Raw genomic sequence first — 95896 nt, 5'->3', positions numbered from 1 at the left:
GTTCTCGGTAGCGACCACCCTCACACCCTGATTCATCGGAACAATCTCGCGGCCGCCTTGGACGAAGCTGGTTCAGACTATAAGGAGGGCTGAAGAGGAACGGGTTTCTCATGATCTGCAGGCCCTCTGTTCTGACTGCGGACGCTACTTGGCCCGCACGGGCGACTGGCTGCCGCTTGCGGCCGGCTTGCTCCGTTGCGTCGCGCATCGGTCGAAAATCGGTGGTCACCTGAGTCGGCCGAGCCCACGCTGTACACCATGGAAGAACCGCACCGCAGGATCCGTGCGCTCCACACGGCGTCCACGATCACCGTTTACCAGGCTTACCACCCGGAGATCGGTGGACCCGCCGCCCGCAAGGGCCGTTTCCCCGCCGCGTGGAAGCCTGACCGTATGACGTGGATCAAGCCCAGTTTTCTGTGGATGATGTACCGCTGCGGCTGGGGCACGAAGGAGGGTCAGGAGACCGCTCTGGCCGTCGAGATCAGCCGTGACGGGTTCGAGTGGGCGCTGCGCAACGCGTGCCTGTCGCACTACGTCCGCGGGGTGCACGAGAGCCAGGCCGCCTGGCAGCGGGAGTTGAGGAAGGCTCCGGCGCGTGTGCAGTGGGACCCCGAACGGGACCTGCGGCTGCAACCTTTGACGTACCGCTCGCTGCAACTGGGGCTCTCGGGTGAGGCATCGTCGCGTTACGCGGACGAGTGGATCGTGTTCCTCGGCCGCAGGTAGCTGGGTGCGCACTTGCTCGGCGTCGAGAATGAAGTCGCCGAACCAGCCCGGCAGCCGCATTGCCGCGTCGGGACCGAGAGCGTAGGCCAAGGCTGAAAAGGGGCTGGCCTTGCGGGCCACGGCCGCGAACAGCCCCTCTTCGGCATTGGGCGGAAACTGGTTCATGATGGCGTCGCGCAGAGACTCCGCGTGCTCGGAGTCGTCGTAGCAGGAGTCGATGAAGGTGCTCAGCCGATAGGCGTCATCGTCAGCGCTCCAACTGCCGAGCGAGGTCGTCGACGCGCTGAACAGGGATATCTGCGCCTTGCCCCGCCACCATGCCAGCCCCCCGGGCACATCGCAGGCCACCGTCACTGGCGTCAACGACGATTCCTGACCCGCAGTGTTCAGCAAGCTCCGTATCTTCTCGTCGGGCACAGCGCCGACCACCCATACACCCGTGACACTCAACCCTGCCTCCCAGCTACCCCAGCTGCACCAACCTGATCATTGTCCAGCTCGACCAGGCTCAGAGGTCTGCCACTGAAGGCTGTGGACGCGGCTTGATGACCCACGTGAGGCCGCGTTCGCAGACCTTATCGATGAGAGTCGAACACCTCTGTGTCCGTGCAGAGGGGCTGTTTCTCGAAGCTTGCGCGGAACCGAACGGCGCTAGCGTGCTTTCGATGTCGAAGATCGGGGAGGGGCCCAGGGTGACCAGGACGTGGTGGCTCATGCAGGGCGAGGTGCAGGTTGGTGAACTCCGTGAGTACGGGATCGACCAGCCGACAGTCTTGTGCCACTTCTTGCCTGGGCCGGGCTGGGAGCCCGTCAGCCCGCTGTTCGAAGCATGGGCGGCGGTACAGGGACCTGACCCAGACGGGAGCCGGTACGCGAAGGCCATCCGGCCTTTGATGGATCTGGGGCTGACCCTGCATCCTTCGGACGGGAGCGCGCCCTTGGGCCTCTTCAGAGACTGCATCCTGCGCATCTACGGAGACACGGCCCGTCTCCGTTGCTGATCAGCCGACAAATGCCCGTGCCTGTCCAGGTCGGCGCTGTTACGGTGCCCCATCGTGAGTACGGACATCCATGGCGGCATCGAGTTTCGTCACCCCGGCGCCGACACCGACTACTACGACGGTGAGCCATGGGTCACCGCCATGGACCTTTGGCCCTTGTACGACCAGACCGACTACGCGGCCTTTGGCTGTCTGTTCGGAGTGCGCAACTACGCGGGCTTTCAACCGCTCGCACCAGACCGCGGTCTTCCCGTCGATCTGTCGAGAGGAATGCGCTCGCAGCTCGAGCCCTGGGTCGCAGCGGAAGACTTGCACAGCGCGAGCTGGGTCAGTTGGGCGGAGCTTGCTTCACTGGATCCCGCGACCACGCCGAATCACTTCATCGGCCGGCTGACCTGGCACGCGAAATCGCTGCCCTCGATCCTGCACCAACAGTTCGTGCCCGATCCATGGCCGTCGGAAGCCCTGGCCGCAGTAGGCGCGCCGCCCCCGGACCTGCACAGCACGACGGGACGGGTGAAATGGACCACCGACGAAGTGATGTGCACATACGAACCGTTGACGGTTGGCGCTGTCCTGGGTCCTGAGACTCACTGGCCCCATGTCTTCGCCGTGATGAAGGCTCTGGCAGGCCGCTTCGGTGATGACGGCGTTCGCCTCGTCGTGGCGTTCGACTGACCGCACAGAGCCTGCCCCCTCACACCCCAGGGACTTTGTCAGTCCCACTCGCGAACCGCCCCACGAACGGGCACCCCTTCAGGACCATGTCACCAGCTGGATGGATGGGGTCTGTGAACGCGGCTTGATGATCCATTTCAAGCCTCGTTCGTAGACCTCGATCCCTGACGACGATCACGGAGGGTCGTTCTCGGCAGTATCTTGGTCGCAACGCAGACGGGTATGGCGGAATCGATCGGACCCGCGTTTCGTGTCCAATCGGCGTCACTCCAGCGGAGAGGTGAGTCTCGTCGTAACACCTGACCTCCGGGCGGCTCTGTGGAAGGAACAGCATCCGTCGGTCCTTCCCCTAGCCCACACGTTCCGCAGTGCCTACCCGGACCGCTGGGTGCGCTTCCACAGCCTTCCCGGGTCGAAGCGCTACCCGGAGACACCGAGCGAGTACGCGACCGTGCTGCACCGCTACAACGCGATCCTCGGCGAGCTGTTCGCGGGCACAGATGTGTTCGTCGTGACCGCGGACTGGTCGATCACATCGACCGGTCCCGCCAGCTACTCGAATCTACGGCAGACGTTGCACCCCCGTGGCATCCGGTGGTGGATCGAGTCGGACCAGGACGATCCCGACCCGGAGTTCCACACCCACACACGTCTGTACGTCGACCGACGCCCGTGGGAACGTGGCTGCGTCGACGAGCTGTTGCGAGCCGTCGCGGACGATGCGCTCGCCGAGGTCTTCCTCACCGACACGGAGCTTCGACGCATCCACCATCCCTACGACGGCGGCGCAGACGTCATCCTTGCCACGCCTGCAGAGCGCGACCGTGTGCGTGACCAACACACAGACTGGCTTTCCAGCCACCCGGCCGGCCTCTGAGAGCCGCGGCGGCATCCTCCCTTTCCCGGCCGACGCGCAGGAGGCTGTCAAGGCTGTTTGATGACTCACGTCATCCGGTCCCGCTTCCACGTCGCCGGGAAACGGCCCTCGCGGGCGGCCGGCAGGCCGATCTCCGGCGCGTACGCCTGGTGGACGGTGACGGTGGAGTCCGTGTGCCGGGCTCGGATCTGGTACTTGGGTTCTGCCACGGGGACCAGGGTGGGCACAGTGCTTCGCGCGCGCCGTCGAATTGTCGAGCGGTACGGCAGCAGGCAGGCCGGGCCACCGGTCCCTCAAGCGCGCTGCTCCGGCGTCGGAGGCAGCGGATCGAGCACCGGGTTGGTCAGGTGCTGGTAGATGATCGAGGTGCGGAAGCTGACGATCTCGCGCCGGTTGGTGAACTGGTCGAGGAGGAAGGCGTGGAGGTGGTCGATGTCCTGCGCCGTGACATGGACGAGGAAGTCGTCGCTGCCGGCCATCGTGTAGACGGAGACGACTTCCGGCAGCTCGGTCACCGACTTCTCGAAGGCGGCGACGACATCCCGGCGCAGAGGCCGGATCTGGGTGGCCACCATCGCCTGGACCGAGCGGTTGAGCGCGCGCAGGGAAACCTGGGCCTTGTAGCCCTGGATGATGCCGCGCCGGTGCAGAAGCCTGGTGCGTTCGAGACAGGTGGAGGGAGCGATGCCAAGCCTCTCGGCGAGGGCACGGTTGGAGAGCCGACCGTCCACCTGCAGATGACGCACGATCGCCGAATCAACTTCGTCCATGACTACCTCCGCGTCGCGTATGCCGAATCAAATTCGGCACAGGGCCATCCGGTCCGTACATGAATCTAGCTTCGGCGACATGAGCCAAGCATTTGCACACGAAGAGGTCGTCGTCCGTCGCGGCAGCCGCTCCGGGCTGCCACTGATCATCGCGATCCACTCCCGGACGCTGGGTCCGGCAGTCGGCGGGTGCCGGTTGCGCCGCTACGAGACCTGGCAGGACGGGCTGGCGGACGCGCTGCGCCTGTCGGAGGCCATGACCTACAAGGCCGCGGTGGCCGGTCTCGAATTCGGCGGTGGCAAGACGGTGATCGTCCTCGGCAAGGACACCGAACTCACCGCGGACCTGCGTCAGGCCGCGCTCGAGGATCTGGGCGAGCTCATCGCCTCCCTGCAGGGCTCGTACCGGACCGGCCCCGACATCGGCACCGGCCCGGACGACATGGTGGTCCTCAGGCGGTTCTCGCCGTACGCGCACTGTGCCCCCGAGGAGCACGGCGGGACCGGCAACTCCGGCGGACCCACGGCCACCGGCGTCCTGGCCGCCCTGCATGCCGGTGCCCGCCATGTGTTCGGCGACGCCTCCTGCACCGGCCGCACGGTGGTGATCAGCGGATTCGGCTCGGTCGGCAGCGGCATCGCGGCCGGCCTGGCCGCCGAGGGCGCGCAGGTCGTGGTGTCGGACGTGGACGGGTCCCGCAAGGAGGCCGCGTCGGCGAGCGGGTACGGCTGGGTCGAGCCCGACCGGGCGCTGTCCGCACCGGCCGACATCTTCGTCCCGGCGGCCGTCGGCGGAATCCTCAGCGAGGCGACCGCGCCCCGGCTCACCGCGCCGCTGATCGTCGGACCGGCCAACAACCAGCTCACCGAGGAGTCCGTCGCCGACGCCCTCGCCCGGCACGGCATCGTCTGGATCCCGGACTACGTCGCCAGTGCCGGCGGCATCATCTACGCCCTCAGCCGCGAATCGGAGCACTACAGCCACGAGGCCGCCCGGAAACGGGTGGAGGGGATCGGCGACACCGTCAGCCACGTGCTCGAGGCGGCCCGTGCGACCGGGGTCACCCCACAGCGGGCGGCGCGGGAGATCGCGAAGGCCCGTCTGACTCGGTGAGTTGAGGCAGGGATCGGCGTCTACGGTCCGGCACGGGCTGAGGCACCGGTGAGTGTCGACGACCCGGCACCGAGCCTGATCCACCGAACGGAATCCGGTCCTCTCCCACCCCACCGCAACCCCGTGTTCCAGCCCGCCAACTTCGCGCTCAACGGTGCCTGGTACTCCGGTGCCCGCAACCTCGTCACCGCAGGACGCCGAGGTCGCCCCCCGGCAGGTGAATCCACCCCTCCTGCCGCGCGGCCGCCCGCTCGCCAGCCGTGCCCGGCCAGCCGGTGTCGCCGAGCAGCACGGCGCGGGCGACCAGCGAGCAGATCAGGGCGTCGAGGTGGTCGTGACTGTCGAGACATGTCGCACGCACCGGCTCGGGCAGGGGCAGCCCAAGGCCCGCTTCGATCGAGCCGACCACGTACTCACGCACCTCGCGCGACTCCGGCCCGGCGTTCTTGTAACTGCGCCCCGGGCGGATCCCCCACAGTCTCAGCGCGGCGGCCGGGTACACCTCGGCGATGAGGCCGGAGCCGTCTCGCGGCACGGGGACGTCCACTGCCGCGAGGGCGTCGAGGAGACGGGCCGCGCGCAGGGCCACGACGCCGAGCAGATCGGTGGACACCGACAGCGGAGGCCGCATCGCGGTGGCTTTCCAGGTGAGGTCGTCGGTCAGCCGGAACCGCAACGGGTCCAGACCCGCTCGCCCGTCCGCCCGCTCCTCGAACCGGGCCGGCGGCGGCAGCCGTACGCCCTGGTGGTGGGCGAGGACCGTCGCCACGAAGCTGGATGGCCAGCCGAGCGGGCAGTCAAGGCCGGTCTTGTCGGCGGCCCGGATCAGCGCCAGCAGGTCCTCGTCGGTCGGCGGAACGACGAACTCCACGCTCACCGCGCCCTCGTCCGTCCACTCGGCACGGCACACGGCGGTCCGCCGCGCACTCGCGGCCAGATCGACCCCGACCGTCACCACCCGCCGACGCCGACGCCTCGTACCAGGCGCCTCCCCCAGCACCCCGGCCCAACTCACGCCCTCCCCCTCACGCTCACGCCCCGGTCAACCCCGACCGTCACCACCCGCCGACGCCGACGCCTCGTACCAGGCGCCTCCCCCAGCACCCCGGCCCAACTCACGCCCTCCCCCCGCTCCGCGAAGCCCCCGCGGGGGTCAGCTCGCCGGAACCGTCTCGGGCTCCCCCGTGCCCTCGGCGCCGTCAGCGGCGGCCTGGGCCTTGGCACCCGAGTCGGCGGCCGCCTTGATCGCCACCTCGGTCAGCGCTTCGGGCCAGCCGCCCGCCGGGGCCAGGGCCACGGCGCGCCACCACGGCTCGGTCGGCACGGTCTCGGCGGTGGGCTCGAAGGGCTCGCCGGGCCGGGGCACGGCGACACGGGAGCCGGTCGCGCGGGCCGCAGCGACGGTGCCCTCGCCGGGCTCCGCCCACGCGTGCGTGGCCAGGTTGAAGGTGGCCCAGTGGATCGGCGTCATCACGCCGTGCGGCTCGCCGCCCTGCAGGTCGAGGTGGGCGCGCATGCCCTCCTCGGGCGTCATGTGGATGTCGGGCCAGAAGTCGGAGTACGCGCCGATCTGGATCATCGTGGCGTCGAAGGGGCCGTGCTCGGCGCCGATCTCCTTGAAGCCGTCGAAGTACCCGGTGTCGCCGCTGTGGAAGATCTTGTGCTCGGGACCGGCGACGGACCAGGAGGCCCACAGGGTGTGCTGGGTGTTGCGCAGACCGCGGCCGCAGAAGTGGCGGGCCGGGGTCGCGGTCAGGGTGAGGCCGCCGACCTTGGTCGCCTCGTGCCAGTCCAGCTCGCGCAGCCGGTCGGCGGAGACGCCCCAGCGCTCGAGGTGGGCGCCGACGCCGAGGGGCACGGCGAACAGCGTGTCCGTGCCGGCCAGCGCCTTGATGGTGGGCAGGTCGAGGTGGTCGTAGTGGTCGTGCGAGATGACGACGACGTCGACCGGGCCGAGCGCGGCGAGCGGCAGCGGCACCGGGTGCAGCCGCTTGGGCCCGACGAAGTCGAAGGGGGAGCAACGCTCGCCCCACACGGGGTCGAAGAGCACCCGCTGCCCGTCGATCTCGGCGAGCACGCTGGAGTGGCCCATCCAGGTCAGGCGCAGTCCCGTGGCGGGCGGCTTGGCGATGTCGGCGAGCGTGGTGGGGTGCACGGGGATCGTGCCTGCGGGAGAGCGCCGCGGGCGCTCGTCCTTGTCGAAGAAGACCTTCGCGAAGTCCACCGTCGAACCGGAGGGCCGGGTCCGCGCGGTGCCGCCGGGATTCTGGAAGACACCGTCCTTGAAGTGGGGGGATCTGCGGATACGCGCGAGGCGCTCACCGCTCGGGTCCGCGCCGAAGGCCTCGGGCCGCAGAGCACGGAGCCCGGAGCTCAGGGAACGGAAACCGGACACGGTACCTCCAGGTGGAGTGGGTGAGGCATTCCATTATGGTCGGCGCCTGTGACAACACCCGTGTCATGCGGGCACCGCGCGCACTTTCCAAGGAAAGCCCAAAGAAGCAGGTGTCGAGTCAACCCCGGAGCGTCGGCGTCCATTCCTGTCGGCATGTGCATGCCCGCAAAACCTGAGCGCCGGGCCGCCCCCGGCAGTCGCAAAATCTGAGCACTGGGCCGCCCCCGGCCGGCCGCCCCTACTGACGATCGGTTCAGCACGTTGACAGCGGACACTCCCGCTTTCAATACTGACTCACGGTTCAGTAATCGCGTGCCGGTGAGCATCCCCCGCGGCCTGATGGAGGCACCATGTCCGACCTCCCCACCGAGCTGGTCCCACTGAGCGACGAGCAGCGCGACATCGTGGAGCTGACGCGTGCGTTCGCCCGCGAGGAGATACGGCCACGCGCGCGTGCCGTCGACGAGGCCGACGTGGAGACCCCCTGGGACCTGTGGCGCAAGGCCGCCAAGGTGGGCATCACCGGCTTCATGCTGCCCGAGGAGTACGGCGGGAGCGGTTTCACCGACGTCTTCACCCAGTGCCTTGTTCAGGAGGAGCTGTGCGTCGGCGACCTCGGCATCGGCAATCTGCTCTGCTCCAACGGCTTCTTCGCGGACCCCGTCCTGGAGCTGGGCAGCGAGCGGCAGAAGCGCGACTGGCTGACCCCGCTCGCCGGCCCGGACACCCCCATGACGGCTCTGGCGACCACCGAGCCGGGCGCGGGCTCCGACGCCGCCTCCATCGTCAGCACCGCCCACCGCACGAAGGACGGCTACCGGATCAACGGCCAGAAGGCGTGGATCTCCAACGCCGGCGAGGCCGCCCAGTACGTCGTGTTCGCCAAGACCGACCCGACCAAGCGCGCACGTGGCGTGTCCGCGTTCCTGCTGCGCAACGACACCGAGGGCGTCTCCTTCGGAGAGCCGATGAAGAAGATGGGCCAGCGCGCGATCGTGTGCCGGGAGATGTTCCTCCAGGACGCCTTCGTCCCCGAGCAGCACCGCCTCGGCGCTGAGGGGCAGGGCTTCCACGGCCTGATGCGGACCTTCGACATCTCGCGCGCGGTGCTGGGCGCGGCGGCGACGGGCGTGGCCCGGGCGGCGTACGAGTACGCGCGCGACTACGCCCGCGAGCGGCGCCAGTTCGGCAAACCGATCATCGAGCACCAGGCGGTCGCCTTCCGCCTCGCCGACATGCGCACGCGCGTGGAGCAGGCCCGGTTGATGACCTGGCGTGCCGCACGCCGCCTGGACGCCGGTCTGGAAGCCACCACCGAGGCGGCGATGGCGAAACTGACGGCGTCCGAGACCGCCGCGTACTGCACCTGGGCGGCCGTGCAGACCCTCGGCGGCTGGGGCTACTCCCGGGAGTTCCCGGTCGAGCAGTGGATGCGCGACGCCAAGCTGGAGGAGATCGAGGAGGGCACCTCGGACATCATGCGGCTCGTCATCGCCCGGAGCCTGTGATGGCACACGATCTCCCGAACCCCGATACGGCGCCCGCGGCGGACGCGCTCCTCAGCGGCGGCCAAGCCCTCGTACGCGCCCTCGCCGGCCACTTGGTCACCCAGGTCTTCGGCATACCCGGCACCCACAACCTGGAGATCTACCGGCACCTGGCGGCCTACGGCCTACGGCATGTGACGCCCCGTCACGAACAGGGCGCCGGTTACGCCGCCGACGGGTACGCGCGCGTGACGGGACAACCCGGAGTCGTCCTGACGACGACGGGGCCTGCTCTGCTGAATGCCGCCGCGGCCGTCGGGCAGGCGTACTCCGACAGCGTGCCGATGCTCGTCGTCTCGCCGGGCATGCCGCTGCGCCACCCGCGCCTGTCGACGGGCCTGCTGCACGAGATGCGCAGCCAGACCGAGGCGCTGCGCGGCGTGGCCGCCTTCAGTCATCGCGTCTCCTCGGTCGCCGAGATCGAGACGGCCGTGGCGCGCGCCTTCACCCTGTTCCGCACCGGCCGGCCGCGGCCCGCGCACATCGAGATCCCGCTGGACCTCCTGGAGGCGACCGAGGCACTCGGCTCCGTCCGGCTCGCCCCGCCGCTCCCCCGGGCGACACCCGACCCGCATGCCCTACGACAGGCCGCCCGCGCCCTCGCCGACGCACGGCACCCGGCGCTGATACTCGGTGGCGGCGCACGTGACGCCACGCGCGCCTGCCTCGCCCTGGCCGAACGGCTGGCCGCGCCCGTCGTCACCACCGCCAACGGCAAGGGCATCGTCCCGGAGACCCACCCGCTCTCGGTCGGTGTCGCACTGCACAGCCCCGGCGTGCAGAAATGGCTCACCGCGCGGGACGTCGTGATCGCCGTGGGCACGGAGCTGGCCGAGTCCGACTTCTGGTCACCACCACCGGCGCTCGACGGCACCCTGGTGCGCGTCGACATCGACGCGGACCAGATGTACGGCGGCACTCCGGCGGACGTCGCCCTCGTCGGGGACGCGCGTACGACCGTGCAGGCGCTGCTCGCTGAGATCCCGGCAGCCGAAGAGGTCCACCACGCGCGCGTACCCGCCGAAGCCGAGGTCGCCGCCCTCCGCGCCGCCCGTGACGCCGAGACCGCCTCCCGCGACGCCCGCTGGCTCCCGTACCTCAAGGCGCTGCGCTCCGTCCTCGCCGACGACGCGATCATCACCTCCGACAGCGCCCAGTGCTGCTACTACGGCGCACTCCCCCACCTCCCGCTGAGGCCGCCCGGCCGCTACCTCCACCCCACCGGCTTCGGCACCCTCGGCTACGCCCTGCCCGCCGCGATCGGCGCCAAGAGTGCCGCCCCCGACCGGCAGGTCCTGGCGCTCGGCGGGGACGGCGGGCTGCAGTTCACCGTGCAGGAGATGGCGACCGCGGTACAGCTGCAACTCCCGTTGCCCATAGTGGTGTTCGACAACGGCGGGTACGGCGAGATCCGCGCCGAGATGGCGGGGCGCGGCGACACACCCACCGCGGTGGACCTCCCGCCGGTCGACCTGCCGGCCCTGGCCCGCGCCTACGGCGGGCACGGCACGCGCGCGTGCACCGCCGAGGAACTGCGCCGCGCCGTCGCCGCGGCCCTGGACACGCCCGGCCCCACCCTGATCACCGTTCCCGAGGAGACTTCATGACCACCCCCCTGATGTCGCTCACCTGGACCGATCACCTCACCGGCCGCCAGGGTTTCCTGGTCGTCGACCGGCTGGTGCGCGGCGTCTCCAGCGGCGGTCTGCGCATGCGCGAGGGCTGCACTCTCGACGAAGTCACGGGGCTGGCGCGCGGCATGACCATGAAGGAGGCGCTGCACTACAACCCCGAGGGCCGCTACATCCCCCTCGGCGGCGCCAAGGGCGGCATCGACTGCGATCCCCAGGACCCGCAGGCGTACCCGCTCCTGGTGCGCTATCTGCGCGCCATGAAGCCGTACATCGAGCGCTTCTGGACCACCGGCGAGGACCTCGGCCTCACCCAGGACCTGGTGGACCGGGCCGCCGCGGAGGCGGGGCTGATGTCGTCCATCCAGGCCGTCTACCCGCTGCTGGACGACGAGGTGTCCGCGAGACGGCGGCTCGCGGACGCGTTCGCGGTCGAGGTGGACGGCATCGGGCTGGACGAGCTGGTCGGCGGCTGCGGGGTCGCCGAGGCGGCGCTGGCGGCCCTGGACCTGGCGGGCGTGCCGCACGCGGGAACCCGGGTCGCCGTGCAGGGACTTGGCACCATGGGCGGCGCCACGGCCCGCTTCCTCACGCGCGCCGGGCTCACCGTGGTGGCCGTCGCCGACATCAAGGGCACGATCGCCAACCCGGCGGGCCTCGACGTCGAGGCGCTGCTGGCCGCACGGGACGCCTACGGCACCGTGGACCGCGCGGCGCTGCGTCCCGGCGACCGCGAACTGCCCGGCGACGCCTGGCTGTCGGCCGACGCGGAGGTGCTGGTGCCGGCCGCGGTCTCGTACGCCGTCGACACCGCCAACCAGGAGCACGTCACCGCCCGCTGGATCGTCGAGGCCGCCAACATGCCCGTCCTGCCGGAGGCGGAGGAGCTGCTGGCCGCGCGCGGCGTCACGGTACTGCCCGACGTGGTCGTCAACTCCGGTACCAACGCCTGGTGGTGGTGGACCCTGTTCGGTGACATCGGACCGCGCGCCGACGAGGCGTTCGCGCACACCCGCCGCTCGATGCGCACCCTGGTGGAGCAGATGCTGGCCCGCGCGGAGGCCGACGGCACCACCCCGCGCGCCGCCGCACACGCCATCGTCGCCGACCGGCTGCCGGTGATCGCCGAACGCTTCGGGTGGTACCGGTGACGGCGCTGCGCCCACCGCTGGCGGGCGAGTTGTTCGACCCCGCCTCGGTGGCCGTCGTCGGCGCCTCCGACAACCCCGAGAAGTGGGGCTACTGGCTCGCGAAGGGGGCCCTGGCGGGGCGCGGACGCCGCGACGTGCACCTGGTGAACGGGCGCGGCGGCAGCCTCGGCGGAGTGCCGTTCCGCGCCGGCCTGGACGACGTGTCCTGCGAGCACGTCGTCGTCGCCGTGCCGCCCGCGCATGTACGGCCGGTGGTCACGGAAGGACTCGCGGCCGGCGCGCGCTGCTTCACCGTCATCACCTCCGGCAGCGACCCCGCCGAGGAGCAGGCGCTGGCGACACTGGTGACGAGCGGCGGGGCCCGGCTGCTCGGCCCCAACTGCATGGGCCTCGTCGACACGACCACCGAACTCCGGCTCAGCTGGGGCGACTTCCCGGCCGGCGCGGTCGGCCTGGTCTCGCAGAGCGGCAACCTCGCCCTGGAGATCGGCCGCCACCTCGCGCGCGTGGGCCAGGGTTTCTCCCGCTTCGCCTCCCTCGGCAACCAGCGCGACATCGACGCGACCGACGCCCTGGAGACGCTGATCGCCCATCCGCAGACGCGCGTCGTCGCGGCCTACGTCGAGGACTTCCGCGACGGCCGCCGCCTCGCCCGCGCGCTCTCCACCGCACACACGGCAGGCAAGCCGGTCCTGCTCCTGACGGTCGGCCGCAGCGCCGCCTCCACGGGGGCCGCAGCCTCCCACACGGGTGCCCTGGTGAGCCCGTACGCGACCGTGGCGGCGGTGTGCCGCGACAGCGGGGCGCTGCTGCTGGAGTCTGCGGGCGAGCTGGTGGACACGGCGATGTGCCTGCTGTCCGGTCCCGGAACGGGCTCCCGGAGCGGTGCGCGAAAGCCGGCCTCCAGCCCCGCCTCCAACCCCGCCAACAGCCCCGCTTCCACCGCCCTCCGCGTCGCCGTCGTAGGCGACAGCGGCGGCCAAGGCGCCCTCGCCGCCGACGCGTTCACCGTCCGCGGCGCCGATGTACCCGTCCTGTCCCGGCATAACACCGCCCGGCTCGCCCACCTCCTTCCGCCCGGCGCAGGTTGCCGCAACCCGGTCGATCTCGCAGGAGCCGGCGAGGCCGATCTCGGCGTCTACGCGCGCGTGGCGGCCGAGTTGCTGGCGGGCGACGAGGCCGAAGCCGGCGTGATGACCGGGTACTTCGGCGACTACGCCGGTGCCAACCCGGCCCAGACCGCCCGCGAGTGCGAGGTCGCCGGCCTGCTCGCGGACGCCGCGGACGCGACCGGCGGCCGGCTCGTCGTGCACACCACGGCCCGCGACACGCCCGCCCTCGCCGTCCTGCGCGGCCGCGGCATCCCCGTCTACGAGCGCATCGAGCAGGCGGCGACCGCGCTCACCGCAACCGCCCGGCTCGCCACGGCAGTTCCCCACTCGCCCCCGGCGGCGCCGACGGCGCCGTACCGCATCCACGACGGCGGCTACGAGAGCGTCCGCGACCTGCTCGCCTCCTACGGACTGACCTTCCCCGCCGCCGAGTTCGTCACCGGGGCCGAGGAGGCGGTCGAAGCGGCACACCGTGTCGGCCATCCCGTGGCACTGAAGGCGATGGGTCTCGCCCACAAGACCGAGGCGGGCGGAGTGGCCCTGCACCTCGCCGACGACGAGGCCGTGCGCGCCGCGTTCTCTCGCATGCGCGCCGCCACGGGCGCCGAACGCTACGCCGTGGAGGCCATGGCCACGCCCCCGTACGCCCACGAACTCATCGTCGGGGTCCGCCGCGACCCCGCCTTCGGCCCCGTCGCCCTGGTCGGGATCGGCGGCTTCACGGCCGAGCTCCTCGCCGACACCGCCGTAGCCCTCGCCCCGCTGACGCAGGCACGCGCGCGTGCCCTGCTGCTCGAACTGCGGCACGCACGCCTGCTGACCGGCTGGCGCGGCGCCCCGGCCGTGCACCTGGACGCGGCGGCGGCCGCCGTGTGCGCCGTGGCCCGCGCGGCTGCCGAGCACGCCGAACTCGCCGACCTCGAGGTCAACCCGCTGCTCGTGCACCCCGGCGGAGCCCTCGCCCTGGACGCGCACGCCGTCCTGCGTGACCCCGAAGCGCCATACCCTGCCGGGAATTGAGACGCCGGGCCGGCCGGAGCAGAGTCGAAGGCATACACAGCTCACCCCCGCACGAGGAGCAGGCATGCCCGCCATCGACGCACAGGATCTCGCCGACCGCTACATCGCCCTGTGGAACGAACCCGACCCGGAGACCCGCCGCAAGACCGTGCACGACCTGTGGGCGGAGGACGGAGAACACATCCTCCTGCCGCCGCAGCAGATGCACGAGCAGGCGGTGGGCCTCGGCTTCACCAGCGCCGCCCTGGAGGCCAGGGGCCATGACGAGCTGCACGCGCGCGTGACGCGCGCGTACGAGGACTTCGTGGGGCCGGGCACCTACGTCTTCCGGGTCCAGGAGGCGGCCCGGCAGCTGCGGGACGTGATCACGTTCCGCTGGGAGGCGTTCCATCAGGAGGAGGGCCAAGTGACCGGAGGCGGCCGGGACTTCCTCGTCCTGGACGAGACCGGCCGCATCCGTTTCGACTACCAGTTCCCGGACTGACCTTCTGCGCCGTCTCCCGCTACCCCTTCTCCCGCCGGGTCCGGGCCCCCAGTGCGTAACAGACCAGCCCGATGCCCACGAACAGCACCAGAGGCACGACCTGGCTGAGCGTGTACTGCAGCCGCTCCCCGGCGAAGGACGCCGGCAGGGAGTCCGCCGGATCCCCCGCCGTACCGAACCAGCCGACCCCGAAGCCCGGCCAGATCAGCACGATCACGGTGAAGGCCACGAACGCGGTGGCGAGCCCGCTCACCAGACGTGCCCCGGCCCGTCCGCCCGGAACGGCGTACGGGCGGGGCACGTCCGGGTACTTACGGCGCAGTACCGCGAGACTCGGGAAGGTGACGACGTAGGAGATGAACGTCGTGCAGATGGTCAGGCCGAGGCCGGCCGCGAAGTACTTCTCGCCGTCGCCGCCGGTGAGGTTGAGGGCGATGACGAACAGGGCGGAGGCGAGGACGGCGGAGAGGAGGTTCACGCGGACCGGTGTGCCGTGCTTCTCGGAGATGCGGCCGAGCCAGGCGGGTCCCGCGCCGTCCGCGCAGGCCACCGCCTGGGCGCGGTGGGCGCCCATCGCCCAGGTGACGCCCGAGGTGAGCAGGCCGACGACGAGCCCGGCCGCCGCGATGCCGCCGCACACGGAGCCGAAGCCGGTGAGCGTGACGGTGCCGTCGGCCGCGATCGACCCGCCGTAGACGGTGAAGACGGCCTTGCAGGCGTCGATGAACCCGCCGAGGCTGCCGATGCGGTCGCCCGGCAGCACGAAGAGGATGCCGAGGATCGGGCCGCCGTACAGGAGCAGGGAGGCCAGGCCGGAGCGGAAGATGGCCAGCGGGATGTCGCGGCGCGGGTTGCGCATCTCCTCGGCGGCCGAGCTGGGCAGTTCGAAGCCGACGTAGTTGAAGATCAGGACGGGGACGAGGGCGACGAAGCCGGCGTAGGTGGGCGTGAATTCGCCGGCGGGCAGGGCGTGGACGCCGTTGCGGGCCGCGTAGATCACCACCGAGACGAGGAAGAAGCCGAGCAGCACGATGCGGGCGACGGCGCCGGCGATCGGCACCCACTTGCCGATCCGCACCGACTGCACCACCGCGAGCGCGCCGCCCCAGATGAAGGCGAGGCCGGCCGCGTACTTCCAGCCGCCGGGCAGCGGGGTGAAGAACTCCTCCCAGGTCGTCAGCGCGATGATGCACAGACTGCCGCCCACCCAGACCGGGTTGGAGATCCAGTACAGGAACTGGTTGACGCCCGCGGTGAGCCGGCCGAAGGCGAGCCTGGTCCACACGTAGGGGCCGCCCTGGACGGGGAAGGCGGCGCCCAGTTCGGCGACCAGCAGTCCGTACGGCAGGAAGAAGGCGACCGCCAGGATCGCCATCCAGGTCAGACCCTGCGGGCCCTGGGCGGCGACCGAGCCGATGGTGTCGAGGCCGACGAGCGTGCAGATGAGGAAGAACAGGACGTCGAGGCGGCGCAGATCCTTGCGGAGCAGGGTGCGCTGCTCACCCCAGCCCGCGGAGAGGTCCGGACTCTCGGGGCCCTGCCGGGGGCCGGATGTGGTCGGTGTCTGGGTCACGGCGGACTCCTACTCACGACGACTACTGACTGAATGAGCAGTCAGTAGTGCGGGAGTGTGGCCCCGGCCGCGCGGGGGTGTCAAGAGGTCGTCTGGGGCGGCGGCGCCCGGCGTCGGTAGGGTCGGGCGTCATGACCGTTCAACTGTGCGTTCTGCTGTGGTCGCGGCCGGGTGCCGCAAAGGCTCTGGCCGCCTACGAGGACAGGGTGCTGGCCCTGCTGGGCGAGCACGACGGCCGGCTGGTGCAGCGCGCCCGGGCCGACGGGGCCGACGGCCGGCCGGACGAGATCCAGCTCATCGAGTTCGCCTCGCAGGCCGGCTACGACGGCTACATGGCCGACGCACGCCGCACCGCGCTGGCCGCCGAGCGCGACGCGGCGGTCGCACGGACCGATCTGTACCCGGTGGAACTCGCCAAGTGACGGCCTGGCCCGGCACCGCACGCGGCAACGGAATAGGGTGACCGCGTGGCGAGAGTGCGGTTGAGCGTGGCCGAGCGGCGTGAGGAACTGCTGCGGGCAGCCATCGAGCAGATCGAGGCGCGGGGCGTGGCGGCGGTCAGGATCGCCGACGTGGCCTCCGCTCTCGGCGTGAGCAACGCCCTGGTGCTGTACCACTTCTCGACGAAGGAGAAGCTGGTCGCCGCCGCGTTCACGTTCGCGGCCGAGGACGACCTCGCCCATCTGCGCAAGCTGCTCGGCCGCCGTACGACGGCCCTGCGGCGACTGCGCTCGGCGGTGCGCTGGTACGCGCCGACGGGCCAGGCCAAGGGCTGGCGGCTGTGGATCGAGGGCTGGGCGGCGGCGCTGCGCGAGACAGCGCTGCAGGACGTCACGCGCGATCTCGACAAGCAGTGGAAGGCGGCGCTCGCCGAGGTGATCGCCGAGGGCGTGGCCGCCGACGAGTTCCGCTGCCCGGACCCGCACGGCGCGGCCCTGCGCCTGACGGCCCTGCTCGACGGGCTCGCCGTGCAGATGACGTCGTACGCCGGTGCGATCTCCCGCGCGCGGGCGCAGGAGTGGGTGGACGAGGCCCTGGCGCGCGAACTGGGCCTGGAGCGGAAGGCGTTGACGGCCTCCGAGCGCTGAGCCCCCGCCCGGGGCGGGGGCTCAGGTCACCCTGGTCGGCCTCCGCGGCCTCAAGCCACCTTGGAGATCCGCATCTTGATGTCGTTCGGCGACAGCGTCCCCTTGGCCGTGACGTGGTCCCCGGAGGACTCGCCGCGCAGCCGGCGGCCGATCCAGGGCACCAGGTACTCGCGCGCCCAGTGCACGTCGTCCCGGCGGATCTCCAGGGCGCCGCGGTGCGGGAGCGGCGGCCAGGGCTGGTCCGGGTCGGCCGGCACCTGAAGGCCGAGGACCTGCCCGGCCCGCAGCGCCACGCGCGTGTGCCCCTCGGGCGAGAGGTGGAGCCGGTCGCCGTCCCAGGCCCGGCGATCCTGCACGGTCTTGAGGGACCACAGGTCGAGCACCGGACAGCCGTAGCGGTCCGCGATGGCCCGGACATGGCCGTTGTAGGTGGCGATCTTGCCGCGCAGGTGCTTGAGCACGGGGACGCCCCGGGTGTCGAACCCGGTCGTCACCATGACGGTGCCGGCGACGTCGGTGAGCCGGACGACGGCCCGCTCGAAGCGCTCGGCGACCTCGTCGGGGTCGGTGCCGGGCCGGATGATGTCGTTGCCGCCCGCGCAGAAGGAGATCAGTTCCGGCTTCAGGGCGATCGCCTGGGGCACCTGGTCCGCCACGATCTGGTCGAGCAGTTTCCCGCGCACCGCCAGGTTCGTGTAGCCGAAGTCGCCCTCGGGTCGGCGGTCCGCGAGGAGCACCGCGAAACGGTCGGCCCAGCCGACGAACGCCCCGTCGGGGCCGGGGTCGCCGACGCCCTCGGTGAAGCTGTCCCCCACCGCAACGTACGACCCGATCACTGCTCTGCTGTCACTCTTCGAATCGTCTGCCACATCGACCGATGATCCACCTTCGAATGTGACCTACGCGACCGTAAGAAAGCGTCAGAAGGGCTTGACGGGCGGTGAGATAAGACACTTCTAAAGTGTTCGCCAAGCTCGGAATAACCACCTGGCCGGCGCTGTTGCCGTCTCAACTGCCGCACCTGTGCGCGGACATACCGAAGGCCGGACCCGGGGATCGAGGGTCCGGCCTTCGGTGGCGTGTCAGGCAGGTTGCCGCCGGGGGGTCAGCCGACGGTGACGCCCTTCGAGCGGAGGTAGGAGACCGGGTCCACGTCGGAGCCGTAGTTCGGCGTGGTGCGGATCTCGAAGTGCAGGTGCGGGCCGGTCACGTTGCCGGTCGCGCCGGAGAGGCCGAGCTGCTGTCCCGCGGTCACGGCCTGGCCGGCCGAGACGGATATCTGGGACAGGTGGCCGTACTGCGCGTAGTGGCCGTCGGCCAGCTTGATGATGACCTGGTTGCCGTACGCACCGCCCCAGCCGGCGGAGACGACCGTGCCGGTGCCGACCGCCTTGACGGTGGTGCCGGTCGGGACGACGAAGTCGACGCCGGTGTGGTAGCCGCTGGACCACATGCTGCCGGCCACCTTGTAGCCGGTGCCGATGGCGGAGCTGTTCACCGGGAGGGTGAAGCCGCTGCCGGTGGTCTCGGAGGCCTGCGTCGCGGTGGTCTTCTTCACCGTCGACTTCTTGACGGCCGACTTCTTGACGGCTGGCTTCTTGGCCGAGGCCTTCGGGGCGGCCGAGGACTTGGTGGCGTCCGGAGCGGCCTTCTTGCCGAGCGTGAGCTTCAGGCCCGGGTGGATCAGCGACGGGTCGTCGCCGACGGCCTGGCGGTTGTCCGAGTAGACCTTCTTCCAGCCACCGGCCACGTGCTGCTCATCGGCGATCTTCGAGAGATAGTCGCCGGACCGTACCGAATAGGTCCGAACGCCGTTGTGATTCACGGCACTCTTCTTCTCGGTGGCCTTCTTCTCGGCACCCGGAAGGGACTGGACGGCCTTTTGCGAAACCGACTGGGAAACGGAGTCCGCAGTGGCGGCGTGGGCGCCGGTGGCACCCATCAGCGGGAGCGCGAGCGCGGCGCCACCGGTTCCGGCTACGGCGATGGTGCGGGTGAAGCGCAGGGACTTCGGACGGCGGTGCTTACCCTTCGCGGGCATGACGAATTCCTCTCCGGCGCCTACGAGGTGAGCTGTCGGGTGCGGACTGGAGATGCCCGGCCGCGCGTTTGACGCGGCTTTACCCCAAGCCGTTCCGGGAACCGGAACAGGCGGTCATACCTGTGGGTCCCCCGTTCCTGCCGTTCACGGGTGAGTTGTGCGGGCACCGGGCAGCGGCAGGATTGGGCGTCCGTCCGGATCGGTGGCGAACGTAAGCGACGAAGACGCAAAGGGACAAGTGACGGTTCCCTGTGAAAGCGTTTCTGTTGATCCTTAATGGGAAATAGTGGTGACCCTGCGTGGATTACGGGAGCGTCTTCCCGTCGAATTCCCTTGTGAAGCACGTGAATTACGTGAACATGACGGACCACGTTCGGTCACGGATATGACGCTCCTCACGCGCCTTCCCGCCAGGAGGCCTTATTCCGGAGCGAGTTACACCAATGCCCCAATACGGACACAACGCTCACATGCGGCGCAGCCGGAAGACCGCCGCGTCGAGATCGCCTCGCAGGCCGGTGCGCAATCCGTGATGCAGAAGTACGGCACCTCTATGGATTTCGCCCGTTTCAGGGCATTCGTACGAGGCTGCCGGGTCGAGACCCTTCAGCCGCAGCGCGGGCACGGGCTCGCCGTAGCTCTGCGCCTGGAGCCAGGCGAGGACGACCGCCTCGTCCCCGCGCACGTACTGCACCGCGCTCAGCCCGCCCGTCGGCGGCCGCAGCCGGTACAGGTCGCCGTGCTGCACCAGAGGGCGGATCTCCTTGTAGAGGGCGACCCACTCCCCCGCCTCGGCCAGCTCCTCCTCGCTCCAGCGGGTGAGGTCGCCGCCGACGCCGAGCACGCCGGCCATGGAGCTGACGAAGCGGAAGCGCAGCGAGCTCACTCGGCCGTTGAGCTGGGTGTTGGGACTGTCGGTCACCCAGGCGGCCATCACGCGCGCGGGGTGGATCTGGCTGAAGCCGTGCTGGATGGCGAGCCGGTCGAGCGGGTCGGTGTTGTCGGACGTCCACACCTGGTCCGTGCGGCTCATGATCCCGAGGTCGATGCGGCCGCCGCCGCCCGAGCACGACTCGAAGGCGACACCGGGGTGGGCCGCGCGCAGCCGGTCCAACAGCGCGTACAGGGCGTGGACATGGTCGGTCCACAGCCGCTGCGGATAGGGCTCGCCGGGCCAGCCCGCATCGGTGAAGGCGCGGTTGAAGTCCCACTTCACGTAGTCGATCGGGGCACTGGAGAGCAGCGTGTCGAGCTGCTGCCACAGATAGTCCTGGACGTCCTCGCGGGCCAGGTTCAGTACGAGCTGATTGCGCAGTTCCGTCCTCTTTCGTCCCGCTTGGAACTGGACCCAGTCGGGGTGCTCGCGGTACAGGTCGCTGTCCGGGTTGACCATCTCGGGCTCGACCCAGATGCCGAACTGCATGCCGAGGGAGTGCACATGATCCGCCAGGGGCTTCAGCCCCTTCGGGAAGCGGTCGGGGTTGGGCGTCCAGTCGCCGAGTCCGGCCCGGTCGCTGGTGCGTCTGCCGAACCAGCCGTCGTCGACGACGAACAGCTCGACGCCGATCGCGGCGGCCCGCCGGGCGAGGGCGGACTGCTGCTCCTCGGAGATGTCGAACTCCGTGGCCTCCCAGGAGTTGAACAGCACCGGCCGGTCCCGGTCCGCGTGCGGGATCACGTACGCGCGCTGGTAGGCGTGCCAGGCGCGGCTCGCACCCCCGAAGCCGCCGTCGCTCCACAGGCCGGCGAAGACAGGTGTCGTGTACGACTGTCCCGACTCCAGACGCAGCAGTCCGGAGTCGTCGTGCCCGGCACCGCCGGTGATCTGCACGCGCGCGTCCGGCAGCTGTGCCACGGCTATCCGCCAGGAGCCGGACCAGCCGAGCGCGCAGCCGTAGACCTCGCCGTGCTCCTCGGTCGCATCGGTGTCGAGGGCGACCCAGGGCAGATGCTGGTGCCCGGTGTGGCCGCGGCGGCTGCCGACGACCTTCTCGCCGTAGGTGAGGGGCGAGGCGGCCGGCCGGGACTCGGCGGCCCAGCGCCCATGCAGCTGTGACAGCCGCCAGCCCACACGCTCGGGAAGGGTCCAGGTCGCCGCATCGGCCCGCAGCAGCTCCAGCGCGGGCCCCTCGTTGCCGAGGCTCACCCAGCGCTCCACGACGTCGTGCCGGATCCGGTAGTGCAGCGTGATCGTCAGCCCGCCGTCGCGGAAGCGCAGCCGCAGCCCGCCGTCGGCGCCGGGCTCGGAGTCGTGGGCCTCGAAGTGCCACTCCGTTCCGCGCCGCTCCTCGGTGCGGACCGACAGGGCGGGACGCACGAAGCGGGGGCCGCCCTCGACCGGGTACTCCTCGCGTCCGTCGAGCGGGGACTCGAAGGGCCAGTAGTCGGGCAGCGGGCGCACGGCGAGGGCCTCGGCGTCGGCGAGCGTGATCCTCGGGCCCCAGTGCAGATGCAGCAGCTCGTCGTCCTCGGTGAGGTGCACGGCGTAACTGCTCGCCGGCCCGCTCAGGAGCCACGTACGGCCGTTGTCGGCGATCTCCAGCATTCCAGCCCCCACACATCCGAACAGGTGCGCTCAATTGCCAACATCATCAAGGGCGGTGAGGCCTGGTCGCAACGCCTGTGGACAACTCATTGCCTCAGGAATCCATGTCGTATGGTCGACTGAGCGCCCGTCGACGAGTCGCGCCGTTCGGGTGGAGTGGGAGGAGCACCCGTGACGCAGCAGATTCCGTCGACCGAACCCGAGCTCGCCGGTGTCCGCAATTTCCGTGACGTCGGCGGGCTCCCGACCACGGACGGACGGCGGGTGCGGCGCGGAGTGCTGTTCCGCAGCGGCCACCTCGCCCACGCGACCGACGAGGACGCCGCCTTCCTGTCCTCCCTGGGCCTGCACACGATCTTCGACTTCCGTAACGCGGCGGACCAGAAGCTGGAGGGCCCGGACGTCGAGCTGCCGGGTGTCCTCAATGTGAACCTGCCGCTGACCGACCCGGCCGACGGCGCCGAGTTCTGGCAGATGGTCCGTGACGGAGAGATCGAGCAGCTGCGCGGCATCCTCGGCGACGGCCAGGCCGCCGGCCGGATGATCTCCTCCTACCGCACGATCATCAAGGAGCGCACCACCGAGCACGCACGCGTGCTGCGCTCGCTCGCCGGGGACAGCGTGCCCGCGCTGATGCACTGCGCCGCCGGCAAGGACCGCGCGGGTCTGTCCATCGCCGTGACGCTGCTCGCCCTGGGCGTCGAGCGCGAGGCCATCGTCACGGACTACCTGGAGTCCAACGCCAAGCACCGCCGCTACAAGGTGCACCGCAGCAGCTCCTCCGGCGCGGGCTACGCGCCCGAGGTGATGGAGCTGCTCAGCCCCCTGTTCGAGGCCCGCGCCGAGTATCTGGCGGCGGCCTTCGAGACGATCGAGCAGACCTGGGGCGACGTCGACACCTACCTGGAGCAGGGACTCGGTCTCACTCCGGAGCTGCGCGCGAGCCTGCGCGAGCGCCTGCTGGACTGAGCCGGGCCGCCCTTCGCGGACGGGCCCCTCCCCTGTGGCGCCCTACCTCACGCCGTAGTGCCCTACTTCGCACCGATCTCGAACAGCAGGTAGATGAAGGCCGCGAAGAGGTGCCCCACCGCGATGTAGATGATCAGGCGCACCCACAGGGCGCGGGGGAACTTCTCCTCCATGTTGCTGTTGCTCATGGCATGTCTCCGGTGATCGGGCCCAGGCACAACGTGGCCGTGGGACTCTGCAGCAAGGTGTGGACGAACAGGAGCTCGACGCCGTCGGGATCCTGGGCGGCGATCCGGTGCGGCGTCAGCGATCGAAGTGCGCGCTGTCACCGGGGCCCAGCAGATGGGTGGCGTCCCCCAGACGCAGACGCAACCGCCCCTTGAGGACGTACAGCCACTCCTCACCGGGGTGCACACGCACGATGTCGCCCTGCGAGCCGTGCGGCACATGCACGCGCAGGGCCTGCATCCCGCGGCCGGAGGCACCGGCCTGCCAGTAGGTCCAGCCGCCCGCGGCGGTCGGCTCCATGTCGCCCGCGCGCACGACGGCGTCCCGCTCCGCGACCGTCTCTCCCAGCAGGTCCGAGACCGTCGTACCGTAGATGCGGGCGAGGGCGAGCAGTACCGGCAGCGAAGGCTGGCGCTGCCCGGTCTCCAGCCGGGAGAGATGGGCCGGCGACAGCCCGGCCGTGCGGGCCGCGGCTTCCAGGGTGAGGGAGGCCCGGCGGCGCAGCGCGCGGAGCTGGGGTGCGACGGCAGGCAGGACTTCCTCCGGCCCGGCCGGGTCGCCGCCCGGCGGGGCGGGTTCAGGCTCGGTCTCGGGAGAGCTCATGCTCTCCATTCAGCCGCAGCTTTGCCTCTGCGGCAAATTTCTTGCCTCAGAGGCAAAAGCCTTAGCATCGGCGCTGCGGCGCTACCGGTTGGCCACCGCCTGCTTCATCAGTGTCTTGCCGAAGTCCCACATCAGGGTGCCACCGCTGTGGGCGTCGTCCATGACCGCCGTGAAGGCGTCGACGAAGCGGTCGACCTCGGCCTCTCCGACGACCAGCGGCGGGATCAGCTTGATCACCTCAAGGTGATCACCGGAGACCTGGGTCAGAATGCGGTGGCGCTGCAGCAGCGGCACCACGACCATCTGAGCGAACAGGCCCTTGCGCGCGGCCTGCAGCATCGTCCAGCGGCTGCGCAGCTTGAGCGACTTGGGCCGGCCGAACTCGATGCCGATCATCAGGCCCCGGCCACGGACGTCGGCGAGCAGCTCGTACTTGCCGGTCAGCGCCGACAGCCGGGACTTCAGCTGCTCGCCGGTCGCGCGCGCGTTGGCGACGATCTGCTCGTCCTCCATGACCGACAGCACCGCGAGGCCGGCCGCCATGGCCTGGGCGTTGGCCCCGAAGCTCGCCGAGTGGACGAGGACCCGGTCCATCGACGAGTAGACCTTCTTGAAGATCCAGTCCTTGCCGAGCGTGGCCGACACCGGGACATAGCCGCCGGACAGCGCCTTGGCCACGCACACCAGGTCCGGCTCGACGCCCTCCTCGTGCTGGTAGGCGTAGAAGTCGCCGGTCCGGCCGAGGCCCGTCTGCACCTCGTCCGCGATCAGCAGCGCCTTGTGCTTGTGCAGGAGTTCCTGGGCGGCGCGCAGATAGCCGGGCGGGGCCGCGTGCACGCCCTTGCCCTGGATCGGCTCGACGATCAGCGCGGCGACGTCGCCCCGCTTCAACTCCCGCGCCAGAGCGTCAAGATCACCGAGGGGTACGGCGGTGTCGGGCAGCAGCGGGGCGAAGCCGTCGCGGAAACCGTCCTCTCCGTTGACCGACAGGGAGCCGGTGGTCAGGCCGTGGAATGCGTGGTCGCAGTACAGGACCCGGGGCCTGCCGGTGGCGTAGCGGGCGAACTTCAGCGCCGTCTCCACCGCCTCGGTGCCGCTGTTGCCGAAGAAGACGCGGTCCAGGTGCGGGCTGTGCGTGAGCAGCTTCTCGGCCAGCAGCCCGGGCAGCGGCTGGCAGTCGAAGCGGGTGAGGTCGGCGAGCTGGGCGTCGAGGACGTCGTGCAGTGCCTTGCGGACGACCGGGTGGTGGCGGCCCAGGCCCATCACCCCGAACCCGGCGAGCATGTCCAGGTAGTCGTTGCCGTCCACGTCCCAGAAGTGGGCGCCCTCGGCGCGCTCGTAGACCTTGTCGAAGCCGATGGTGTGCAGCATGCGCGGGAGCTGCGGGTTGAGGTATCTGCCGTGCAGCTCGTAGCGCTCGGCTCCGCGCTCGGCCAGGAGAGCGCCGAGGTCGAACTCCTTGGTCATTCAGCCTTCTCCTTGAGGGTGGCGTCCGGCTGCCGCCCGACGGCCAGGGTGTTCTCCGCCTCCTTGACGGCGAGGCTCGCGCTGATCCGGCCGGCCACCTCGACGGGGGTGAGGCCGATGTCGGCGAGGACCTCGCCGCGTTTGGCGTGGGCGAGGAACTGTTCGGGGATGCCGAAGCGGCGTACGGGGACGTCGACCTCGGCGTCGCCGAGTGCGAGGGCCACCGCCGCGCCGACTCCGGAGGCGCGGCCGTTGTCCTCGACGACGGCCACCATGCGGTGTTCGGCGGCGAGGCCGGGCAGGGCGGGGTCGACGGGCTTGACCCAGCGGGGGTCGACGACGGTGCAGGAGATCCCGCGGGCCTCCAGCAGGTCGGCGGCCTGCAGGCAGACCGGCGCCATCACGCCGACGGCGACGAGCAGCACGTCGGGTGTGCCCGCGCCGCGGTGCAGGACGTCCAGGCCGCCCAGCCGGTCGATCGCCGGGATCTGCGGTCCGACGTTCTCCTTCGGGAAGCGGACCAGGGTGGGGGCGTCGTCGACGGCGACGGCCTCGCGGAGCTGGGCGCGCAGCTGGTCGGCGTCGCGCGGGGCGGCGATTCTCAGGCCGGGGACGACCTGGAGGATGGACATGTCCCACATGCCGTTGTGGGAGGGTCCGTCGGCTCCGGTGACGCCGGCCCGGTCCAGGACGAACGTGACGCCGCAGCGGTGCAGGGCGACGTCCATCAGAAGCTGGTCGAAGGCGCGGTTGAGGAAGGTGGCGTAGACGGCGACGACCGGGTGCAGGCCGCCGGTGGCGAGGCCGGCCGCGGAGACGGCGGCGTGCTGTTCGGCGATGCCGACGTCCCAGACGCGGTCGGGGAAGCGTTCGGCGAACTTCCCGAGTCCGACCGGGTGCAGCATGGCCGCCGTGATGGCGACGACGTCCTCGCGCTCCGCGCCGATGGCGGCGATCTCGTCACGGAACACCGAGGTCCAGGAGGGGCCGGACGGGGCGAGGGGCTCGCAGGTGAGCGGGTCCATGACGCCGACGGTGTGGAAGTGGTCCTCCTCGTGGGCGAGGGCGGGCTCGTAGCCGCGGCCCTTCTCCGTGAGGCAGTGGATGAGGACCGGACCGTGGAAGCGTTTCGCACGCCGGAGTGCGGATTCGACGGCGCCGATGTCGTGGCCGTCGATCGGGCCCACGTACTTCAGGCCCAGGTCCTCGAACATGCCCTGCGGGGCGAAGGCGTCCTTGAAGCCCTTCTTGGCGCCGTGCAGGGATTCGTAGATGGTGCCTCCGACGACGGGGGTGCGCTGCAGGACGTCCTTGCCCCAGGCGAGGACCTTCTCGTAGCCGTCGGTGGTGCGCAGGGTGGCCAGGTGGTTGGCGAGGCCGCCGATGGTGGGCGAGTAGGAGCGCTCGTTGTCGTTGACGACGATGATCAGTGGCCGGTCCTTGGCGGCCGCGATGTTGTTCAGTGCCTCCCAGGCCATGCCGCCGGTCAGGGCGCCGTCGCCGATGACGGCGACCACGTGCCCCTTCTCCCCCTGCACCTGGCGGGCCTTGGCCAGGCCGTCGGCCCAGCCGAGCGCCGTGGAGGCGTGGCTGTTCTCGACGATGTCGTGCTCGGACTCCTCACGCGAGGGGTAGCCGGACAGGCCGCCCTTGCCGCGCAGCTTGGAGAAATCCTGACGGCCCGTCAGGATCTTGTGTACGTAGCTCTGATGGCCGGTGTCCCAGACGATGCGGTCGACGGGCGACTCGAAGACCCGGTGGAGTGCGATGGAGAGTTCCACCACCCCCAGATTGGGCCCGAGATGTCCGCCGGTCCTGGCGACTGCCTGCACCAGGAACTCCCGGATCTCCTCGGACAGTGCGCCGAGTTCCGCCTCGGCCAGCGCCTTCAGGTCGCGTGGTCCCCGGATGTTCTCCAGAATCGTCACGCTCGGGCCCCCTCTCGGTCCGTGCCTTGCTTCAACTCACAGTCACTGCCGGTTTCCCCGTGACGGTGGGGGCGCCCGATGCGGCCCCGTCCTGCTCCATCTGCTCGGCGATCTTCATCGCCTCCTCGATCAGGGTCTCCACGATCTTCGACTCGGGTACGGTCTTGATGACCTCGCCCTTCACGAAGATCTGACCCTTGCCGTTGCCGGAGGCGACCCCCAGATCCGCCTCCCGTGCCTCGCCGGGACCGTTGACCACACAGCCCATGACGGCCACCCGCAACGGCACTTCCATGCCGTCCAGTCCCGCCGTGACCTCGTCGGCGAGCTTGTAGACGTCCACCTGCGCCCGCCCGCAGGACGGACATGAGACGATCTCCAACCGGCGCTGCCTGAGGCCCAGGGACTCCAGGATCTGGATGCCGACCTTGACCTCCTCGGCCGGCGGCGCGCTCAGCGAGACCCGGATGGTGTCGCCGATGCCCTGTGCGAGCAGCGCCCCGAAGGCGACGGCCGACTTGATGGTGCCCTGGAAGGCGGGGCCGGCCTCCGTCACGCCGAGGTGCAGCGGGTAGTCGCACTGGGCGGCGAGTTGCCTGTACGCCTCGATCATCACGACCGGGTCGTTGTGCTTGACCGAGATCTTGATGTCGCGGAAGTCGTGCTCCTCGAACAACGACGCTTCCCACAGCGCCGATTCGACGAGCGCCTCCGGTGTCGCGCGGCCGTACTTCTCCAGCAGCCGCTTGTCGAGGGAGCCCGCGTTGACGCCGATGCGGATCGGTGTGCCGTGGTCCTTCGCGGCCCGCGCGATCTCCTTGATCTGGTCGTCGAACTTCTTGATGTTGCCGGGGTTCACCCGCACCGCCGCGCACCCGGCCTCGATGGCCGCGAACACGTACTTCGGCTGGAAGTGGATGTCGGCGATCACCGGGATCTGCGACTTGCGGGCGATGGTGGCCAGCGCGTCCGCGTCGTCCTGCGTGGGGCAGGCGACGCGGATGATCTGGCAGCCGGAGGCGGTGAGTTCGGCGATCTGCTGCAGGGTGGCGCCGATGTCGGAGGTACGGGTCGTCGTCATCGACTGCACCGAGACCGGGGCGCCGCCCCCGACCGGGACCGGCCCGACATGGATCTGCCGCGACGCACGCCGCTCGGCGATCGGCCGGGCCGGCATGTCGGGAACACCCAGGGCGATGGTGGTCACGACGTCACTCCCGGTTCCCGGACACCGTCTCGCGCATGGCGCGCAGGGACTCCTTCAGCGACCCCATGGTGGCCAGGACGGCGGTGGGCTCGTAGCCGCAGTGCGCCATGCAGTTGGCGCAGCGCGGGTCCTTGCCGCGGCCGTACTTGTCCCAGTCGGTGTCCTCGATGAGCTCGCGGTAGGTGGGCACGTACCCGTCGCTCATCAGGTAGCAGGGGCGCTGCCAGCCGAAGAGGGAGTAGTTCGGGATCGCCCACGCGGTGCACGGGAAGTCGACCTTGCCCTCGAGGAAGTCCAGGAAAAGCGGCGAGTGGTTGAGGCGCCACTTCTTGCGGTTGCCGCCCGCGAAGGCCTTCTTGAACAGCTCGCGGGTCTGCTCCACGCCCAGGAAGTGCTCCTGGTCGGGTGCCTTCTCGTAGGCGTAGGCGGGCGAGATCATCATCTCGTCGACCTTGAGGTCGTCGTTGAGGAAGTTGAGCACCTCGATGATGGTCTGCGGGGTGTCGGTGTTGAAGAAGGTCGAGTTGGTGGTGACCCGGAAGCCGCGCCGCTTGGCCTCCTTGATCGCCTCCACGGCCTCGTCGAACACGCCCTCCTTGGCCACGGACTCGTCGTGCCGCTCACGCAGTCCGTCGATGTGCACGGCGAAGGCGAAGTACGGGGACGGCTTGAACTTGTCCATCTTCTTGCGCAGCAGCATGGCGTTGGTGCACAGGAAGACGTACTTCCGCTTGGCCACCAGCTGCCGCACGATCTCGTCGATCTGGGGGTGCATCAGGGGCTCGCCGCCCGCGATGGACACCATCGGCGCACCGGACTCCAGCACCGCGCCGACCGCCTGGGCGACCGGCATGCGCTGCTTGAGCACGCCCGCCGGGTGCTGGATCTTGCCGCAGCCCTCGCACTTCAGGTTGCATGCGAAGAGAGGTTCCAGCTCCACGATCAGCGGGAACTTGTCCCGCTTGCGAAGCTTCTGTTCAGCCAAGTACGTAGCGACCTTGATGGACTGGCGCAGCGGCATGGCCATCTGGCTCACCTCCGAGGGAGCAACAAAGAACGGTGCCATTCGAAAAAAGCCGGAAGAACGGCACGGAGTACGCGGAAAGCTGATATTCCACCGCGCACCGTGCCGATCCGGACGAGTTCATGTTCTGGAGCGTCCACGACCACCCGTACGGCCGCAACCGGGCGCTCGCCGGTGCGGACGGCGCTCAGAAGCGTCGCCGCGGATTCCATGTCGACCGCGATTGCGCCGGTCGTGAGCAGATCGGATCGTTCGTGACCGCGAACGACATGGTCGGAGCCGGCGAGGGGGCCGGTGTGCACGGTCCGTCCGGGCACCGCCCGCGCGAGCTCCTTGACGAGTCGGTCGGTCCCCACGCACCGAACGGTTCCGTCCGGATCGCGGGTCTCCTCGGCGACGATCAGATCACCGGGGTGCATCCCGGGCGCGAGCCCGGCGCAGAAGCCCGTGGCGAGCACGGCGGCCTCGCGCAGGGCCGGCTCGGCCAGCCGGCGGGCGACCGCCTGCTCGGCCGCCTTGGGGCCCATGCCGGTCCGTAGAACGGTGACCGGCCCACCGGACCCACTGCGGTCGCTCGTGCGCAGGGCGAGGTGCTCGATACCGAGCGCGCAGGCGATCAGCAGCGGGGCCGGGGCGGGCTGTGCGCTCATCGACCCCCCTTGCCGGCGGCGGCCACGACACGTGGCTCGCCGTGCACGTACCGGCCGAGTGCGGTCAGCGGGAAGACCTGCCGGTAGAGGTGGTAGTTGATGGAGAAGTCCCAGGGGAAGCCGGTCCCGGTGAAGTACGGCTCGTCCCAGGAGCCGTCCTCGCGCTGGGTGGCCGCCAGCCACTCGATGCCCCGCTCGACGGCCTTGGAGTCCTTCTCGCCGGCCGCCAGCAGCGCCATCAGCGCCCACGCGGTCTGCGAGGCGGTCGAGGCGCCTCGGCCGCTCCACTCCTTGACGTACTTGTAGGAGCGCAGGTCCTCGCCCCAGCCGCCGTCGTCGTTCTGCACCTTCTCCAGCCAGGACACGGCCCGCCGGATCGCCGGGTGCGAGCCGGGCAGGCCCGCCGCCGTGAGTGCGGGTACGACGGAACCGGTGCCGTAGACGTAGTTGACGCCCCAGCGCCCGAACCACGAGCCGTCCGGCTCCTGTTCGGCCAGCAGCCACTCGATGCCGCGCCGGGTGCGCGGGTCGTGCGAGAGGCCCTCGACGGCCAGCATCTCCACCACGTGCGCGGTGACGTCCGCGGACGGCGGGTCGATGACCTCGCCGAAGTCGCAGAACGGCAGCCGGTTGGGGAAGGGGCTGGTGTTGTCGACGTCGAAGGCGCCCCAGGCACCGTTCTTCGACTGCATGCCGAGGTTCCAGCGCACCGCGCGCCCGATCGCCCTCTCCACCCGCTCCGGGTCGTGGTGCCTGACCCGGCGCAGCGCGAGAGCCACCTCGGCGGTGTCGTCGATGTCGGGGTAGTTGTCGTTGTGGAATTCGAACGCCCAGCCGCCGGGCGGCAGTTGGGGCCGCTTGACGGCCCAGTCGCCCGGCCGCACGATCTCCTCGCCCAGCATCCAGTCCGCCGCTCTGACGAGCTGCGGATGCTCGGCGGGCACGCCCGCGTCGGCGAGCGCGATGGTGGCGAGGCAGGTGTCCCACACCGGCGACTGGCAGGCCTCGATCATCCGGGACCCGTCCTCGCGCCATACGGCGAACCGGTCCAGGGAGGCCAACCCCTCGCGCATGACCGGGTGTTCGAGGTCGTAGCCCAGCAGGTACAGGGCGATGACGGAGTACACGGCCGGCGGCTGGATGCCGCCCCAGCAGCCGTCGTTCTCCTGCCGCTCGATGATCCAGCGGGCGGCGGAGTTCATGGCCGCCTTGCGCAGCCGGCGCGGCACGACCTTGCGCGCCTGGTGCAGCATCTTGTCCAGGCGCTGGAAGGCGCCGTCCCAACTCGCCACCGGGGCAAAGGGCTTGGCCGGATTGGGGCTGCTCGCGTCGGTGTGCAGCTCGTCCAGCGGGAAGGGCGCGGGCCGCACCGGCCGCTTGGCGGAGACGATCGTGAGCGGCACGATCGTCTGCCGGGCCCAGCAGCCGAAGTCGTAGATGTTCAGCGGCATCCACTTGGGGAAGTAGATGAGTTCCGGCGGGAGTTCGGGCAGGTCCTCCCACTTCCACCAGCCGAACAGGGCGAGCCAGATCCGGGTGAAGACGCGGGCGGCCGCGATGCCGCCCTGCTCGCGGATCCACGCCGAGGCCCTGGCCATGTGCGGGGCGTCCGGTGTGTCGCCGGCCAGGCGCAGGGCGACGTAGGCCTCGATGGTGGTGGACAGTTCGCCCGGCCCGCCGTAGAAGCTGGCCCAGGTGCCGTCCTCGCGCTGCTCGCCGCGGACGAAGAGGGCGGCGGCACTCGCGGTGGCCTCGTCCAGGATGCCCAGGAACTGGCGCAGGAGCAGGTCCTCGGCGTCCATGGTCACGTTGGTCTCGAGGTCGCCCTTCCACCAGCCCTCCGCGTCCTGCGTCGAGAGCAGGAAGTCGGTGGCGCGTTGTGTGGCGCGTACGGCGATGTCGTGTACCCCGGCCGCGGCGGGGCTCGTACTGGCGGTGTCGCTGGCCGAGGCAGGCCGGGGCGGGAGGGCCCCGGCGCTTCCGTCGGTCGTCGCTGTCATGGCTTCCCCTTCGTGCAGTCGTGCAAGTCGTGCTGCTGTGGGTCCGCCGTCGGCCGGTGACTGAAACCTTTTCGCAGGCACCGGCCGGCGACTACGCGAGGACTGTTCGACCGATAGTGATCATCTCTTTCGTACGACGACGAAGTCGGCGAGCGCCGCGAACTGCGCCCGTACCCGGTCCGGCATGTCGATGGCGTCGAGGGCTTCGATGGCGATGGTGTGCTGGCGGCGCGCTTCCTCGGCCGTCCATCGGCGGCCGCCCGCCTCCTCGATGAGGGCGGCGCGGGCCGCGAACTCCTCCTCCGAGAAGTTCTCGAAGTCGCTGCTCTTGGCATCGGCGGCGAGGATCTCGCCGAGCCGCTCGGAGGCGGGACCGCCCGCGGCGAGTGCGGCCACGACCGGCAGGGACTTCTTGCGCTGGCGCAGGTCGCTCCAGGTCTGCTTGCCGGTGGAGACCGGGTCGCCCCAGATGCCGAGGAGGTCGTCGACGGCCTGGAAGGCGAGGCCGAGGTGGTAGCCGTACTTCTCCATCGTGTCGGCGGTGCGGTCGTCCGCGCCGCCGAGGACGGCGCCGATGGAGGAGGCGCAGGCCAGCAGCGCGCCGGTCTTGTTGCCCTCCATCTCCAGGCACTCCTCGACGCTGACGCGGTCGCGGTGCTCGTAGGAGATGTCCTGGGCCTGGCCGTCGATCAGGGCGCGGGTGGCGGTGGTCAGGCGGCGGGTGGCGCGGCCCGCCTCGACGGTGCCGAGCTCCAGCAGCACCTCGTTGGCCAGGGCGAACAGGGCGTCGCCGACGAGGATCGCCTGCGCTGGGCCGTGCACCTTCCACACCGTGTCGCGGTGGCGGCGCTGCTCGTCGCCGTCCATCAGGTCGTCGTGCAGCAGCGAGAAGTTGTGGACGAGTTCGACGGCCACGGCGCCGGGGATGCCGGCCTCGGGCGCGGCCCCGGTGACCTCGGCGGACAGCACCGCGAGGGCGGGGCGCACGGCCTTGCCGCCGTCGCCGTCGGCGGGGTTGCCCTCGGCGTCGATCCAGCCGAAGTGGTAGGCGGAAACGGTGTCCATGGGAGGGGCCAGGCGGTCCACCGCCGCCTTCAGTACCGGTGTGGCAAGGGTCCGGCCGCGCTCCAGGAGCGCGGTCACGTCCACCGCGTCGGCAGCCGTCTCGGCCGGGGGCACAGTGGGCACAGTTTCTCCTTTTGGTGCGGTACCGGGGGTGCGGGGGCCTGCCGCCTGCTGCTCGAGCATCAAGCCGCCTCCTCGAGGTCGAAGAGGTCGCTCGGGCGTGGCCGGCCCAGGGCGCCGAGGGCGGCATCGGCCGCGCTGACTCCACTGCGGACCGCACTCTCCATGGTCGCGGGCCACCCTGTGGCGGTCCACGCTCCGGCCAGACAGAGGCCGGGGGCCTTGGTGCGGGCGCCGGGCCGCAGCCGCCCGACGCCGGGGGTGGGGGCGAACGTCGCCGTGCGCTCCCTGGTCACGAAGAAATCCTTCACTTCGGCCCCGTGAGTACCCGGAAGCAGACGCTCCAGCTCGGGGACGTAGCGCTCACGGAGCAGGGCGACGGGTGCGTCGATCTCGTCCTGCGCGGCCGACTGCGACAGCGCGAGGTACTGGCCCTCGCGCAGTCCGGAGGCCTCGGTGCGGTCGAAGACCCACTGGATCGGGGTGCCGAGGGCCGCGAAGAACGGGCGGCTGAGCACCTTGCGGTCGTAGACGACGTGGATGTTCAGGATCGGCGCGGTGGCGATGTCCAGCAGATTTTCCGGGGCGTCGAGCGCGCCGGCCGGCAGCAGGTCATGGGCCTCGCGCTGGGGTACGGCGAGCACGACGGCGTCCGCCTGCAGCGTCTCGCCGGGAACCTGAACGCTCCAACGCCCGTTTTCGTCAGTAGAGATGGAGGTGACGCGTGTACGGACCTCGGTACGCACGCCCGCGGAGTCGAGCGCCTTGCGGGCCAGCCGGTCATGCAGTTCACCCAGCGGGACATGCGCCCAGCCGATGTCGGCCGCGCCCGGGTCGGACAGCAGACCGGTCTTGAACACCATCGCGGCGAGCGAGAGCGAGGCGTCGCCCGCGACCGCGTTGAGGGTGGCCACCCCGACCAGGTCCCACAGGGCCTCGACGGCACGCGCCGACTGACCGTGCGCGGTCAGCCAGCTGCCGAAGTCCTGGGTGTCCAGGCTCGGATCGGCGAGGTCGAGCCCCTTCAGCGCCAGTGCGGCCCGCCCCACCTTGGCCCGCTCGGCGAGGGAGAGATGCGGATACGTCGCGAGGCTGCGCCCCAGATGCAGGGGGACCGGCAGCGCGTCGCGCCGCAGTCTGCCCAGGCGCCGGCCCGCGGGCTTGTCGACGTCGAGAACGGGCACGTCGAGACGATCCTGCAGTGGCGCCAGCGCCGCGCCCTCGATGCGGTCGAGGAACCAGCGGTAGGCGGTGCAGCAGCGCAGATAGACGTGCTGTCCGTTGTCGACGGTCAGATCGCCGCGCTGGAAGGAGAAGGCCAGGCCGCCCAGCCGGGGCCTGCCCTCGATCAGGGTGACCCGGACCCCCGCGTCGGCGAGCGCGAGCGCGGCGGTGATGCCGGCGAGCCCGCCTCCGATCACGACGGCGTCCCTTCCGGGACGCCCCGGCATAGCCGCGAGCGGCTCGTCGGAGCGCGTGTCGTCAGTCATCGTGCCCCCTCCCCTGCGCGGCCGCCGCGATGATTGAACGGTGCACGGCAGGCCGTCGCAGTCAGGGACGCCGTCCCTGCCCGCAGGGTTGCGTGCCGCATTTCACCGCTGGAATCACCTTGGCCCGTTTTGTCCATCAGGCGCGCCTCCTGACGGTCCTCCGGGTCACATGCCGGGCGTCGAGGCCCGACAGGCCGCGTACGGCGACGTAGGCCTTCTCCCGGCCGGGCAGCGAGACCCGGCCGCGCAGCACGGCCTCCGGGTCGCGCTCGATGCGGTCGAGCAGGCGGCGGTAGATGCCGGCCATGGCGGCGACGCAGGCTCCGCTGCGCCGGTCGAGCATGGGGAGCAGCCGGTAGCCCTCGGCGAAAAGGGCGCGGGCCCGCCGCACCTCGAAGTGCACCAGGCCCGTGAAGTCGGAGCCCTCGGGCGGCGTCGGGCCGCTGAAGCCGGCCGAGCAGCCGAACTTCGCGAGGTCGTCGGAGGGCAGATAGGTACGGCCGCCCTCGGCGTCCTCCCGGACGTCTCTCAGGATGTTGGTCAGCTGCAGCGCGAGGCCCAGGGTGTCGGCGTACTCCGAGGCCCGGTCGGCGCCGCGCGCCCCCGGCTCGGTGCCGAACACGCCGAGCGAGAGCCGGCCGATGGCACCGGCCACGCAGCGGCAGTAGACCTTCAGGTCGTCCCAGGTCTCGTAGGTCTCGCCGCGGACGTCCATCAGCACGCCGTCGATCAGCTCGTCCAGGCCGCCCAGCGGGATCGGGAAGGTGTCGGCGGCATGGGCGAGGGCGACCGCGACGGGGTCGGTGTCGTCCTCGGCGACCGCGCCCTCCCGCACCCGCACCAGAAGCTCGCGCGTGTCCTCGAGCCTGGTCGCCTTGACGTCGTCCGCCAGCACGCCGTCGCCGATGTCGTCGACGCGCCGGGAGAACGCGTACAGCGCCGACATCGCGCGCCGCTTCGGCGTCGGCAGCAGCCTGATGCCGTAGGCGAAGTTACGGGCCTGCTGCCCGGTCACGGCCTCGCAGTAGCTGTAGGCGGCGAGTACCGGCGCGGACACGTGTTGTTCCGACTCCACGGTCCGGATCACCCCTCTCCTCGCAGGGTCACGCCCACCTCGCGCAGCAACCGGCCCTTGCCGGGCTTGGGCGGGCCGGGAAGTACGTCGTATCCGGCGGCCGCGATCGCGTGGATCGCCGCCCTTCCTCCCGCCACGAACCCTGCGAGCAGCAGCTTCAATCTGCCGTGGACGCTACCCACCAGAGGGGCACCTTCATTCAGGAGATCCCGGGCGCGTTGTGCTTCGAATGCGACCAGTGCGCGCACCGATGCGCCCGCGGTGGGTGTGGCGAGATCCGTCTCTTGCACATGAAAGTGTTTCATGTCCGCGGCGGGCAGGTAGATGCGGTCCCGACGCAGGTCCTCGGCGACGTCCTGGAGGTGCTCGACGATCTGCAGAGCCGTGCAGATCGCGTCCGAGAGGCGGATGCGTTCGGGGCTCGAAGTGCCCGTGACCGACAGCACCAGACGTCCGACGGGGTTGGCCGACAGTTCGCAGTAGGCGAGCAGGTCGTCGTAGGTCTCGTAGCGGCTGACGAGCTGGTCCTGGCGGTTGGCGGCGATCAGGCCGAGAAAGGGCTCCGGGGTCAGCGCGTGGCGCCGGACCGTCGGCTGCAGGCGGCGCAGCAGGGGGTGGCGCGGAGTGGAGTCGAAGACCCGGTTCAGGTCCTCCTCGAAGGCGTCCAGAAGCAGCAGCCGGTCCTCGGCCTGCGAGGGCGACACGCCGAGCAGACCTGCGTCGGCGCCGCCGGGGGCCAGATCGCCGTCGCCGATGTCGTCGACAAGGCGGGCGAAGCCGTACACCGCCATGAGGTCGGCGCGCCAGGCCCGGGGCAGGAAGAAAGGCGCCACGGGGAAGTTCTCGCCCGCGGCCTTGTCGAGGGTGCCGCGCTCCGGATCAGCGGTATGCGGCGTGCCGGTTCCCGTCACCGGTGACTGCCCGTGGCGGGGACGGCACATGCTGGGCTGAGCTGGGGAGTTTCCGTAGCCATTGCCGTCACATCTCCCGTTCTACACTGCCGACCCAATGCACACTATTTCGGACACGCCAACCGGCCGTCCGCGCGGCCGTCCCCCTTGAGGGTGTCGCGCATTATCGCCCCACTTGCCGCCTTTCGGGACCGCTACAGCTTACGTTGTACAACGCAGCGCGCTTCCCTGGGGTGTCCTGCACATCACAACAACACACCGATTGGCGTCAAGATTCCTTGGGCGGGACCGAGTTGACGTTTCCTTTGCAGACGCGGGGCCCCGCCGGAACAGTTCCGGCGGGGCCCCGCGAAGCGTGCTGGGCCGGTCGGCCCATGGGTGGGTGGACTACTTGCCCGTGAACTTCTCGTACTCCTTGAGGACCTCTTCGGTAGGCCCGTCCATACGGAGCTCGCCGCGTTCCAGCCACAGGACGCGGTCGCAGGTGTCACGGATCGACTTGTTGTTGTGGCTGACCAGGAACACCGTGCCGGCCTCCTTGCGCAGCTCACGGATGCGCTCCTCGGAGCGCTTCTGGAACTTGCGGTCACCGGTGGCCAGTGCCTCGTCGATCATCAGGACGTCGTGGTCCTTGGCCGCGGCGATGGAGAAACGCAGACGGGCCGCCATGCCGGAGGAGTAGGTGCGCATCGGCAGGGTGATGAAGTCGCCCTTCTCGTTGATGCCCGAGAAGTCGACGATCCCCTGGTAGCGCTCCCTGATCTGCTCGCGGGACATACCCATGGCGAGCCCGCCCAATATGACGTTGCGCTCGCCGGTCAGGTCGTTCATCAGCGCCGCGTTCACACCCAGCAGCGAGGGCTGGCCGTTGGTGTAGACGCGGCCCTTCTCCGCCGGGAGCAGGCCGGCGATGGCGCGCAGCAGCGTCGACTTGCCGGAGCCGTTGGAGCCGATGAGGCCGATGGCCTCGCCGCGGTAGGAGACGAAGGAGACGCCCTTGACGGCGTGCACCTTGCGCACCCCGCGCTCCTCGCCGCGCTTGAGGATGCGGCTGAGGGCGGCGGTGGCGCTGCCCTTGCCGCTCTTCGCGCCGTGCACGCGGTAGACGATGTGCAGTTCGTCGGCGATGACGGTGGGGATCCGCTCGCCGGTCTGGTCGTCGCGTTCCTCAGCCACGGCCGTACCTCTCCTCCGCCTTCCAGAAGTACACGAATCCGCCAAGGGCGACCAGGACGGCCCAGCCGGCCGCGGCCGCCCAGACATGGTCGGGGAGGTTCTCGGCGCCGTAGCCGTCGATGAGCGAGAAGCGCATCAGGTCCATGTAGATGGAGGCCGGGTTCCACTGCAGGACGGTCGCCGCCCACTGCGGCTTGTCGGCCAGCATGATCGGGATGGAGAACATCACGCCCGACGCGTACATCCACGTACGCATGACGAACGGCATCAGCTGCGCCAGGTCCGGGGTCTTGGCGCCCGCCCGGGCCATGATCAGCGCCAGGCCGCCGTTGAAGAGGAACTGCAGCGCGAGTACCGGGACGATCAGCAGCCAGGACAGGTCCGGCATGCTTCCGAAGCCGACCGCCACCGCGAACAGCACGACCATCGAGAACAGCAGCTGCTGGAGCTGCTGGAGCGCGAAGGAGATCGGCAGGGAGGCGCGCGGGAAGTGCAGCGCGCGGACCAGGCCGAGGTTGCCGGAGATCGCGCGCACGCCCGCCATCACGGAGCTCTGCGTGAAGGTGAACACGAAGACGCCCGTGACCAGGAACGGGATGTACACGTCCTTCGACATGCCCCGGCTGGCGTTCAGGATGACGCCGAAGATGAAGAAGTAGACGGCCGCGTTCAGCAGCGGCGTCGCCACCTGCCAGATCTGGCCGAGCTTCGCCTGGCTGTACTGGGCGGTCAGCTTCGCCCGCGAGAAGGCGAGGATGAAGTGACGCCGGTCCCAGAGCTGGCGGACGTACTCGACGAGGGAGGGCCGGGCACCGCTCACGGTCAGGCCGTACCTGGCGGCGAGCTGCCCCGCCCCAAGGCCCTCGTCGGTCGGTACGGCCGCGCCCAGGGCGACCGTGCCTTCGTGCGTTGACTCACTCACTGGTGGAAACTTTCGTCTTCGGGATGCGCCGGTGCGGGCACGGGCAGAGCTCGGGACCCGGGCCGGGCCCGCGTCGCTCTCAGGAAAGAGCTTGTCAGATCACAGGAGGCCGGCCCAGTCGGGTCAGCCGCCACACCGTACGCCATTTCATGGGCCTGCGCGGCCCGCACGGGGTGGTCCAGCCTTCCCGGAACCCGCCGAACCAGGCCCTCAGGGCGGACCGTGAGGGGCGGCGGACGAGGGTGAGCAGCAGCCACACGCCGAGATACACCGGGACCAGGGGCGCAGGGAGGTTGCGGCGGGCCAGCCAGACTCGGTTGCGGGCGACCATGCGGTGGTAGACCGCGTGCCGCGAGGGCGCGGTCGTGGGGTGGTACAGCACCATGTCGGACCGGTAGTCGATCATCCAGCCCGCGTCGAGGGCCCGCCATGCCAGGTCGGTTTCCTCGTGCGCGTAGAAGAACTCGTCCGGCAGGCCGCCGACCTCGGCGAAGACCTGGGTGCGCACGGCGTTGGCGCCGCCGAGGAAGGTGGTGACCCGGGAGGAGCGCATCGGGTCGGCGGCGCGCAGCCGCGGCACGTGCCGGCGCTGCGTGACGCCGGTGTCCGGGTCGGCGATGCGGAAGCTGACGATGCCGAGCTTCGGGTCCTCGGTGAAGGCCTGCCGGCACAGCTCGGCGGTGTCGTGGCCGGCGAGCAGGCCGTCGTCGTCGAGGAACAGCAGGATGTCGACGTCGCGGCCGCTGGGGCCGAAGGCCTCGATGCCGACGTTGCGGCCGCCGGGGATGCCGAGGTTCTCGGGCAGCTCGATGGTGCGTACGCCGCCGGGGACGTCCGGCACGGGCGAGCCGTTGCCGACCACGACGACCTCGACCGCCTCGCCGTCCTGCTTGGCGACCGACTCCAGCAGGGCGCGCAGCTCCTCGGGCCGGTTGCCCATCGTGATGATGACCGCGCCGACCTTCATGGCGCTCACTTCAGCCTGCTGGAGGCCAGGATGGACACGAGGTGCAGCAGGGTCTGCAGCAGGGCGATGCCGGCCATCACCGCGACACCGAGCCGGGAGTAGAACAGGTCCCCGCGCGCCTGGTCGGCGAACGCCAGGACCAGGATCACCAGGGACGCCTCTATGCCGAGGATCAGCCGGTGGAACTTGAACGCGGCGGCGGCCCGGCGGGCCAGCGCCATGCCGGAGGAGCGCATCTCGGCGGCCGCCTCCTTGACCGGGGGCATTCCGGCCTGGTGGCGGGCGACGCCGACCAGGTCGGTCTCGGCCTTGATCAGGATCGCGCCGAGCGCGGCCAGCGTGCCGAGGAATGCCCACAGCCAGTCGATACGGCCGCTGCCGAACAGGTCGGCGGCGCGCAGCCCGAAGCCGACCAGCACGGCGGCGTCAGTGAGGTAGGCGCCGACCCGGTCCAGGTAGACGCCGTTCATGGAGTACTGCTTCTTCCAGCGCGCGATCTCGCCGTCGACGCAGTCCAGCAGCAGATACATCTGCACGCAGACCACGCCGAGCACCGCGCCCCAGATCCCCGGCACCAGCAGTGCCGGGGCGGCGAGCACGCCGAAGACGGTCATCAGGTACGTGAGCTGGTTGGGCGTGACCCTGGTGTTCACCAGGTAGCGGTCGACCCGCAGGGACACCTCGCGCATGTAGAGGCGCCCCATCCAGTGCTCACCGCTGCGCCGGTCCTTGACCCCTGCGGGGTGGACGACCGGACGGAGTTCAGCTACCGATGGCCTTGACATAGTCGGCGTATGTGTCCTTGATCTGGTCGGTTGTCAGGTCGAGGTGTTCGAGGATGGTGTAGCGGCCGGGCCTGGTCTCCGGGGCGAACTCCACGGCGCGGACGAACTCGTCCACCGTGAAGCCGATCTCCTCCGGCAGCACCGGAAGCCCGTGCCGGCGCAGCACCTCGGCCATGTAAGCGGCCTCCTCGTGCGCACCACGCAGATGCATGGCGAAGGCGGCACCGAGGCCGCACTGCTCGCCGTGGGCAGCTGCCCGCTTGGGGTAGAGCAGGTCGAACGCGTGGTTGATCTCGTGGCAGGCGCCGGAGGAGGGGCGGGAGTCGCCCGACACGGACATGGCGATACCGGTGAGGACCAGCGCCTCCGCCAGGACCTGCAGGAAGCCGTCGTCGCCGACCCCGCCCGGGTGCCGTAGCACCGCCTCGCCGGCCTGGCGGGCCATGGCGGCGGCGAGGCCGTCGATCTTCTCGCCCTTGACGCGATTGGCGAGCTCCCAGTCGGCGACGGCGGAGATGTTGGAGATCGCGTCACCGATACCGGAGCGCACGAAGCGGACAGGCGCCTCACGGATCACGTTGAGGTCGATGACGACTGCGATCGGGTTCGGCACACCGTACGATCCGCGGCCCGCGTCGTTGTCGAGAGTGGCGACCGGCGAACACAGGCCGTCGTGCGCGAGGTTGGTGGCGACGGCGACCAGCGGGAGACCGACGCGCGCCGCCGCGAACTTGGCACAGTCGATGATCTTGCCGCCGCCGAGCCCGACCACCGCGTCGAAGTGGCCGGCCTTTATGTCGCCGGCCAGCTGCACCGCGTCGTCGATGGTGCCGCCGCCGACCTCGTACCAGGTGGCGCCGGGCAGGGTCGGTTCCAGCCGCTCGCGCAGGCGGGCGCCCGAGCCGTTGCTGACCGCGATGGCGAGCTTGCCGGAGTGCGAGATCCGCTCGTCGGCGAGCACGCACGCCAGGTCGTCGAGGGCACCCGGGCGGATGTCCACGACCACCGGTGAGGGAATCAGCCTCGTCAGTACAGGCACGCGATCTCCCGTCCGCGGGCGAGATCGTCGTGATTGTCGATCTCGACCCACTTGACGTCGCCGATCGGCGCCACGTCGATACGGAAGCCGCGGTTCACGAGCTCCTGGTACCCGTGCTCGTAGAACTGCTGCGGGTCGGTCTCCCAGACCGCCTTCAGCGCGTCGGCCAGCTCCGGGGCGGCGTCGCCCTCGATGAGGGTGACGCCGATGTACTCGCCGGTCGCCTCGGCGGGGTCCATCAGCTTGGTGATCTTCGTCATGCCCTTGCCGGGGTCGACGACGACCTTCATCTCCTCGTCCGCGAGGTCCTTCACCGTGTCCAGCGCGAGGATGATCTTCTTGCCCTCGCCGCGCGCGGCGAGCAGCGTCTTCTCGACGGAGACCGGGTGGACGGTGTCGCCGTTGGCGAGGATCACGCCGTCCTTGAGGGCGTCACGGCCGCACCACAGGGAGTAGGCGTTGTTCCACTCCTCGGCCTTGTCGTTGTCGATGAGGGTGATCTTCAGGCCGTACTTCTGCTCCAGGGCCGCCCTGCGCTCGTACACGGCCTCCTTGCGGTAGCCGACGATGACCGCGACCTCGCTCAGGCCGATCTCGGCGAAGTTGCCGAGGGTCAGGTCGAGCACCGTGATCGAGTCCTCTATGCCCGCGGGCCCCACCGGCACCAGCGCCTTGGGCAGGGTGTCGGTGTAGGGGCGCAGACGCCGTCCGGCGCCGGCCGCCAGCACGAGGCCGATCATGCGGGTTCTCCTTCGTCGTGTACGGCGGGCGCCCCAGCGGACACCCAGAAGCGGATGCTCTCGACGAGCACCACCAGGGCGACGGCCACGGCGAGGACCGTGAGCGCGACCTTGAACTGCGATGCGGTGAGCAGCGCGGCGAGGACGGTGACGAGCAGCGTCTGGCCCTCGTGCCCCCCGATGGCGCGCACCAGCCAGGCCGGGGGCGCTCCGGCGTTGCCGCGGATGCGGTAGACCGTGTCGTAGTGATGGTAGGCGACGGCCGCCACCAGGCCGAAAGCCGCAGGAAGGACTCCGTTCACCCCGGATTTGGCCGCGAGCAGCAGGACGGTGCCGTACTCGGCCGCCCGGAAGAAGGGCGGAACGAGCCAGTCCAGGGCGCCCTTGAGGGGCCGGGAGACGGCGACGCCGGAGAGCAGGACGTAGGCCACGGCGCCCAGCACCGTCGGCCAGCCGGCACCCCAGACTGCGGCAGGGATCACCACGGCCAGCCCGGCGGCCGCGGCGCTCACCGGCGCCGGGACGCGTGGGGCGATACGCGCCACCGCCTCCGCGAGCGGACCGCTGTCCGCGAGGTCCGCCAGCGCCTGCGCGGCCCGGTCGGTGCGCGTGGCCTTGCGGGTCAGCGACCTGAGCACCCGTCCCGCCGTCGTGTACGTCGCGGCGAAAGCGCAGCCGACGAGCAGCACGTAGAAGGTGATGCGCGGGGTGGTGACCGCGGTGAGGACGGCGATCATCGCCCAGCGCTCGCCGATCGGCAGCACGATCATGCGCCGCAGCCACACCGTCCAGCCGACGCTGTCCAGCCGGCCCGAAAGGGCCGCCGTGGGGCTGGTGTTGGCGGTGGCGTCGTGGTTGGCCTCGTTGAAGGAGAAGTCGACGACGTGCCGGCAGGTCTGCAGGACCATCGCGCCGAGGGCCAGGGCCCACACGTCGTCGCCGCCGCGGGCCGCGCCGAGGGCGAGGCCGGCGTAGTAGGCGTACTCCTTGGCCCGGTCGAAGGTGGCGTCCAGCCAGGCGCCGAGCGTGGAGTACTGCAGGGAGTAGCGGGCGAGCTGGCCGTCGGTGCAGTCCAGCACGAAGGAGCAGAGCAGCAGGATGCCCGCGGCGACGTAGCCGGCGCGGGTGCCGGTGGCCGCGCAGCCCGCCGCGATGAGCGCGGTGAGCAGCGAGGCGGTGGTGACCTGGTTCGGGGTCAGGCCCCGGCGGGCGCACCAGCGGGCGATGTAGCGCGAGTACGGGCTGATGAAGAACGTGGTGAAGAAGCCGTCGCGGGACTTCACGGCCGACTTCAGGCGGACGGCCTCGTCGTCGACGGCGGCGACGGCCTGCCGGGCCTCGTTGCGGGCCTGCGGGTCGGCCGGTACCTCGGCGACCAGGCTGCCCAGCTCGGGGCGGTGGACGTCGGCGCCGTCGGCGTCGAGGGCGGTGACTATGCGCTCGGCGAGGTTGTCGACGGCGACGGCCGCGCCGCCTCCCGCGGAGTTCTCGCGGGCCATGGCCCGGGTCAGCGCCTGGCGGCCGGCCGCCTGCGCGGTGACGGCGCCGGAGACCGCGGCGAGCGGGAAGCGGGGGTCGGTCAGGCCGAGGCGCAGGGCGTGCACGTGACCCACGAAGCGGGTGTCCACCACGGCGACCCGCTCGTCACCGGGCACCTGGGCCAGGAGCGTCTCGGCGTCGGCGACGCCGGCGGCGACCCGGACGTCGAAGCCGAGGGACCGCAGGTCGTCCTCGATCGACGATCCGGGGACCGGCTGACCGGTGAGGATGGCGGTCGACAACCGAACTCACTCCCTGGGTGCCGACGCGCGGGCGCCGGTCATGTGCACGGTGGGGACGCCCCTTGGCTGCACCAGGCGGGCGGCATGTCGGCAGAGGTTATCGGATGCTCGGAGAGCACCGTTCACCGCCCGTTAACGAGCCGATCAACGCCCTCTCCACTGGCCTTTGCCACGATCATCATCGGGGATTCGAGGTCCCGCCGACAAACCGCGCCGGCCGGAACAGGGGCATCCGGGACATTGGGGATCGTCATGGGGCGTCGGCATAGGGTGGGCGACCATGACATGGCTGATCACAGGCGGAGCGGGATACATAGGGGCCCATGTGGCGCGGGCCATGAGCGGCGCCGGGGAACGCGTCGTCGCGCTCGACGACCTCTCGGCCGGACACCCCGCGCGGCTGCCGGCCGACGTCCCGCTCGTCGAGGGCTCCTCGCTCGACGGCGCCCTCCTGAAGCGGGTCTTCGCCCGGCACGAGGTGACCGGCGTCGTCCATCTCGCGGCGCGCAAGCAGGTCGCCGAGTCCGTGGCACAGCCCACGCGCTACTACCGGGAGAACGTCGGCGGTCTCGCCACGCTCCTGGAGGCGGTGGCCGAGGCCGGTGTCGAGCGGTTCGTGTTCTCCTCCTCGGCGGCCGTCTACGGCAACCCGGACGTGGACCTGATCACCGAGGACACCCCGTGCGCGCCCGTGAACCCCTACGGCGAGACGAAGCTCACCGGCGAGTGGCTGGTGCGGGCGGCGGGCCGGGCGCACGGCATCGCGACGGTGTGCCTGCGCTACTTCAACGTGGCGGGCGCGGCCGCACCCGAGCTGGCCGACACCGGCGTATTCAACATCGTGCCGATGGTCTTCGACCGGCTCACCCGCGACGAGGCCCCGCGGATCTTCGGCGACGACTACCCGACGCCGGACGGCACCTGCATCCGCGACTACATCCACGTCGCCGATCTGGCCGAGGCGCACCTGGCGGCGGCGCGCAGGCTGGACGGCGGCGCGAGCGGCGACCTGACGGTCAACATCGGCCGCGGCGAGGGCGTCTCCGTCCGGGAGATGGTCACCGTCATCGGTGAGGTCACCGGCGACCGCCGTGCCCCCCTCGTCGAGGCCCGCCGCCCCGGGGACGCGCCCCGCGCGGTCGCCTCGGCCGCCCGGGCCGCCGAGGAACTCGGCTGGAGTGCCCGGCGCGGGGTGCGCGAGATGATCGAGTCGGCGTGGCAGGGCTGGCGGCTGCACCACGGCATGTGAGACATCCCGCTTCCGGGAACCGGACGGGCGCGCGTCGCATGGGGCGGGAGCCCGCCGGTGAGCCGGGTGGTGCGCCCCCGGGGCGGAATGCAGCCGTCCGGCGCGAGGGCGCGTCCTGAGCCCCACAGCCCCGCCCGGACGGTTCCCCGCCGATCGCACCGGGCACGATCAACTACCGGGCCCCTCTTCCGGTCTTCCACCGGTGACGGCCGTCGCCCGTGCCCTGCGCGGGACATGCGGGCGCACCGTGAAGTGCCGGGAGTGCCCGATTCGTGCGGCACACTTGGGGCGCGAAGACCGATGCGAAGGATGGGTATGCCGATCACACCTGCCACCGCGACGCACAGTCCGTCGAACGGCACCGCTGACGCGATTCTGCTGGAGCTGGTCGACGAGGACGGCGTCACGATCGGCACCGCGGAGAAGCTCGCCGCCCACCAGCCGCCAGGGCGGCTGCACCGCGCCTTCTCCGTCTTCCTCTTCGACGAGCACGGCCGGCTGCTGCTGCAGCAGCGGGCGCTGGGCAAGTACCACTCCCCCGGTGTGTGGTCCAACACCTGCTGCGGGCACCCCTACCCCGGTGAAGCGCCCTTCGCGGCGGCGGCCCGGCGCACGTACGAGGAGCTGGGCGTCTCCCCCTCGCTGCTCGCCGAGGCGGGCACGGTGCGCTACAACCACCCCGACCCGGCCTCGGGCCTGGTCGAGCAGGAGTACAACCACCTGTTCGTCGGCATGGTGCAGGCCCCGCTGCGGCCGGACCCGGAGGAGGTCGGCGAGACCGTGTTCGTGAGTCCCGCGGAGCTGGCGGAGCGGCACGCCAAGGACACCTTCTCGGCCTGGTTCATGACGGTGCTGGACGCGGCGCGTCCAGCTGTCAGGGAGCTGACCGGCCCGTCGGCCGGCTGGTGATGTTCAGAGCACCCGCACGGGTTTGAGCGGCAGGGCGGCCCAGATCACCTTGCCGCCGCTCGCGGTGTGCTCGACGTCGCAGACGCCGCCCGCCTCCCGGGCGACCTCGCTCACCAGCAGCAGCCCGCGGCCGCCGGTGCGGGCGTGGTCGGTCTCCAGGGCGGTCGGGCGGTAGGGGTGGTTGTCCTCCACCGACACCCGCACCCACTCGGCGCCGACGGCGACCTCCACGGCGAGCATCGGCGACAGCAGCGCCGCGTGTTTGACGGCGTTCGTGGCCAGTTCGGAGACGATCAGCAGCAGGCCGTGGACGAGGTCGTCGGAGATGGGCACCCCTTGGCGGTACAGCAGGTCGCGTACGGCGTGTCGCGCCTGCGGGACCGAGGCGTCGACGGCGGGCGCGGTGAACCGCCAGACGCCTTCGTACGGCAACGGGCCCGCCGGCTCCGGATCGCCGGGCCCCTCGGCCCCACCTCCTGGGCGTGGGCCGGACCCGCGCCCCTGGTTGTCCATCGTCAGGTCGCCACCCTCGCGCTCGATTGTCACCACACGTCGAGTGTTGGCAACGACCCGCTCCGTTCCGGATGACTGAACAGAAGTCAGCGACAATCGAGCGTTTATGACCGTTGGCGTATGACACGGTCAGTTGTGGGACTACTCCTGTCACCGTCCAGCAGACTTCGCGAACTTTTCGGGTTGTACGGGTTTGACCGCGTGCTCGCCCCACCCGTCCCGCCCTTGGTGATCACGCGTCCGGCGGGGCGGCTAGCATCCGGCCCATGGAGCCCCAGCTGCTGCACGACGTCGCCGATTCGGTCGCCACCGTCGTCATCCACCACCCGGCCAAGCGCAACGCCATGACGGCCGCGATGTGGGCCGCGCTGCCGCCGCTGCTCGACACCCTCGCCGCCGATCCGGGCGTACGGACGCTGGTGCTGACCGGCGAGGGCGCGACGTTCTGCGCGGGCGCCGACATCTCCACGCTGCGGGGCTCGCCGGAGGAGGCGCAGACGCTCGCGGTGCGCGCCGAGGAGGCTCTGGCCGCCTTCCCCAAGCCGACCCTGGCCGCGGTGCGCGGGCACTGCGTCGGCGGCGGCTCGCAGCTCGCGGCCGCCTGTGATCTGCGCTTCGCCGAGGAAGGCTCCCTGTTCGGGGTGACCCCCGCGAAGCTCGGCATCGTCTATCCGGCCTCCTCCACCCGGCGGCTGGTGTCGCTGGTAGGCCCGGCGACCGCGAAGTACCTGCTGTTCTCCGGCGAGCTGATCGACACGTCACGGGCGCTGCGCACCGGCCTGGTCGACGAGGTGCTGCCCGAGGGCGAACTCGCCAAGCGCGTCACGGAGTTCACCCGCGTCCTGGCCTCCCGCTCGCAGCTGACCCAGGCCGCGGCGAAGGAGTTCGCGGACGGCCGCGCCGACCGGGACGCCCACTGGAGCGAGCAGGCGCGCGGCAGCGGCGACACCGCCGAGGGGGTCGCCGCCTTCCTGGAGCGCCGTCAGCCGCGCTTCACGTGGTCGGTTCCTTTCCCAGGATGAACCGGCTCATCGACCGGATCAGCTCGACGACGTCCGCGGGCGCCTTGGCCGGGGAGCCGGCGTCGTAGGGCGGCTGCGGGTCGTACTCGATGCCCAGCTGTACGGCCTGGGCGACGACGTCGCCCGACATCCGGCCGAGCAGCGCGAGCCCCATGTCGATGCCTGAGGAGACCCCGGCGGCGGTGACGTACTTGCCGTCGACGACCACCCGCTCACCCGTGGGCTCGGCACCGAACCGCTTCAGCTCCTCCAGGGCCAGCCAGTGCGAGGTCGCGCGGCGGCCGTCGAGCAGCCCGGCGGCGGCGAGCAGCAGGGAGCCGGTGCACACGGACGTCGTCCAGGTGCTCGTACGGTCGGCGCCGCGGATCCACTCCAGGAGCGCCGCGTTCTCCATCTGCGCGCTCTGCCCCGGTCCGCCCGGGACGATCACGACGTCGGGGTGCGGTACCTCGTCCAGGGTCCTGTCGGCGGTGAGCGCGAGATTTCCGCTGTCGGTGCGGACGGGGCCGGTCCGCTCGGCGACGAACACGGTCTCGGAGTCGGGCAGGCGGCCGAGGGTCTCGTACGGGCCGACCGCGTCGAGCGCGGTGAAGCGGTCGTAGAGGACGATCGCGAACTGCATGGCTTCCCCTGTGTGGTGTGGGTGCTCAGTGGGCGGGTGCCGGGCGGAACCGGCGCCGGTATTCGGCGGGCGCCGCGCCGAGCGTGCGGACGAAGGCGCGGCGCATCGCCTCCGGGGTGCCGTAGCCGCAGGTGCGGGAGATCTCCTCGATGCCGTCGGGGGTTTCCTCCAGCAGGCGGCGGGCGTGTTCGAGGCGGACGCGGTCGACGTAGCGGCCCGGCGTCATGCCCGTCTCGACCTGGAAGGCGCGCGCGAAGTGGCGCGGCGAGAGCCGGGCGCGGGTGGCGAGCCGGTCCACCGACAGGTCCTCGCCGGGGTGCTCGGTGATCCTCCCCCTACGCCCTGCGGGCGTGGGGGGACCCCCAGCTGGATTTCGCGCAGCGGCTCGCGCTGTGCCGTCTGCGCGGACAGCTGGGCGCTGAACTGGGCCTGGTTGCCCGGCCGGCGCAGGAAGACGACCAGGTGGCGGGCGATGGACAGGGCGACGTCGCGGCCGGCGTCCTCCTCGACGAGCGCGAGGGCGAGGTCGATGCCGGACGTGACACCGGCCGAGGTGGCCAGGTCGCCGTCCCGGATGAAGATCGGGTCCGGATCGACCTCGACGGCCGGGTGGTCGCGGGCGAGCCTGTCGCACACCGACCAGTGACTGGTGACCCGGCGGCCCTCCAGCAGGCCCGCCTCGGCGAGCAGCAGCGCCCCGGTGCACACGGAGACCAGGCGCTCGGCCCGCGGGGCCCGCTCGCGCAGCCATGCGACCAGGTGCGGTTCGATGCGACGGGTGCCCGCGCCGCCCGGGACCAGCAGGGTGTGCGCGGCCGGGGCGTCGGCGAAGGAGTGGTCCGGGACCAGGGTCAGGCCGCTGGAGGTGCGCACGGCCCGGCCGTCCCGGGAGACCGTGCGGATGCGGTACGTCCCGGGGCAGTGCAGCTCGGCGCCGTTGAACACCTCGACCGGGCCCGACACGTCGAGGCTCTGCACGTCGTCGAAGAGGGCGACCAGGACGGTTCGCATGCCTTCGATTCTTGGCGCTCCGCGCGATGGCCGCAATGACGAGGACCCCACCTTTCCTGCCATCGCACGATCGCCCCTGGAGCCACGTACCAACCAGTCGGTAACCTGCTGGTCATGACTACTGCCGCCCTCGACGCACGCGCCGGCCGCCGCTGCCACAACGTGCTCAACTCCCTGCACGCGACGCACTACTTCTCGCCCGACCTGGGCGAGGAACTCGACGCGCTCGGCATCACCCACCCCAAGGCCCGCAACTTCGCCGTCCGAGCGGCCGCCCTGGGACCGGTCGCTCCGGGCACGGTGGCGGCGGTGTTCTACAACTACAAGTACGAGCTCGTGGCCAGGCACGTGCCCGCCGTGTGGGAGACCGCCTCGCCCGCCCGGGCACTCGCCGCACGCGCGCGTGCCGCCGACTCCACCCTGCGCCGTCTGCTGGGCGAGGAGACCCTGGCGTCCGCGGAGATGGCCGAGGCCGCGCGGCTGGCGCTGCGGGCCACCGAGGCCTGTACGCGCCCGGCCCGGCCGCTGTACTCCGCCCACGCCGACCTGCCCGTCCCCGAGCAGCCGCACATGGCGCTCTTCCACGCCGCCACGCTGCTGCGCGAGCACCGGGGCGACGGCCATGTCGCGGTCCTGATGTCCGCGGAACTGGATGGTCTGGAGGCCGTGGTCACCCACACCGCGACCGGCAAGGGCATGACGCCGAAGTGGGTGTTCGGCACGCGCGGGTGGAGCCAGGAGGAGTGGGACGCGGCCTGCGGCCGGCTGCGCGAGCGCGGACTGGTCGACGCGGCGGGTGAGTTGACCGAGCAGGGTGTCATGCTGCGCGCCGAGATCGAGGCGGAGACGGACCGGCTGGACCGGGCCCCCTACGAGCACCTGGGCGCGGCGGGCGTCGAGCGGCTGACGGAGCTGGGCAAGTCCTTCGCGGGGGCCGCCGTCGTCGCCGGGGCCTTCCCGGCAGATCTGATCGGCAAGGACTGATCGAAACCGGGTACCCGGACGTCTCCCGGTCGTGGTGGCCGGGAGACGAAAGGGGAAAACCGTGTTCCGAGCCATAGCTGACGTACTGCGCCAGATCGGTGGCGCCATCGCCACCGTCGTGACGCTGCCCTTCCGGGCCCTGGCCCGCCTCTTCGGCGGAGCCTCGTCCACGGCGCGCGGCCGCGGAGCCTGATTCCGCCGTTCCGGGCCGCCGGGGTGCCGCCCTGATCCCCGAGTGTCACCGCCACCTGCCACAATTGCGGCGCAACCTCAGTGAGAAGGCGGTACGGGATCGTGACGACACCCGGGTCCGGCACAGTCGGGACCATCGAAGGCAGGATCGCCGAGGAGCTCGGCGTACGGGAGCGGCAGGTGCGGGCTGCCGTGGAACTGCTCGACGGCGGTTCGACGGTGCCCTTCATCGCCCGTTACCGCAAGGAAGCCACCGAGATGCTCGACGACGCGCAGCTGCGCACGCTCGAGGAACGGCTGCGCTATCTGCGGGAGCTGGAGGAGCGGCGGGCCGCGATCCTCGACTCGGTGCGCGAGCAGGGCAAGCTCACCGAGGAGCTGGCGGCGCAGATCCGCGCCGCCGAGACCAAGGCCCGGCTCGAGGACATCTACCTGCCGTACAAGCCCAAGCGGCGCACCAAGGCGCAGATCGCCCGCGAGGCCGGACTGGAGCCGCTGGCCGAGGGGCTGCTCGCCGATCCGAGCGTCGAACCGCTCGCGGCCGCCGCCGCGTTCGTCGACGCCGACAAGGGCGTCGCCGACGCGCAGGCCGCGCTCGACGGCGCCCGCGCGATCCTCACCGAGCGCTTCTCGGAGGACGCCGACCTGATCGGCGAGCTGCGTGAGCGCATGTGGGTGCGCGGGCGCCTGGCCGCCAAGGTCAAGGACGGCAAGGAGGAGGCGGGCGCCAAGTTCGCCGACTACTTCGACTTCGCCGAGCCGTTCACCGACCTCCCCTCGCACCGCACCCTCGCGATGCTGCGCGGCGAGAAGGAGGACGTCCTCGACCTCGTCCTGGAGCCCGAGGAGGCGACCGACGGCCCGTCCTCGTACGAGGGCATGGTGGCCCACCGGTTCGGGATCGCCGAGCGCGGGCGCGCCGCCGACAAGTGGCTGCAGGACACGGTCCGTTGGGCCTGGCGCACCCGCATCCTGGTGCACCTCGGCATCGACATGCGGCTGCGTCTGCGTACGGCCGCGGAGGACGAGGCCGTGCAGGTGTTCGCGGCCAACCTGCGCGACCTGCTGCTCGCCGCCCCGGCCGGTACGCGCGCCACCCTGGGCCTGGACCCCGGCTTCCGTACGGGCGTCAAGGTCGCCGTCATCGACGCGACCGGCAAGGTGGTGGCCACCGACGTCATCCACCCCCACGTCCCGGCCAACAAGTGGGACGAGGCGATCGCCAAGCTGGCCCGCCTTGCCAAGGAGCACGCGGTCGAGCTGATCGCGATCGGCAACGGCACCGCGTCGCGCGAGACCGACAAGCTCGCCGGTGAACTCATCACCAAGCACCCGGAGTTGAAGCTCACCAAGGTGATGGTGTCCGAGGCCGGCGCGTCGGTGTACTCCGCGTCCGCCTTCGCCTCCCAGGAACTGCCCGACATGGACGTGTCGCTGCGCGGCGCCGTCTCCATCGCGCGCCGGCTGCAGGACCCGCTGGCCGAGCTGGTGAAGATCGACCCCAAGTCGATCGGCGTCGGCCAGTACCAGCACGACCTGTCCGAGGTGAAGCTGTCGCGCTCGCTGGACGCCGTGGTCGAGGACTGCGTCAACGGCGTGGGCGTGGACGTCAACACGGCGTCCGCCCCGCTGCTGGCGCGCGTCTCCGGCATCACCTCCGGCCTCGCGGAGAACATCGTGGCGCACCGCGACGCCAACGGCCCCTTCACGTCCCGTACGGAGCTGAAGGGCGTGGCGCGGCTCGGCCCGAAGGCGTACGAACAGTGCGCGGGCTTCCTGCGCATCCGCGGCGGCGACGACCCGCTGGACTCCTCCAGCGTGCACCCCGAGTCGTACCCGGTCGTGCGCCGCATGGTGAAGACCTCCGGCCAGGAGGTCGCGGCCCTCATCGGCAACACGTCGGTGCTGCGCTCGCTCAAGCCGGGCGACTTCGTGGACGAGACGTTCGGTCTGCCGACCGTCTCCGACATCCTCAAGGAGCTGGAGAAGCCGGGCCGCGACCCGCGTCCGGCGTTCAAGACCGCCACCTTCAAGGAGGGCGTCGAGAAGATCTCCGACCTGTCCTCCGGGATGGTCCTGGAGGGCGTCGTCACGAACGTCGCGGCCTTCGGCGCGTTCATCGACGTCGGTGTCCACCAGGACGGCCTGGTGCACGTCTCCGCCATGTCCAAGACCTTCGTCAAGGACCCGCATGACGTCGTCAAGTCCGGCGACATCGTCAAGGTGAAGGTCCTCGACATCGACATCCCCCGCAAGCGGATCTCGCTCACGCTGCGGCTCGACGACGACGCCGCTCCCCAGGATCAGCAGGGTGGCGGCGGTGAGCGCCGCCAGCGCGGTGGGCGTCCGCCCCAGCAGCGGCAGGGCGGCGGGGCCTCACGGCAGGGCGGCGGGGCCTCACGGCAGGGCGGCGGGGCCTCACGGCAGGGCGGCGGGGCAGCGCGCCAGGGTGGCGGCTCGCGGCAGGGCGGGGGTTCACGTCAGGGCGGGGGGTCGCGGCAGGCGCCGCCGGCCAACAGCGCTATGGCCGACGCGTTGCGGCGGGCCGGGCTGCTGGATCCGAAGAACGGCAAGCGCTGATCCAGGTCATGACCGTGGGGAGCTGCGGGTCCGTCGTGGTCGGCCGCGCAGTTCCCCGCGCCCCTGAAGGGGCCTGGGTCAGTCGGGTGGGTCACTCTGTGTCTGCAGGCGTTGCCAGCAGCGGTGGACGTGTTGTTCGGCCTCCCGTACGGCGGGAGGCGCGAGATCGTTTGCCGGCGCGGCGTCCGGTGTCCGGTCGCGGCGCAGCGGGCGGACGTTTCGCGCGTGGTCCGCGTGCCGGGCCGCCACCCGGGCGACGAGTATCGCGGCGATGACCGCCGCGGCCGTCAGTGTGGTGGCCGTGTGCTGGTCTGACATCTGTGCGGGCTTTCGTGGACTACGGGGCAGAAGGGGCCGGTGCGCCGTCGTACCGGCCCCTTGTCCTTGCGTTGGGTCAGCCGGGCCAGGTGCCGGCGGCGCCCAGGGCCAGGCCGGCCGGCTTGCAGGCGATCTTGTACGCCTTCACGGCGTCACTCCTTCCTGCGGCAGACCAGCCAGGCGACGGCCAGCGCCGCGCCGGCCGCCAGCAGCAGGCCGCGGTTGTCCTGGGCGACACGCGCGCCCTGGGCCGTCCTGGCCCGTACCTGCTCGGGGGCCTTGTCCTGCCACACCTGGGCTGCCTGGGCCGCCTTGGCCCTGGCCTGCGTGGCGGTGCGGGCGGCCTTGTCCTTGACCGGGTCGGGCAGCTTCTCCTGTACCCGGGACGCCGCCTCCGCGGCCTTGGCCCTGACCTCCCCGGCCTTGACGGCGGCCTGCTCCTTCAGCTCGGCGGCCTTCTCCTGGGCGCGGGCCGGGATGTCGGCCTGGACCGCGAGCGCCTCCACGGTGTCACCCAGCTCGTGACGGGTCTGCTCGACCTGCTCGCGCAGCTCCTCCGGGCTCTGGGCGGTGGGCTCGTCATGCGGCGGCTGGGTCATCGGTGCGCACTCTCCTTGATCTCGGCCACATCGGCCTTCACGTTCTCGATGGTCTGCTGCGGAGCGGGCGGGGCGGCCTGGGAGACCTCCTTCTTCCCCGTCAGCGTCATGACGGCGGCGACGACGCCGAGCGCCGCGGTCACGATGAGGGCCGCGGCCCATACGGGCAGCGCCAACGCGATCGCGGCGATCGCCGTGGCCACCAGGGCCTCGAGCATCAGGAACCCGACGAGGCCGGCACCGCCGAACAACCCGCCGCCCTTGCCGTACCGCTTGCCCTTTTCCCTCATCTCCGCCTGTGCCAGGCGCAGTTCGCCACGGACCAGTTCGGTCAGCTGCTGCGAGGCCCGTTGCACGAGCTCGCCCACCGGTTCCGTCCCCGGCTGACCCGGGCCGTGGTGGGGCCGTGTGTCCGACGACATGACGATCACCTCCCGTCTCTCGCTGCTTTCGGCCGGACGGCGCCATGGGACGCCGGCCGGTGCTCGCGCGAGTACCCCGGACAGGCCGGTTCAGGACGGTGAATTCAGCGATGCCGTGGCAGCGTGCCCACCCGGCGGCCTCACCGAGTGGTGTGCAGGCGGGCCGGGGCGTCGGCCTGCTGGAGTTCGGTGAGGAGCTGGTTCTGCCCGGCGAGGAGCTCGGTGAGGATCCGGCGGGCGGCGCGCAGGAGTTCGGCGACGTCTCCCCCGGCGAGCGCGTAGCGGACGGTGGAGCCCTCCCGCATGGAGACCACGATGCCGGAGCGCCGCAGGACGGCCAGCTGCTGCGACAGGCTGGACGGCTCGATGTCGATGTCGGCGAGCAGATCCCGTACGGACACCGGCCCGTGCTGGAGGAGTTCCAGCACCCGGATGCGCACGGGGTGGCCGAGCATGCGGAAGAACTCTGCCTTGACCTGGTAGAGGGGGGCCTGCATGGGCTCGCTCCTGGTCGGGTGGGTGGGACTGCGGCCGCCGTGGTGCGGCGGCGTCGCAGGACACCGCCGCACCGCAGACCGCCTTCGAAGCCGATCCTTCACGCCTCGGACCCGGCGGGAACGCGGATTGGCACCATGCTGATGTGGTGACTTGAAGAGGTCTTCACATCGTGGGCAGACGTGTCCGCCGCGGTCCCCGGGCGCGTCAGATCTGGATCGCCTCCTCCACGCGCTTGAGTTGGTGGCGTGCCATCGCCAGGTTCGAGTTGGACTTGTCGAGGACGAGGTAGAGGAACAGCCCGTTGCCCGAACGGCCCTTCACCAGGCGGATCACGTGGTACTGGCGGTCCAGCGTGATCAGGATGTCCTCGATCTGGCCCTTGAGACCCAGTTGTTCCATGGTGCGGACCTTGGCCCGGATGACATCCGTGTTGCCGGCGGCTGCGACGGTCAGGTCCAGCTCCTTGCTTCCGCCGAGCGTGCCCAGCGCCATCCCGCTGGTGTAGTCGACGACGGCGGCTCCGAGGGCCCCCTCGATGCCGGCCATCATCTCCTTCAGTGACACTTCCACACTCGCCACAGCGCCTCCCATTGCGTGCCGTTGACTGCGCGGACCGGCGCGCGGCCCGCCTCGGTCCCCGGACCGTACGCACGCCGCCGGCACGTGGGGAGCAACTCTTCGGGACTGACCTCCGACGACCGAACGGGGGCGCGAACGGACCGTTCGGAGAGCCGCAACTGCCCTATGAGGACGCGAAGTTGATGCCGCAGATCGCTAGCGCTCCGTCACCTTCCCGGCCGCCACCTCCAGGCGGCGGGTGACGTGGATCGCGTCCAGCATGCGGCGGTCGTGGGTGACCAGGAGGAGGGTGCCCTGGTAGGCGTCGAGGGCGGACTCCAGCTGCTCGATGGCGGGCAGGTCCAGGTGGTTGGTCGGCTCGTCCAGGACCAGGAGGTTGACGCCCCTGCCCTGCAGCAGCGCCAGCGCCGCGCGGGTGCGTTCGCCCGGGGAGAGGGTCGCCGCCGGACGCAGGACGTGGTCGCGCTTGAGACCGAACTTGGCCAGCAGGGTGCGGACTTCGACCGGCTCGGTGTCGGGTACGGCGGCGCTGAACGCGTCGAGCAGGGACTCCGTGCCGTGGAACAGCAGACGGGCCTGGTCGACCTCGCCGACCAGGACGCCGGAGCCGATCGCGGCGGCACCGGAGTCGAGCGGGAGGCGGCCCAGCAGGGCGCCGAGCAGGGTCGACTTGCCGGCGCCGTTCGCCCCGGTCACCGCCACCCGGTCCGCCCAGTCGATCTGCAGGGAGACCGGTCCGAAGGTGAAGTCGCCGCGCCGGACCTCGGCGTCGCGCAGGGTGGCCACGACGGCGCCCGACCGCGGGGCCGACGCGATCTCCATGCGCAGTTCCCACTCCTTGCGGGGTTCCTCGACGACCTCGAGCCGCTCGATCATGCGCTGGGTCTGGCGGGCCTTCGCCGCCTGCTTCTCGCTGGCCTCGCTGCGGAACTTGCGGCCGATCTTGTCGTTGTCGTTGCCCGCCTTGCGCCGGGCGTTCTTCACGCCCTTGTCCATCCAGGAGCGCTGCGTCTGCGCACGGTCCTGGAGGGCGGACCTCTTGTCCGCGTACTCCTCGTAGTCGTCCCGGGCGTGCCGGCGGGCGACCTCGCGCTCCTCCAGGTAGGCCGCGTAGCCGCCGCCGTAGAGGTTGATCCGGCCCTGCGCCAGGTCGAGTTCGAGGACCTTGGTGACCGTGCGTGTGAGGAACTCGCGGTCGTGGCTGACGACGACGGTGCCGGCGCGCAGGCCGGAGACGAACCGTTCGAGGCGTTCCAGGCCGTCCAGGTCGAGGTCGTTGGTGGGCTCGTCGAGCAGGAAGACGTCGTAGCGGGACAGGAGGAGGGAGGCAAGGCCGGCGCGGGCCGCCTGTCCGCCGGACAGGGACGTCATCGGCTGGTCCAGGTCCACCGCCAGGCCGAGCGAGCCGGCGACCTCCTCCGCCCGTTCCTCCAGGTCCGCGCCGCCGAGGCCGAGCCAGCGCTCCAGGCTCGTCGCGTAGGCGTCGTCGGCGCCCGGTCCGCCGTCGACCAGCGCCTGGGTGGCCTCGTCCATCACGCGCTGGGCCTCGGCGACGCCGGTGCGGCGGGCCAGGAACTCCCGGATCGTCTCGCCGGGGCGGCGCTCCGGTTCCTGCGGGAGGTGGCCGACGGTCGCGGTCGGCGGGGAGAGCCTGAGCTCCCCCTGCTCCGGCGCGAGGAGCCCCGCGAGCATCCTGAGCAGCGTGGACTTGCCCGCGCCGTTGGCACCGACCAGACCGATCACGTCGCCGGGCGCGACGACGAGGTCGAGCCCGGCGAACAGGGAGCGGTCGCCGTGCCCGGCGGCGAGGTTCTTGGCGACGAGTGTGGCAGTCATCAGGTCGCCGATCCTAACCGCCGCCGGGCCTGCGCCGCCTCGCCGTATTCACCGGGCCATGGCCTCCACCAGCACACTCCCCGCCGTCCGCGCCACCACGAACGACTCGCCCCTGACCGCCCTGGCGTCCAGCGCGATGCGGTGCCGGCCCGCCTCCAGGACCCCGTCGAAGACGTCGTGGGCGTGGGTGCGGTAGAGCCGGTCCACGCGGTACGCGGTCAGCCGGACCCGGCAGGGCGAGGTGACCTCGATGCCCGCCTCGCCGTCGGCCGCCACCAGCCGGGTCAGCCGGCGCTGCTCCACCGGGCTGCGGTCCAGGGCGTGTTCGATCTGTGCGACGAGCAGCGGGACGATCGGGGCCAGGCCCTCGACGTACGCCACCTCGACCCCGGCCTGCTGGAAGGAGCGGCGCACCTCGGCCCGTTGCTCCGGGCCGATCGCGCGGCCGAAGGCGACCGCTCCGTAGCCGCGCAGTTCGTCGGCGGGGACGCCGTGCGCGTCGTGGGCGATGTCGGCGCCGATGCCGATGGCGCGCAGGGCGGCGGCCAGCTTGGCGAGGAGCGCGACCTTCGCGCCGATGAGCAGGACCCGGCGCCGCGTGCCCGGGGCGCGGCCGTCGAGGAGCGCGGCCAGCGCCTCTCGGTAGCGGTCGCCCCGGAAGCGGAACGGCCCTATGCCGTGGTAGCCGTTGAGCTCCAGATCGGCGTGTTCGTCCGTCTGCCAGGCGAACTCCCGCCAGATGAAGTCCTCGCCGTCCCGCTCGATGACCGCGGTGACCGCGCCGCAGGCCAGGTCCGCGCACTCGGGACAGCCGTAGATCACGTAACGGCCACCTGGAAGCGGTGCCTCCGCCTCCAGCAGGAGGCTGCGGACCTGCTCGGTGAAGATGGCGGGCGGGACGTCCGAGGCGAGCGGGGAGACGGCGTCGAGGTCGGAGAGCTGGAACAGCAGCGGCCGCCCGTCGACGATGAAGTCCACGAAGTCCCGGTGGATCTGGTAGTCACCGTTGGTCAGGACTCCACCGGCGCGCATCGCCGGTGCCAGGCCGAAGGTCGCGTACTCGGCAGACATGCTGTGAGTATTCCCGCGTTCGAAGCTCTCCGAGCACGGCATGACACATTCCGCTACCGTCCCTGGAGGGAGGGCGCATTGAACAACGATGTCATCGTGGTGGGCGGCGGGGTCGTCGGGCTGACCACCGCCGTCGTTCTCGCCGAGCGCGGCGTACGGGTGCGGGTGTGGACGCGGGATCCCGCCGAGCGGACCACCTCGGCGGTTGCCGGGGCACTGTGGTGGCCGTACCGGATCGAGCCGGTCGCCCGCGCACGGGAGTGGGCGCTGCAGTCCCTGGACGTGTACGAGGAGCTGGCGGACGCCCCCGAGGCCACCGGCGTACGCATGGTCGAAGGGGTACTGGGCGAGGCGGATCTCGACCGGGCCGAGGCCTGGGCGGCCGCCCGGGTGCCGGGGCTGCGCGCGTCGACGCCCGGTGAGTACGCCGGGAGCGGGCTGTGGGCGCGGCTGCCGCTCGTCGACATGCTCGCGCATCTGCCGTGGCTGCGGGAGCGGCTGGTGAAGGCGGGCGGCGTGGTCGAGGAGCGTACGGTCGCCGGCTTCGCGGAGGCGGACGCGCCGGCCGTCGTCAACTGCACGGGGCTGGGGGCGCGCGAACTCGTGCCGGACGCCTCCGTGCGGCCCGTGCGGGGGCAGCTGGTCGTGGTGGAGAACCCGGGCATCCGCACCTGGCTCACCTCCACCGGCGCGGACGGGGAGATGGCGTACTTCTTCCCGCAGCCCGGGCGGCTCCTCCTGGGCGGCACGGCCGAAGAGGACGCCTGGTCGCTGGAGCCGGATCCGGCGGTGGCCGAGGCGATCGTACGGCGGTGTGCGGCGCTGCGGCCCGAGATCGCGGGGGCGCGGGTGCTGGGCCACTGCGTGGGGCTTAGGCCGGCGCGGGATGCGGTGCGGCTGGAGCGTGAAGTCCTGCCGGACGGAAGGGTGTTGGTGCACAACTACGGGCATGGCGGGGCGGGTGTGACCGTGGCCTGGGGGTGTGCGGAGGAGGCGGCCGGGTTGGCTTGCCCGGCCGCCTAGCGCTCCGCGGGGTGTGCGGTGGTGGGTCGTTCAGCGTCTGCGGCGGCGTTGTGGCTGGTCGCGCAGTTCCCCGCGCCCCTGAAGGTCGCTGCTCAGCCGATGGGGATGCGGTGGGCCGTGCTCGGGTTGCGTAGGCCCTTCAGGGGCGTTGCCGCGGGTGCGGCCGTGGCGCCGGAGGTGGCTTGGGCGAAGGACTTCGTGCCGCCCACCAGCGGGACGCTCGCCGAGGTGCGGGACAGGTCCAGGGTCAGTGTCGGCCGGTCGGCCGGCGGGTCGATGAGGTCCTTGTCGGTGCCCGCGACGATCAGCGCGAGCCGGTGGCCGGCCGGGACGACGTGGTCGGTGGCCGCGAGGTCCAGGGTGATGGTGTACGCCTTTCCCGGGGTGAGCGGGACGCCCTTCCGGTCGGAGGCATGGTTGCCGAGGTCGGCCCAACCGCGGCTGAACACCGTGTAGTCGACGGTCGTCCTCTTGGCCGCGGTGTTCTTGAAACAGGCGCTGTCACCCGCGGTGCTCGCGCCCCAGCAGCTGCGGTCGGTACCGGTCGTGATGCCCTCGGCGGCGTCCGCGTAGTCCCGGATGGTGTCCGGGCCGAAGTCGACCAGGACGGCGGAGAGATGGGCCGTCCTGGTGGTGGGGGTAGCGGTCACCGTCACCTTGGAGGAGCCGGACAGGCGCAGGCCGTGGGTGAGGGGTCCGGTGAGGAAGCCGGCCTTCTCCGGGGTCGGCGTGGCGATCCTGGCGGCCCAGTCGGTCTCGCTCAACTGCGGGTCGTCGGTGAAGGTCTCGCTGCCGTGGCCCTTGGCGAGGCCGAGGGTGCCGACGCCCGCCTCGGTGCCCCGGCCCGGGCGCAGGGTCGTGGCGGCCGTGCCGCTCGGCGGCCACACCCTCGAGGTGACCCACTGGTCGGGGTGGCGTTCGATGTCGGCCATCGGCTCGTGGTCGATTCCGTTGTCGTAGCCGAGGAGTTCGTGGTCGAACCAGCGGTGCAGTGTGTCGACCCAGGCGCCGCGGCGGTAGTCGAACGGGTCGACGTGGCCGGTCTGGGAGAGCCAGATCTTGCGCTCGACACCGTTCTTGGCGAGGGCGTTCCACCACTGGCCGAAGTGCTTGGTGCGGACGTTGAGGTCCTGCATGCCGTGGGTGAGGAAGACACTCGCCCGAACCTTGCCCGCGTCCTTGACGTAGTCGCGCTCGGTCCAGAACGGCGTCCAGTCACCGGTGCGCGGGGCGCCGTCGACGAGCTTCTTCTGCACCGCGGCGCACTTGGCCTGGGCGTCGGGGCTGTCCACGTAGTTCGACAGCCCGTCGGGGCCCGAGCCGTACAGCGGGGCGCCCTTGGCGAAGTAGTAGTCGTACCAGGAGGAGATGGCGCTGATCGGGACGACCGTCTTCAGGCCCTCGACGCCCGTCGCGGCGACGCCGTTGGCGATCGTGCCGTCCCAGCTCTTGCCGATCATGCCGGTCTTCCCGTTGGTCCAGGTCGCCCTGGCCGTCGCGGTGCCGGTGCGGGTCGTGTACGCCTTCGCCCGGCCGTTGAGCCAGTCGACGACCGCCTTCGCGGACTGGACGTCGGAGCGACCGCCGACGTCCACGCAGCCGTCGGAGCGGTTGGTGCCGGCGAGGTCGACGCCGACGAAGGCGTAGCCGCGGGGCACGAAGTAGTTGTCGTAGAAGAGCGGCATCTGGACGACGTGGCCCTGTGCGTCGTACGTCTTGAGCTGGCTCTCGTTGCCGCGGCCGCAGCAGGAGTAGTACGGACTGGCGTCCATGATGACGGGTATCTTGCGGCCCGCCTGGGAGGGTTCGCGCGGGCGCACGATGTCGACGGCGACGCGGTCGTGCTTTCCGTCGCGGTCGCCGTCGAGCCCGGTGTCCACCCATACGGCCTCGCGGATGGCGTTCGCGTACGAGTAGACGGGCCGGCTCTCCCGCGGTGCCGGGGTGGCCGCGTGGGCTGCCGCCGGGGTGAGGAGGGCTGCCATGAGGACGGCGATGGCCGCCGTCGCGAGCGATCTCCAGGTCGTGAAGCGCATGCGTATCGGCATGCGCGGGACGGTACATCGGTCAACTGCCGTGCAGAAGAGGGCCATGAGTCGCCGTGCGGGACGTGCGTGGCCGGATCGGGCCTTGCCACAAGGTGGTTCATGACGGCCGAATGGCGATCGTGTGACAGGCGGGGCCGTGGACATGCCCAGTGACACAGGGACTCCATAGGCTCCGGACAGACCTCGTGCCCCTACGACTTGGAGCTTTCGTGCACCGCAGAATCATCGCGCCGGGCGCACTCGCTGCGGCCTCCCTGATGCTGGCGATCCCGGCGTCCGCCGCAAGCTACGCCCCTGGCGCTCCGGGCATCGGCGACCCCTACTACCCGGCCTACGGCAACGGCGGATACGACGTCTCGCACTACGACCTGCGCCTGAAGTACCAGCCCACGACGGACGAGTTGTCCGGTACGGCGACGATCCTGGCGAAGACCACGCAGGACCTGTCCAGCTTCGACCTCGACTTCCTGCTGGACGTCAGCGAGGTGCGGGTCAACGGCGCCAAGGCCTCGTTCACCACCTCCGGCCAGCACGAACTGGTCATCACGCCGAAGACGCCGCTGGCCAAGGGCACGCCGATCACCGTGGTCGTGCGCTACAGCGGGGTTCCGTCGACGAAGAGCGCCTACGGCTTCAACACCTGGCACCGCACGCCGGACGGCGCCGTCGCGGCGGACGAGCCCGAGTCGGCCTGGTGGTGGTACCCGAGCAACGACCACCCGCTCGACAAGGCCACCTACGACGTGTCGGTCGCCGTGCCCGACAGCACCCAGGCCCTGTCCAACGGCACGCTGCAGTCGACGAGTTCGCAGCTCGGCTGGACGCGCTACAACTGGCGGCAGAACAAGCCGCAGGCCACGTATCTGACCACGCTGGCGGTCGGCAAGTTCGACATCACGACCAGCACCTCCGAGGGCGGGGTGCCGGTCGTCAACGCCTACAGCAAGGACCTCGGCGACAACGACGGGGCCGCGCGGGCGAGCGTGGAGCGGACCGGGGAGCTCGTCGACTGGCTCAGCGGCTACTTCGGGCCGTATCCGTTCAGCTCGGCGGGCGGCTACGTCCCCAACACGACCACCGGGTACGCGCTGGAGACACAGACCCGGGTCTACTACAGCCCGAAGCAGTTCGCGAACGGCTCCAACGCCTCTGTCGTCGTGCACGAGTTGGCGCACCAGTGGTACGGCGACAGTGTGTCGCTGAAGGGCTGGAAGGACATCTGGATCAACGAGGGCTTCGCGCGGTACGCCCAGTGGCTGTGGTCCGAGCACGAGGGCGAGGGCACGACGCAGGAACTCGCCGACTACGTGTACGCCTCGCATCCGGCCGACGACGCGTTCTGGAAGGTCGAGCCGGGTGACCCCGGTGCGGACAACCAGTTCGACATCGCTGTCTACGACCGCGGCGCGCTGGCTATCCAGGCCCTGCGCAACGCTGTCGGCGACGACTCGTTCTTCGCCATCCTCAAGGGCTGGCCGCAGGAGCATGCGTACGGGAACGCGTCGGTCGCGGACTTCGAGGCGTATGCGGAGAAGGTGTCGGGCAAGTCGCTGAGTTCGCTGTTCGACACGTGGCTGTTCCAGCCCACGAAGCCTGCGGTGCCGGCGGCCAAGGGTGTGGCGATCGCCAGGTCCGGCGTTGTGCAGCCGAAGTCGTGGAAGAAGATCGCTGCGACCAACTACGTGCACTAGGGAATTGCCGGGTTCGGTAGTGGGGGGCTGCGGGCCGGATGTGGCCGGTCGCGCAGTTCCCCGCGCCCCTAAAGGCCCGTCGCCCGCGCCAAGAGGTCGTCGCGGCCTATCGGCTCCGTCTCCGTCGACGCGACCGTGCAGGCGTGGGCGCCGGCGATCGTGCCGTACAGGGCGCTGCGGCGGGGTGTCTCCCGGTTGAGCCAGCCGTGGAGGAAGGCCGCTGCGAAGGCGTCTCCCGCGCCGTTGGAGTCGAGGATCGGGGCCGGGGGCGCGGCGGGGGGTATGTGGGTGAGTTCGTCGTCGGCCAGGAGGTAGGCGCCCTTCGCGCCCGCCGTGGCGACGACCACCTCGACGCGGCCGCGATCGGCGATGCGGCGCATGGTGCGTTCCGGGTCGGAGAGGGCGGTGGTGGAGAGGAAGACGACGTCCGCGGCGTGGGCGAAGGGCTCGTGGTACGGGTTCTCGCCGTCCCAGTCGTGGAGGTCGGTGGAGACCGTCGCGCCCGTCTCGCGCAGGAGGGGCAGGGTGTCGGCGCAGGGCTGGGTGATGGTCACGTGGACGTGGCGGCTCGCCGCGGCCAGGGTGCGCACGGTGTCGTCCGGGAAGCGGTCCTCGATCAGCGTGCGGCTCGCGTCGTACAGGGACAGGCGCCTGCCGTCGGGGCTGACGAGGTTGACGGCGCGCTTGGTCCCCACGGGCTGCGGGATCGCCGTGAGCGCGATGCCCTTCTCGCGGTGCAGGGCGCGCACCAGGCCGCCCTCGGGGTCGTCGCCGAGCATGTCGAGGTGGTGCACGCGCAGGCCGAGCGCGCCGAGTCCCAGGGCGACGAAGTCGCCGGTCTGGCCGGCCCGTGTACGGATGCCCTGCTCGATCATGTAGCTGTCGGCGTACGGGAGCGGCAGTTGCGGCACGTACACGATCGTGTCCACACCCGCGCCGCCCAGTACGAGAACGTCGATGTCGCGACTCATTTCCCGCCCTCCCGTGGTCGTACACGGTGACCTTGACACCGCGCCTCACCAGTCGCTCCGTGATCTGCAGTTCGCCGGACCGCACCTTACCGGCGGAACGCCCTCACCCGCCGGGCACAGGGGGCGCCCTGAAGGGGCACGGGCGCGGCTACTCGGTGAGCTCCGTCAGTTCCTGGTTCTCCGTGCGGGCCACCCGGCGTCGTACGCCGAACCAGCCCGCGACCAGCATCACGGCGATGACAGGGATGAGGAGGAGGGTCTTGCGGCCGACGTCGGGGTCGTTCCACATCAGGCCGAGGACGGCGACGAGGAAGGCGATCGTGGTGATCTCGGTGACCGGGCTGCCGGGGAGGCGGAAGGACGGGCGGGAGAGCAGGCCCGCCTTCGCGCGGCGGACGAAGACCAGGTGGCAGATCATGATGATCACCCAGGTCGACACGATGCCGAGCGAGGCCACGTTCAGCACGATCTCGAAGGCCTGGCCCGGCATGAGGTAGTTGAGGCCGACGCCGAGCACGCACACCGCGCAGGTGAGCAGGATGCCGCCGTAGGGGACCTGGCTGCGGTTCATACGGCCGGTGAACCTGGGCGCCGAGCCGGCCATGGCCATCGAGCGCAGGATGCGGCCCGTGGAGTACAGGCCCGAGTTCAGGGACGACATCGCGGCCGTCAGGACCACCAGGTTCATCACGTCGCCCGCGCCGGACACGCCGATCTTCGACAGCACGGTGACGAAGGGGCTCTCGTCCGCCGAGTAGACCGAGCCGGGCAGCAGAAGCGCGAGGAGGACGACCGAGCCCACGTAGAACAGGCCCACGCGCCACATGATCGAGTTCACCGCGCGCGGGACGACCTTCTCCGGCTCGGCGGTCTCGCCCGCCGCGACGCCGACCAGTTCGAGGGCGGCGTACGCGAAGATCACGCCCTGCATGACCAGGACGACCGGCATCATGCCGTGCGGCAGGACGCCGCCGTGGTCGGAGATCACGCTCGTGCCCGGGGTGCGGCCGCCCACCTCGTGCCGGGTGGCCAGCAGCCAGATGCCGATCAGCATGAAGCCGACCAGGGTGGCGACCTTGACGATCGCGAACCAGAACTCCATCTCGCCGAAGATCTTCACCGAGATCAGGTTCACGGCCAGGACCACGGCGAGCGCGATCAGGGCCAGCACCCACTGCGGGATGCTCGTGAACATGCTCCAGTAGTGCGTGTAGAGCGCGATGGCGGTGATGTCGGCGATACCGGTCGTCGACCAGTTCAGGAAGTACATCCAGCCGGCGACGTAGGCGCCCTTCTCGCCCAGGAACTCACGGGCGTAGGACACGAAGGACCCGGAGGACGGGCGGTAGAGGACCAGTTCGCCGAGCGCCCGGACCACGAAGAAGGCGAAGACGCCGCAGACGAGGTAGGCGATCGCGAGCGCGGGGCCCGCGCTGTGCAGGCGCCCTCCGGCACCCAGGAAGAGTCCGGTGCCGATCGCGCCGCCGATGGCGATCATGTTGACGTGGCGGTGCTTGAGGCCCTTGCTGTAGCCGGCGTCGCCCGCGTCCGCGGGCGTCGGGGCCGCGTCGCCGTGGGGGGCGACCTGTGCCGTGGTGACGGCGTCCTTGCTCACGGGGGTACCACTCTCTGGTGCGCCCGAGCGGATCGCGCTCGGGTTCTCCGGACGTACAGGGGCCCGCGCACTCGGTGGGGGAACGCGGACCAACGCGGCACCTTCCCCCAGTCCCCCGGGCGCATGCGATGGCATAGATCACACAGCGGTGCTTCTCACACACGCCTCACAAGTACCTCACGTGCCCGGACGACCACGCCGTACGGGTTTCACAGTTCTGGTGAGACAGCGATACTGCTGCACATGACGACCGACACCGACAGCGACACCGGGGAGCCGACGCTCACGGTCGACGAACTGGCCGCGCGGGCCGGCATCACCGTCCGCACGGTCCGCTTCTACAGCACCAAGGGGCTGCTCCCCCCGCCGGTGATCGGTCCGCGCCGGGTCGGCCACTACGGGCAGCAGCACCTGGCCCGGCTGGCGCTCATCGAGGAGCTCCAGCACCAGGGCATGACGCTCGCTGCGATCGAGCGCTACATGGAGCAGCTGCCGCCCGACCTCAGCCATCACGACCTGGCGATCCACCGGGCCGTCGTGGCGTCCTGGGCGCCGGACACCGTGGAGACGCTCACGGCCGAGGAACTGCACCGCCGGGCCGGGCGCCCGCTGAGCGAGGACGACACCGAGCGGCTCGCCGCCATGGGGGTCGTCCGGGCCGAAGGGGAGGCCTTCCGCGTCGACTCCGGGCTGCTCCGCCTCGGGGTGCAGCTCCTGGACGTACCGCTGTCCGAGGCGGCCATCCTCGCCTCGCGCAAGGTGCTGATCGAGCACTCGCGCGCGGCGGCGCACGAGCTGTCGCAGCTGTTCCGCAGCGAGGTGTCCGAGCGGGACGAGCAGGACGTGAAGCTGCTGTCGGCGCACATGCAGCCCCTGGTGGTGCAGGCGCTGCTGACGACCTTCCAGCGCTCGCTCAAGGAAGAGGTGCACCAGTGGCTCGCGGACACCCAGCCGGAGTCACAGGAAGGCCGATCCGCCTGACACGTTGAGCGTCTGCCCGGTCCGAAAGCCGCTGCCCTCGTCCACCACGTACAGCAGGGTCGAGACCAGGTCGGGCGGCTCCTGGGAGCGCCGCACGACCTGTCCGGCGCGGACGGCCTCGAAGCCGCCGCCCGCGCCGACCGTCCGCTCGGCGGTGGCGGTGGCGGTGCGCACCATGCTCGGCGCGATCGCGTTGACGGTGACGCCGTACGGGCCGAGCGCCGAGGCCAGCGCGCGCGTGAAGCCGATCAGGCCCGTCTTCGAGGGTGACGTAGGGGGACCATGCCGGGCGGTGCGGTGAACACCGCGGCGCAGACGATGCTGACGACGCGGCCCCACCCGACCGCCCTCAGATACGACAGCGCGGCCCGGGTCACCACGAACGGCGCCGCCAGATTGATGGCAGTCGGCCCTCGGCTGGTGGTGGACGACGGCCCCCACACGCCTCCGCGGTGCGGACCAGGGCGGCGACGGTGCCCTCGCGGCCCACGCCGCCCCCGGCGACGATCGCGGGGCGGGCCGCGGCGCCGAGCGGCAGCGCGGCGCGCTCCAGGCCGGCGGCCGGGCCGAGCGGGGGCGCGGGCCGGGACCTCGACCTCGATGTCCTCGCCGAGCACGTCCATGGGCAGGGACAGGAACACCGGTCCTGCGGGCGGCCGTATGGCGAGGGCGAAGGCGCGGCGCAGGGCCGGCGGCAGGTCGCGGGCGTGCCGGATGTCGAACACCGCCTTCACCGCCGGGGTGGCCAGGCCGATCAGGTCGCCGGAGAGCGTGGGGTCCTGCTGGAGGTGGCGGCCGTCCTGCTGCCCCGCCGCCACGACGAGCGGGGCGCGGGGGCGGCGGGCGTTGAGCCGGCCGATCAGGTCGTTGGCGAGGCCTGCGGCGATGTGCAGGCTCACGAAGGCCGGGCGGCCGGTGCCGCGGGCGTAGCCGTCGGCCATGGCGACGACGGAGCCCTCGTGGACACCGAGCACCTACTCGGGTTCGCCGTGGGCGTCCGCGAGGGCTGCCAGGAAGGGGAGTTCGGCGGTGCCGGGATTGCCGAAGACGCGGTTCACGCCCTCGCCGCGCAGGATGTCCAGGACGGCGAGGGCCGGACGCTGACCCATGGCGGCTCCTCAGGGGGACGGTGGCCGTGCGGAGCGTTCGCAGGTCAGCGTCGAGGGCCCGGGGGGCGGGGCGCAAGACCTACGTACCGCTCAGCGGTACGTAGGCTCTCACCCGCGCACGTTGCTCAGCCGGCGTCCGTGAAGCGCTCCCCCTTCTCCGCCTTCTCCACCAGCAGGGCCGGCGGGTCGAAGCGGTCGCCGTAGCGCTCGGACAGCTCGCGGGCGCGGGCCACGAAGCCGGGCAGGCCACCCTCGTAGCCGTTGATGTACTGGAGGATGCCGCCGGTCCAGCCGGGGAAGCCGATGCCGAAGATGGAGCCGATGTTGGCGTCGGCGACGGACGTGAGGACGCCCTCCTCGATGAGCTTGACCGTGTCGAGGGCCTCGGAGAAGAGCATGCGTTCCTGCATGTCCTCGAAGGGGATCTCGTGACCCGGCTTGGTGAAGTGCTCGCGCAGGCCCGGCCACAGGCCCGCCCGCTTGCCGTTCTCGTCGTAGTCGTAGAAGCCCGCTCCCCCGCTGCGGCCGGGGCGGTCGAACTCGTCGACCATACGGTCGATGACGGCCTCGGCGGGGTGCGCCGGCCAGGTGCCTCCGGCCTCCTCGACGGCCCGCTTCGACTCGTTGCGGATCTTGCGCGGGAGGGTCAGCGTCAGCTCGTCCATGAGGGACAGGACCTTGGCCGGGTAGCCGGCCTGCGCCGCCGCCTGCTCGACCGAGGCGGGCTCGATGCCCTCGCCGACCATGGCGACGCCCTCGTTGATGAAGTGGCCGATGACGCGGGAGGTGAAGAAGCCGCGGGAGTCGTTGACGACGATCGGCGTCTTGTTGATCTGGCGGACCAGGTCGAAGGCGCGTGCCAGGGCCTCGTCGCCGGTGCGCTCGCCCTTGATGATCTCGACGAGGGGCATCTTGTCGACCGGCGAGAAGAAGTGCAGACCGATGAAGTCGCCCTGTCGCTCCACGCCTTCGGCCAGCACGGTGATCGGCAGGGTGGAGGTGTTGGAGCACAGCAGCGCGTCCGGCTCGACGACGTGCTGGATCTCCTGGAAGACCTTGTGCTTGAGCTCGGGGTTCTCGAAGACGGCCTCGATCACGGCGTCGCAGCCGGCCACGTCCTGCGGGTCCGCCGCCGGCGTGATGAGCGCGAGCAGGGCGTCCGCCTTCTCCTGTGTCGTACGGCCGCGGGAGACGGCCTTGGCGCACAGCTTCTCGGAGTAGGCCTTGCCCTTGACGGCCGCCTCCAGGGAGACGTCCTTCAGGACGACCTCGATGCCCGCGCGGGCGCAGGAGTAGGCGATGCCCGCGCCCATCATCCCGGCGCCGAGGACGGCGACCTTGCGGACCTTGCGGGACTCGATCCCCTTGGGGCGGTTGGCGCCGGAGTTGACGGCCTGGAGGTCGAAGAAGAACGCCTGGATCATGTTCTTCGAGGTCTGGCCCGCGGCCAGTTCGACGAAGTAGCGGGCCTCGATGACCTGCGCGGTCTCGAAGTCGACCTGCGAGCCCTCGACGGCCGCGGCGAGGATGTTGCGCGGCGCCGGGTAGGGCGCGCCGCCCGTCTGCTTGCGCAGGTTGGCCGGGAAGGCGGGCAGGTTGGCCGCGAACCTGGGGTTGGCGGGGGTGCCGCCCGGGATGCGGTAGCCCGGCTTGTCCCAGGGCTGCTGCGACTCGGGGTTGGCGTCGATGAAGGCGCGGGCCTTGGCGAGCATCTCGTCCTGGGTGGCGGCGACTTCGTGGACCAGGCCGTTGTCGAGGGCGCGCCGCGGGCTGTACTGGGTGCCCTGGAGCAGCACCTTCAGCAGGGCGTCGGCGATGCCGAGCAGGCGGACCGTGCGGACGACTCCGCCGCCGCCGGGCAGCAGTCCCAGCGTGACCTCGGGGCAGCCGATCTTGGAACCCGGTGCGTCGAGGGCGACGCGGTGGTGGCAGGCGAGGGCGAGCTCGTAACCGCCGCCCAGGGCCGCGCCGTTGATGGCGGCGACCACCGGCTTGCCCAGGGTCTCGATGCGGCGCAGGTTGCGCTTGATCGCCATGCCGCCGTCGAAGAGGTCCTGCGCGGTCTCCGGGGTGACCCGGATGAGGTCGCGCAGGTCGCCGCCGGCGAAGAAGGTCTTCTTGGCGGAGGTGAAGACGATGCCGCGGATGGAGTCCTTCTCGGCCTCCAGGCGGTCGGTGACGGAGGCGAGGGAGTCGCGGAACGCCTGGTTCATGGTGTTCGCGGACTGGTTGGGGTCGTCGAGGACGAGGGTGACGACGCCGGTCTCGTCCTGTTCCCAGCGGATGGTGGTGCTCTCGGTCATGAGGGGATCTCCGTAGAAGTCTCGTGTGGCCGCTGGGGTCTTCAGACGCGCTCGACGATCGTGGCGATGCCCATGCCGCCGCCGACGCAGAGGGTCGCGAGGCCGTAGCGCTTGTCCTGGCGCTCCAGTTCGTCGAGGAGCGTGCCGAGGATCATCGCGCCGGTCGCGCCGAGCGGGTGGCCGAGGGCGATCGCGCCGCCGTTGACGTTGACCTTGTCCAGGGACAGGCCCATGTCCTTGACGAAGCGCAGGACGACCGCCGCGAAGGCCTCGTTGATCTCGACGAGGTCGATGTCGTCGATGGTCAGCCCGGCCTTGGCGAGTGCCTTGCGGGTGGCGGGCGCGGGGCCGGTGAGCATGATCGTGGGCTCCGAGCCGGAGACCGCCGCGGAGACGATCCGCGCGCGCGCGGTGAGGCCGTACCGCTCGCCGACCTCCTTGGTGCCGATCGCCACCAGCGAGGCGCCGTCCACGATGCCGGAGGAGTTGCCCGCGTGGTGGACGTGGTCGATCTTCTCGACCCAGTGGTACTTCTGCAGTGCCACGGCGTCGAAGCCGCCGAGGTCGCCGATGTCCGCGAAGGACGGCTTCAGCTTGGCGAGGGAGTCGGCCGTGGTGCCCGGGCGCAGGTGCTCGTCGTGGTCGAGGACGACGAGGCCGCCGCGGTCCTTGACCGGGACGAGCGAGCGCTCGAAGCGGTTCTCCTTGACGGCCGTGGCCGCGCGCTCCTGCGAGAGGGCCGCGTACTCGTCGACGTCGCGGCGGGTGAAGCCCTCGATGGTGGCGATGAGGTCGGCGCCGATGCCCTGCGGCACGAAGTTGGTGGCGAGGTTGGTCATCGGATCGTTGAACCAGGCGCCGCCGTCGGAGGCCATGGGCACCCGGGACATGGACTCGACGCCGCCCGCGAGGACGAGGTCCTCGAAGCCCGAACGGACCTTGGCGGCGGCCATGTTGACGGCTTCCAGACCCGAGGCACAGAAGCGGTTCTCCTGCACACCCGCGACCGTGTCCGGCAGTCCGGCGGCGATCGCGGCGATACGGGCGATGTCGGAGCCCTGGTCGCCGACCGGGCCGACGACGCCGAGCACGATGTCGTCGATCGCGGCCGGGTCCAGGCCCGGGAAGCGGACCCGGAGCTCATGGATGAGCCCGACGACCAGGTCGATGGGCTTGGTGCCGTGCAGGGCGCCGTTCGCCTTGCCGCGGCCGCGCGGGGTGCGGATCGCGTCGTACACGTACGCTTCGGTGCTCACAAGCAAGCCTTTCGGGGGTGAGGGTGGGCCGGCAGGGGATGAGGGTCGGCCGGCCGAGAAGCTTCAGCCGAGCAGCGAACGGCCGATGATCTCCTTCATGATCTCGGTCGTGCCGCCGTAGATGGTCTGGATGCGGCCGTCGGTGAAGGCCCGCGCGACCGGGTACTCGGTCATGTAGCCGTAGCCGCCGTGCAGTTGGAGGCAGCGGTCGGCGACGCGCTTCTGCAGCTCGGTCGCCCACCACTTGGCCATGGATGCGTGCACGGCGTCGAGCGTGCCGTCCGAGTGGTCCTCGATGCAGCGGTCGAGGAAGGTGCGGGTGACGGCGCACTCGGTGGCCATCTCGGCTATCTCGAAGCGCACGTGCTGCTTGGTGGCGAGCGGGCGGCCGAAGGCCTCGCGCTCCTTGACGTAGTCGGTGGTGATCTCCAGCAGGTGCTCGGCGGCGGCGATCGCCGAGACGGCGATGCTCAGACGCTCCTGGGCGAGGTTCGTCATCAGGTGCACGAACGCGCCGTCGCGCGTGCCGAGGAGGTTCTCCTTCGGCACGCGGACGTCGTTGAAGAACAACTCGGCCGTGTCCTGCGCCTTCTGGCCGATCTTGTCGAGGTTGCGGCCGCGCTCGAAGCCTTCCATGCCGCGTTCGACGACCAGCAGCGACAGCCCGCGCGCACCGCCCTCCGGGGTCGTCTTCGCGACCACGACCACCAGGTCGGCGAGGATGCCGTTGGAGATGAACGTCTTGGCGCCGTTGAGCAGCCAGTGGTCGCCGCGGTCCTCCGCGTGGGTGCGGATGCCCTGCAGGTCGGAGCCGGCGCCCGGTTCGGTCATGGCGATGGCGGTGATGATCGAACCGTCGCAGAAGCCGGGCAGCCAGCGGCTCCGCTGCTCGTCGGTGGCGAGCGAGGTCAGGTACGGGCCGATGATGTCGTTGTGCAGGCCGAGGGCGAGGCCGGCCGCGCCCGCGCGCGTGAACTCCTCGGCGAGGACGGCGCTGTAGCGGAAGTCGGCGGTGCCGCCGCCCCCGTACTCCTCGGGCACGGCGAGGCCGAGCAGGCCCTGCTTTCCGGCCGCCCGCCAGGCCCCGCGGGAGACGATGCCGTCCTTCTCCCACTGCTCGTAGTACGGCAGCACCTCCCTGGCCAGGAAGGCGCGCACCGTCTCGCGGAACGCGTCGTGCTCGGGGGCGAAGATCTGCCGCTTCATTCGGGGCCCTTCATGGGTTCCTGGTCCTTCATGAGGTCGGGTACGTCCCAGTCGCGCGCCACGCCCGCGGTGTCCGCCCCGGGTTGCGCCGGGCCGGTCCGTACGGCCGTCGGGGTCGCGGAGAAGCGCGGCGCCGGCGCGGGCTGGGTGATGCCGCCGTGGTCGGTGAAGGTGCCGCGGGCGGCGAGATGGGGGTGGTGCGGGGCCTCGCGCAGCGACAGCACGGGCGCCACGCACGCGTCGGAGCCCTCGAAGAGGGCCGCCCACTCCTGCTGCGTGCGGGACTTGAAGCGGGCGGCGACCGCGGTGCGCAGTTCGCCCCAGCGGGCCCAGTCCTTGCGGGTCTCGGCGTGCTCGGGGACGCCGAGCAGGTTCACGAACTCCTCGTAGAACTGCGGCTCGAGGGAGCCGACCGCCATGTACCTGCCGTCGGCCGTCTCGTACGTGCCGTAGTACGGGCAGCCGCCGTCCAGGAGGTTGGCGCCGCGCCGGTCCTGCCAGCCGCCGGCGGCGAGCATGCCGTGGATCATCGCGGAGAGGTGGGCGGTGCCGTCGACGATGGCGGCGTCCACGACCTGGCCGGTGCCGCCGGCGCGCGCGTGGTGCAGGGCGGCGAGGACGCCGACGACGAGGTAGAGGGAGCCGCCCGCGTAGTCGCCGAGGAGGTTGGCGGGGACGGCCGGCGGCCGGTCCGGGTCGCCGATCACGCCGAGGGTGCCGGTGAGCGCGATGTAGGCGACGTCGTGGCCGGCGCGCTGGGCGAGGGGGCCGTCCTGGCCCCAGCCGGTCATGCGGCCGTAGACGAGCCCCGGGTTGCGGGCGTGGCAGGCCTCGGGGCCGACGCCGAGGCGTTCGGCGACGCCGGGGCGGTAGCCCTCGATGAGGACGTCGGCGCGTTCGGCGAGGTCCAGGACGCGCGCGGCGCCGTCCGCGGACTTCAGGTCGACGATCACCGAGCGCTTGTTGCGGTTGGTGACGTCGTACGCGGGGTCGATCGCGAGCCCGGCGCCGCCGGGGCGGTCCACGCGGACCACGTCGGCGCCCAGGTCGGCGAGGAGCATGGCGGCGAACGGGCCCGGCCCGATCCCGGCCAGCTCGACCACGCGCACACCGCTGAGCGGGCCCTGCCCGGCCGGCGTCTCTGCCGTTGTCATCAAGCCCCCAGCACTGTGACACAACTGATGTAACACCAGTGATGCTAAGAACCCGCCGCACTGAACACAAGACCTGGGCGAGCAAGCGCTTAGCCAATTGTCGGGGCCATCGGCGGCTCAGCGCGCGTCCAGCTCCGCCGTCAGCCGCTTCGGCGCGATCGCCCGGTAGCTCTCCTCCACCCACTCGCACAGCAGCTCGGCCGTCGGCGCGCCCCGCTCCTGGAGCGGGATGCGGACCCAGCCGGCCTTGCCCAGCCCGTACCCGGAGGGCTCGGCGCCCGGGAAGGTCAGGGCATGCGCGTGGGCGGCCTCGTCCCTGAGCTTCACCGTCACGCCGAGCGGATGGCTGCCGTCGGTGACACCGAGGAAGACGAACACCTTCCTGTTGACCTTCGCGACGGACTCGCCCCAGGGGAACTCCTCGACACCGCCGGGCAGGCCGAGAGCGAATTCGCGCGCCTTCTCCCACTTCTTCAGGGCATTTTCGGTCACGGCCAAGCTCTGCCTCCGGGCTCGTCGTCGGGCTCCGCACTCCTCACGCTAACCTCGGCCACCGACAACGGCGCGTGCAGCGGACCGAGGGGTGTCATGAGCAGGCTGAACAGGGCGGACCGTCCGTACGACATCGTGCTTTTCGGGGCCACCGGCTTCGTCGGGGAGCTCACCGCGGAGTACCTCGCCGCGCACGCGCCCGACGGGCTGCGCTGGGCGATCGCGGGCCGCAGCGAGAGCAAGCTGGAGCGGCTGCGCGGACGGCTGCCCGGCGCCGGGAAGGTCGGCGTGCTGCGGGCGGACGTGTCCGACCCGGCCGGCCTGCGCGAGCTCGCCGAGCAGGCACGCGTGGTGGCCACGACGGTCGGCCCGTACGTCACCTACGGCGAGGATCTCGTGGCCGCCTGCGCCGACAGCGGCACGGACTACCTCGACCTCTGCGGCGAGCCCGAGTTCGTGGACCTCACGTACGTGCGCCACGACGCACGCGCGCAGGAGACCGGCGCACGGCTGGTGCACGCCTGCGGCTACGACTCGATCCCGCACGACCTGGGCGCGTACTTCACCGTCCGGCAGCTGCCCGAGGGCGTCCCGCTGACCGTGGACGGATACGTGACGGCGGACGCCACCTTCTCGGGCGGTACGTTCGCCTCGGCGCTCAACCAGTTCGCCCGGGTGCGTCCGATGCTGGCCGCCGAACGGGACCGCGGGCGGCACGAGCCGCGCCTGGTGGGGCGGCGGGCCGCCGTGCCCACCGGAGCACCGAAGTTCGCCAAGGAGGTCGGCGCGTGGGCGCTGCCCCTGCCGACCATCGACCCGCAGATCGTGCACCGCTCCGCGAAGGCCCTGGAGCGCTACGGCCCCGACTTCCGCTACCGGCACTACGCGGCGGTGCGCCATCTGCCCGTCGCGCTGGCCGGGGTCGCGGCGGTGAGCGGCGTGTTCGCGGCGGCCCAACTGCCGCCCGCGCGGCGCTGGTTGTCGGACCGGCTCAAGCCCGGCGAGGGGCCGGACGCCGAGAAGCGCGCGAAGAGCTGGTTCAAGGTCCGCTTCGTGGGCGAGGGCGGCGGCCGGCGGGTGTTCACGGAGGTCGCGGGCGGCGACCCCGGCTACGGCGAGACGGCCAAGATGTTCGCCGAGTCGGCGCTGTCGCTGGCCTTCGACGACCTGCCGCCGACCTCCGGCCAGGTGACCACGGCGGTGGCGATGGGCGACGCGCTGATCGAGCGGCTGCGCGGAGCCGGCATCACCTTCCGGGTCGCCGCCGGCCGCTGAGGGGGCGAACGGGTCCCGGCCGGGCGCGGGTTCGTCCTAGAGCGACCAGCCGGCCACGGTGTAGATCATCCCGGCGATCCAGCCGACCCCGGCCAGCACGGCGAGGATCAGCACGGCCGTCACGGCACGCTCGACGGGACGGTTGGGGTCGGCGAGGGGCTTCGGGGCCCGGTGCGTCGTCATGCGGCACAGCCTGTCCGCCGGCACACGGCGCCCACATCCGTACGGCTACTCAGTACACGTACTCAGATCGCGACGCGTGCATGCCTACGCCCGCGAGCGCGATGTGAGACTTTCCGACGGCGCAGCCCATGGTCCCGCCCCACTTGGCGGAAGAAGCGCCAACTGGGGCGGCGGTCTGCTACTCGCAGCACCGCGAGGTCGGTCAGTGCCGGATCGTCGCCTCCTGAAGCGCCCGGCGGCACAGCGCGTCCGCCCTGCGCGTGGTCTCCGGGAGCCGGTAGGCGGGGGTCAGCGCCAGGGTGTGGGCGCAGGCGTTCTCCAGGTCGACGCGGTGTCCGACGGAGACGAAGACCGGCTTGACGGCGTCGCGGGTGCGCAGGGCCCGGCCGACCTCCTCGGTGCCCGCCAGCAGCGGTGAGGTGCTGCCTCGCGCGGCACCCGGATCGTCGTGGGCGAAGGTGAACGGGTTCTTGGCGACGCCGATCGTGGGCAGGCCCGTGAGGACGCCTAGGTGGCTGGCGAGGCCGAAGCGGCGCGGGTGGGCGAGGCCGTAGCCGTCGCAGACGACCAGGCCGGGCGGGCGCACCAGGGCGTCGAGGGCGGCGAGGACCGTGGGGATCTCGCGGAAGGCGAGCAGCCCCGGCACGTACGGGAAGGAGATCCGGCCGACCGCCGTGGCCTCCTCGACGACGTCGAGGGTCCCCGCGTCGAGGACCACCGCCGCGGCGGCTACGACGTCCCGCTCGTCGTCGTAGGCCACGTCGACACCGGTCACGTACCCCGCGCCGGGCGGCGGTCCCGCCGCGTCGAGCAGTACGCGCTCGCGCAGCTCGTCCTGGACGGCGCGGGCCTCTTCCTCGGTCGCGGGCCAGCCCGCGGGGATGCTTACGGTCGTCATGATGGGGACGAGCGTACGGGCCCGGAAGGTGCGGCGTAGGCTCGTGATCATGTTCGTACTGGACCTGACCTACACCGCCCCGCTCGATGCCGTGGACGCCCTGCTGCCGGACCATGTGGCGTGGCTGGACGAGCAGTACGGCAAGGGCTTCTTCCTGGCGTCGGGGCGCAAGGACCCCCGCGACGGCGGAGTGATCCTCGCCGTCGCGGAGGACCGGGCGCGCATCGAGGAGATCGTCGCGGGCGACCCGCTCGCCGTCGCCGGTGTGTGCGCGTACCGCATCACGGAGTTCCTCGCCACGAAGACGGCTCCGGAGCTTGCGCACCATCGGCAGGCGATCGGCTGAGCCGCGCGGCTCAGCTCTTCTTGGCGTTCAGGGCGCGCTGCAGCTGGCCCTTGTTCATATTCGAACGGCCTTCGATGCCACGCTGCCTGGCCTCGTTGTAGAGCTGGTCTCGGGTGGGCCCCTGCGAGCCGCTGCCCGACCGCCGGCCGCCGCGCTCGCCGGACGACATGTCCTGCTTGGAGCTGCGGCCGGCGGTCCGGGACTCACCGGAGCGGGCGCGTTCCTTGTTCACGGTGCGCGAGGCGATCTCCTTGGCGCGCCCCGCGCTCTCGCCCCGGTCCTGTGCGCTCTGCTTGATGTGCTCGTACTGGCGCTCACGCTTGGGGCTGGAACCGGCCGGCATGATCGCTCCCTTCGTCTGCGACGGGCCGTCGAGATGCCGTCGACATGCCTGTGACGGACCTTTGACGGGCCTTTGCGGCAGGGAACGAGTACCCGCCTTCCGGCGTCCTACGTCAGCGTTCCAGCCGGGCCACCCGCCCCTGCTCGCCCGCCGCCCAGCAGGTGGGACCGGGTACGCAGTCGACGGTGTCGTACGAGCCGGTGTCGACCGTCCGCCAGGTGCGGCCGCCGTCGGTGGTCACATCGGTGCCCGTGGGGCCGACCGCGAGGGCGGTGGTGCGGCTGTGCGGGAGCCAGGCGGCGCCGGAGCGGTAGGCGGGCGGCGGCTCGGCGGCCGGCTGCCAGGTGCGGCCGCCGTCGGCGCTGCGAGCGGCGGCCTGCGGCGAGGTCTGGTCGGGGCGGTAGTCGCCGCCGACGGCGAGGCCGTGGGTGGGGTCGCGGAAGGCGAGCGCGAAGACGCCCTTGGCCGGGTCGCCGGCCGGGATCGGGGTGTCGGCCGCCGTCCAGGTGCGCCCGCGGTCGCGGGAGTGCAGCACACGCGCGCGTGCACCGCCTCCGGTCGCCAGCCAGGCGTCCGACGGGCCGGAGGCGACCAGGCACTGGCCGCTCGCCGCGAAGCCCGCCTCCCCGTCCAGGGCGGCCGGCATGCCGTCGCCGGGCAGCACCTTCCAGGAGCGGCCGCCGTCCGCGGTCGACAGGATGCGGAACCTGCCGTCCACCGGGTCGCTCATGGCCAGGCCGTGGCGGTGGTCGAAGAAGGCCATGCAGTCGTAGAAGGCCTTGGCGTCGGTGTTGCGGAAGGACTCGGTCCAGGTCGCGCCGCCGTCGTCGGTGCGGTAGACGCGGGACGCCTCGCCCTCGCCGATGGCGAGCACCACGGCCCGCCGCGCGTCGAACGCCTCGATGTCCCGGAACTCCAGCTCGCCGGCGCCCGGCGGCGAGACATCGCGCCAGCTCGCCCCGCCGTCGGTGGTGCGCAGCACGGTGCCCTTGGTGCCGGCCACCCAGGCGGCATCCCGGCCCACGGCCGACAGACCGCGGAAGCGCACGCCGCTCGCGCCGGTGTCCTTGAGCTCCCAGTGGGGTGCCCGATGCCCCTGTGTCTGTGCGGGTGCCTGTGCCTGTGCCTGCGCGGGTGCGGCGGTCGGCGCGGCCAGCGCCGCCGAACACACCGCCCCCGCGGCCACCGTGCGGAACGTAGGTCTCATTCGTCGCGAGCTCCCCATGCGCCTCATGGCGGGCGAAGCTAGTCCACCCTGCGGACACCGTCCAGAGGGCCCGTCCGAACCACAAATGCCCCGCAGTGCACGGAAAGTGGACCCCGTCACTCCTGTGAATGAACGCGGTGACGGAGGTCACTCGGAATCGGGGTGCACGGATTGGCTGATTCCGGCGTCTCTAGCAGTGCCCGGCCCGATCGGCACCTGAGCCCGGCTCGATCTGCCCACCGCCCATCCGTCCAGCCGTCAACAAGGGAGCAAGGCGTTGTCCACCGTCATCGAGCAGCCCGTGGAGGCCCGCCTCGTGGCCGCCGCGCCACGTATGCCCAGCATCCCCGCGACGCTGCACTACGACCGCCGCGATCCGTTCGCCGTCCGCATGACCTTCCCCGCCCCGGCCACGCTGGAGGGCGTGGAGGTCTGCTGGACCTTCTCGCGCGAACTCCTCACGGACGGCCTGGAGGAGCCCGCGGGTGACGGCGACGTCCGCGTGCGCCCCTACGGCTACGACCGCACCGTCATGGAGTTCCACGCCCCCGAGGGCACCGCCGTCGTACACGTCCACTCGGACGCGATAAACCGGTTCCTCTCCGCCACCAACGCCCTGGTGCCCGTCGGCATGGAGCACCTGCAGCTGGACCTCGACCACGACCTCGCGGAACTGATGCGCGACGCGGCCTAACGGCCCCCGCCCATCAGCGTGTTGAGCTCGCCGTAGTCGAGCCCGCCCGCCAGCGAGTCGTACGTCCCCGCGCCCAGCAGCTCCCCTGCGGCGCGCCGGACCAGTGCGTGTGCGGCCTGCGCGATGCCGGAGCCGACGCTCACCCTGGCGACGCCGAGCGCGGCCAGTTCGGCGACCGGCGGTGCGCCCGGGCCCGCCATCACGTTCAGCGGCCCCTCGATCCCGTCGACGAGGAGCTTGACCGCCCCCGGGTCGACGGCCCCGGGGACGAAGATCCCGTCGGCGCCCGCCGCGAGGAAGGCGGCCGCCCGCTCCAGGGTCTCGTCCACTCCCCCGGCGCTCCTGAGGAACGTGTCGATGCGGACGTTGACGAACAGCGGCACCCCGGCCGCGTCGGCCGCCTCCCGGGCGGCGGCGATCCGCTCGGCCTGCTCCGCGACGGGACGCAACGGCCCCGTCCCTTCCTCGTAGAGCGCGTCCTCGATGTTCACGCCGACCGCGCCCGCCTCGATCACCGCGCGGATCGTGCTCGCGACGCCCGCCGCGTCCCGCGCGTAGCCCGACTCGATGTCCGCGCTGACGGGCACCTCCACGGCGGCGGCGATCCGGGCCACTGCGCCGAGGGCCACGGCACGCTCCAGCCGGTCGCCGTCCGCCGCGCCGAGCGCCCACGCGAGACCCGCGCTCGTGGTCGCGACGGCGGCGGCACCGGCGTCCTCGACGATGCGGGCACTGGTGATGTCCCAGGCGTTCGGCAGGACGAGCGGAGTACCGGGGACGTGCAGGGAGCGGAAGGCGAGGGCACGCGCGCGAAGGATCTCGTTCGTCGTCATACCGCCCACTCAACCAGCGGGCACGGGGCGGGGGCTGGCAGAAATCCGACACGTACGCCGGAGGCTCAGACGGCCGGCGTCAGGGCCGAACACAGCTCGCCGAGCACCCCGCCCACCCCGCTGCGCTCGACGAGTTCCTCGACGCGCTCCTTGAGCTGCTCACGGTCGTCCCCGTCCGGGACCAGGCCGCGTACGCCCCCGGCTGCGGCGAGAGCCACGGCGGCGGCCTCCTGCTCGGAGACCTCCCCGCGCCCCTGCCACACGTCCCGCGCCTCCTGCCGCAGGACGTCCACGGCGTCCGCGCGCTCCAGCACGTGCTCCACGCTCGGGAAGACACCGAGCACACGCTTCTTCTCCGCGCGCAGCCACCCCTCGGCGGTCAGCTGCTCCCGCACGGCGTCCGCCTGCACGCGCGCGTGCAGGCCCACCCACGCCCGCCACCGGTGCGGCATCGACTCGCGGACCAGTTCCAGCAGCCCGTCGAGGACGGCGTCCCCGGTGAGGGTGTCCAGGTCGGCCGGGGTGGCGATGCCGTCCTCGTCGGTGAGCAGGCCGCGCCGGACCAGCTCGGTGAGGGCGCCGGCCCGCACCAGGTGCGCGGCGGCGACCTCGGTGCCGGTGGGGTCCCAGGCGAGGAGGCACAGCCGGGCCGGGAGCGAGAGCGAACCGTGGGGCACGAGGTCTCCTTGGTGCGGCGTCGTCAAGATCACGGTAGTTCGTTAATGCGTTGACAGCCGCCAGAGGCGCTCGTACGGTGTAAAGCGCTTCTGTTGCCGTCGATCGGAGAAGGACGTTGCTCCTCTGAGGTCCTGAGACACCGTGTGACACACCACAGGTGTGTGCGCCGCGTGCGACCTCGGCAGTCGAGCCGTCCCGACGGAACGGGGCATTTCTCATGCCCCAGGCCCCCTCATCTCTTCGAGGCCTTCTCCATCTCCGGAACTCCCCTCTCCTGCCGTAGGTCCCCGGTGTCTCGATACGCGTTTGCCCCTGACCGCATCAAGCAACCGCGAGGCCCGCATGTCTCCATCCATCACCTGTACGTCCCTCTCCTTCACGTGGCCCGACGGCACGTCCGTCTTCGAGGGCCTCGACGTCTCCTTCGCCCCCGGCCGGACCGGGCTCGTCGGCGTCAACGGGTCCGGCAAATCGACCCTGTTGAAGCTGATCGCCGGTGAACTCGCCCCGGCCGACGGTGTCGTCCGCGTCGCGGGCGAGGTCGGCCACCTCCCGCAGAACGTCACCCTCGACACCCGTCTGCGGGTCGACGAGGCGCTGGGCATCGCCGGCCGGCGGGCCGCGCTGCACGCCATCGAGGCGGGCGACGTGTCCGAGGAGCACTTCGAGACGGTCGGCGACGACTGGGACGTGGAGGAGCGCGCCCTGGCCACCCTCGGCGAACTCGGGCTCGGCCACATCGACCTGGACCGCACCATCGGCGAGGTGTCGGGCGGTGAGTCGGTGCTGCTGCGGCTGGCCGCCCTGCTGCTCCGCCGCCCGGACGTCCTGCTCCTGGACGAGCCGACCAACAACCTCGACCTGTACGCGCGCAGACGGCTGTACGCGGCCGTGTCCGCCTGGCCGGGCGTCATGGTCGTGGTCAGCCACGACCGCGAACTGCTGGAACTCGTCGACCAGATCGCCGATCTGCGCTCCGGGGAGGTCACCTGGTACGGCGGCAACTTCTCCGCCTACGAGGAGGCCCTCGCCACCGAGCAGGAGGCCGCGGAGCGCATGGTGCGCGTCGCCGAGGCCGACTACCGCAAACAGAAGCGCGAACTGGCCGACGCCCAGGTCAAGCTGGCCCGTCGCAAGCGCTACGGGCAGAAGATGTGGGACCAGAAGCGCGAACCGAAGATCGTCATGGGGGCGCGCAAGCGCGCGGCACAGGAGTCCGCGGGCAAGCACCGCATCATGCACGAGGAGAAGCTCACCGAGGCGAAGGAGCGCCTCGACGAGGCGGCGGACGCCGTGCGGGACGACGACGAGATCCGCGTCGACCTGCCGTTCACGGCCGTACCGCCGGGCCGTGACGTGCTCACCCTGCGGGAGCTGGAACTCGCCTACGGCGCGCGCGTGGCCGGCGGGCTGGATCTGCGCGGCCCGGAGCGGATCGCGCTGATCGGGCGCAACGGCGCGGGCAAGACCACGCTGCTGCGGACGATCGCCGGTGAGCTGGCGCCGGTCTCGGGCGAGGTGCACGCGCACGTGCCGCTGCGATTCCTGCCGCAGCGGCTGGATGTCCTCGACGACGAGCTGTCCGTCGCCGAGAACGTGGCCCGGTTCGCGCCGGGCGCCACCAACAACCGGATCCGGGCGCGGCTGGCCCGCTTCCTGTTCCGCGGCGCCCGCGCCGACCAGCGGGCGGCGACGCTGTCCGGCGGCGAGCGCTTCCGGGCGGCCCTGGCCGCGCTGATGCTCGCCGAGCCGGCCCCGCAGCTGCTGATGCTCGACGAGCCGACGAACAACCTCGACATCGCGAGCGTCCGGCAGCTGACGTCGGCCCTGGAGTCGTACGAAGGAGCACTGATCGTGGCCAGCCACGACCTGCCGTTCCTGGAGTCGATCGGGATCACCCGATGGCTGCTGATGGACGGCGAGTTGCAGGAGACCGCACCGGAGGAGGTCGGATGAAGCGTCCGGGAAGCGCATCTCAGGAGGGGCACATCCTGGCAACGGGGGTTTTGCCCGCGCACATGTGCGCTGCATGATGGCGGTCCGGGTCCCTCTCCAAGGGGCCCGGTCCACCGTCCCGCCGTTACGGAGTCCCGTCGTGCCCAGCAAGAAGGCCCTCGTCCGCCGCCCGAGTCCGCGCCTGGCCGACGGCCTGGTCACGCACATCGAACGGGAGAAGGCCGACGCCGATCTCGCGGTGGAGCAGTGGGAGGCCTATGTCGAGGCCCTGGGCACGCACGGCTGGGAGACCGTCGAGGTCGACCCCGAGGACGACTGCCCCGACTCGGTGTTCGTCGAGGACACCGTCGTCATGTACAGGAACGTCGCGCTGATCACCCGGCCCGGCGCCGACTCCCGGCGGGACGAGACGGCCGGGGTCGAGGAGGCCGTGGCGCGCCTGGGCTGCTCGGTGAACTGGATCTGGGAGCCGGGCACCCTGGACGGCGGCGACGTTCTGAAGATCGACGACACCATCTACGTCGGCCGGGGCGGGCGCACCAACGCGGCCGGCGTCCAGCAGCTGCGGGCCGCCTTCGAGCCGCTGGGGGCGCGGGTCGTCGCCGTCCCCGTGAGCAAGGTGCTGCATCTGAAGTCGGCGGTCACCGCGCTGCCCGACGGGACGGTCGTCGGGCACATCCCGAAGGTGGACCGGCCCTCGCTCTTCCCGCGCTTCCTGTCGGTGCCCGAGGAGAGCGGCGCCCACGTGGTGCTGCTCGGCGGCCAGAAGCTGCTGATGGCGGCGAGCGCCCCGAAGTCCGCGGAGCTGCTCGCCGATCTCGGCTTCGAGCCGGTCGTGGTCGACATCAGCGAGTTCGAGAAGCTCGAAGGCTGTGTGACATGCCTCTCGGTCCGGCTGCGGGATCTGTACGCCTGACGGGTGCCGGCCTCACCCTTGCGGCGCTGGGACCTGCGACTCCCGGACCGTCTTGACATGGCCTCGGGAGCCTTGGGCAGCCCACCTGATCAGGGATCTTTACGGTGTCCTTAACCTACGGCTACGTAACCTACGGTTTCGTAGCCTACGGTTTCGTAGCCTACGATCCCGTAGGTTCCGGCACCGCTCGCCGGCCTGTCCCCGTTGTCGCGTCCCCCTGGAGTTCCCGTGACGATCACTTCCCCGCACCTCGGCAGTCCCGCCGTCTGGACCGACGCCCGGCTGTTGTACGCCTTGGAGGAAGTGGTCGAGAAGGAACTCAACCGGCATCTGGGTGTCGCCAAGGACTGGATGCCGCACGAGTATGTGCCGTGGTCGGACGCCCGCAACTTCCCCGGTCTCTTCGAGGACGGCGAGGCCTGGGACAAGGAGCAGTCCAAGGTCACGGAGATCGGCCGCACCGCGCTCGTGGTGAACCTCCTGACGGAGGACAACCTCCCCAGCTACCACCACGAGATCGCCTCGCTCTTCGGCCGCGACGGCGCCTGGGGCACCTGGGTGCACCGCTGGACCGCCGAGGAGGGCCGGCACGGCATCGTGATGCGCGACTACCTGCTCGCCTCGCGCGCGGTGGACCCGGACAAGCTCGAGCAGTTCCGCATGTCCCACATGAGCGAGGGCTTCGAGTCGGACAACCGCCACTCGATGCTGCACTCGATCGCGTACGTCGCCTTCCAGGAGCTCGCGACCCGCATCTCGCACCGCAACACCGGCCACCAGTCGGGCGACCCGGTCTGCGACCGCATGCTGGCGCGCATCGCGACCGACGAGAACCTGCACATGGTCTTCTACCGCAACCTCCTGAAGTCCGCCTTCGAGCTCGCCCCGGACCTCACCATGCAGGCCGTGCGCGACGTCGTCGTCAACTTCCGCATGCCCGGCCACGGCATCCCCGGCTTCGAGCGGGCGGCGGCCCAGATGGCCATCGGCGAGGTCTACAACCTCCGCATCCACCACGACGACGTAATCCAGCCCGTCCTGCGCTTCCTGAAGGTCCTGGAGATCGACGGCCTCGGCCCCGAGGGCGTCCAGGCCCAGGAGGAACTCGGTCTCTTCATGGGCGGCCTGGACTCGGAGGCCCTGAAGTTCGACGAGAAGCTCGCTGCGCGCAAGGCGCGGATGGCGGCCCGGGCGAAGGCCTGACGACGCACCGAATTGCCGGTGCGGATCACCGCCCGCCTGCGCCTGGATCACCGAGCGCACCCTGGAGCGGCTGATCAAGCTGCACCGGCGCGGGCTGCCGCTGGAGATGGGCACGGTCTGCCTCGGCGACGGCGAGTTCGCGCCCGTGCCGCTCACCGCGCTGATGGACCGCCTCAAGGGTCGCCCGGTCACCGGCCTGCGCGAGCTGGCACGCGACGTGGACGCCTGGGAGGCCCGGCTGCGCCGCGCCGCCGTGCACTCCTCCGAGGGCGGCAACGACAGCGACGTGGTCCACCAGATCCTCGCCAACGCCGAGCTGTCCCAGCTGAAGAGGCACCGCGCCGCCGTGGGCCGCCTGGTCGCCCTGCTGCCGGCGACGCTGCGGGCGACGTATTTGGTGGGCGCGTCGCCGCAGCAACAGCGGTTCTGGACGGAGGTGTTCATGACGCTGCGGCGCTGACACCGGCCGCGGTCAGCGCACCGCGTCGGTTCCGGCCGCGGTGCCCGGGTCGTCGCCGGTCTCGCCGGAGGTGCACGCCCGCCCCGTCTCCCCGGTCACCACTGGGCCTCCCGGTAGTCCTTGAGGAACACGCCGGACACCGGGTCCCCGGCCTCGCCCCGCACGATCGGGTCGTACACCCGGGCCGCTCCGTCCACGATGTCCAGCGGGGTGCGGAAACCGGCCCCGGCCATGCGTTCCTTCTTCGGCGCCGGGTTCTCGTCGGTGATCCAGCCGGTGTCGACGGCGCACATGTGGACTCCCTGCCCGGCGAGTTCGGCGGCGCTGGTGCGGGTGAGCATGTTGAGGGCGGCCTTGGCCATGTTGGTGTGCGGATGGCCCGCCATCTTGTTCCGGACGGCGAACCGGCCCTCGACCGCGGTGACGTTGACGACGTAGCGGCGCGGGTGCGGCGAGGCGAGCAGCAGCGGCAGCAGCCGGTCGCACAGCAGCGCCGGGGCGAGGGCGTTGACGAGCTGGGTCTCCAGCACCTCGGCCGGGTCGAGCGCGCCGAGCCGCGCCGACCAGGAGTTCTCCGGGGAGGGGGCGGGCAGCAGCCCGGCCTCGTCCGCCTCGCGCAGCGCGACCGGCAGGGACGCGGCGCCGCTCTCCAGCCTCCGCATCGGGGTGAAGCCGGGCGCCTGCCGGGCGCCCTCGGGCAATCCGTCGACCTCACCACCGGCGAGCAGGGCGTACGACTCGGGCGGCCGCCGCACGGTCTGCGCGGCGTTGTTGACGAGGATGTCGAGCGGCTCGCCCTCGGCCCGCAACTCCTCGCACAGACCGAGCACTTGGCGTGGATCGCGCAGGTCGACGGCGAGCACGGTGAGCCGGTCGAGCCACTTCCCGCTCCCGGGCTCGGCGCGGAATCGGCGCACGGTGTCGTGCGGGAAGCGCGAGGTGACCAGGAGCTGGGCGCCGTCGCGCAGCATCATCAGCGCGAGCTGGAAACCGATCTTCACCCGGCCGCCGGTGAGCAGCACGCGGCGCCCGCTCAGATCGGTCCTCAGGGCGCGCCGTGCCGTGTTGTCGCAGGCGCAGTCCGGGCAGAGCCTGTGATGGAAGGCGTCGACCTGTCGATAGGGCGACTTGCAGATGTAGCAACTGCGCGGCTTGCGAAAGACGCCCGAGCTGCCGGGGACGGCGAGCGGTGCGTCCTCGCGCCGCTCCCGGGCGCCGGTCGCGGTCGCGGCCATCGCGTCGGCGTCCGCCGCGGACAACTCCGCACCGCGCGTCCTGCGTCGCCGCAGCCGGCCGTCGCGGGCGAAGGAGGCGGGACCTGCTCGGCGCGCAGCCGCACGGGGTCGTCGACGGGCAGCGCGCGCAGCCTGCCCACCGTGCGGTGGAAGGCGGCCAGCTCCTCGTCGCCGATCGCGTCAGTCATGTGTCCCGCCCCGTTCCCGCCCTGCCGTGTCGTGCGGTGGGCCGGGCCGGATTCGAACCGACGTGTCCTTCATGCCATGAAGGTGCGCCTGCCTCTGCGCTACCGTCCCCTGCGCGGTGGGCCCCGGCCGGATTCGAACCGGCGTATCCGCCCTGAGAAGGCGGCGAGTCTGCCTCTGCTCGACAGGGCCCACGGACGCAGCCCGGGGATCGGATTCGAACCGATGTCTTCCGCCTGGGCAAGGCGAGTGCGCCTGCCTCTGCGCTACGCCCGGGTGAGCCCCCGGATCCTAACCGCAGCGGGGCCCGCCGGGCTCATCGGTTTTCGCGCCGCCGGAGCTCCAGGCGCTCCTTCTCCGACAGCCCGCCCCAGACACCGAAGCGCTCGTCGTTCTGCAGGGCGTAGGCGAGGCAGAGCGGCCGCATCTCGCACATGCCGCAGATGCGCTTGGCCTCACGCACCGAGCTGCCCGGCTCGGGAAAGAAGAAGTCGGCCCCGGTCTGCGCGCACAGCGCCTCGGCCTGCCAGGCGAGGTCCGTCGGGGCGGTCATGTCGATGTGCATGGACCAGAGCGTGCCGGGCGGCGAAAAACGTTCGATCAACGCCCGATCAACGCCGCCGCCGGGGGCCTCCGGCCGCCTCGATGGTGGCGCGCCCGCACCCGGCGGCGCACGGCGGCGCGCGGAACGCGTCGCAAACAAGTCCGAACCATGCCCGATACTCCTGGTCACCTCCGCTGCCGCATCCGGGGAACCGCTTCCTCCGCTCCGACCCGCCTGGACGCTCCGGCAGCGTTTGTCAGTGTGGGGTGCAAGACTCGGCAGTGCAGAGAACGGGACCCTTCCGAGGAGGGCGATGATGCTCACCACCCGTTTCGTCAACGGCGCTCCGAACTGGCTCGACGTCGGCACCTCCGACATCGACGGCGCCATCACCTTCTACGGCGGTCTCTTCGGCTGGCAGTTCCAGTCGGCGGGGCCGGACGCCGGCGGTTACGGCTTCTTTCAGCTGGACGGCAGGACCGTGGCCGGCGGCATGCAGACCACCCCCGAGCAGGGCCCGCCCTCATGGACCGTCTACTTCCAGAGCGCCGACGCCGACGCCACCGCCAAGGCGGCGGAGCAGGCGCACGGCAAGGTGCTCATGCAGCCCATGGACGTGATGGGTGAGGGCCACATGGCGATCCTCGGCGACAAGGCGGGCGTGCCGTTCGGCATCTGGCAGCCGGGCCGCACCAAGGGCCTCGACAAGGCCAACGAGACCGGCGCCCTGTGCTGGGTCGAGCTCTACACCCTCGACATGGCCCAGGCGGCCTGGTTCTACCACGAGACCCTCGGCCTGGAGACCTCCGCGGTGCCTTTCCCCGGCGGCACGTACACGTGCATCAACGCCGCGGGCGCCGGAGAGGACGCCATGTTCGGCGGCATCGTCGACCTGGCCGACGACCCCGCCGAGGAGAGCGCCTACTGGCTGCCGTACTTCGAGGTCGCCGACACCGACGCCGCGGTCGCCCTGACCCGGCAACTGGGCGGCGCCGTCCGCGCCCCGGCCACCGACATCGAGGGGGTAGGCCGCATCGCCAAGCTGGCCGACCCCTACGGCGCCCGCTTCGCGGTGATCAAGAGCGCCCCGCAGCAGCAGTAAGGGGTCCCCGGGCCGGCGCCCCGTCGGAGGCGCGGGGAACCGCGCGACCAGCCACGACGCTGCAGCCGAAGGGCAACCTGGTACGTCTCGCCCGGCGGAGCACTACGCCGAGGCGCGCCGTACCAGCGTGGTGGGCAGCACCACGCTGGACGGCGCGCCCGCCTCGCCCTCCGCCGGCGCCCGATGCCCGAGCCGGCGCAGCAGCAGCCGGGCCATCAACCGACCCATCTCCTCGATGTCCTGACGCACCGTCGTCAGCGGCGGATCGCTCTGCTCGGCCACCGGCAGCATGTCGTCGAAGCCGATCACGGCCACGTCCTCCGGCACCCGCCGCCCGTGTTCGCGCAGTACCCGCAGGGCACCCGCGGCGGTCAGGTCGTTGGCGGCGAACACCGCGTCCAAGTCGGCCCGGCGCTCCAGCAGTTCACGCATCGCCCGCTCGCCGCCGGCCGGAGTGAAGTCACTCTCCACGATCAGCTGCGGATCGGCGTCGACCCGCGCGTCCCGGAAGCCTTCGAGCCGGTCCGCCGCCGAGGTCTGGTCGAGCGGCCCGGTGATGTGCGCGACCCGGCTGCGGCCGAGGCCGACCAGGTGCTCCACCGCCTCGCGCGCTCCGGCGCGGTTGTCGCAGTCGACGTACACCGCGTCGCTGCGGCCGTCGCTCCAGCCGGGCCGCCCACCGAAGACGGTCGGCACGCCGGCGTGCTGGATCAGGCCGGGCAGCGGGTCGTCGAGGTGCAGCGAGAAGACGAGCGCGCCGTCGACATGGCCGCCCGCCAGGTAGCGCCCGACCCGGGCGTGGTCGTCGCGGCCCTCGGTCAGCAGCAGCACGAGCTGGTTGTCGTGGGCGGTCAACTCCTTGCTGATACCGCGCAGTTGGAGGGCGAAGAAGGGGTCGGCGAAGACGCGGGTCTCCGGTTCGGCGATGACCACCGCGATGGCGTCGTGCCGCCGCGTCACCAGGCTGCGGGCCGCCTGGTTCGGCACGTACCCGAGCTCCTCCACGGCTCGGCGCACCCGCTCGACGAGGGGTTCGCGCACCCCGTCGCCGCCGTTCACCACCCGGGAGGCGGTCGCCCGGGACACGCCGGCCCGGGCGGCCACGGCCTCCAGCGTGGGTCGCGGCGCTGTCTCGGTCACTTCGGAGCTCCTCATCGGCGGGTGCCGATCAGGATAACCCCAGGCGGGCGGGTTGGTGAGAGCGCTCACAAGCTTGCCACGGGTCAGTGACGACCGGGCTCGTGCCCCGGAATCGTGCCGTCCGCCTTCTTCACCAGGAACAGCCCCACCATCCCCATGTCGGAGTGGCTCTGGACAACCAAGTACGGGTCCGTGCCGCCACCGCGGCCGCGGGCACGGCGACGATCGTGTTCGAGAACAGCGCGGCCACCGGCAACACGATGGGCATGCCGCACACGCTGACGTGAGGACGGTCCTCGACAGTCTGCTCACGCAGGGCGTCCTCGACCAGCGCGAGTACAACGCCGTCCAGAAGGCCGCCCGGCAGTCCGGCACAGGCAAGCCGGGCCGGACGGAGGGCTACCGGAAGATCTTCGACGGCAGGGCGGCGTCCCTCGCCAAGTGGGAGCAGGTGGGCGGCGGTTCGTTCGGCCTGAACGCCGACGGTCGCTCACCAGCGGCACCGCCAAGGACGGTCTGGGCATGCTGTGGTTCCCGCAGCGCAGGTACGGCGACTTCTCCCTCGAGCTCCAGTGGCGTGACGACGCGCCGGGCACGGGCAACGCCAACTCCGGTGTGTTCGTGCGCTTCCCCTGGGTCCACGACCATCCGGAGGAGTCACGGCCGGAGTGTGTCGCCATCAAATACGGGCACGAGGTGCAGGTGCTCGACCGGCCCGACGGCGACATGTACAAGACCGGCTCGATCTACGGCTTCGACCGCGTCGGACTCGCCGGTGCCGGCGTCACCCAGAAGGGCACCTGGAACGACTACGAGATCCGGGTGGTCGGCACTACTCGGTCCACCGCAACGGCGTGCTGCTCAACGAGTTCGACAACACCGGCGGCCAGGAGTTCTCCCCGCCCCGCTCGGACGGCCCGGGCACGGACGGCCGCCGGTTCGCCTCCGGCTACGTAGGACTCCAGGTGCACAGCACGTCGGACGTGATCTCCTACCGGGACATCCGGATCAAGGAGTTGTAGGTTCAGCGGGCGGAGCAGCCGGCTCACCCTTCGGAGGAGCCAGCTCGCTCTTCGGAGGAGCCGGCTCGCTCTTCGGCGGAGCCGTCTTTCTCGCCCGGCTCGGCTGCACCCGCTTGGGCTCCCCCGGCATCTTGGGGTACTCGGGCGGGTACGGCAGATCCCCCAGCCCGTGGTCGTGCTCGTCGCGGCGGGCGAGTTCGAGCAGGGGCTCCAGGGAGAAGCGGTGGTCGTCCATGTCCGCGTGCACGTCGCCGAGTTCGGCGAAGCGCGCGGGCATGGTCGCGATGTCGAAGTCCTGCGGGTGGGCGACGCCGACCTCGTCCCAGCTCAGCGGCGCGGAGACGGGGGCGTGCGGGCGGGGACGCACGGAGTACGCGGAGGCGATGGTGCGGTCACGCGCCGTCTGGTTGTAGTCGACGAAGATGCGCTCGCCCCGCTCCTCCTTCCACCACTTGATGGTCACCTGCTCCGGCATCCGCCGCTCCAGCTCCCGGCCGACCGCGATGGCGGCGCGCCGGACCTGGGTGAAGGTCCAGCGCGGCTCGATCGGCACGAAGACGTGCAGGCCGCGGCCGCCGGAGGTCTTGGGGAAGCCGCGCAGGCCGCCGAACTCGTCGAGGACGGCGCGGAGTTCATGGGCGGCGCGGACGGCGTCGTCGAAGTCCGTGCCGGGCTGCGGATCGAGGTCGATGCGCAGTTCGTCGGGGCTGTCGACGTCGTCACGGCGCACCGGCCAGGGGTGAAAGGTGAGAGTGCCGTACTGGGCGGCCCACAGCACGGCGGCCTCCTCGGTGGGGCACATCTCGTCGGCGCTGCGGCCGCTGGGGAAGGTGATGTGGGCGGTCGGGATCCAGTCGGGCATGTTCTTGGGCGCCCGCTTCTGGAAGAAGGACTCGCCCGTCACCCCGTCCGGGTAGCGCTCCAGGGTGGTGGGCCGGTTGCGCAGCGCGCGCAGGATGCCGGGGCCGACCGCGATGTAGTAGCGGGCGAGGTCCAGCTTGGTGAAACCGCGCTCTGGAAAGAAGATCTTGTCCGGGCTGGACAGCCGGACCGCGCGGCCGCCCGCCTCCAGTTCCACCGCTGCACCCATTCCGCCACGGTAGGCGCCTCCGGTAAACCTCGCATACCGGGCGGCAGGCGACGTATGCGAGCAGAATCGAGACATGGATCTCCCGGTGATGCCGCCCGTGAAGCCGATGCTCGCCAAGTCGGTGGCGAAGATCCCCCCGGGCATGCAGTACGAGGCGAAGTGGGACGGGTTCCGGGCGATCGTGTTCCGCGACGGCGAGCAGGTCGAGCTCGGCAGCCGTACCGGAAAGCCCCTGACCAGGTATTTTCCCGAGCTTGTGGCGGCGCTGAAGGAGCGGTTGCCCGAGCGGTGCGTGCTGGACGGGGAGATCGTGATCGCCCGGGAGGGGCGGCTCGACTTCGACGCGCTCACCGAACGCATCCACCCCGCCGACTCCCGGGTGCGCACGCTCGCCGAGCGGACCCCGTCATCCTTCGTCGCCTTCGACCTGCTGGCCCTGGCCGACGAGTCCCTGCTCGACATGGAGCTCACCGACCGGCGGGCGCTGCTGGAACGGGCCCTTCAGGGCGTCACCGCCCCCGTCCACCTGGCGCCGGCGACCACCGACGTCGACGTCGCGCAGAACTGGTTCGAGCAGTACGAGGGCGCGGGCCTGGACGGCGTCATCGCCAAGCCGCTCACCCTGCGCTACCTCCCTGACCAGCGCGCCATGTTCAAGATCAAGCACGAGCGGACGGCGGACGTCGTCGTCGCGGGCTACCGCTTCCACAAGAGCGGCCCGATCGTCGGCTCACTGCTGCTCGGCCTCCACGACGACCAGGGCCGTCTCCAGCACGTGGGCGTGTCCGCCGCCTTCGCCATGAAGCGGCGCGCAGAGCTCGTCGAGGAGCTTGAGCCGCTGCGGATGGAGGACCCCGCGGGTCACCCCTGGGCGGCCTGGGCCGACGAGGCGGCGCACGAGAACGCCCGGCTGCCCGGCGCGCCGAGCCGCTGGTCGGGCAAGAAGGACCTGTCCTGGGTACCGCTCCGCCCCGAACGCGTCGCGGAGGTGGCTTACGACCACATGGAGAACGGCGCGCGCTTCAGGCACACGGCCCGCTTCCGCCGCTGGCGCCCGGACCGCACCCCGGAGAGCTGCACGTACGCGCAGCTGGAGGAGCCGGTCCGCTACGACCTGGACGAGATCCTCCGTTCCCCCGGCTGAGTCACGCCCGCAGCCGGCTCAGGGAGTCATCAGCACCTTCACGGCGCCGTCCTGCTTCTTCTGGAACATCTCGTAGGCGTGCGGCGCCTCCGACAGCGGCAGCCGGTGCGTGGCGAAGTCGTCGACGCCGAGCGGGTCCTCGTCCGTCAGATACGGGATGATCTCGTCGCTCCAGCGACGGACGTTGGCCTGCCCCATCCGCATCTGGATCTGCTTGTCGAACAGCGTGAGCAGCGGAATCGGGTCGGCCATGCCGCCGTAGACCCCGCTGAGCGAGATCGTGCCGCCGCGGCGCACCAGGTCGATCGCCGTGTACAGGGCGGCCAGCCGGTCGATGCTGAAGCGCTCGGCGAACGGCCCGCTGATCTTGCGGGGCAGGAGGGCCGAGGCCGCCTGGGCCAGCCTGGCCGCCGCACCGCCGTGGGCCTCGGTGCCCACAGCGTCGATCACCGCGTCGGGGCCGCGGCCGTCGGTCTGGTCGCGGATCGCGGCGACGAGCTCCTTCTCGCCGTCGAAGCTCCTGATGTCGAAGGTCTCCACACCTCGCGCGCGGGCCCGGCGCAGCCGATCGCTCACCAGGTCGACACCGAACACCTGCCCGGCGCCGCGCACCTGGGCGACCCGGCAGGCCATGTCACCGATGGGCCCGAGGCCGAGGACGGCGACGCTGCCGCCTTTGGGGATGCCCGCGTACTCGACCGCCTGCCAGGCGGTGGGCAGCACGTCGGAGAGGTACACGAAGCGGTCGTCGGGCGGCCCCTCCGGTACCTTGATCGGCCCGAACTGGGCCTGCGGCACCCGCAGATACTCGGCCTGCGCACCCGGCACCGCGCCGTAGAGCCGCGTGTAGCCGAACAGCGCGGCACCCATGCCCTCGCTCGACACCTGCGTGGTCTCGCACTGCGTCGGCAGCCCCGTCAGGCACATCCAGCAGTTGCCGCAGGCGATCTGGAACGGCACCACCACCCGGTCGCCGACCGCGAGGTCCGGCACCCCGGGCCCGACCTCCTCGACGATGCCCATCGGCTCGTGTCCGAGGATGTCGCCCGGCGTCATGAACGGCGTGAGCACCTCGTACAGATGCAGATCAGAGCCGCACAGCCCGGTCGACGTGATGCGGATGACGGCGTCCGTGGGCTCCTGGATCCTCGGATCGGGCATCTCCTCCACCCGCACGTCCCGCTTCCCCTGCCAGGTCACAGCCTTCATCGCGTGGTGCTCCCTCCGTCGCTTCGGTGCGTCAGGTCCTGCGGTGCGGCCCGGGTACCCGGGCGTCCGCCTCCCGAAGCAGGTTCTGGGGCCAATGGGCGTATTCAACGCGCGCCACCAGAACCGAGCGGGTATAGCCACCGATGAACGTATAAGCGCACAATCATCTACACGGGATGTGGTGGCCACGGTGAACACGAGACGGAAGAAACGCCTGCGACGCACCTCGACGGCGGCGGCGCTGCTCGCCGCCTCGGTGACGGCCGCACTGGCGGCCAGCTGCACGGGACAGCACGGCCCCGCCGACGACGGACGCGGAGAGCTGAAGACGCCGACCCCGCGGCACAGCGCCGTCCGCCCCGTACTCGCCGTGAAGATCGACAACGCGCCCGCGGCCCGGCCCCAGACCGGCCTGGACGCCGCCGACGTCGTCTACGCCGAGCAGGTCGAGGGCGGTCTCAGCCGCCTGATGGCGATCTACGCGACCACGCTGCCGCAGGCCGTGGGGCCGGTGCGCAGTGCCCGCGAGTCGGATCTGGAGCTGCTGCGCCAGTTCGACAACCCGACGCTCGCCTTCTCCGGCGCCCAGCACAAACTGCTGCCGCTCATCGACCAGGCCCCGCTGAACCCGGAGCCGCCCACGAAGGCCACCGACGCCTACTTCCGCGGTACCGGAAAACCCGCACCCCACAACCTCTACCTGCGCCCCGCCGACCTGATGCACTCGGCACCGGGCCCTGACGCCCTCACCACCGGCTTCCGCTACGGCGCCGCACCCGCCGGCGGCAAGGCCGAGACCACGCGCACGATCCACTACCCGGCCGCCGGCTTCACCTTCACCTGGTCCCCGGGCCTGCACCGCTACCTGGTCGCGATGGACGGCACACCCACCGTGACGACCGACGGAAAGCGGGTGGCCCCCGCGACGGTCGTCGTGCAGTACGTGAGGATGCACAAGTCCGCCTTCCACGACGTCCTCGGCAACAACACGCCGTACACCGAGACGGTGGGTTCGGGAACGGCGAGCGTCCTGCGCGACGGGCGCGCCTACGACGTCGACTGGCAGCGCAGGGCGGCCACGGACGGCACCCACTTCACGACGAAGGACGGCAAGCAGGTCAACTTCGCCAAGGGCCAGGTGTGGGTGGTGCTGGCCCAGGCCTTGTGAACGGGGCAGGTTCGGCTCGGTTCGATCCGGCTATGGCCGGTTCGGCCGTGGCCGGTTCGGCCGTGGCCGGTTCGGCCGTGGCCGGTTCGGCCGTGGCCGGTTCGGCCGTGGCCGGTTCAGCTCTGCGCGACGAGGGGTTCCGCCGGGTTGCGGAGCCCCTCGGCGGCGTCGGCGACCCGCCGGATGAGCTCGAAGAACACCGCCTGCTCGTCGGCGGAGAGCGGCGCCAGGAAGACCTGGTTCATCCGGGCGGTGCGCACGGTCAGCTTGCGGTGGGTGCGCAGGCCCTCGTCGGTCAGGCGCAGCAGGAAACGGCGCCCGTCCTGCGCGTCACGCACCTTGTCCACCAGCCCGCGCCTGCCGAGCCGGCTGATCACCTCCGCGATCGTGGACCGGTCGAGCCCCACCCGCTCCCCCACCGTGCGCTGGTCCAGGCCCGGCTCGGCGACGAGCGCGTTGAGGACCGCGAACTGCGGCGAGGTGATCTCCTCCGAGACCATCGTGTTCCACAGCAGGTAGTGGGCCTGCTGAAGCCGCCGGGCCAGGTGCCCGGGGTGGGTGGTGAGGTCCACCGCGGCCATGTGCGCTCCCGAGGTCGAAATCGTTGGTGCACTGACGATACCCGGATACGACGCGAACTGTCTGCACGGCCGCACCTGGTATTGACCTCGCCTTTCGTCAGGGCCTTGACGCCTCGCAGGGACAGTGGCAGCGTGAAGGAAACTTCACCGAAATACTCAGTGCCCTGACTAATTGATGACCGGGTACTCGGACGGGACGGGGCTTCACGGATGGACAAGGTGGTCGCCACGGCCGTTGAGGCGGTGGTGGATGTGCCGGAGGGTGCGTCGCTGGCGGTGGGCGGGTTCGGTTTGAGTGGGGTGCCCAATGTGCTGATCCAGGCCCT

90 protein-coding genes, 3 tRNA genes, 5 pseudogenes and 1 riboswitch are annotated in these 95896 nt (G+C 71.2%); of the genes and pseudogenes, 34 read left to right on the top strand and 64 right to left on the bottom strand.

The features are described 5' to 3' along the window. Positions 1-258 precede the first annotated feature (258 nt). From ACGFYN_RS29780 to ACGFYN_RS29770, 3 genes and pseudogenes are all read left to right on the top strand, one after another. Positions 259-711, top strand: a pseudogene (locus ACGFYN_RS29780) (DUF4291 domain-containing protein); the annotation flags it as partial. Between the two features lie 1073 nt (positions 712-1784). Then, entirely contained in the window at positions 1785-2408 is a 624-nt protein-coding gene (locus ACGFYN_RS29775) for a hypothetical protein (RefSeq protein WP_393868974.1), read from the top strand. Between the two features lie 280 nt (positions 2409-2688). Beyond that, on the top strand, positions 2689-3285 hold the full coding sequence (locus tag ACGFYN_RS29770; RefSeq protein ID WP_393868973.1) for a hypothetical protein: 597 nt from the start codon (positions 2689-2691) through the stop codon (positions 3283-3285). Between the two features lie 65 nt (positions 3286-3350). Here the strand turns inward: ACGFYN_RS29770 and ACGFYN_RS29765 are convergent, their stop codons facing one another. Together ACGFYN_RS29765 and ACGFYN_RS29760 are read right to left on the bottom strand one after the other, a co-directional pair. After that, positions 3351-3494, bottom strand: coding sequence for a DUF4291 family protein (locus tag ACGFYN_RS29765; RefSeq protein WP_393868972.1), 144 nt, complete (start codon positions 3492-3494; stop codon positions 3351-3353). An 84-nt stretch (positions 3495-3578) separates the two neighbouring features. Beyond that, positions 3579-4055, bottom strand: coding sequence for an Lrp/AsnC family transcriptional regulator (locus ACGFYN_RS29760; RefSeq protein ID WP_393868971.1), 477 nt, complete (start codon positions 4053-4055; stop codon positions 3579-3581). A 79-nt stretch (positions 4056-4134) separates the two neighbouring features. On the opposite strand from ACGFYN_RS29760, the gene ACGFYN_RS29755 reads away from it, so the two are divergent. Then, positions 4135-5169, top strand: coding sequence for a Glu/Leu/Phe/Val dehydrogenase dimerization domain-containing protein (locus ACGFYN_RS29755; RefSeq protein ID WP_393868970.1), 1035 nt, complete (start codon positions 4135-4137; stop codon positions 5167-5169). Positions 5170-5353: 184 nt separating this feature from the next. Here the strand turns inward: ACGFYN_RS29755 and ACGFYN_RS29750 are convergent, their stop codons facing one another. Both ACGFYN_RS29750 and ACGFYN_RS29745 read right to left on the bottom strand, forming a co-directional pair. Further along, entirely contained in the window at positions 5354-6127 is a 774-nt protein-coding gene (locus ACGFYN_RS29750) for a DUF429 domain-containing protein (protein WP_393868969.1), read from the bottom strand. Between the two features lie 195 nt (positions 6128-6322). Continuing rightward, entirely contained in the window at positions 6323-7564 is a 1242-nt protein-coding gene (locus tag ACGFYN_RS29745; protein WP_393868968.1) for an MBL fold metallo-hydrolase, read from the bottom strand. Positions 7565-7914: 350 nt separating this feature from the next. On the opposite strand from ACGFYN_RS29745, the gene ACGFYN_RS29740 reads away from it, so the two are divergent. The 5 genes from ACGFYN_RS29740 (at position 7915) to ACGFYN_RS29720 (ending at position 14509) form a co-directional block, all read left to right on the top strand. Then, positions 7915-9072 (top strand): acyl-CoA dehydrogenase family protein, encoded by a 1158-nt coding sequence (locus ACGFYN_RS29740; protein ID WP_393868967.1) that lies wholly within the window; start codon positions 7915-7917, stop codon positions 9070-9072. Continuing rightward, the gene (locus ACGFYN_RS29735; RefSeq protein ID WP_393868966.1) at positions 9072-10718 is read left to right on the top strand and encodes a 5-guanidino-2-oxopentanoate decarboxylase; all 1647 of its coding nucleotides are present in this window, start codon (positions 9072-9074) and stop codon (positions 10716-10718) included. The genes ACGFYN_RS29740 and ACGFYN_RS29735 overlap by 1 nt, the downstream gene beginning before the upstream one ends. Further along, positions 10715-11893 (top strand): Glu/Leu/Phe/Val dehydrogenase dimerization domain-containing protein, encoded by a 1179-nt coding sequence (locus tag ACGFYN_RS29730; RefSeq protein WP_393868965.1) that lies wholly within the window; start codon positions 10715-10717, stop codon positions 11891-11893. The genes ACGFYN_RS29735 and ACGFYN_RS29730 overlap by 4 nt, the downstream gene beginning before the upstream one ends. Further along, positions 11890-14025 carry an acetate--CoA ligase family protein gene (locus ACGFYN_RS29725; RefSeq protein ID WP_393868964.1) on the top strand — a complete coding sequence of 712 codons (2136 nt, stop codon included), beginning with the start codon at positions 11890-11892 and terminating at the stop codon, positions 14023-14025. The genes ACGFYN_RS29730 and ACGFYN_RS29725 overlap by 4 nt, the downstream gene beginning before the upstream one ends. A gap of 64 nt (positions 14026-14089) precedes the next feature. Next, on the top strand, positions 14090-14509 hold the full coding sequence (locus tag ACGFYN_RS29720) for a hypothetical protein (RefSeq protein WP_393868963.1): 420 nt from the start codon (positions 14090-14092) through the stop codon (positions 14507-14509). A gap of 19 nt (positions 14510-14528) precedes the next feature. On the opposite strand, the gene ACGFYN_RS29715 is transcribed toward ACGFYN_RS29720, so the two are convergent. Then, positions 14529-16082 carry an APC family permease gene (locus ACGFYN_RS29715; protein WP_393868962.1) on the bottom strand — a complete coding sequence of 518 codons (1554 nt, stop codon included), beginning with the start codon at positions 16080-16082 and terminating at the stop codon, positions 14529-14531. A 131-nt stretch (positions 16083-16213) separates the two neighbouring features. Here ACGFYN_RS29715 and ACGFYN_RS29710 point away from each other — a divergent pair, with 131 nt between their 5' ends. Next, positions 16214-16504: a hypothetical protein gene (locus ACGFYN_RS29710; protein ID WP_393868961.1), complete on the top strand. Its 291-nt coding sequence runs from the start codon at positions 16214-16216 to the stop codon at positions 16502-16504. 45 nt (positions 16505-16549) lie between these two features. Next, the gene (locus ACGFYN_RS29705) at positions 16550-17170 is read left to right on the top strand and encodes a TetR/AcrR family transcriptional regulator (protein ID WP_393868960.1); all 621 of its coding nucleotides are present in this window, start codon (positions 16550-16552) and stop codon (positions 17168-17170) included. Positions 17171-17220: 50 nt separating this feature from the next. Here ACGFYN_RS29705 and ACGFYN_RS29700 read toward each other — a convergent pair whose 3' ends face one another. The 3 genes from ACGFYN_RS29700 to ACGFYN_RS29690 all read right to left on the bottom strand — a co-directional run bounded on the left by ACGFYN_RS29700 (position 17221) and on the right by ACGFYN_RS29690 (position 21756). Beyond that, positions 17221-18006 (bottom strand): SGNH/GDSL hydrolase family protein, encoded by a 786-nt coding sequence (locus ACGFYN_RS29700; RefSeq protein WP_393869092.1) that lies wholly within the window; start codon positions 18004-18006, stop codon positions 17221-17223. 269 nt (positions 18007-18275) lie between these two features. After that, entirely contained in the window at positions 18276-19211 is a 936-nt protein-coding gene (locus ACGFYN_RS29695) for a peptidoglycan DD-metalloendopeptidase family protein (protein ID WP_393868959.1), read from the bottom strand. A 4-nt stretch (positions 19212-19215) separates the two neighbouring features. Next, a riboswitch (cyclic di-AMP (ydaO/yuaA leader) is annotated at positions 19216-19400 on the bottom strand. 277 nt (positions 19401-19677) lie between these two features. Continuing rightward, a complete protein-coding gene (locus tag ACGFYN_RS29690; protein WP_393868958.1) occupies positions 19678-21756 on the bottom strand; it encodes an alpha-galactosidase in 2079 nt (692 codons plus the stop codon). Positions 21757-21927: 171 nt separating this feature from the next. Between ACGFYN_RS29690 and ACGFYN_RS29685 the strand changes: the two genes are divergently transcribed. Beyond that, positions 21928-22725 (top strand): tyrosine-protein phosphatase, encoded by a 798-nt coding sequence (locus tag ACGFYN_RS29685; protein WP_393868957.1) that lies wholly within the window; start codon positions 21928-21930, stop codon positions 22723-22725. A 62-nt stretch (positions 22726-22787) separates the two neighbouring features. Here the strand turns inward: ACGFYN_RS29685 and ACGFYN_RS29680 are convergent, their stop codons facing one another. The 20 genes and pseudogenes from ACGFYN_RS29680 to ACGFYN_RS29585 all read right to left on the bottom strand — a co-directional run bounded on the left by ACGFYN_RS29680 (position 22788) and on the right by ACGFYN_RS29585 (position 43903). Continuing rightward, complete coding sequence (locus ACGFYN_RS29680; protein WP_016431350.1) at positions 22788-22913, bottom strand: DUF6126 family protein; 126 nt, start codon at positions 22911-22913, stop codon at positions 22788-22790. After that, positions 22910-23556 (bottom strand): annotated as a pseudogene (locus ACGFYN_RS29675) (helix-turn-helix domain-containing protein). Before ACGFYN_RS29675 ends, ACGFYN_RS29680 begins: the two are co-directional and overlap by 4 nt. A gap of 81 nt (positions 23557-23637) precedes the next feature. Then, positions 23638-25023, bottom strand: a complete 1386-nt coding sequence (locus ACGFYN_RS29670; protein WP_393868956.1) for an aspartate aminotransferase family protein — start codon at positions 25021-25023, stop codon at positions 23638-23640. Continuing rightward, on the bottom strand, positions 25020-26951 hold the full coding sequence (dxs, locus tag ACGFYN_RS29665; RefSeq protein WP_393868955.1) for a 1-deoxy-D-xylulose-5-phosphate synthase: 1932 nt from the start codon (positions 26949-26951) through the stop codon (positions 25020-25022). Before dxs ends, ACGFYN_RS29670 begins: the two co-directional genes overlap by 4 nt. A 31-nt stretch (positions 26952-26982) precedes the next feature. Continuing rightward, the gene (gene ispG, locus ACGFYN_RS29660; RefSeq protein WP_393868954.1) at positions 26983-28158 is read right to left on the bottom strand and encodes a flavodoxin-dependent (E)-4-hydroxy-3-methylbut-2-enyl-diphosphate synthase; all 1176 of its coding nucleotides are present in this window, start codon (positions 28156-28158) and stop codon (positions 26983-26985) included. A 4-nt stretch (positions 28159-28162) separates the two neighbouring features. Next, positions 28163-29185 carry an adenosyl-hopene transferase HpnH gene (gene hpnH / locus ACGFYN_RS29655; RefSeq protein WP_393868953.1) on the bottom strand — a complete coding sequence of 341 codons (1023 nt, stop codon included), beginning with the start codon at positions 29183-29185 and terminating at the stop codon, positions 28163-28165. Between the two features lie 5 nt (positions 29186-29190). Further along, complete coding sequence (locus ACGFYN_RS29650; RefSeq protein ID WP_393868952.1) at positions 29191-29832, bottom strand: 1-hydroxy-2-methyl-2-butenyl 4-diphosphate reductase; 642 nt, start codon at positions 29830-29832, stop codon at positions 29191-29193. Next, on the bottom strand, positions 29829-31832 hold the full coding sequence (gene shc, locus ACGFYN_RS29645) for a squalene--hopene cyclase (protein WP_393868951.1): 2004 nt from the start codon (positions 31830-31832) through the stop codon (positions 29829-29831). Before shc ends, ACGFYN_RS29650 begins: the two co-directional genes overlap by 4 nt. Positions 31833-31952: 120 nt before the next feature. Then, complete coding sequence (locus tag ACGFYN_RS29640) at positions 31953-33080, bottom strand: polyprenyl synthetase family protein (RefSeq protein WP_393868950.1); 1128 nt, start codon at positions 33078-33080, stop codon at positions 31953-31955. After that, complete coding sequence (gene hpnE, locus ACGFYN_RS29635; RefSeq protein ID WP_393868949.1) at positions 33080-34507, bottom strand: hydroxysqualene dehydroxylase HpnE; 1428 nt, start codon at positions 34505-34507, stop codon at positions 33080-33082. Before hpnE ends, ACGFYN_RS29640 begins: the two co-directional genes overlap by 1 nt. Continuing rightward, on the bottom strand, positions 34504-34608 hold the full coding sequence (locus tag ACGFYN_RS29630; RefSeq protein ID WP_393869091.1) for a DUF6380 family protein: 105 nt from the start codon (positions 34606-34608) through the stop codon (positions 34504-34506). Before ACGFYN_RS29630 ends, hpnE begins: the two co-directional genes overlap by 4 nt. 35 nt (positions 34609-34643) lie before the next feature. After that, the gene (hpnD, locus tag ACGFYN_RS29625; RefSeq protein ID WP_393868948.1) at positions 34644-35594 is read right to left on the bottom strand and encodes a presqualene diphosphate synthase HpnD; all 951 of its coding nucleotides are present in this window, start codon (positions 35592-35594) and stop codon (positions 34644-34646) included. Next, positions 35591-36493 (bottom strand): squalene synthase HpnC, encoded by a 903-nt coding sequence (gene hpnC / locus ACGFYN_RS29620; RefSeq protein WP_393868947.1) that lies wholly within the window; start codon positions 36491-36493, stop codon positions 35591-35593. Before hpnC ends, hpnD begins: the two co-directional genes overlap by 4 nt. Positions 36494-36880: 387 nt before the next feature. Beyond that, on the bottom strand, positions 36881-37669 hold the full coding sequence (locus ACGFYN_RS29615; RefSeq protein WP_393868946.1) for an ABC transporter ATP-binding protein: 789 nt from the start codon (positions 37667-37669) through the stop codon (positions 36881-36883). Next, on the bottom strand, positions 37662-38591 hold the full coding sequence (locus ACGFYN_RS29610) for an ABC transporter permease (protein ID WP_393868945.1): 930 nt from the start codon (positions 38589-38591) through the stop codon (positions 37662-37664). The genes ACGFYN_RS29615 and ACGFYN_RS29610 overlap by 8 nt, the downstream gene beginning before the upstream one ends. Positions 38592-38685: 94 nt before the next feature. Continuing rightward, the gene (locus ACGFYN_RS29605) at positions 38686-39558 is read right to left on the bottom strand and encodes a glycosyltransferase family 2 protein (protein ID WP_393869090.1); all 873 of its coding nucleotides are present in this window, start codon (positions 39556-39558) and stop codon (positions 38686-38688) included. 5 nt (positions 39559-39563) lie between these two features. After that, positions 39564-40343, bottom strand: a complete 780-nt coding sequence (locus tag ACGFYN_RS29600; protein WP_393868944.1) for a CDP-alcohol phosphatidyltransferase family protein — start codon at positions 40341-40343, stop codon at positions 39564-39566. Further along, positions 40321-41382, bottom strand: coding sequence for an iron-containing alcohol dehydrogenase family protein (locus tag ACGFYN_RS29595; RefSeq protein ID WP_393868943.1), 1062 nt, complete (start codon positions 41380-41382; stop codon positions 40321-40323). The genes ACGFYN_RS29600 and ACGFYN_RS29595 overlap by 23 nt, the downstream gene beginning before the upstream one ends. Continuing rightward, positions 41370-42122: a sugar phosphate nucleotidyltransferase gene (locus ACGFYN_RS29590; protein WP_393868942.1), complete on the bottom strand. Its 753-nt coding sequence runs from the start codon at positions 42120-42122 to the stop codon at positions 41370-41372. The genes ACGFYN_RS29595 and ACGFYN_RS29590 overlap by 13 nt, the downstream gene beginning before the upstream one ends. Further along, positions 42119-43903, bottom strand: a complete 1785-nt coding sequence (locus ACGFYN_RS29585) for a DUF5941 domain-containing protein (protein ID WP_393868941.1) — start codon at positions 43901-43903, stop codon at positions 42119-42121. The genes ACGFYN_RS29590 and ACGFYN_RS29585 overlap by 4 nt, the downstream gene beginning before the upstream one ends. Before the next feature lie 280 nt (positions 43904-44183). Between ACGFYN_RS29585 and galE the strand changes: the two genes are divergently transcribed. Both galE and idi read left to right on the top strand, forming a co-directional pair. Next, positions 44184-45152: a UDP-glucose 4-epimerase GalE gene (gene galE / locus ACGFYN_RS29580; RefSeq protein ID WP_393868940.1), complete on the top strand. Its 969-nt coding sequence runs from the start codon at positions 44184-44186 to the stop codon at positions 45150-45152. 315 nt (positions 45153-45467) lie between these two features. Further along, entirely contained in the window at positions 45468-46061 is a 594-nt protein-coding gene (gene idi, locus ACGFYN_RS29575; RefSeq protein ID WP_393868939.1) for an isopentenyl-diphosphate Delta-isomerase, read from the top strand. 3 nt (positions 46062-46064) lie between these two features. On the opposite strand, the gene ACGFYN_RS29570 is transcribed toward idi, so the two are convergent. Beyond that, positions 46065-46574: an ATP-binding protein gene (locus ACGFYN_RS29570; protein ID WP_393869089.1), complete on the bottom strand. Its 510-nt coding sequence runs from the start codon at positions 46572-46574 to the stop codon at positions 46065-46067. A gap of 266 nt (positions 46575-46840) precedes the next feature. On the opposite strand from ACGFYN_RS29570, the gene ACGFYN_RS29565 reads away from it, so the two are divergent. Continuing rightward, positions 46841-47596 carry an enoyl-CoA hydratase/isomerase family protein gene (locus ACGFYN_RS29565; protein ID WP_393868938.1) on the top strand — a complete coding sequence of 252 codons (756 nt, stop codon included), beginning with the start codon at positions 46841-46843 and terminating at the stop codon, positions 47594-47596. On the opposite strand, the gene ACGFYN_RS29560 is transcribed toward ACGFYN_RS29565, so the two are convergent. After that, on the bottom strand, positions 47568-48218 hold the full coding sequence (locus ACGFYN_RS29560) for a DJ-1/PfpI family protein (RefSeq protein WP_393868937.1): 651 nt from the start codon (positions 48216-48218) through the stop codon (positions 47568-47570). The genes ACGFYN_RS29565 and ACGFYN_RS29560 overlap by 29 nt on opposite strands. A 25-nt stretch (positions 48219-48243) precedes the next feature. Continuing rightward, positions 48244-49229 (bottom strand): annotated as a pseudogene (locus ACGFYN_RS29555) (GlxA family transcriptional regulator). Positions 49230-49343: 114 nt separating this feature from the next. On the opposite strand from ACGFYN_RS29555, the gene ACGFYN_RS29550 reads away from it, so the two are divergent. The 3 genes from ACGFYN_RS29550 to ACGFYN_RS29540 all read left to right on the top strand — a co-directional run bounded on the left by ACGFYN_RS29550 (position 49344) and on the right by ACGFYN_RS29540 (position 52985). Beyond that, complete coding sequence (locus ACGFYN_RS29550) at positions 49344-50213, top strand: hypothetical protein (protein WP_393868936.1); 870 nt, start codon at positions 49344-49346, stop codon at positions 50211-50213. Between the two features lie 61 nt (positions 50214-50274). Next, a complete protein-coding gene (locus ACGFYN_RS29545) occupies positions 50275-50406 on the top strand; it encodes an LPFR motif small protein (RefSeq protein ID WP_016431377.1) in 132 nt (43 codons plus the stop codon). A 101-nt stretch (positions 50407-50507) separates the two neighbouring features. Further along, positions 50508-52985 carry a Tex family protein gene (locus tag ACGFYN_RS29540; protein WP_393868935.1) on the top strand — a complete coding sequence of 826 codons (2478 nt, stop codon included), beginning with the start codon at positions 50508-50510 and terminating at the stop codon, positions 52983-52985. Between the two features lie 78 nt (positions 52986-53063). Here the strand turns inward: ACGFYN_RS29540 and ACGFYN_RS29535 are convergent, their stop codons facing one another. The 7 genes from ACGFYN_RS29535 to ACGFYN_RS29505 form a co-directional block, all read right to left on the bottom strand. Then, complete coding sequence (locus ACGFYN_RS29535; protein ID WP_393868934.1) at positions 53064-53303, bottom strand: hypothetical protein; 240 nt, start codon at positions 53301-53303, stop codon at positions 53064-53066. A gap of 152 nt (positions 53304-53455) precedes the next feature. Beyond that, positions 53456-53902, bottom strand: coding sequence for a DUF3618 domain-containing protein (locus ACGFYN_RS29530; protein ID WP_393868933.1), 447 nt, complete (start codon positions 53900-53902; stop codon positions 53456-53458). Beyond that, positions 53899-54324 carry a phage holin family protein gene (locus ACGFYN_RS29525; protein WP_393868932.1) on the bottom strand — a complete coding sequence of 142 codons (426 nt, stop codon included), beginning with the start codon at positions 54322-54324 and terminating at the stop codon, positions 53899-53901. Before ACGFYN_RS29525 ends, ACGFYN_RS29530 begins: the two co-directional genes overlap by 4 nt. Before the next feature lie 140 nt (positions 54325-54464). Next, entirely contained in the window at positions 54465-54821 is a 357-nt protein-coding gene (locus ACGFYN_RS29520) for an ArsR/SmtB family transcription factor (RefSeq protein WP_393868931.1), read from the bottom strand. Positions 54822-55026: 205 nt separating this feature from the next. Then, positions 55027-55401 (bottom strand): hypothetical protein, encoded by a 375-nt coding sequence (locus ACGFYN_RS29515; RefSeq protein ID WP_393868930.1) that lies wholly within the window; start codon positions 55399-55401, stop codon positions 55027-55029. Between the two features lie 195 nt (positions 55402-55596). Continuing rightward, entirely contained in the window at positions 55597-57237 is a 1641-nt protein-coding gene (locus ACGFYN_RS29510) for an ABC-F family ATP-binding cassette domain-containing protein (protein ID WP_393868929.1), read from the bottom strand. Positions 57238-57285: 48 nt separating this feature from the next. Further along, positions 57286-58308: an oxidoreductase gene (locus ACGFYN_RS29505; RefSeq protein ID WP_393868928.1), complete on the bottom strand. Its 1023-nt coding sequence runs from the start codon at positions 58306-58308 to the stop codon at positions 57286-57288. 78 nt (positions 58309-58386) lie between these two features. Here ACGFYN_RS29505 and ACGFYN_RS29500 point away from each other — a divergent pair, with 78 nt between their 5' ends. Continuing rightward, positions 58387-59331 (top strand): FAD-dependent oxidoreductase, encoded by a 945-nt coding sequence (locus ACGFYN_RS29500; RefSeq protein WP_393868927.1) that lies wholly within the window; start codon positions 58387-58389, stop codon positions 59329-59331. 92 nt (positions 59332-59423) lie between these two features. Here the strand turns inward: ACGFYN_RS29500 and ACGFYN_RS29495 are convergent, their stop codons facing one another. Further along, positions 59424-61379, bottom strand: coding sequence for a Xaa-Pro dipeptidyl-peptidase (locus tag ACGFYN_RS29495; protein WP_393868926.1), 1956 nt, complete (start codon positions 61377-61379; stop codon positions 59424-59426). A 209-nt stretch (positions 61380-61588) separates the two neighbouring features. Between ACGFYN_RS29495 and ACGFYN_RS29490 the strand changes: the two genes are divergently transcribed. Further along, positions 61589-63070: a M1 family metallopeptidase gene (locus ACGFYN_RS29490; RefSeq protein ID WP_393868925.1), complete on the top strand. Its 1482-nt coding sequence runs from the start codon at positions 61589-61591 to the stop codon at positions 63068-63070. Positions 63071-63138: 68 nt separating this feature from the next. Here ACGFYN_RS29490 and ACGFYN_RS29485 read toward each other — a convergent pair whose 3' ends face one another. Further along, positions 63139-64041, bottom strand: a complete 903-nt coding sequence (locus ACGFYN_RS29485; RefSeq protein WP_393868924.1) for a PfkB family carbohydrate kinase — start codon at positions 64039-64041, stop codon at positions 63139-63141. 148 nt (positions 64042-64189) lie between these two features. After that, positions 64190-65656 carry an amino acid permease gene (locus ACGFYN_RS29480; RefSeq protein WP_393868923.1) on the bottom strand — a complete coding sequence of 489 codons (1467 nt, stop codon included), beginning with the start codon at positions 65654-65656 and terminating at the stop codon, positions 64190-64192. Between the two features lie 243 nt (positions 65657-65899). Between ACGFYN_RS29480 and ACGFYN_RS29475 the strand changes: the two genes are divergently transcribed. After that, on the top strand, positions 65900-66637 hold the full coding sequence (locus ACGFYN_RS29475) for a MerR family transcriptional regulator (RefSeq protein WP_393868922.1): 738 nt from the start codon (positions 65900-65902) through the stop codon (positions 66635-66637). Here ACGFYN_RS29475 and ACGFYN_RS29470 read toward each other — a convergent pair. From ACGFYN_RS29470 to ACGFYN_RS29435, 8 genes are all read right to left on the bottom strand, one after another. Then, positions 66614-66976: an SDR family oxidoreductase gene (locus tag ACGFYN_RS29470; protein ID WP_393868921.1), complete on the bottom strand. Its 363-nt coding sequence runs from the start codon at positions 66974-66976 to the stop codon at positions 66614-66616. The two genes, ACGFYN_RS29475 and ACGFYN_RS29470, sit on opposite strands and share 24 nt — an antisense overlap. Beyond that, positions 66886-67611 (bottom strand): thiamine pyrophosphate-binding protein, encoded by a 726-nt coding sequence (locus ACGFYN_RS29465; RefSeq protein ID WP_393868920.1) that lies wholly within the window; start codon positions 67609-67611, stop codon positions 66886-66888. Before ACGFYN_RS29465 ends, ACGFYN_RS29470 begins: the two co-directional genes overlap by 91 nt. Then, the gene (locus tag ACGFYN_RS29460) at positions 67612-67746 is read right to left on the bottom strand and encodes a hypothetical protein (protein ID WP_393868919.1); all 135 of its coding nucleotides are present in this window, start codon (positions 67744-67746) and stop codon (positions 67612-67614) included. A gap of 125 nt (positions 67747-67871) precedes the next feature. Beyond that, positions 67872-70049 (bottom strand): 3-hydroxyacyl-CoA dehydrogenase NAD-binding domain-containing protein, encoded by a 2178-nt coding sequence (locus tag ACGFYN_RS29455; protein WP_393868918.1) that lies wholly within the window; start codon positions 70047-70049, stop codon positions 67872-67874. A 41-nt stretch (positions 70050-70090) separates the two neighbouring features. Continuing rightward, positions 70091-71305, bottom strand: a complete 1215-nt coding sequence (locus ACGFYN_RS29450; protein ID WP_393868917.1) for an acetyl-CoA C-acetyltransferase — start codon at positions 71303-71305, stop codon at positions 70091-70093. 63 nt (positions 71306-71368) lie between these two features. Beyond that, the gene (locus tag ACGFYN_RS29445) at positions 71369-72511 is read right to left on the bottom strand and encodes an acyl-CoA dehydrogenase family protein (protein ID WP_393868916.1); all 1143 of its coding nucleotides are present in this window, start codon (positions 72509-72511) and stop codon (positions 71369-71371) included. Next, positions 72508-73665, bottom strand: coding sequence for a CaiB/BaiF CoA transferase family protein (locus tag ACGFYN_RS29440; RefSeq protein WP_393868915.1), 1158 nt, complete (start codon positions 73663-73665; stop codon positions 72508-72510). The genes ACGFYN_RS29445 and ACGFYN_RS29440 overlap by 4 nt, the downstream gene beginning before the upstream one ends. Before the next feature lie 117 nt (positions 73666-73782). Then, positions 73783-74163: an MmcQ/YjbR family DNA-binding protein gene (locus ACGFYN_RS29435; RefSeq protein ID WP_393868914.1), complete on the bottom strand. Its 381-nt coding sequence runs from the start codon at positions 74161-74163 to the stop codon at positions 73783-73785. A gap of 90 nt (positions 74164-74253) precedes the next feature. On the opposite strand from ACGFYN_RS29435, the gene ACGFYN_RS29430 reads away from it, so the two are divergent. Continuing rightward, the gene (locus ACGFYN_RS29430; RefSeq protein WP_393868913.1) at positions 74254-75432 is read left to right on the top strand and encodes a saccharopine dehydrogenase family protein; all 1179 of its coding nucleotides are present in this window, start codon (positions 74254-74256) and stop codon (positions 75430-75432) included. Positions 75433-75468: 36 nt separating this feature from the next. Here the strand turns inward: ACGFYN_RS29430 and mmpA are convergent, their stop codons facing one another. Continuing rightward, positions 75469-75615: a morphogenic membrane protein MmpA gene (gene mmpA, locus ACGFYN_RS29425; protein ID WP_330281581.1), complete on the bottom strand. Its 147-nt coding sequence runs from the start codon at positions 75613-75615 to the stop codon at positions 75469-75471. Positions 75616-75817: 202 nt separating this feature from the next. Further along, on the bottom strand, positions 75818-76513 hold the full coding sequence (locus ACGFYN_RS29420) for an endonuclease V (RefSeq protein ID WP_393868912.1): 696 nt from the start codon (positions 76511-76513) through the stop codon (positions 75818-75820). A gap of 49 nt (positions 76514-76562) precedes the next feature. Here ACGFYN_RS29420 and ACGFYN_RS29415 point away from each other — a divergent pair, with 49 nt between their 5' ends. Next, a complete protein-coding gene (locus ACGFYN_RS29415) occupies positions 76563-76859 on the top strand; it encodes a YciI family protein (protein ID WP_393868911.1) in 297 nt (98 codons plus the stop codon). 10 nt (positions 76860-76869) lie between these two features. Here ACGFYN_RS29415 and ACGFYN_RS29410 read toward each other — a convergent pair whose 3' ends face one another. Further along, on the bottom strand, positions 76870-77202 hold the full coding sequence (locus tag ACGFYN_RS29410) for a plasmid stabilization protein (RefSeq protein WP_393868910.1): 333 nt from the start codon (positions 77200-77202) through the stop codon (positions 76870-76872). Between the two features lie 112 nt (positions 77203-77314). Then, the gene (locus ACGFYN_RS29405; RefSeq protein WP_393868909.1) at positions 77315-78409 is read right to left on the bottom strand and encodes a WD40/YVTN/BNR-like repeat-containing protein; all 1095 of its coding nucleotides are present in this window, start codon (positions 78407-78409) and stop codon (positions 77315-77317) included. 277 nt (positions 78410-78686) lie between these two features. On the opposite strand from ACGFYN_RS29405, the gene ACGFYN_RS29400 reads away from it, so the two are divergent. After that, positions 78687-79103: an SsgA family sporulation/cell division regulator gene (locus ACGFYN_RS29400; protein WP_393868908.1), complete on the top strand. Its 417-nt coding sequence runs from the start codon at positions 78687-78689 to the stop codon at positions 79101-79103. Here the strand turns inward: ACGFYN_RS29400 and ACGFYN_RS29395 are convergent. Both ACGFYN_RS29395 and ACGFYN_RS29390 read right to left on the bottom strand, forming a co-directional pair. Next, positions 79100-79936, bottom strand: coding sequence for an isocitrate lyase/phosphoenolpyruvate mutase family protein (locus tag ACGFYN_RS29395; RefSeq protein WP_393868907.1), 837 nt, complete (start codon positions 79934-79936; stop codon positions 79100-79102). The genes ACGFYN_RS29400 and ACGFYN_RS29395 overlap by 4 nt on opposite strands. Before the next feature lie 65 nt (positions 79937-80001). Continuing rightward, positions 80002-80613: a GPP34 family phosphoprotein gene (locus tag ACGFYN_RS29390; RefSeq protein ID WP_393868906.1), complete on the bottom strand. Its 612-nt coding sequence runs from the start codon at positions 80611-80613 to the stop codon at positions 80002-80004. Positions 80614-80956: 343 nt separating this feature from the next. Here ACGFYN_RS29390 and ACGFYN_RS29385 point away from each other — a divergent pair, with 343 nt between their 5' ends. The 4 genes from ACGFYN_RS29385 (at position 80957) to ACGFYN_RS29370 (ending at position 85149) form a co-directional block, all read left to right on the top strand. After that, positions 80957-82570, top strand: a complete 1614-nt coding sequence (locus ACGFYN_RS29385; protein ID WP_393868905.1) for an ABC-F family ATP-binding cassette domain-containing protein — start codon at positions 80957-80959, stop codon at positions 82568-82570. Between the two features lie 139 nt (positions 82571-82709). Beyond that, a complete protein-coding gene (gene ddaH, locus ACGFYN_RS29380; RefSeq protein WP_393868904.1) occupies positions 82710-83486 on the top strand; it encodes a dimethylargininase in 777 nt (258 codons plus the stop codon). Positions 83487-83714: 228 nt separating this feature from the next. Then, complete coding sequence (locus tag ACGFYN_RS29375) at positions 83715-84689, top strand: acyl-ACP desaturase (protein ID WP_393868903.1); 975 nt, start codon at positions 83715-83717, stop codon at positions 84687-84689. A gap of 106 nt (positions 84690-84795) precedes the next feature. Then, positions 84796-85149 (top strand): hypothetical protein, encoded by a 354-nt coding sequence (locus ACGFYN_RS29370; protein WP_393868902.1) that lies wholly within the window; start codon positions 84796-84798, stop codon positions 85147-85149. A gap of 95 nt (positions 85150-85244) precedes the next feature. On the opposite strand, the pseudogene ACGFYN_RS29365 reads toward ACGFYN_RS29370, so the two are convergent. The 5 genes and pseudogenes from ACGFYN_RS29365 to ACGFYN_RS29345 all read right to left on the bottom strand — a co-directional run bounded on the left by ACGFYN_RS29365 (position 85245) and on the right by ACGFYN_RS29345 (position 87174). Continuing rightward, positions 85245-86572 (bottom strand): annotated as a pseudogene (locus ACGFYN_RS29365) (SDR family oxidoreductase). A 37-nt stretch (positions 86573-86609) separates the two neighbouring features. Further along, positions 86610-86681 (bottom strand) — tRNA-Ala (locus tag ACGFYN_RS29360). 9 nt (positions 86682-86690) lie between these two features. Beyond that, positions 86691-86762 (bottom strand) — tRNA-Glu (locus tag ACGFYN_RS29355). 10 nt (positions 86763-86772) lie between these two features. After that, a tRNA-Gly gene (locus ACGFYN_RS29350) sits at positions 86773-86847 on the bottom strand. Between the two features lie 39 nt (positions 86848-86886). Then, positions 86887-87174, bottom strand: a complete 288-nt coding sequence (locus ACGFYN_RS29345) for a WhiB family transcriptional regulator (protein ID WP_393869088.1) — start codon at positions 87172-87174, stop codon at positions 86887-86889. Positions 87175-87430: 256 nt separating this feature from the next. On the opposite strand from ACGFYN_RS29345, the gene ACGFYN_RS29340 reads away from it, so the two are divergent. Next, positions 87431-88216 (top strand): VOC family protein, encoded by a 786-nt coding sequence (locus tag ACGFYN_RS29340; RefSeq protein WP_393868901.1) that lies wholly within the window; start codon positions 87431-87433, stop codon positions 88214-88216. A 102-nt stretch (positions 88217-88318) separates the two neighbouring features. Here the strand turns inward: ACGFYN_RS29340 and ACGFYN_RS29335 are convergent, their stop codons facing one another. Next, on the bottom strand, positions 88319-89356 hold the full coding sequence (locus ACGFYN_RS29335; protein ID WP_393868900.1) for a LacI family DNA-binding transcriptional regulator: 1038 nt from the start codon (positions 89354-89356) through the stop codon (positions 88319-88321). Positions 89357-89520: 164 nt separating this feature from the next. Between ACGFYN_RS29335 and ACGFYN_RS29330 the strand changes: the two genes are divergently transcribed. Further along, complete coding sequence (locus ACGFYN_RS29330; protein ID WP_393868899.1) at positions 89521-89643, top strand: hypothetical protein; 123 nt, start codon at positions 89521-89523, stop codon at positions 89641-89643. Continuing rightward, a pseudogene (locus ACGFYN_RS29325) lies at positions 89640-90378 on the top strand (DUF1080 domain-containing protein); the annotation flags it as partial. The gene ACGFYN_RS29330 and the pseudogene ACGFYN_RS29325, both read left to right, overlap by 4 nt. Here ACGFYN_RS29325 and ligD read toward each other — a convergent pair. Further along, on the bottom strand, positions 90365-91468 hold the full coding sequence (gene ligD, locus ACGFYN_RS29320) for a non-homologous end-joining DNA ligase (RefSeq protein ID WP_393868898.1): 1104 nt from the start codon (positions 91466-91468) through the stop codon (positions 90365-90367). The pseudogene ACGFYN_RS29325 and the gene ligD sit on opposite strands and share 14 nt — an antisense overlap. 73 nt (positions 91469-91541) lie before the next feature. Here ligD and ACGFYN_RS29315 point away from each other — a divergent pair, with 73 nt between their 5' ends. Next, complete coding sequence (locus tag ACGFYN_RS29315) at positions 91542-92612, top strand: ATP-dependent DNA ligase (protein ID WP_393868897.1); 1071 nt, start codon at positions 91542-91544, stop codon at positions 92610-92612. An 18-nt stretch (positions 92613-92630) separates the two neighbouring features. Here ACGFYN_RS29315 and ACGFYN_RS29310 read toward each other — a convergent pair whose 3' ends face one another. Continuing rightward, the gene (locus ACGFYN_RS29310; protein WP_393868896.1) at positions 92631-93821 is read right to left on the bottom strand and encodes a zinc-dependent alcohol dehydrogenase; all 1191 of its coding nucleotides are present in this window, start codon (positions 93819-93821) and stop codon (positions 92631-92633) included. 181 nt (positions 93822-94002) lie between these two features. On the opposite strand from ACGFYN_RS29310, the gene ACGFYN_RS29305 reads away from it, so the two are divergent. After that, entirely contained in the window at positions 94003-94989 is a 987-nt protein-coding gene (locus tag ACGFYN_RS29305) for a DUF3048 domain-containing protein (protein ID WP_393868895.1), read from the top strand. 116 nt (positions 94990-95105) lie between these two features. Here ACGFYN_RS29305 and ACGFYN_RS29300 read toward each other — a convergent pair whose 3' ends face one another. Then, the gene (locus ACGFYN_RS29300) at positions 95106-95570 is read right to left on the bottom strand and encodes a MarR family winged helix-turn-helix transcriptional regulator (RefSeq protein ID WP_393868894.1); all 465 of its coding nucleotides are present in this window, start codon (positions 95568-95570) and stop codon (positions 95106-95108) included. Between the two features lie 210 nt (positions 95571-95780). Here ACGFYN_RS29300 and ACGFYN_RS29295 point away from each other — a divergent pair. After that, the coding region (locus ACGFYN_RS29295; RefSeq protein WP_393869087.1) for a CoA-transferase at positions 95781-95896 on the top strand (116 nt) is incomplete at its 3' end.

It is taken from the genome of Streptomyces sp. NPDC048419 (assembly GCF_043200415.1).
Lineage (GTDB): Bacteria > Actinomycetota > Actinomycetes > Streptomycetales > Streptomycetaceae > Streptomyces.
This window is presented reverse-complemented; position numbering and strand designations above follow the sequence as displayed.

Coding starts and splice junctions, on each gene's coding strand:
- ACGFYN_RS29735 (WP_393868966.1), top strand. CDS start 9,072: ATGGCACACGATCTCCCGAACCCCGATACGGCGCCCGCGGCGGACGCG.
- ACGFYN_RS29520 (WP_393868931.1), bottom strand. CDS start 54,821: ATGCAGGCCCCCCTCTACCAGGTCAAGGCAGAGTTCTTCCGCATGCTC.
- shc (WP_393868951.1), bottom strand. CDS start 31,832: ATGACAGCGACGACCGACGGAAGCGCCGGGGCCCTCCCGCCCCGGCCT.
- ACGFYN_RS29680 (WP_016431350.1), bottom strand. CDS start 22,913: ATGAGCAACAGCAACATGGAGGAGAAGTTCCCCCGCGCCCTGTGGGTG.
- ACGFYN_RS29385 (WP_393868905.1), top strand. CDS start 80,957: ATGTCTCCATCCATCACCTGTACGTCCCTCTCCTTCACGTGGCCCGAC.
- ACGFYN_RS29605 (WP_393869090.1), bottom strand. CDS start 39,558: ATGAAGGTCGGCGCGGTCATCATCACGATGGGCAACCGGCCCGAGGAG.
- ACGFYN_RS29570 (WP_393869089.1), bottom strand. CDS start 46,574: ATGGACAACCAGGGGCGCGGGTCCGGCCCACGCCCAGGAGGTGGGGCC.
- ACGFYN_RS29730 (WP_393868965.1), top strand. CDS start 10,715: ATGACCACCCCCCTGATGTCGCTCACCTGGACCGATCACCTCACCGGC.
- ACGFYN_RS29415 (WP_393868911.1), top strand. CDS start 76,563: ATGTTCGTACTGGACCTGACCTACACCGCCCCGCTCGATGCCGTGGAC.
- idi (WP_393868939.1), top strand. CDS start 45,468: ATGCCGATCACACCTGCCACCGCGACGCACAGTCCGTCGAACGGCACC.
- hpnH (WP_393868953.1), bottom strand. CDS start 29,185: ATGGCCATGCCGCTGCGCCAGTCCATCAAGGTCGCTACGTACTTGGCT.
- ACGFYN_RS29460 (WP_393868919.1), bottom strand. CDS start 67,746: ATGGGTCAGCGTCCGGCCCTCGCCGTCCTGGACATCCTGCGCGGCGAG.
- ACGFYN_RS29640 (WP_393868950.1), bottom strand. CDS start 33,080: ATGCTCGAGCAGCAGGCGGCAGGCCCCCGCACCCCCGGTACCGCACCA.
- ACGFYN_RS29670 (WP_393868956.1), bottom strand. CDS start 25,023: ATGACCAAGGAGTTCGACCTCGGCGCTCTCCTGGCCGAGCGCGGAGCC.
- ACGFYN_RS29565 (WP_393868938.1), top strand. CDS start 46,841: ATGGAGCCCCAGCTGCTGCACGACGTCGCCGATTCGGTCGCCACCGTC.
- ACGFYN_RS29550 (WP_393868936.1), top strand. CDS start 49,344: ATGACTACTGCCGCCCTCGACGCACGCGCCGGCCGCCGCTGCCACAAC.
- ACGFYN_RS29560 (WP_393868937.1), bottom strand. CDS start 48,218: ATGCAGTTCGCGATCGTCCTCTACGACCGCTTCACCGCGCTCGACGCG.
- ACGFYN_RS29505 (WP_393868928.1), bottom strand. CDS start 58,308: ATGTCTGCCGAGTACGCGACCTTCGGCCTGGCACCGGCGATGCGCGCC.
- ACGFYN_RS29760 (WP_393868971.1), bottom strand. CDS start 4,055: ATGGACGAAGTTGATTCGGCGATCGTGCGTCATCTGCAGGTGGACGGT.
- ACGFYN_RS29420 (WP_393868912.1), bottom strand. CDS start 76,513: ATGACGACCGTAAGCATCCCCGCGGGCTGGCCCGCGACCGAGGAAGAG.
- ACGFYN_RS29630 (WP_393869091.1), bottom strand. CDS start 34,608: ATGCGGCACGCAACCCTGCGGGCAGGGACGGCGTCCCTGACTGCGACG.
- ACGFYN_RS29455 (WP_393868918.1), bottom strand. CDS start 70,049: ATGACCGAGAGCACCACCATCCGCTGGGAACAGGACGAGACCGGCGTC.
- ACGFYN_RS29590 (WP_393868942.1), bottom strand. CDS start 42,122: ATGATCGGCCTCGTGCTGGCGGCCGGCGCCGGACGGCGTCTGCGCCCC.
- ACGFYN_RS29430 (WP_393868913.1), top strand. CDS start 74,254: ATGAGCAGGCTGAACAGGGCGGACCGTCCGTACGACATCGTGCTTTTC.
- ACGFYN_RS29340 (WP_393868901.1), top strand. CDS start 87,431: ATGCTCACCACCCGTTTCGTCAACGGCGCTCCGAACTGGCTCGACGTC.
- ACGFYN_RS29495 (WP_393868926.1), bottom strand. CDS start 61,379: ATGCCGATACGCATGCGCTTCACGACCTGGAGATCGCTCGCGACGGCG.
- ACGFYN_RS29405 (WP_393868909.1), bottom strand. CDS start 78,409: ATGAGACCTACGTTCCGCACGGTGGCCGCGGGGGCGGTGTGTTCGGCG.
- ACGFYN_RS29445 (WP_393868916.1), bottom strand. CDS start 72,511: ATGAAGCGGCAGATCTTCGCCCCCGAGCACGACGCGTTCCGCGAGACG.
- galE (WP_393868940.1), top strand. CDS start 44,184: ATGACATGGCTGATCACAGGCGGAGCGGGATACATAGGGGCCCATGTG.
- ACGFYN_RS29310 (WP_393868896.1), bottom strand. CDS start 93,821: ATGAAGGCTGTGACCTGGCAGGGGAAGCGGGACGTGCGGGTGGAGGAG.
- ACGFYN_RS29475 (WP_393868922.1), top strand. CDS start 65,900: ATGACGACCGACACCGACAGCGACACCGGGGAGCCGACGCTCACGGTC.
- ACGFYN_RS29440 (WP_393868915.1), bottom strand. CDS start 73,665: ATGACAACGGCAGAGACGCCGGCCGGGCAGGGCCCGCTCAGCGGTGTG.
- mmpA (WP_330281581.1), bottom strand. CDS start 75,615: ATGACGACGCACCGGGCCCCGAAGCCCCTCGCCGACCCCAACCGTCCC.
- ACGFYN_RS29510 (WP_393868929.1), bottom strand. CDS start 57,237: ATGACTGCCACACTCGTCGCCAAGAACCTCGCCGCCGGGCACGGCGAC.
- ACGFYN_RS29690 (WP_393868958.1), bottom strand. CDS start 21,756: ATGCTGGAGATCGCCGACAACGGCCGTACGTGGCTCCTGAGCGGGCCG.
- ACGFYN_RS29410 (WP_393868910.1), bottom strand. CDS start 77,202: ATGCCGGCCGGTTCCAGCCCCAAGCGTGAGCGCCAGTACGAGCACATC.
- ACGFYN_RS29600 (WP_393868944.1), bottom strand. CDS start 40,343: ATGTCAAGGCCATCGGTAGCTGAACTCCGTCCGGTCGTCCACCCCGCA.
- ACGFYN_RS29650 (WP_393868952.1), bottom strand. CDS start 29,832: ATGAGCGCACAGCCCGCCCCGGCCCCGCTGCTGATCGCCTGCGCGCTC.
- ACGFYN_RS29740 (WP_393868967.1), top strand. CDS start 7,915: ATGTCCGACCTCCCCACCGAGCTGGTCCCACTGAGCGACGAGCAGCGC.
- ACGFYN_RS29300 (WP_393868894.1), bottom strand. CDS start 95,570: ATGGCCGCGGTGGACCTCACCACCCACCCCGGGCACCTGGCCCGGCGG.
- ACGFYN_RS29535 (WP_393868934.1), bottom strand. CDS start 53,303: ATGTCAGACCAGCACACGGCCACCACACTGACGGCCGCGGCGGTCATC.
- ACGFYN_RS29720 (WP_393868963.1), top strand. CDS start 14,090: ATGCCCGCCATCGACGCACAGGATCTCGCCGACCGCTACATCGCCCTG.
- ACGFYN_RS29315 (WP_393868897.1), top strand. CDS start 91,542: ATGGATCTCCCGGTGATGCCGCCCGTGAAGCCGATGCTCGCCAAGTCG.
- ACGFYN_RS29530 (WP_393868933.1), bottom strand. CDS start 53,902: ATGACCCAGCCGCCGCATGACGAGCCCACCGCCCAGAGCCCGGAGGAG.
- ACGFYN_RS29525 (WP_393868932.1), bottom strand. CDS start 54,324: ATGTCGTCGGACACACGGCCCCACCACGGCCCGGGTCAGCCGGGGACG.
- ACGFYN_RS29755 (WP_393868970.1), top strand. CDS start 4,135: ATGAGCCAAGCATTTGCACACGAAGAGGTCGTCGTCCGTCGCGGCAGC.
- ACGFYN_RS29485 (WP_393868924.1), bottom strand. CDS start 64,041: ATGAGTCGCGACATCGACGTTCTCGTACTGGGCGGCGCGGGTGTGGAC.
- hpnE (WP_393868949.1), bottom strand. CDS start 34,507: ATGACTGACGACACGCGCTCCGACGAGCCGCTCGCGGCTATGCCGGGG.
- ligD (WP_393868898.1), bottom strand. CDS start 91,468: ATGGGTGCAGCGGTGGAACTGGAGGCGGGCGGCCGCGCGGTCCGGCTG.
- ACGFYN_RS29710 (WP_393868961.1), top strand. CDS start 16,214: ATGACCGTTCAACTGTGCGTTCTGCTGTGGTCGCGGCCGGGTGCCGCA.
- ACGFYN_RS29395 (WP_393868907.1), bottom strand. CDS start 79,936: ATGACGACGAACGAGATCCTTCGCGCGCGTGCCCTCGCCTTCCGCTCC.
- ACGFYN_RS29695 (WP_393868959.1), bottom strand. CDS start 19,211: ATGCCCGCGAAGGGTAAGCACCGCCGTCCGAAGTCCCTGCGCTTCACC.
- ACGFYN_RS29370 (WP_393868902.1), top strand. CDS start 84,796: ATGGGCACGGTCTGCCTCGGCGACGGCGAGTTCGCGCCCGTGCCGCTC.